Below are 114,813 nucleotides of genomic sequence, written 5' to 3'. Positions count from 1 at the left end.
ACGCCAGCTGGAAGCGTTTTCAGCGGTAATCGCCGCGGGCAGCGTGACGGCGGCGGCCAAAGCGCTTAATCGCTCGCAGCCGGTGGTGTCACGCCAGATTCAGGAGCTGGAGCAGTCGCTCGGTTATCCGCTGTTTATCCGCAACGGCCCGCGTATTCATCCTTCTGAACAGGCGCTGCAGCTGCATCAGTACGTGCAAAAGGCGCTGCTGTCACTGCAGCAGATTCGGCTGCGCGCGCAGGAGATCGCCCACCAGCAGCACCGGCCGCTCAGTATCGCCGCCACGCCCGCGCTGGCCGCCGGCCTGCTGCCACAGGCGCTCGCCGCGCTCAATTTGCAGAACAAAGTGCAGATTATCAGCGAATCCGCCGAGCAGACCGCGCACGCGGTGATCACCGCCGAAGCCGATCTGGGGTTGTGCAGCCTGCCGCTGGAGCATCACGCCGTCGCGCTGCACTGGATCGGCCAGTCGCGCTGCGTCGTGGCGCTGCCGCAGAATGACGAACTGGCAGCGCAGACGCAGCTGTCGCTCAGCCAGCTGGCGGGACGCCGGCTGATTGCGCCCTGGAGTCCGCAGCGGCTGCGCGGGCGCTATGACAAAGCCTTGAAAAAGGTCAAAGCGCCGCTGCTGGAAACCATTGAAACCAACTCGTCGGCCAATATTCTCGGCTGCGTGCGCGCCGGGCTGGGCGTGGCGATACTGGAGCCGGTGACCGCCTGGGGCATGCCGCTGGAAGGGGTGGCGATTCGCCCGCTGGAAGAGGAGATCCCCTACTATTTCGGCGTCATTACGCCGCAGGGCCGCCAGCTCTCCGCCGCCGCACTGGCGCTGGTCGAGGCGCTGGCAAACGCCGCCGCCGATCTGCTTCCCGGCTTTATGCGTCTCCCTGCCAGCGATCATCCGCAGGTGATGCGCGCCATTAATCAGGCGTAATCCGCGCAGTCTTTTTGGCCGCGCTTCCGCTACATCTTCCCTGACCAAAAAAACGTTTTATATCAATTGATATATCAATTCCTGCATAACATATAAGAAATCCATTGGTACAAAGCCGAGCGCGGTAATTGACTCTTTTTCAGTCGCAGAGGAATATGCGAAATCTTGACGCTTACTATGCAAAATATCGATTACTAGCGGTTTAGTATGCATTTTTCAGATAGTAGAACGGCGCTAACTGCTGCCATGTATCAGGTTTCGCCCCTACGCCGCTGACAAAAGGAAAGAGCAATGACACAGACTGCTGACGGCCTTGCCGCGCTGGAAGCCCAGCTGCAGCAGGATCTGGAATACCTTGAACTGCCCGCCAAACCCTGGGTGCCGGCGCGCACCTTCCACGGCGAGCCGGTGCGCGACGTGGTGGTGATTGGCGCAGGCATGTGCGGTCTGGCGGCGCTGGCTAAGCTGCGGCTGACCGGCATCAGCAACGTGGTCGCCTATGATGCCGCGCCTGCTGGTCTGGAGGGGCCGTGGGTCACCTTTGCGCGCATGGAGACGCTGCGCTCGCCCAAAAGCCTGCAGGGTCCGGCGCTCGGCCTGGCGCCGCTCACCTTCCGTGCCTGGTTTACCGCGCAGCGGGGCAACGCCGCGTGGCAGGCGCTGGACAAAATTCCCAAAGATCAGTGGATGGATTATCTGATCTGGTATCGCAAGGCGCTAAACCTGCCGGTTGAAAACGGCGTGCGCGTCACCCGTATCGCGCAGGCAGACGCGCTGATCGCCCTCGACCTGAGCGGCGCGGAAACCGGCCGTGTCTATACCCGGCGGCTGGTGTTGGCGACCGGACGATCCGGCCTGGGCGGCTTCGCCGTGCCCGATTTTCTCCACAGTGTCGATCGCCGCTTCTGGGCGCACTCTGCCGATACGATCGATTTCGACGCGCTGCGCGGCAAGCGCGTGGCGGTCATCGGCGCAGGCGCGTCGTCAATGGATAACGCCGCCACCGCGCTGGAGTACGGCGCGGCGGCGGTGGATCTGCTGATCCGCCGTAAGGCGATGCCGCGCATCAACAAAATGACCGGCATCGGCAGTCCGGGCGTGGTACAGGGCATGCACCAGCTGCCGGACGCCTGGAAATGGAAATTTGTCGACTACGCGGCGGCGACGCAAACGCCCCCGCCGCGCGCCTCTACGCTGCGCGTATCCCGTCACGCCAACGCGCGCTTTCTGCTGGACTGCGGCATCAAGGCCGTGCGGCAGCAGGAGGATGGCCTGCTGATCGACACCACACAAGGCACGCTGCGCTACGACTATCTGATTGCCGCCACCGGCTTCAGCAATAACTTTCACGGCCGCCCGGAATTCGCCGCTCTTGCGCCGCACATTCGTAGCTGGGCCGATGGCCGCTATCAGCCCGCGATGGGTCCGGCGCGCCAGAGCATGCTGGAAGCGCCCGATCTCGGCCCGGCGTTTGAATTCCGCGAACGCACGCCTGGCGCCTGTCCGATGCTGGCGCATATTCACTGCTTCAACGATGCCGCAATGCTGACGCACGGCAAGGTTTCCGGCGATATTCCGGCGGTTAGCGCCGGCGCCGATCGCCTGGTGCGCGGCATCACCGCCTCGCTGTTTAGCGAAGACGTCGAGCAGCACTACGCCAGCCTGCAGGCCTACGCTATCCCTGAGCTGCAGGGCGATGAGTGGGTGGACGCCACCCCATTACTGAAACAGGAGAACGCGCAATGAGCGATGCGATTGATCGAGCCGCAGGGCTGACGCCGCAGGAGGCGCTCTACGGGACGCGCCGCTTGCGTCCGGAATTTGTGGACGGCGCGGAACAGTGCCGCGCGTCGGTGCTGACGCCCGCGGATGACCAGGGCCTGGCCGCGGAGCTGCGTCTGGCGCTGGCGCTGCGGATGGCGAAGCTGAACCAGGACGCCGCGCTGCAGCACGACTATCAGACGCAGCTGGCGCGCTATCAGCCTGCGGCCACGCTGCTGGCGCTGGCGGAAGGCGCGCAGCCTGCGGACGAACCGCTGGCGACCCTTGCGCGCCACACCGATTTAGTGACCCAGCAGCCGATGCAGGCCACTGAACAGCATATTCGCCTGCTGGAACAGGCCGGGCTCACGCCGCCGCAAATCGTTGCGCTGTCGGAGCTGATCGCTTTTGTTAACTTCCAGACGCGCGTGGCGGCTGGCTTACGCTTACTGAGGTCCGCATGATCCCGTCGGTCAGTCTCAAGCCGTTACACTGGCATCCCTATATCGCGCCGGTCGAGGTGGACGCCGCGACGCCGGCGCAGCTGGACGCCATGAAGGTGACGCCTTCGAATAAAAAAATCTCGGAGTACGTGCGCACGCTGGTGCACGATCCCGAAAGCTACGTGGCGCGCACCGCGCTGTTCAACGCCATTATGTATGTCGAAGGTGGTCTGAATCGCGCCGATCGCGAGCTGGGCGCGCTGGGCGCATCGATCGTCAACGGCTGCAAATACTGCGCGGTGGTGCATGCGCGCCGCCACGTTCAGCTGGCGGAGAACGACGCGGCGGTGAGCGCCATCTATTTTGACCGCGCCGATGCGCTGGGGGCGCGCGACGCGGCAATCTACCGTTTTGCGCGCCGCCTGTCGGTAACGCCGTCAGAGGCGACGCCGGACGACGTCGCGGCGCTGCGCGCGGTGGGGATGAACGAGGCGGAGATCGTCGATCTGATCCACGCGATCGCCATTTTTGGCTGGGCCAACCGTCTGATGCATGTGCTCGGCCATGCTGACCAGAACAAGTAGAGTGACGCCATGTTAGAACTCAACAATATTACGCTCGCCTACGGCAACAATCCGATCCTGAAAGGGGTCGATCTGTCGGTGAAACGCGGCGACGTGGTGTCGATTATCGGCCCCAGCGGCACCGGAAAAACCACGCTGCTACGCTGCATCAACTATCTGGCGAAACCCGCCTCGGGCACTATTCAGCTCGATCAGATCCGCATGGATTACCAGACGCCGGATAAAGCGGCGATTCAGGCGATTCGTCTGCGCACCGCCATGGTGTTCCAGCAGTTCAACGTGTTCAAAAACATGACGGTGCTGGAGAACGTGATGGATCCGCTGATAGTGATCCAGCGCAAAAGCAAACAGCAGGCGCGCAATATCGCCCTGGAGGAGCTGGACCGCGTAGGGCTGGGCGCCAGACGCGATCACTATCCGTCGCAGCTCTCTGGCGGTCAGCTGCAGCGCACCGGCATTGCGCGCGCGCTGGCGGTGCGCCCGGACGTGATGCTGTTCGACGAACCCACCTCCTCGCTCGATCCCGAGCTGGTCGGCGAGGTGCTGAAGGTGATCAAAGATGTCACCTCTTCCGGCATTACGTCGCTGCTGGTGACGCATGAGATGCAGTTCGCTAAAAGCGTCTCAAATCGAATCGTCTTTATGGATCAGGGCGTGGTGGCCGCGCAGGGCAGCCCGTCTGAGATTTTCGACCGTCCCACCCTGCCACGCCTTGCCCAGTTCCTCAATACAGAACGCGTCTTCTAATAATTAAAGGAAACCAAGACATGCCTGCACTTAAAACCACCTTACGTCGTCTGGCCGCGCCAGGCATCATCGCCCTCGCGCTGGTCAGCGGCAGCAGCTTCGCCGACGCGGTGCGCACCATTAAAATCGCCACCGCAGCGGAGTCCAAACCGCTGTCGTGGGGCGCCATCGGCCACGAGCCGCAGGGCTACGAGCCGGACGTGCTGAAGGCGATCAACGCTAAGCTGCCGCAGTACAAATTTGTGATGGAAGGCGCGGCGGATATCGCGCAGGAAACCGGCCTCGCCACCGGTAAATACGATATGGCCACCGGCGGTTATTACAAAGCGCCTGCGCGCAGCAAGCAGTTCCTGATCCCGGACGCGCCGATTGGCGCCAGCCTGATGAAGATCTACAGCCGCAGCGACAGCAATATCAACGGCATGAAAGATCTGGTGGGCAAAAATATCGTGCCTGTCACCGCCGGCGGCGGCGTCTATAAATTTGTTACCCAGTGGCAGCAGGAGAACCCGAACGACCAAGTCTCTGTTAAAGCTTCCAGCGCTGGCGTGCCCTATCCCGACCGCCTGAAAGAGGTGCAAAACGGCAAATATGACGCGCTGATCCTGCCTTCTAACCTCGGCGAGCAGACCGTTATCGACAACCAGAAGCTGGCGATCAAAGCCAGCGAGCCGGTGGCGATCAACAACACCTATGTGCTGATCCACCGTTCCGCTGAAAATCAGGCGCTGAGCAGCGACGTCAACAACGCGCTGCAGCAGCTAAAGGCTGACGGCACGCTGGATAAGCTGGCGCAGAAGTGGTTCGGCGAAGACGTCACGAAGTACATGAAGTAACGGATGCGGCGCCGTGTGATGCACGGCGCAGGCTGTCCCTATTAGCTGGAGTGTTTCACCGTGAATCTTTCCGCAATGATCCCCGAGCTGCTGTCAGCGCTGCCGCTGACGCTCGGCATAATGCTGGTCGCCATGCTGGTGGGCTTTGTGCTGGCGCTGATCGCCACCCTGTTCCGCGTGCGGCGCATTCCCGTGCTCAGCCAGCTGGCCGATCTCTACGTTTCCTACGCGCGCAGCGTGCCGGTGGTGCTGCAGCTGTTCGTCGCCTTCTACGGCCTGCCGCTTATCAGCGATAACCTCGGCATGAGCGATTTTTTCACCGCCAACGTGGCGGCAATGATTGGTCTCAGCCTTTATCACGGCGGCTATTTGTCTGAGGTGATGCGTCCGGCGTTTCTCGCCGTCGAACGCGGCCAGCACGATGCCGCTGACAGCATGGGCTACAGCTTCCGCCATAAGATGCTGCGCATCGTCGGCCCGCAGGCGCTGCATTTCGCCCTGCCCGGCTATGGCAACGCCATTATCTACCTGATCCATAACGTGGCGCTGGTGATGTATATCGGCGCGGCGGATGTCATGGCGACCGCGCATCTGATCATGGAGCGCGACTATAACCAGTATCAGTTCGGCACCTATCTGGTGCTAGCGGTGATCTATTCGCTGCTGTGCCTGGTGGCATGGCTGATTGTGCGTTTCTTTGAGCGGCGCCACGCAAAGTACAGCGCGAAAGCGCCACGCGTGAAGCTGAACGTCAGCGTCTGAGCGAGGGAGAAAGAGCATGTTTGACAGTGAAGTGTTGCTGCCGGATTTCTGGAGCATTCTCGACGCGGTGCCGGTGACGCTGCTGATGGCAGTGACGGTATTTATCTGCTCGACGCTGCTTGGCGGCCTGTTCGCCTTTATCGAGCATCGCCGCTACGTGGTGCTGCGCCAGCTGGTGATCGCCTACAAGATCGCCTTCAAGGGCGTGCCGATGGTGGTGGTGATCTTCCTCGCCTACTACGGCCTGCCGCCCGCGGTGCATTTCGTCGCCACGCTGGCGGGCGTGGCAGTCAATGCGCACTCGTTGCCGAACTGGGTGATTATCATCGTGGCGCTCAGCGCCTGTGTGGCCGCTTTTCAGGCCGAAGTGTGGAAAGGCGCGCTCAACTCGTTCGACAGCGGTCAGTCGGACGCCGCGCTGTCGCTCGGCTACAGCGGCGGCCAGCTGTTTCGTCGGGTGATGTTCCCACAGATTATCGTGGCGGCAATCCCGGATCTGGCGAACGCGTTTATGGTAATTATGAAAGCACTGTCACTGGCGTTCGCCATTGAGGTGGTCGATATTTTTGCCCAGGCCCAGCTTACCGCGGCGCTCAACTTCTATTATCTGGAAGCCTTCCTGATTGCGGTGGTGTTTTATATGGTGATCGCCTATGTGGTCACTAAAATCGCCGATAAGATTGAAGCGATGCTGCGGGTACGGACCTGAGTTGGGGAACGGTGTGATATAAAGGCAGCCCGGTGGGGCTGCCGTTTTTATTAACTGAATGCGAAAGAGAAAGTGTGTCTTCAGGCAAGAAGCCATTACAAGGTGAACTTAGCAAAAAACAACCCGTAATAATTCAGAAAAGCCTCTAACTCCCCGCCTCAGAATTTTACCTGATGTTGCCGGGTAATTATTAAAGAGTTAAATCTGAATTTCTGTCAAAGATACATTCGTCAAATCGGCATATGCCTCTTCAGGTTCAAAAGTATTTGGCATCACAACCGTTATGACATCAAGATACTCATCGCTTGCATTATCAATCTCAACTGAATACTCTTCAAAAACCCCTATACTGGTGACCCGCACCGTGTCGTTGGGCTTGCTTAACCTTCTGCTACCCACATAGACCTGAAGTAAAGAGTGACTTATCCTTGCCTGACATGAAAATGTATATTTTTTGTTTTTATCAATATTAATTCGTTGATAAATCAGATAGGCATTGGCATAAAGTCTCGCATAATTAATATTACCCTCACTCAAAACCTTAACAGTCCCCTCGTTGACATTCCAGCTATCCAGGCCGTTAGTGAAATCACCATTAATAACTTTATTCATATGTTACTCCAGATATTTTATTGATAAATAAATTAAAGTTTTCTCATGCTAAACGCCCCCCCCACACGGACACAATAATGTGGAATGCGTTCAACACAACGCATTAAAGCGCTTCTCCCTAAAGAAATAAAACCTAATCAATGCAAAAATGATGAGGGTCAAAATTTAAATTACCCCCTATCACCCACCTGATAAATTCAAGTTAAATAATTAAATCTTTATATTTATTTTAATTTTAAAGGTAATTTTTCCTCTTTGAATTTTTCTTCAAAATCGCACAGCTGTTTGCATTTATCACTATTTTAATAAAGGCCTGCATAAGAAGACACAACCAGAACGTAGTGCCCGAACAAAAAGCGCACCGCCAGCCCAGCTCCGTGGCCCTTAAAAAAGGTAAAAATCTTCCTGACCGCCTTCAGCATGCCGCGTTAAGGGACATCGCTATAAAACGTGCTGGCATTCGCCGCCGTAATCCGTACCATACGCGGCATACTTTTGCCCGCTGACTATGCTACATATCAGGCTGGCGCTCCGAAGCACTGCGCGTTATCTGCCCCTTTTGGTTGCTGAGAACTTATTTAATGCAAGAAAATCAAACGGTTGACAAGAAAGAACAGTACAACCTTAACAAACTCCAGAAGCGCCTGCGTCGCAACGTTGGCGAAGCTATCGCTGATTACAACATGATCGAAGAAGGCGACCGCATTATGGTCTGCCTGTCGGGCGGCAAAGACAGCTATACGCTGCTGGAGATCCTGCGCAATCTGCAGCAGAGCGCGCCGGTCAACTTCTCGCTGGTGGCGGTCAACCTCGACCAGAAACAGCCGGGCTTTCCTGGCCATATTCTGCCGGCGTATCTGGAGTCGCTGGGCGTCGAATACAAAATCGTGGAGGAAGACACCTACTCCATCGTTAAAGAGAAGATCCCGGAAGGCAAAACCACCTGCTCGCTCTGTTCGCGCCTGCGCCGCGGCATTCTCTATCGTACCGCCAGCGAGCTGGGCTGCACCAAGATCGCGCTGGGCCACCACCGCGACGATATCCTGCAGACGCTGTTCCTCAACATGTTCTACGGCGGGAAAATGAAAGGGATGCCGCCGAAGCTGATGAGCGACGACGGCAAGCATATTGTCATTCGTCCGCTGGCCTACTGCCGGGAAAAAGATATCGTGCGCTTTTCCGAAGCGCGCAAGTTCCCGATCATCCCGTGCAACCTGTGCGGTTCGCAGCCGAATCTGCAGCGTCAGGTGATCGCCGATATGCTGCGCGACTGGGACAAACGCTATCCAGGACGCATTGAGACAATGTTCAGCGCAATGCAGAACGTCGTGCCGTCGCATCTGGCGGATATCAACCTGTTCGATTTTAAAGGTATCCAGCACGGCGATGCGGTGGTAGACGGCGGCGATCTCGCCTTTGACCGCGAAACCCTGCCGGTGAAGCCGGCCGGCTGGCAGGAAGAGGATGAGGACGCCGCGCCGGCACGCCTCGACATCCTGCAGCTGCCGTAAGCTGAGCCCCATAAAAAAGGGCGCGCTGTTTAGACAGCGCGCCCTTTTTTTATCGATGCGGCGGCGGGTCGAGGATCGGCGGATAGCCAGGCTCAGGCTGCGGGTCCGGTAGCGGATTCGGCGGCGGCTGCGGTATCGGATCGGGAATCGGGACGGGATCGGTAGGAATCGGATCGCTGGCGATAATGGATGTCATACCCTTCTCCTCTGTGGTTACGCTCTTTACAGCATAGGTATAACCCGGCACCACAGGCAAAAAAAAAGCCGGCGGATAAGGCCGGCGTATCGAATTAACTATGTGCTATGCAGTAATTCTAAAAAGGAAGTAAGACAATATGGAGCGCAACGCCCATCGCTTGACGTTGCATTCACCTGCGGGAACAGAGTTTGCCGCTATTGCCCGGATGGGTTATTGACCTCGATCAGCTTTTTTCCCCTTTTCGCCGCTGATAAAGACTTTTTCCGCCACCGTTAACGCATGTAACCATTTGATTACATGGTCGTCACAGCCACTTGCGCTGTTTAAGCCACCAGGCGACGCTGACAACCAGCACCAGCAGCAGCAGGCAGAAAACGCTAAAGCCGAGATGCCAGTTGGCGCCGGGTATGCCGCCGAGGTTGACGCCGAACAGGCCGGTCAAAAAGGTGGTTGGCAGGAAAATCATTGCCAGCAGCGACATGGTATAGGTGCGGCGGTTCATCGCCTCCGCCATCAGCGACGCCACCTCATCGGCCAGCACGGAGGTGCGCGCCACGCCGGCGTCAAGGTCGTCGAGGCCGCGCCCTAACCGGTCCGACACCTCCTGCATGCGGCGTCGGTCGCTGTCATCCATCCACGGCAGTTTTTCGCTGGCGAGCCGCGAGTAGACGTCGCGCTGCGGGGCCATGTAGCGCCGCATTACGATCAGCTGCTTGCGCAGCAGCGCCAGCTCGCCGCGCGCCGGCACGCGCTGATCCAGCAGCGCATCTTCCAGCTCGATAATTTTGTCGTGCAGATCTTCGATAAACTCGCTGGCGTGATCGGTCAGCGCATCGCAGATATCCACCAGCCAGCTGCCACCATCCTCCGGCCCGTTGCCGTTTTGCAGATCGGTCAGCACAGAATCCACCGCGTAGACCTTGCGCCGACGGGTAGAGACGATCAGCTTGTCGTTAATAAACACCCGCATCGCCACCAGCTGCTCAGGCCGCGAATCCACGTTGTGGTTGACGCTGCGCAGCACGATCATAAAGCCGTCACCCAGCCGGCTGACGCGTGGCCGCATGCTGTCACCCGCCAGCGCGTCGCGCACCGCGTCCGGGATCAGCGGCGTCGACTGCAGCCAGTCGGCGCTCTCGCGATGGGTATAGTTCAGATGCAGCCAGCAGGCGCGCTCGCAGTGGATAACATCTTTATCTTCAATCGGGATCAGCCCGCCCTTGCCGTCCAGCTGGCAGGCGATAATGGCGTCGGATACCTGCAACGCTTTGCCTTCAATGACGTTCACTTACTCGCCTCACTACTAAAATCAATACGATACAGTCTAGCGCGGCGCGGATGAGTTGCAATCATCAGGCTGTGAGCAAAGGTGTCAGCAGACGGCCCGCAAGGCGGGCCACGCGGGGCTTAATGTTTTTCGATCCACAGCTCGCGGCTGTAGGCGACATCTTCAGGGTTGGTGATGGGATAGCCTTTCACCCACGGCTTAATCAGACGGCCGTTGGTGTACTGATAAATTGGCGCGATGGGCGCCTGATCGGCGAGGATCTGCTCCGCCTTGTTGTAATCGCTGTTGCGCGCCGCCGCCTGGGTTTCGCTGCTTGCCCGGTTGATGACCGCATCGTAATCGGCGTTGCTGAAGCGCGCGATATTGCTGCTGTTGCCGCTGGTCAGCAGGCTGAGGAAGGTAGAAGGCTCATTGTAGTCGCCGACCCAGGAGGCGCGGATCACGTCGAAATTGCCGCTGTTGCGGCTGTCGATATAGGTCTTCCACTCCTGATTTTGCAGCGTCACCGCCACCCCAAGATTTTTCTTCCACATCGACGCCACGGCGATCGCGATTTTCTGATGGCTTTCAGAGGTGTTGTAGAGCAGCGTCAGGTGCAGCGGTCGGCCTGGGCCGTAGCCGGCGGCGGTCAGCAGCGCCTTCGCCTGGGCGTTAAGCTCCTGCTGGCTGTGCTGCTCAAGGTAAGACTGCGCCGGTTTAAAGCCTGCCGTAACGTCCGGAGTAAAGCGCCAGGCGGGCTTTTCGCCGGTACCCAGCACCTTCTCCGCGATAATGCGGCGATCGATGCTCCAGGAGAGCGCCTTACGCACGCGCGCATCCGCCGTCGCCCCTTTTTGCGTATTGAACGCGTAGTAGTAGGTGCCTAACTGGTCGGGCGTATAGACCTCACCCGGCAGCGTTTTTTTCAGCTGCGCGTAGAGGTTTTTCGGGAAGGATTCCGTGATGTCGATATCGCCGGCGCGATAGCGTTTGGTAGCGCTCGACTCTTCGTTGATGGGAATAAAGGTCACTTTGGTCAGCACCGAATGGGCGTCATCCCAGTAGTGCGGATTGCGCGCCAGCACGATCTTCTCATTCACCACCCGATCCACCAGCTGATAGGCGCCGTTGCCCACCAGCTTGCCCGGCGCGGTCCAGCCGTCGCCCTCGCGCGCGATCGCCTGCTGCGGCACCGGGAACAGCGCGACGTTAGCCGCCAGCGCGGGAAACCAAGGCACCGGCCGGTCAAGCGTCACTTTCAGATGCTGCGCGTCGATGGCGCTGACGCCCAGCCGATCCGCCGCCATTTCGCCTTTGGTGATCGCCCGCGCGTTGCTGATGCCCGCCAGCCCGGCGAACCAGGCCGCAGGCGAGCTGTTTTTCGGCTCGACCAGACGCTGCCAGCTGTAGACGAAATCCTGCGCCGTGACCGGCTCGCCGCTGGACCATTTCACGCTGCTGCGCAGCGTAAAAATCCAGGTTTTATTGTCGCTGCTGCTCCAGCTTTCCGCGACGCCCGTCACGATGTTGCCCTGCGCATCCTGGTTGGTCAGCCCTTCGAACAGATCGCGGATCACCTGAATCTCCGGCAGGCCGACCGCTTTCATCGGGTCGAGCGAGGCGGGCTCATCTTTAATATGGCGGACGATCTCCTGCTGGCTGGCCAGCTGTGCGCCGGCTGGCAGCTGCGCCGCCAGCGTCGGGGTCGCCATCGCGGCGAGGCCAAGCGCTATCAGCGTCTGGCGAAATGTGCTTTTCATCATCACTCCCTTTCCCAAATGAAGCGCTGCGCAACGCGGTACCGGCGCAGCATGACTCCGGCACTGTAGCGCAAATGCCTGAAGGATAAATAGCGATTTTCCGCGCGCGGCTTTTCCGCTACTTTGTCTGAAAGCAGGTAACAAAAGAGAGAGCCTATGACGTCGTTACACCCACGGCCGCGACGCGGAAAGCTTGAGATCCCGTTTCAGCGCTACGGCGACAGTGTGCTGGGCGCGCCGCTGCTCTGGTTCCCCGCGCCGGCGGCGGACGCCGAGAGCGGCTTGATTCTGGCGGGCACCCACGGCGATGAAAACGCCGCCGTCGCCACGCTCTCCGCCGCGATGCGCACGCTGCCGGATCGGCTGCGTCGTCATCACGTGGTGCTGGCGGTTAACCCAGACGGCTGCCAGCTTGGCCTGCGCGCCAACGCCAACGGCGTCGATCTGAACCGCAACTTTCCGGCGGCCAACTGGCAGAGCGGCGAGACGGTTTATCGCTGGAACAGCGTGGCGGAGGCGCGCGACGTGCTGCTGTCAACGGGAGAGCGTCCTGGCTCAGAGCCGGAAACCCAGGCGTTGTGCCAGCTGATCCACGAGCTAAAGCCGCGCTGGGTAGTCTCCTGGCACGAGCCGCTGGCCTGCATTGACGACCCGCGCAGCAGCGAGCTGGGCCACTGGCTGGCGCAGCAGACTGCGCTGCCGCTGGTCAGCAGCGTCGGCTACGACACGCCCGGCTCGTTCGGCAGCTGGTGCAACGACCTCGGCCTGCCCTGCGTCACCGCCGAAATGCCGGTTATTTCAGTGGATGAAGCGACGGAGCGCTATCTGGAGGCGATGATCAACCTGCTGCGCTGGCAGCGATAAGCACCTTGCCTGCGCTGACCTGAATGGCGGGCTCGACGTCGACCGCCAGCCAGGTCGGGCCGTCCAGATCGGCAAAGCGCGCCTGCGCCGCCAGCGGCAGCGCCGCATGGATCGCGCGCGAGGTGCAGATCATACAGCCGAGCATCACCTCAAAACCGAGCGCTTTCGCCGCGGACGCCAGCGCCAGCGCCTCGGTCAGTCCGCCCGCCTTATCCAGCTTGATATTGATCATCTCGTAGCGTCCCTGCAGCGCGGGCAGGCTGTCGCGGGTGTGACAGCTTTCGTCGGCGCAGATCGGCAGCGGATGGATAAAGTTCGCCAGCGCGGCGTCCTGACCGGCGGGCAGCGGCTGCTCCAGCATTGCCACCTCCAGGTCCGCCAGCAGCTGACAGCGCGCCGCCAGCCCTTCCGCCTGCCAGGATTCGTTGGCGTCGACGATTAACGTCGCCTGGGGCACCGCAGCGCGGATCGCCACCAGCCGCTCGGTGATAAAGCTATCGTCCAGCTTGATTTTCAGCAGCGTCGCGCCGTGTTGCCATAGCGCCCTGGCGCTGCTCGCCATCGCCTCGGGCGTATCGAGGCTAACGGTCTGCGCTGTTACCACGTCGTGCGGCGCGACAGCGCCGCTCAGCGCCCAGAGATCCTGCCGCTGCTGGCGGCTTTGCAGATCCCACAGCGCGCTGTCGAGGGCGTTGCGCGCCGCCCCGGCGGGCATCGCCCGCTGCAGCGCGTCGCGCGTCATGCCCTGCTGCAGCGCTGGCAGCATCTCGGCGATCTGCGCCAGCACCGAGGCTTCCGTTTCGCCGTAGCGCGCATAGGGCGTTGCCTCGCCGGTGCCCTTGATGCCATCCTCTTCAATTTCCACCACCACCACCTTCGCTTCGGTACGGCTGCCGCGGGCGATGACGAAAGGCGTATGCAGAGGCCAGGATTCAGGATAACTTTTTACCGCTCTCATACTCTCTCCCTGTAAATCAGATAACTGCGCGTCAACTCGGATAAACGGTGTTTTTCGCTCGTAAGTTGTTTATAACTATGTCATAACCCTTTTTTCAGACGCTTTTCATCTGTAGGCAGTCACGTTTTATCTGACTTTTAAGGAATCGCTATGTCTCACACTGTTCACTTTCAGGGCAACCCGGTAGAGGTTGCTGGTCACTTTCCGCAGGCGGGCGAACAGGCTCAGCCTTTCACGCTGGTGGCAAAAAATCTTACCGACGTGTCGCTCTCTGAGTATGCAGGAAAACGCAAGGTTCTGAATATTTTTCCCAGCGTCGACACCGGCGTCTGCGCCGCGTCCGTACGCCGCTTCAACCAGCTGGCGAGCGAATTAACTAATACGGTGGTGCTGTGCATCTCCGCCGATCTGCCGTTTGCGCAGTCGCGCTTTTGCGGCGCCGACAACCTGAATAACGTCGTTACCCTCTCGACGCTGCGCGGCGCTGAGTTCAAAAATGCGTATGGCGTTGAAATTGCCGCAGGCGCGCTGGCGGGCCTGACGGCGCGCGCGGTGGTGGTGCTGGATGAGCATGACAACGTGCTGTACAGCCAGCTGGTCAACGAGATCACCACCGAACCCGATTACGACGCAGCGCTGGCTGTGCTGAAGTAACGTTAACCCCGGCGGCTGTCAGCCGCCGTTTTTCTCTTCCCGTTCGCCGCGCTTCTGGCCCAGGCCATATTCGCGCAGTTTATTGGCGATCGCCGTATGCGACACGCCGAGCCGTTTCGCCAGCTTGCGCGTGCTGGGATAGGAGAGATAGAGGCGCGTCAGCACCGAGCGCTCGAAGCGGCTGGTGATCTCATCCAGCGTTCCCTCCATCGCCTCTTCCGCCAGTGAAGCGTCCAGCGCCTGCTCAGGTAGCACGATATCCTGCGGCCGCAGTTCGTACCCCTCCAGCTGAGTCAGCGCGCGATAGAGCGCGTTTTTTAACTGGCGCACGTTGCCCGGCCAGCTGTAGCGCGTCAAAAATCCGTTAAGCTGCGGCGACAGGCGCGGACGCGGGATCCCCTGCTCGTCGGCGAAGCGCGCCACAAACATCTCGGTCAGCGGCAAAATATCCTGCGGGCGCTCGCGCAGCGGCGGCAGATGCAGCGTCAACACGTTCAGGCGGTAGAAAAGATCCTCGCGGAACTCGCCGCGCTGCACCAGTTCGATCAGGTTCTTCTGCGTGGCGCAGATTACGCGCACGTCGACATGCACCTCATGCTCTTCGCCGACGCGGCGGAAGGTGCCGTCATTGAGGAAGCGCAGCAGCTTGGTCTGCATGCGCGGCGACATCTCGCCGATCTCATCCAGCAGCACCGAGCCGCCGCTGGCCTGCTCGAAAAAGCCCTTTTTCCCCTCCAGCGCGTTGGGATAGGCACCAGCGGCGTGGCCGAAAAGTTCGCTCTCTGCGACATCGTCCGGCAGTGAGGCGCAGTTAAGCGCCAGGAACGGCTTTTTGCCGCGCGCGCTGCGCAGGTGGCAGGCGCGCGCCAGCATATCTTTGCCGGTGCCGGTGTCGCCGACGATCAGCAGCGGCGCGTCGTGCATCGCCAGCTTGCGCGCCTGGTCGATCACCTGCCGCATCTTCGGCGTTACCGCGATAATGTGGTCGAACTCCGACTCGTCAGTCACCACCAGGTTTTGCAGCTGACGCCCCATGCGGGCGGTGGATTTCAGCATCACCATCGCGCCGACCGGCTGGTCGCCCGCGCCTTCGTCGGCGGTCAGATAGACAGGATGCGCCTCCATCAGGAAGTCGCGGCCGTCGATGACCACATGCTGCGCCTGCGCCTCGACGCGGTCGCTCTCCAGCCAGCGCTGAAAGTTAAACCCGCTAATCAGGTTGCCCGCGCTGTGGTTGCGAATTTTCTGCTCGTCGAGGTCGAACAGGGTCTGCGCCGCCGGGTTCGCCAGCTCCACTTTGCTTTTCAGATCGATGGAAAACACCGGCTCCGGCATCGCCACCAGCAGCGCGCTCAGGGCGCGATGCTCGCGTTCCGAAGGCATATAGGCGACGGTGCGCACGTCGGTGACGCCAGGGGTGCGGCGGATCTCCGCCATCAGGCTGCTGAACTGGTCGAATTCCAGTGCGGAAAAATTGAGGTAAATACGGCCGAGCGCCGCGATTTCGATGCCGCGCAGGTCGATATTACGGGCGACTAACAGATCGAGCAGCTCGCGCGCCAGGCCGATACGGTCCTGGCAGAAGACTTCAAGACGCATTGCGATGGCCTTAGTCAGGTGAAGAATCGGGAGATAATACGCTAACTTGCGGCGGGTCAGAAGAGGCGTGGAAGCAAAAGTTGACACTGCTGTTCAGGATCAGGTGCGCGCCGCACGAACGGCGGCGCACAGGGGAGGAAAAAAGTTAACTTTCGCGCTTCACGCCGCTTTTGGGCAGCGTCTCTTTTAGCTGGGCGATCAGGTCGCGGCGGAAATCGCCGAGGCGCGGCTTGTCGTCCGCCAGCCAGGGCAGCGGACGGCACAGCTCCATCGCCTTGATGCCGAGCCGCGCGGTCAGCAGGCCTGCGCCGATGCCCTGCGCGGCGCGGGCGGAGAGCCGTGCGGCGATATCCTGCGACATCCAGTCCATTCCCACCTCACGCACCAGCTCCGACGCGCCGGCGAACGCCATGTTCAGCAGCACCAGACGAAACAGCCGCAGCCGGCTGAAGTAGCCCAGCTCGATGCCGTAGATGGCGGCGATGCGGTTGACCAGCCGCAGATTGCGCCAGGCGATAAAGGCCATATCCACCAGCGCCAGCGGGCTGACGGCGATCATCAGGGTCGACTCCGCCGCATGGCGGCCGATTTCGCGCCGTGCCTGGCGATCCTGCACCGGCTGCACCAGCTGCGCATAGAGCGTGACGGTTTCACGATCGTTCTGGGTTTCATGCAGCGCGGCGTGCCAGCGCTGCAGCGCCGGATGCGCCTGATCGATGCCCGCCTGCTGCGCCAGCTTTTCGCAGAAGGGGCGGCCTTTGCCGACGCTATGGCTGTGCAGTAGCTCGCGACCGACGTCGCGCGTTTCGGCACGCGCGCGCAGCTTATAGAGGCGACGCCACTCGCTAGTAAGCGCGCCGACGCCGGCAATAACGATCAGGCCGCCCGCCGCGCCGCTGCCGAGCGCAAACCAGTCGCGCGTCAGCCAGGCGTCATGCAGCCACTGCGCGCTCTGCGCCACCACGCTGGCGGCGAACAATGCCACGCCGGCGCCCACCAGCCTGCGCCACAGGCTGCGCTTCGGCCGCAGCGCCTGCTCGACCGCGCGCTCTCCAGCACCCTCTTCCAGCACCTCGTCAGCCTGCTCGTCCACGGCGAGAAACGCCTGCCGCGCCTCCTCGTCAAACGCCTGCGCCGGACGCAGCGCCGGCTCGCGCGCGGCCTCCAGCGGTCGGGCAAAATCGATACGCGGTTTGAGTTTTTCTTCGCTCATCGCAGCTTGTCTCCTAATAAAAATTCCAGCGCGGCGTCCATGCGGATATGGGGCAGCGGACGATCGATATCGAGCGGCTGCGGCCGGAACTGTTCAAACTGAAATCCCTGCTGCTGCCAGAAGGCGTGCCCCGGCAGGCGCGGCGGCACTTCGCCAGGATAAAACGTCAGGGCTTCGCCGTCCGTCAGCCGTTCACCGCGCAGGGCCGGGATCTTCTCGCCGCGATGATCCACCAGCCCGCTCTGGGTGGCCTGTACCGACGCCAGCCCGATACACTCCATGCTGATGCCTTCGAACGCCGCGTTTTGCCAGGCATCCTGCACCAGCTGCTGCAGCAGCGACACCATATTGGCGTGCTGATCGGCGGTGATGTGGTCCGCTTTGGTGGCGGCGAACAGCAGTTTGTCGATGACCGGCGCAAACAGCCGGCGGAACAGGGTGCGCTGTCCGTAGTGGAAACTCTGCATCAGCTGGGTCAGCGCCAGCCGCATGTCGTTAAACGCCTGCGGGCCGCTGTTAAGCGGCTGCAGGCAGTCCACCAGCACGATCTGACGGTCGAAGCGCAGGAAGTGGTTGCGGTAAAAGTCCTTCACCACATGCTGGCAGTAGTAGCGAAAGCGCTGCTGCAGCATGGCAAAGTTGCTGCCTTTATCAGCCTGCGCCAGCTTGCCGCGCTCCGCTTCGTCCGCCAGCGGCCAGGGAAAGAACTGCAGCGCGGGCGCGCCCGCCATTTCACCCGGCAGCACAAAGCGGCCCGGCTGGATAAAGTGCAGCCCTTCGGCTTTGCACTGGTGCAGATAGTCGGTCCAGGCGGCGGCGATCGCGGCCAGCCGGTTCTCATCGGCGGGCGCAAAGGGATCCAGCGAGGCGCACAGTTCGCGCCAGGGCTGCGCCCACTGCGCGCGATCGCCCTGCAGCAGCCCCACCATCTGCCGTGACCAGTCAAGATACTCCTGCGCCAGCATCGGCAGGTCGAGCAGCCACTCACCGGGATAGTCGACGATTTCCAGATAGAGCGTCGCGCTCTCTTTGAAGTGACGCAGCAGCGAATCCTGCGAGCGATAGCGCAGCGCCAGCCGCATTTCACTGACGCCGCGCGTCGGGGTCGGCCAGGCGGGCGGTGTGCCATAGAGCTGCGCCAGCCCTTCATCGTAGGTGAAGCGCGCCGTGCCCATGTCGCGCTGTGGAATGCGCTTGACGCCCAGCAGCCGCTCGTCGCGCACCACAGAAAAGAGCGGCAGGCGAGCGCCGCTGTGCACGTTAAGCAGCTGGTTAACTAAAGAGGTAATAAAAGCGGTTTTACCGCTGCGGCTCAGGCCGGTGACCGCCAGGCGCAGATGACGATCCGCGCCGCGGTTGAGCAATGAGAGTAGTTCAGACTTGTTTATCATCTTTTTCCCTGATGAAGCGCGCCGTCGCCCGCTTCATCACGCGCTGCAGCAACGGCTCCAGCGCCAGGGAAAGCAGAATGCGCAGAGGACGACGCGCAACCGATTTTACCGCCCAGCCGGTCAGTCCGGCAGGCCCGTAACTCACGGCATTGATAATGATGAATTTCCCGACCGACTTCAACGCGGGGGTCGCGCGGCGGCGAAAAGAGGACGTGCGTGAATATGACAAAGTAAACCTCCGGTTGAGCAGGATAACGGAACCGGTTCGGTTCCGTCAGGAAACATCAGAGCTGGCGAAAGCGGCTGCGCACGCTGAAGGTTTCAGACGTCACGTAGCGCTCTATGTCGCGCACGCTGTACTCATCGCGTCGCAGCGCGCTTTCCAGCCGGTCCAGCAGTTCGCCGGCGCTCGGCGTGCCGGGTCCCTCTGCGGCATCCGCCGATTTCGGGTCGAGCAGATAGCCCAGAATAAAGTAGGCGCTGACGGTGATGGCGAACAGGCCGAAAAACAGCGACAGCACCACAATCACGCGCAGCAGACGCACCGGGATATCGAGATACTCCGCCACGCCGGCGCAGACGCCCATCAGCTTCCCTTCTTCCGGCTTACGCCACAGCTTGCGTTTGATCATGGCTGCCTCCAGTTGGGATGCTCGGCATCCAGAATCGACTCCAGCGCATGGATGCGATCGCGCATACGTTCCGCCTCCTGCGTCAGCTGCTGCAGGCGCTGAAGATCGCCTGCCGACAGGTCGTTGCCGCTGCGGCGATTGCTGTAGTGCAGCCATAACCAGATCGGCGCCACGAACAGCACGAAAATGGTCAGCGGTATAGCGAGAAAAAGTGCGCTCATTGACTCTCCTTAATCAGTTTCGCAGTGCAAATAATCATTATTCGCTACGGTTCATTTTGGCTTTCAGCGCTTCCAGCTGCTGGCTGATTTCGTCATCGGCCTGCAGATCGGCGAACTGCGCGTCCAGCGATTTTGACTTGCCGAAACGCTGACTTTCCGCTTCCGCTTCCATATGGTCGATGCGACGCTCGAAAGATTCGAACCGCGCCATCGCCTCATCCAGCTTGCCGCTGTCGAGCTGACGACGTGCGTCGCGCGAGGTAGAGGCCGCCTGATGACGCAGCGTCAGCGCCTGCTGGCGAGCGCGCGTTTCACCTAGCTTTTTCTCCAGCTCGCCGATTTCGCCTTTCATGCGCTCCAGCGTCTCTTCTACGTGAACCACTTCCTGCTGCAGCGAGGCGATCAGCTCGGTGAGCTTTTGCTTTTCAATCAGCGCCGCACGCGCCAGATCGTCTTTCTCTTTACGCAGCGCCAGCTCCGCTTTTTCCTGCCATTCGGCCTGCTGGATTTCCGCCTGTTCAATACGGCGATTCAGCTGTTTTTTCTCTGCCAGCGCGCGCGCCGAGGTCGAGCGCACTTCAATCAGCGTGTCTTCCATCTCCTGAATCATCAGGCGTACCAGTTTCTGCGGATCTTCCGCACGCTCCAGCAGCGAATTGATGTTGGCGTTAACGATGTCGGCGAAACGAGAAAAAATACCCATAATGATGTTCCTCTTTGATTATGTTGGTGCGCCATGCGCTGATTGGTATATTCAAAAGTCGTGCCAGTTTTTATTTTATTGATTATAAAGAATATTTATTTTTTACAGCGCAGCGCGCCTCGCGTAAGGTAGTGAAATTGATTAAGAGATAGTGAATTTCATCATGGCTGGCAGCAACGATAATTTGTTGGGTGAATCCAACAACTTTTTAGAAGTGCTTGAGCAGGTGTCGATGCTGGCGCCGCTTGAGAAGCCTGTGCTGGTGGTAGGCGAGCGCGGCACCGGCAAAGAGCTGATCGCCAGCCGCCTGCATTATCTTTCCGACCGCTGGCAGGGCCCGTTTATCTCGCTTAACTGCGCCGCCCTCAATGAGAACCTGCTCGACTCCGAGCTGTTCGGCCATGAGGCGGGTGCCTTTACCGGCGCGCAGAAGCGCCATCTTGGCCGCTTCGAGCGCGCCGATGGCGGCACGCTGTTTCTCGACGAGCTGGCGACCGCGCCGATGCTGGTGCAGGAGAAATTGCTGCGCGTGATTGAGTATGGCCAGCTGGAGCGCGTCGGCGGCAATCACGCCTTGCAGGTTAACGTGCGGCTGGTGTGCGCCACCAATGAGGATCTGCCCGCGCTGGCGGCAGCGGGAAAATTTCGCGCCGACCTGCTCGATCGTCTCGCCTTCGATGTGGTGCAGCTTCCGCCGCTGCGCGAGCGCCGCAGCGATATTCTGGTGATGGCGGAACACTTCGCCATTCAGATGTGTCGCGAGCTGGGGCTGCCGCTGTTTCCGGGCTTTACGCCCGAGGCGCAGCAGACGCTGCTGGCGTATCAGTGGCCAGGCAACGTGCGCGAGCTGAAGAACGTGGTTGAGCGTTCGGTTTATCGCCATCACAGCAGCGAAGCGCCGCTCGACCGCATTATCATTAATCCCTTTGCGCCGCGCGCGCAGCCGGTGACAGCGCCGGAAGAAACGGCTGACGCCCTGCCCGCGTTGCCGCTCGACCTGCGACTCTGGCAGAACCAGCAGGAGCGCGCGCTGGTGGAAGCCAGCCTGGCTCAGGCGAAATTTAATCAGCGCCGCGCCGCCGATCTGCTGGGCGTGACCTACCACCAGCTGCGGGCGATGATGAAGAAGCATGGGATACAGGCGCGCGACGAGGGTTAATTTTTGACCTGACCGGGGTAGCCAAGCGCAGCCAACGCAGCTGCAGCGCAAAAGATGACGGGAAAAAGGATGGGCAAAAAAAAGCCCGCATACGCGGGCAACAATACTGGAAGCAATGTGAGCAATGTCGTGCTCTTCTTCGGTAGAGCCACCGTCGAAGCGCAATGAAATAATAATCATTCTTGTTCTCACTTGTAAAGCCCTAATTGAGAATTTTTCTCATTACCATAAACAGAGTGTGTCTTTAGCCTGCTCTCTGCCCAAATTCACCTCAGCCGCGCCCACATATTTTGGGACATTGCCGCCTTTGCGATACACTCAGCCTATTGCCCGAACACCGTTGAGTTCTATGCCAAAACTAATCCTGTCGCTGATGCTGCTCCTCAGCGTAATCAGCGCTTCTGCCTGGTCAGAAGAGAGCCGCGATATCCGCCACAGCGGCTTTGTCTACTGCGTCAACGGCACGCTAAATACCTTTAACCCGCAGATGGCGAGTAGTGGCCTTGCGGTCGATACCCTCGCCGCACAGCTGTATGACCGCCTGCTGGATGTCGATCCCTATACCTATCGCCTGGTGCCCGATCTCGCCTCCAGCTGGGAAGTGCGCGATAACGGCGCGACCTACCGTTTTCATCTGCGCAGCAAGGTCGCGTTTCAACACACGGCGTGGTTTACCCCCACGCGCACCATGAACGCGGATGACGTGGTGTTTAGCTTTGCCCGTATGTTTGATCGCCATCATCCGTGGCACAACGTTAACGGCGGCAGCTACCCCTACTTCGACAGTCTGCAGTTTTCCGATTCGGTGCAGAGCGTTAAAAAGCTCGACAGCAATACCGTAGAGATCCGGCTCAACAGCCCGGACGCCTCATTCCTCTGGCATCTGGCGACCCATTACGCGCCTGTGCTCTCGGCAGAGTATGCCGATCAGCTGACCCGCAGCGGCCGTCAGGAAGAGATGGATCGCCAGCCGGTCGGCACCGGTCCCTATCAGCTAAGCGAATATCGTGCCGGACAGTACATTCGGCTGGCGCGCAATCCTGCCTACTGGAAAGGCGTGCCGCGCCTGCAGCAGGCGGTTATCGATATGGGCGCAGGCGGCACGGGTCGCTTGTCCAAACTACTGACGGGCGAATGCGACGTGCTGGCCTATCCCGCCGCCAGCCAGATCTCTATTCTGCGCGACGATCCCCGCCTGCGCATGACGCTGCGTCCAGGGATGAATATCGCCTATCTGGCGTTCAACACCCGCAAACCGCCGCTCGATCGTCCCGAAGTGCGCCACGCGCTGGCGCTGGCGATCAATAACGAACGCCTGATGGAGTCCATCTATTACGGCACGGCGGAAACCGCCGCCTCGGTGCTGCCGCGCGCCTCCTGGGCATACGATAGCGAAGCGCGCGTCACCGAATATGACCCGAAAAAAGCGCGCGCGATGCTGGAGTCGCTGGGCGTGACCGATCTCCATCTGCGTCTGGTGGTGCCGTCCGCCTCGCAGGCGTGGAACCCCAGCCCGCTGAAAACGGCGGAGCTGTTGCAGGCGGATCTGGCGCAGGTGGGCGTGCAGGTCAGCATCGCGCCGGTCGAGGGTCGTTTTCAGGAGGCGCAGCTGATGGCGATGAACCACGATCTGACCCTCACCGGCTGGGCCACCGACAGCAACGATCCCGACAGTTTTTTCCGGCCGCTGTTGAGCTGCGCAGCGATCCGCTCGCAGACCAACTATGCGCACTGGTGTTCGCCCGGCTTTGATGAGGCGCTGCAGAAAGCGCTGCTGTCGCAGCAGCTGGCGGGCCGTATTGAGAACTATCATCTGGCGCAGCAGATGCTGGCGCGCGATTTGCCGGTGCTGCCGCTCGCCTCTTCGCTGCGGCTGCAGGCCTATCGCCACGATATTAAAGGCCTGGTATTGAGTCCCTTCGGCAACGCCTCTTTTGCCGGGGTCTACCGTGATGAGCGCGAGGAGCCGTAAGTGATCATCTATATGTTGCGTCGTCTGTTATTGCTGGTCATTACCCTGTTCCTGCTGTCGCTGGTGGGCTTTAGCCTGAGCTATTTCACGCCCAACGCGCCGCTGGAAGGCGCCTCGCTGTTCGATGCCTGGTGGTTCTGGTTCAGCGGCATGCTGCAGTTTGATTTTGGCGTCTCCAGCACCAACGGCCAGGAGATTGGGCTGCAGCTGCGCGAAGTCTTTCCGGCCACGCTGGAACTTTGCGTGCTCTCTTTTGTGCTGGCGCTGCTGACCGGCATTCCGCTCGGCATCTGCGCGGGCGTGATGCGTAATAAATGGCAGGACAAACTAATTAGCGCACTGGCGCTGCTCGGCTTCTCCATGCCGGTGTTCTGGCTGGCGCTGCTGTTCACGCTGTTTTTCTCGCTGACGCTCGGCTGGCTGCCGGTATCCGGCCGCTTTGACCTGCTCTATCCGGTACAGAATATTACCGGCCTCGCGCTGGTGGACGCCTGGCTCAGCCCGTCGCCGTGGCGTCACGAGATGCTGGTCAGCGTGCTGACGCATATGATCCTGCCGGTGATTGTGCTGGCGGTCGCCCCCGCTACCGAAGTGATCCGCCTGCTGCGCGCCAGCACCAGCGAAGTGATGGATAAAAACTACGTGAAAGCAGCCGCGACGCGCGGGCTGTCGCGCTTTACCGTGATCCGTCGCCACGTGCTGCACAATGCGCTGCCGCCGGTGATCCCGCGTTTAGGGCTGCAGTTTTCTACCATGCTGACGCTGGCGATGATTACTGAGGTAGTGTTCAACTGGCCCGGCCTGGGCCGCTGGTTGATCAATGCGATTCGCCAGCAGGATTACGCGGCGATTTCCGCCGGCGTAATGGTGATTGGCGGGCTGGTGATCCTGGTGAATGTGATTTCCGATATCGTCGGCGCAGCGATGAATCCGCTGAAGCATAAAGAGTGGTATGCGCTGCGGTAGTTACCGGAGGCGTAAGATGCAACCGTCCCGACTGCATGGGTTATTGACTGTGTGCCGGGATGTTGTTGATGAGGTTATGGGTGTTATCTGCTAGCCAGGCCCTGTGTTGCCGCCGTCGCCGCCTGAAGTCCCTGCTGCAACGAACTGCCGGTGACGAACGGCTTCATTGCCGTGTCAAATGCCTGCTTCGCTATTTCATCAGCGGTCGGATTCAGCGTGCCTTTAGCCCGCAGCGCTTCTCTGGCCGCCGCCAGCGCTTCCGGGTTTGCCTGGGCCTTCAGCCCCGCTATCTCACCCTGCGTCCGCGCTATATCCGCAACCTGCACGCCGATTTCCGCAATCATCTGCGCGGTTTGCAGGCGCTTCTGCTCTTTCTCTTTGTTAAAGATCGGACTGATGCTGTCGTTGGCATGCTCCGGATCGCGGCTCAGGTCAGCCAGGCTCTGCTGCTGGCTGGCTTGATCGTCGTCACCTGAAGGATTGAGAGTTCATCCTGTTCTGCCGGACTCAGACCGCCTTCAGCACGCGCTTTTTTTCCAGCAGCTCAATGGTACGGCTGGCATAATCAGCCTGTAACATGCCCGCTTCATTTGCTTTATCGACACAGTCCTGAGCACCAGAGCAGTTCACCACGCTTTCATGTTGCTCAGCATTTATTTTCTTATATTTTTCAACAACATCGCTACAGGCATCTCCAAGGCACTGAGCCATTTCTTTGGCCTGATCCTGGTTTTTTTGCACACCCAGCGCATTATTCTCAACAACAACGTTATCCGGTGCGCAGCTTGGCACCTAACGTACTTTTTCCTTGTCCTTTCAGCAGATTACATCGTATTTCACCTGCTGCGTGCCGGGCATCACAACTTTTTGCCCCGACGCTACTTTTTCTCCCGCGCACGCTACCGCACTGGTCAACATCACCAGGTACAGCAGCCACCGCGCCGCCTTCCTTAACCTTTTCATCACGCTTTCCCTGCGTTTACCGTTCGCGCATTTTAACAGCACTTTTGCCGCTGTCACGCCGCGGCGCGAAGCCTGGACGCACCTTGCCTGTGGCCCAGCTCCGCGTCTGCCGGGCGCGGGCTGGCGAGGCCCGTAAGCGACGGTACGGCGCTCTGTGGCACTGATGGCTGAAGGATGTGAGGCTTTGCATGACCGTGCCGTGGTCGGACTGCTTCACCTGCCTGGCCACCGGAGCACCGCAGCCTCAGTAGACGATGAGTTTGTATGAACCCGCCGAACCGGGGCGGATAGCGGAAGCTGGCTGTGGCGGTAAGGAGTGACCCGCGCCGTTTGCGGGGCACGACCAGACGTAGACAGGCGACGCCGGGCGGGCATTAACTTCCTTCAGCGGAGGCCGCAGGCCGACCACCTTATTGCTGTTGGCTGAAGACGATGAGGTTACTGAGGTGAGGTCTTACCGACGGTTCCGCCGCTGACGCCGCCAGGGATGGCGGCCGCACCCGGTGCCTGTACGCCAGAAAGTCGTGTACCCAAAGCATCACAGCCGACCACGCGCTGTGAGTTCCACAGCCGGGCCGTTCATCGTGCAATATTTTTACGGGGTGAGTGGCTTGAACAGGCGGGATTTATTGACGGGATGCCGCTGAAGATACGGGTGATGCCGGACTGCATCGTTATCACTACCCAAGATACCCGCGAACTGTGGGGCTGCGTCGAAGGGTTAAGCATGTTACCCATTAACCGCCGGAAGGTCTCGAAGTGGCTGAAGGAGTTTCCCGGCGCGATGAACAGCACCAGCGCTGAGCCGAAGTTTAAGCGCAGCAGAAGGTATTTTGCGTAGGGGCCGACGGAACGATCCCGGCCAATAAAGGCCGGGATGATAATGCCATTTTATAAATGGCAGACTTTTAATTTATTAATTACATTTAGGATTGTTCCTGACGGGAGGACTGTTTCATTTATACTATCGCTAGTATCAGTACTCCATACAAGCCTATCTCCAGCACTTGTCTTAATAAAGTAAAGATAACAACGATTATCCTCCATCGGAATACATGTCATATCAAATAAACCATCAATCAATTTCTCACCATTACCAAGAAAATAATCCTTAGCGTTTTTGTAAAGTTCATCAGCGCTAAAATCTAAGTCATTGATAAAAAGCTCGTTAATTGGTGCCTTTGAATAGAAGCTAAACGTAGTTCGTAACTCAAAAACATCAACGGCATCAAACAGTTTTTTACCTTCAACATATAAAGTGAAAATCCCATTTCTCCAGATGTCATCTGGATCATTCCAGCATTCAACAACTTCAAACTGGAGAGCAAAACAATATGGATCGCCAAAAATCATTTTACCCTGACTCCTAATTGTTTCTGGATTGCTGTTGGTATCTGATCACTGGTCAAAGCATTCTTATCTGCGGTGCTTCCATTCCAGTGATACTCCCCATTCGTACCAACAAAACGATGTATATTCCCTTGGCTATCAACAGCAAATCGAACCTCTTTATTTGGGTACTGCTTTGTACTCGGAATTGATTGCTCGAAAAGCTTTAGTGAATCTTGAGGTTCAATACCGGCATTAGGTCTATTACTTGGCTGACCTAGTGTATGCTTTGGATTCGATTTATATATTAAACCATTAGCAGTAACAGTTGGTTGTGCCGTAGGTAAGGGACTTCCCTTACCACCTTTCCCAACCCCTGCCGCAATTCCAGCAGCACTTGTCCCTACCGCCTGAGCCAGCGAGTTTATCGCAAGCTGTTTCGCTTCTTCCGAGTCACCAGACGCCAGCGCGTTGTGAATGGCTGCCGTTCGATCTGCTTCAAGCTGGATCGTCGTCACTTGAAGGATCGAAAGTTCATTCTGTTCTTCCGGGCTCAGACCGCCATGAGTACGTGCTTTTTCCAGCAACTCATTAGTACGGTTGGCATAATCAGCCTGCAACCTGCCAACTTCATTCGCTTTATCAACACAGGCCTGAGTGCCAGAGCAGTTCACTACGCTTTCATGCTGCTCAGCATTTATTTTCTTATATTTTTCAATAACAGCGCTACAGGCATCTCCCTGGCACTGGGTCATTTCTTTGGCCCGTTCCTGGTTTTGCTGGACGCTCAGCGCATTATTCTCAACCGTCGTCTTCCCTGCCTGCGCGCCTGCAACCGCATCCGCCGAACGGCCTCCGGTCAGCCCGCCCGCCAGACCCGCCGCCAGCGTCGCCAGTGCGCTCACCGTCTGCTTCTCGGTTTCCGACAGCTCTGTCGCGCTTTTCCCGTAGACCTCCAGCGCTATCATGCCGGCCATTTCTGCCGTGGCCGCGCCTGCCGCGCCCACCAGCGCGTTGCTGCCCTGCGCCGCTGCCAGTGCCGCGTTTACCGCCGCGTGCGCCATCACCTTGCCGGCGTCATCTAAACCGCTGCTGCCGATAAGGCCTGCGATATAGGGCGCTGCCCCACCTGCAACAGCCTGCGCCACGCTACCGCCCGCAATACCCTGTATCGCCGCCGTCGCCGCCTGAAGTCCCTGCTGCAACGAACTCCCGGTGCCGAACGGCTTCATTGCCGTGTCAAAAGCCTGCTTCGCTATTTCATCGGCGGTCGGATTCAGTGTGCCTTTAGCCCGCAGCGCTTCTCTGGCTGCCGCCAGCGCTTCCGGGTTTGCCTGGGCCTTCAGCCCCGCTATCTCACCCTGCGTCCGCGCTATATCCGCAACCTGCACGCCGATTTCCGCAATCATCTGCGCGGTTTGCAGGCGCTTCTGCTCTTTCTCTTTGTTAAAGATCGGAGTGATGCTGTCGTTGGCATGCTCCGGATTGCGGCTCAGGTCAGCCAGGCTCTACTGCTGACTGGCTTGATCGTCGTCACCTGAAGGATTGAGAGTTCATCCTGTTCTGCCGGACGCAGACCGCCTTCAGCACGCGCTTTTTCTAGCTGCTCAATGGTACGGCTGGCATAATCAGCCTGCAACATGCCCGCTTCATTCACTTTATCGACACAGTCCTGAGCACCAGAGCAGTTCACTACGCTTTCATGTTGCTCAGCATTTATTTCCTTATATTTTTCAAAAATATGGATACAGTTATCTCCAAGGCACTGAGCCATTTCTTGGGCCCGTTCCTGGTTTTCCTGCACAACAAGCGCATTATTTTCAACTTAAAAGGGAATCTGCAAATTCTTTTACTTGCATGATAATTTCGTTTATCTCATCTTTTGAGATGGTTATATCTTCAATATTGGGATTATTAATACATCCCCAGACATTTTTTTCTCCACTTTCATCCTTTATAAGATGCTCTGTTTGACCGCCAATAATTCTCAATGAACCTTCATTTGCAACAGCAAAGAAACACCCACCAAAACTACTAACATTTGAAGATGTGATACAATAATCAAATACTTGCTCTGGATATTCATCATCTTCTGAAGGTTCCGGGTACGCCAAATTAAGTAAAGCCTCAAAAGCCTCTTTTTTCGGCAAGGTAAAGATCTCTCTATTCTCAGGATGTGAGACCAAAGCACAATCTTTACCAGTAATTTCATAAAGATCAGTAGATAAGGTTGATGTCCTGATGTCATCTGGATATAAATTTCCATTGATGAGCAAATAGAACAATCCATTCTCGTAAGATTCACTCCATTGAGGGATATAATCTGTCCAAATAGCAAAACGATATGGGTCACCAAAAATCATTTTTATCTCCATTTCCCGGGTAAGCCAAATTCTTTTCTTACAGTATTTGGAACTTCACTTTTTTTCAGCGGAACTGTTTTATCTCCTGTACTACCAGACCAGTGCCACGATCCATCATTGGTATTTGTAAATTGATGGACATTGCCATCGGTATCAATTGCATAACGTTTTTTCCCTGCTTCAATTGAATTGCCAAACAAAGTGATCGAATCTTTAGGCTCAGTCCCTGCTTTTAGGCTATATCCTTGCTGTCCGGGCGTATGTTTCCTATTCGATTGATAAACTAGGCCATTACTAGCTTTGACCGGCTGCGGTACGGGAACAGCACTTCCTTTGTTTCCGCCTTTCCCAACCCCCGCAGCTATTCCCGCAGCACTGGTTCCTGCCACCTGAGCCAGCGAGTTGATCGCAAGCTGCTTCGCCTCCGCTGAATCTCCGGACATCAACGCGTTATGAATTGCAGCGTTTCTGTCTGCCTCAAGCTGGATCGTCGTCACCTGAAGGATTGAAAGCTCGTTCTGTTCTGCCGGACTCAGACCGCCATCAGCACGGGCTTTTTCCAACAACTCACTGGTACGGTTAGCATAATCAGCCTGCAACCTGCCAACTTCATTCGCTTTATCAACACAGTCCTGAGCGCCTGTACACTCCACAACCCTCTTTTGTTGTGCCGCTGAGATCTGCTTGTACTTCTCGGTTACTGCTCCTTCACAGACTTTGTTGCCCTGACACTGCGACATTTCCTGAACGCGGGACTGGTTTTCCTGCACACCCAGCGCATTATTCTCAACCGTCGTCTTCCCTGCCTGCGCGCCCGCAACCGCATCCGCCGAACGGCCTCCGGTCAGGCCGCCCGCCAGGCCTGCCGCCAGCGTCGCCAGCGCGCTCACCGTCTGCTTTTCGGTTTCCGACAGCTCTGTCGCGCTTTTCCCGTAGACCTCCAGCGCTATCATGCCGGCCATTTCTGCCGTGGCCGCGCCTGCCGCGCCAACCAGCGCGTTGCTGCCCTGCGCCGCTGCCAGTGCCGCGTTTACCGCCGCGTGCGCCATCACCTTACCGGCGTCATCTAAACCGCTGCTGCCGATAATGCCTGCGATATAGGGCGCTGCCCCACCTGCTGCAGCCTGCGCCACGCTACCGCCCGCAATACCCTGTATCGCCGCCGTCGCCGCCTGAAGTCCCTGCTGCAACGAACTCCCGGTGCCGAACGGCTTCATTGCCGTGTCAAATGCCTGCTTCGCTATTTCATCAGCGGTAGGATTCAGCGTGCCTTTAGCCCGCAGCGCTTCTCTGGCTGCCGCCAGCGCTTCCGGGTTTGCCTGGGCCTGCAGCCCCGCTATTTCACCCTGCGTCCGCGCAATATCCGCAACCTGCACGCCGATTTCCGCAATCATCTGTTAATCGTGGCTAAACAAGATATTAAGCCAGAAGGATGTATTTCCAAAGCGTTAGGGCTGCTGAAGGTGGGCTATACCAGCATCCGCCACGCCGATCGCAACGATATAACCACGTATTACAGCCGCTGTCCCAGTATTAACCTTAAGGGCAGCCGGCTGACCGAGGCGGGCCTTACCACCGGCAAACAGATTAAGGTGACGGTAGAGCCAGGACGGCTGATTATCTGTACCGGTGAAGGTAATTGGCTTGTATTGAAAGTAAAATCCCGGAGCAGTAGCCGGGATAGTTGTTTATTCAATGGGCGTTGCTACATATTCGTCAAGGATATGAACATCTTCAACATTGCATTCCGGATAGATCCATTTTTCCCAGTTGGTAATAACCCATTCTGTACTTAATGCTCTACCTTCGGTTGATGCACTTTCGATTGGTAAAGATATCAAAATCAGGCCCGCTTTATGACCGGAAGATACAACCAAGCCATGAGTTTCAAATAAATCTATGACCATAAAGTCAACCCAGTTTTCATATGGCCAAACAGCAGGCAATCTAAAAACTGTACCTCGCTTTATAGACTTACTTTTATAATCGATAAGTTTCATTATTTCACCTTCAAATCATGACCGCCTGACTTATCTATGCTGTTAGGGATTTTTTGCATAGAGAAATCAACTTCACCTAAATGCTTACCTTTCGGGCTGACAACTTCAAATCGTCCATGCTGTGTATCAAGAGCATAAAGATTTCCGTCCTGCCCGCGATACACGTCACCACCACCATTCTTTTTAGTCAACTGGTTGTCCTTGATCGTGCCATTTGCTGCTGCAACCTGTGGAGCGGTTTGTTTTATAACTGCCACACGTTCTCCCGGAGGGAGGCCAGCAAGGTTTTTTTCAAAATGACCAACAGTCTGCCCTCTTGCAATTTTGGCATTTGAATTAATTGACGGAAGCTTACCAGCCTTACTCACCCCGCCCAGCGCACTTAGCGCCACGCCCGCAATAATATCCGCCTGAACTTGATCGAGGCTATATTTCGCCATGATCCGCTCTGACACTTGATTGCTGGCAACGATCCCGTCTGCGTCCATCTGGTGCGCCCAGGTTGCCGTCAAATCGTAGACCATCTTGATCGGGATATCTTCGCCCATTGCCCGATCTATTGCCTGTTTCACCGCCATGCTATCGGCCAGCACGTTGCCGTATTTCTGCTGGCAGGTGGCCGGGCTGGTTGCACAGTCGTTAATAAGCTGGTGCTGCTGTGCGGTACTCAGCTCTTCATACTTTTTAATGATGCCGCTACAGTCACCACCACGAGCCTGGCAGGCCTTCATTTCTGCAGACTATGCATCTATCTGCTTACTGCTTAGATAGTTATTCTCAACAAAATCCCAGCCACAAGGGCTGGGATTCATATATTAAGAAAGAAGATTAAATACCTCACTTCTTAGTTGATCTAATTCTTCATTTTCGTCTATTAGAATCTTCCCTTTACTATAAAGAACAAGATCATTCAAAGACCCCATGCCACCATATAATCCCAGCAAGGAATACTTGGTAACATCAGGTTCTATTTCATATTGTTTGGCTAGCCTAAAAATACTGGCAGACCAATCAGCATAGCCGCCTAATTCTAGTAGGACGGCCATACGCTCCATTTTCGTTTTGATGGCCTTTGATTTTTCATTAGTCATTTTAGCGCTTTAACCTCCATAATTTCAGCCCCCCTAATAGCCCAAGCCTTAGGCACTACAATCTGTTGAGTTCCCCCAACATATAACCCATTTTGAGAACCAACCTCTCCTATATAAATTTTTGTACCAACCGGTGTTTCAATTGCTATTGAGGAGTCTATTGGCGAAGTTCCTCCTTCTGGCCACTTTGGCAATACCGCTTTATCAATTCTTGTGTGGAGAACACCCTGGGGCGGCTCAGAGCTAAAAAACTGACCAAAAGGTTTGTCTGATACTCCAGCACGATACAGGATAGTATCTTTCTTCAACACAACCTCTTGATATTTAGCACCACTAAATGTTTTAGCCAGATCATTGTCCAAGGGGCCAGGCTTTATAGCCGAGTATTCACCAAGAATTTTATTAGGAAAGTTTATTGCAACATTCGCAGTGGCAGACTCAGCCTTACCAACCACTTTAGCAACAATTTTCTCTGTCACACCTGCAGTGATTTTAGCAGTACCGGCACCGCCAGCTATCAGCCCGGCGATATCGGTAACCAGCTTGCCGCCTTCAACGCCCGCGTTAAACGAGCCGCTGGCCCCGGCTTTCTGGTATTCCACCTCCATCCGGTTAATACGGTCAATATAAGACTGCTTCACCGCATCCGAAACGTTACCCAATACATCGCCGCTGTTAAACAGCGTTTTCAGTGCTTCGTAAGTTTCAACTGGACTGCTGGCCGTTTTGACAATCCCGTCAACGGCATCATACAGCCCCGACGGAACCCCAGCTATCATACCCGCCGCAAAGCTGCCATCCTGCCCAAGGTCAATCGCTGTCCATTTTGCCTGTGCTCCGGCTTTACAGGCCACAGTTTGACATTCCGCAATTTCTTTTTCTTTCTGAGCCTGCTGTTTCTGGCTCAAATAGTTATTCTCAACAACAACGTTATCCGGTGCAGAGTCTTAAGCCGGAACCGCTTTTTCCCTGTGCTTTCCGTCGCTTACAACCCATTTTCCCTGTTCCGTTTTGATGCCCGGACAGTTTTTCCCCAACGCACCTTTTTCGTCCGTGCACGCTACCGCACTGGCGAACATCACCAAGCACAACAGCCATGTCAGCGCTTTTCTCAGCCCTTGCATTACGCTTCCCCTGCGTTATCCGTCCGTGCATTTTAACAGTACTTCTCTCCCTGTAATTACGGGTTTTCATCGGGGCGCTGTGCCGGTTCACAGATACGGTGAACAGGATTGCCGATGTATTACAGGTGTCGCTGGATGAGCTGGTTGGCCGCAAAATTATTTCGGAAGAGGTGAAGATCCGTAATCATACGCTACATGCCCTGTGGCAGAAGGCGGATCTGTTGCCTGGCTCCGACCAGCAGGCGTTGATCGCTGTACTGGACAGTTTTGTTAAGAAGTCGATGGTAGAACAGGTAATAGGATTTAACAGCAGGCGTTAACTGAGCGCGGCAGACGTGAGTTCGCACCTCACGCCAGCCGCTGACCATAAGCAACTAACGAGGAGTTGATCATGGCTGACACGCATCATAAGCCAGAGCCGCACACACCCACAACAGCGGCGCATTATTACAGAGTAGGATACCGGCCTAAAAGGGGCCAGCCGAACCCGCTGCCACAGCTCACCATCAAAGGCCGCTGGCTGGAAGTACTCGGCTTTACTATCGGACAGAAGGTGGAGGTCATCACCGAACCCGGACAGCTGCTTATACGGCTGGCGGCTGAAGAAGGCTGCTGACGGGCAGGTGAAAAAAATCCCGGCTCGAGGGCCGGGATAAAGATCATTTACTTAATAATTCGTTTATATTTTTTAGTGCATTCAGTAGATCAGGATCATTTTGAGAAATAGATTCTTTTCTGAAGGATGCAACCGCATATATTTGCTCTAATACAAACCAGTGCTCGTGAAATTCATCTTTCCACTTAACATCAACAGACTGTAGACAAAATAATAAACCCTCTAAACTATCAATTAATTTCTTAAGGGAAATTTTCCCTGATTCATAAAGAGTTAACATATCCTTCATCAGAGAAATTTGACGCTTATCGTACTCATTGATACTCATTTCTGATAATAAAGTCATTGCTTTATCCTCCCAAAATCAACAGTTACGATTGTGCCAGTTTTAGTGTCCGTAATAACAGTTATATTATTTTTACTGTCATAATACGCTGTTGTTCCCGGCCTCTTGCCTACTACGGCATTCTCAGGTCGTATTGCATTTTCCACTGTAGAAGGTGTTATACCTTGTCTTTGCATACGATCCAGGGAGTGTCCAGAGTAATCACGATTTCCTATGACTTTTGGTTTATTCTGCCCATCAATTATGTTTAGAGGATTACCTTTTGAACCAGTCGGTGTTTTTGCAGAAATCTCATCGCTGGCCTTATTAATCAGCTTCGACGCTTCAGCAACATCCCCTTTCTTCAGCGCCGCTTCCGCTGCCTTAATCACCTTCCCTGCCGCATCACCTGCGCCGGGGATGATACCGATTGCAGCCACCAGATAATCCAGCGCACTCTGCGCCTCCGCAAAGCTCTTAATATCACCGACGACAGGCACGAAGTCAGCGCCCAGCGATACCATTTCTTTCAGTGCTTCGCGCCGTTCCGTGTACATCATCACCGAGCAGGCTTCGGCGCTCATGCCGCCGCAGTTGGCCTTCTTATAACGCTCGTTTTCCGCCTCAACGTACTCACCGGCCTTCTTCTCAACCGTTTTGCCTTCAGACTGGGCCTGCGCGATATCAGCCAGCGAGTTATTCTCAACCGCGTTTTTACCCGCCTGCGCACCCGTCACCGTACCGGCCGTGTTTCCGCCCGCAAGTCCGCCCGCTATACCCGCCGAAACCGTCGCCAGCATGCTTACCGTCTGTTTCTCTGACTCGCTCAGCTCTCCCGCCGTCTTGCCCGGATACAGCGCCGCTATTATCGCTTTCGCCGCCAGCTCTCCAGACGCCGCGCCCAGCGCGCCCGTTGCCGCATTATTGCCCTGCAACGACGCCATTACTCCGCCTAAAAGCGCGTGCGCCAGCGTATTCGCTACCGGATCACTTTCCGTTCCCTTCAGCAAATGCGCAAGCTCTGGCGCCGAGGCTCCCGCCAGCGCACCGACCACGTCTCCGCCCGCCAGGCCCTGCAACGCCGCCGTCACCGCCTGGATACTCCGCTGCACTTCGCTGCCTGTGCCCGTATCCAGGCCGCTCAGTGCCCCCTGCGTTGCCGCAATATCCGCAACCTGCACGCCGATTTCCGCAATCATCTGCGCGGTCTGCAGGCGCTTCTGCTCTTTCTCTTTGTTAAAGATCGGACTGATGCTGTCGTTGGCATGCTCCGGATCGCGGCTCAGGTCAGCCAGGTTCTGCTGCTGGCTGGCCTGATCGCGAACCACAATCGTTCCCTCAGCCACGGCAGACTGGGTCGTGCCTTCGGCATGCCCCTTGCTGCCGGCGCCGGCAAGCAGGGTGTTTGCCATATTACCAGCAAACTGCCCACCCATACTTACGCCAGAGCTAATCCCTGCTCCCTGATGCTCAGTTTTGTAATCCGCCTGATTATCCATATCTGTAAAGCCCAGGGTCCCGGTCTCAAGACGGTTCTTGCCGGCATCCGCCTGGCTGGCGATAACCGCGCCGTTCAGCTGGGTGTGGCTCCCAACGGTAATGTCAAAGCCGCCTTCTCCGGCATAGATACCGCTCTGCTCCAGCACGCTGCTGTAACTGCTGTGCATCTTGTCCTGGCTGGCATTGACGTAGCCCGATCCCGTCATGGAGCCGAAGCTGAAACTGCCGCCTGCGCCAAAGCTGCTCTGCTTCGCATCGTAATTATCGCTGTCCTGCAGACTGGTTATCGTCAGGTCACGCCCGATGTCCGCCGTAACGCGGTTGCCGTTCACCTGCGCGCCGCTGAGGATGGTATCGCGGCCGCTGGTGATGGACAGGTCGCCTCCGCTGTCCAGCGTGGTTTCACTCCAGAGGGTAGCGTCGCCCTTTTCATGCCCTTTAGCGCCATTGACGCTGGCAAAGATACTCAGACCTGCGCTTCCGGCACCTGCGCCCAGGCTGACGCCCAAACCGCCACCGCTGCTGCTGTTCTTGCCGGTTGTCTGTTGCGTGCTGGCAGCGCCCGCCAGGGTGATGTCACTGGCTGCATGTAAAGAGGTATCCCCGCCGGCTTTCAGCTGACTGCCTGCAATCAGCAGGTCTCCGCTGTTGATTCCGTTTCCTTTACCCGTCGCATCGATACTGAGGTTTTTACCGGCGTTGATGGTCGAGCCGCTGACCGAATCAGAGACCTGATGCTGCTGTGATTTCGATTGCTGGGTCGACAGCGAAAGGCTAATGCCCGCGCCGTTATTAGGATCGCCCTTGACCTGCGCAAGCTGGCTCGCCTGGCTCGCCTGCACCCCGGAAAGTACCGATTTGTCGCCTGCAAAGCGGCCAGTCGTCCGTCACTCTCCTGTTTTGCCGACTGCGCGGTAGCGACAGCGCTGTTAACCGCCTCACCGACGGCGCCTGACAGCGCCAGCGTCAGGCCGCTGGTGCGTTGCTCCATTCGTTCATCATGCGTACGCAGGTCATGCCCCGGCGTGATGGCCACGCTGTCGCCCTGAAGGGCCATATTGCCAGCGGCAATAAGATCGGCCCCGTTGACCTGCAGCTGCTTACCGGCCGTAATGGAAACATCGCCGGCGGTGCTGCCCACCGTACTGAAGCTCTGGCTCTGGGTGGTGCCTTTGTCTTTGATCTCATGAAGGGTTTTACTGCTGCCAATACTCAGGCCGAGGCCGCCCGTACCCATCAGGCCACTTTTGTGGGTTTCTGAGAAACGCCAGCTGGAATCGCTGTTCGTTGCGGCGCCAATCTCAACGTTATTGCCAGCGCTCAGGGCCACCTTGCCGTCACCGACCAGCTGCGATCCTGTCACCGTTAGATCATTTCCAGCGGAAACAGAGACGCTATTACCGCTCAGCAGCGTGCCTTTTTCACGGGTGGCGCTCTCTTCCTGAATGGTGTGCGTGGTCTTTTTGCTGAACAGGCTTTTTTTGGTTTTGGTCTCTTCTTTGTAGTAATAATCGCTTTCTGCAGCGGTCCCCAGATCGACGTTATGACCCGCCTGTAAGGCAATATCCTGCTGCGCCGTCACGTCGCTGGCCTGGCTGGTGATATCATGACCGGCCTTCACGCTGATATCTCCGCCGCTGACAATTTCCGTGCCCTGCTGACGCACCGCCTCATTGATGACGGTTTTTTTGCTGCCGCGCTCGCTGTTGCCGGCTCGGCTCGCTTCCGCGTTCAGGCTGATATCGCGCCCGGCCTGCAGCCCAACGTCGCCCTCGGCGACAATCGCTGCCGCCTGGCTGGTGAGATCTTGCCCGGCAGAGAGCGAAAGGTCGCCGCCGCTGGTTATAGTGGTACGATCAACGTCCGAGGAGTGGGTCTCTTTATTTCCCTTGCTGCTGTTCTGGCTGGTTGCCGCGCTGTTCAGCAGCAAATCATTACCAGCAGCCAGCGCCGTGTTGCCTTTGCCCGCCAGCGAACTGGCGGTAACGCTCAGGTCGTGCCCCGCTTCCAGCGCTAAATCGCCGCCGGCCGATAGCTGGCTGCCAGCGTAACTCACCGTTTGACTGCTGGTTTTTTCGGTTGTGTACCAGCGCACTTTTTCGCCGCCCTGCGACTGCCCCTCAACCTGCTGATTGCCGGTAATGGCGATATCATTCCAGGCATTCAGCAGCATATTGCCGCCAGAGGTGAGATTTGCCGCCGTGAGGTTGATGTTATTGCCGGCGCTCAGACTCAGGGCGTCGATTGAGTCGATCGACGCCGTCTGCGCGTTAAGCGTTTCGCTAAAGGATTTGGTGCCCGCATCCAGGCTCCACTCTTGTGTGGTGGTCAGGCTGTTGATACTGCCATCAAGGCTTTCAAGCTCGACCTTTTTGCCCTTAATCGCTGAACTCACATTATTGATATCGCCCAGCGCGCTGAGTTGCAGGTCGCCGCCAGCGCTCATCAAGCCGGCGCTGAGGTTATCAATGCGGTTCTGGCTGTCAGCTGTCAGGCTATTTTTTGCCGTCAGCGTGCCGCCCTCGTTAACGATGTTGCCGCCAGATAAGGTGACGTTTTTGCCTGCAATGACGCTGCCGTTATGCATCTCGGCATCGTTGGCGGAGAGGTACACTTTTGGCACCATGACCGTCTGGCCGTTTATCGTCGCGGCTTCCCACCAGATAATGCTGCTATCCAGCGCGGCAACCTGCGCGGCGCTAAGGGACAGACCAAACTGCAGGCCCAGCGACTGCTGGGCTGCCGCTGCGTTATCCATCAGATAGCGCATTTGATCCAGATCGGAGCCAATGCCGTGCAGATAGCGGCTGCCTGTCTGTTTCAGCACTGCATTGCTGACGTAGCGCGTATCAAACGCGGCATCCCCCAGGAAGCGATAATCGCGCTCTGGGTTGAGGTTCAGGCGGTTAAGCAGATAGGCGGATCCGAGGAAAGTATTGACGTCGGTATATTGCTGGCGGGTTTCCGCCGTGACGCTGCCGGGCTGCTTGTCCAGCAGCGCGCTCAGTTCGCCAAACAGGCTGCTGTCCAGCTGACCCAGCCCGTCGAGTTTGGGATTGACGGTGATTAAATAGGGGCTGTCGCTGTCGCCCGCCACGAAGTAGCCGTTGCTGCTGGCTGGCAGAGGATAAGCGCTGGTATCCACCTTAGCGGGCGCGGCGTTTTGCCATGAAACCGGCGTCAGGCTGCCTGTTTCCAGGCTGCTCGCACCGCCCAGGGCCGCCTGGCCCTGCTGTTTACCTGCCAGCGGCGTTAACGCCGCGTCATCCGGTTTTGTGCTATCCAGCGCCACGCCTGCATTGACCTGCTGTAGCGCGTTCTCGAGCTGATCTTGCCAGGCAGGTGAACTCACCGCGACCTGACTGCTGTTGGCTAACGCCTGACGCTGAGTCGCCTCTGCCTGATTCAGCGCGGCTAATCCAGCCATCGCAGGCGCGGACAGGGTATTGCCGCTCCACCCGGCATTCGCGGTGGTGGCGGTGTTGCTGATATCGCCGCTAAAGCTGGCGCTGACGTTGCCGCCAGCCTGAATTACCGAGCGATAGAGTTCGCCAGGCGTGAAGCTGGTTTCATGGCCGGTAAGGGTGTACACAATGTAATTGCTTTCTGCATTGGGCAGGCGTGAACCGGCGGGTAAGCCAACGGTGGGTGACTCGCCTTGCCATTGATAGATCAGATAATCGTTCTGCGTGCCCGCCTGCCATGACTGGTTATTGAGCTGGTTGCCTGACAGGGCGATGTCGCGCTGCGCCAGTATCGTGCTGGCCTGGTTATCCAGGCTCTCTGCCTGAATCCTGAGATCCCGCCCAGAGCTAATACGCCCTGAGCCGCCATTGCTGATGACCTCCACGCTTGAGCTGTTTAAGGCAAATTTCTGCGTGGCCACTTCCGCTAGCGGCGCATAGTAATATCTCGTTTTAGTGTGGACAGAGCAGGCACCGTCAATCCCGGCGCAGCCGCCGCCGCTTTCGGTGACGGTTGTAATGGAGTAGGAACCGTAAGAACCTTCTGGCAGGTCGTTAATGTGGATTTTCAACGTGGCATCGCCCACGCCGTCCCGCGTCGGCTCATTAGTGCTGGTTTGGGTGACCTGTAGCCCGTCACGCGTATTTAGCAGATGCCCGGTCTTGATGCTGATATCGCCGTTCTGCGACTCGATGGTGCCTGAAGTGTTGATCACCTCGCCGCTGGCGTTGCCCGCCGCATCGCCCTGCATCCACAGGCTGTTGCCCGCCAGCATATCGCCGCGCTGGTTGCGGATGCTGTTGGCGTAGAGCGCCAGGTTTTGCCCGGCGTAGAGCAGCGCGGCGTTGATAATGCTGCCGGGAGAGCTGAGGGTGAGATTGCCGAGCGTGCCGGTAAAGCCATCAACAGTGATGTCGCTGCGGCTGTTCAGGCTGACGTTGCCGCCGCCCTGCAGCGTGCCCGCGCCGTTCATGCTGATGCGGCTGCCGCTCAGGCTGCTGTCGCCGGTGCCCGTCGTGATCTGCCCGTTGTTGGTGAGATCGCCGCCCGCGCTGAGCGTCAGCGCTTCGCCCTGTAGCGTTCCCTGGTTTTCAATCGCGCCGTCGCTGCTGATGCTGAGACGCTTGCCCGCCGCCAGCGTGTGGCGAGCGGTAAAACTGTTGATCAGCTTAAGCGTGGCGTCGCCGAGCGCGATTACCTGCCCCAGCTGGTCGAAGCCGCTGCTCTCCAGCAGCAGGTTGCCGCCGCTGAACAGCCTGCCGGTCGCCTGCTGCGTTACCTGCGCGGCTTTTACGTTCAGCTGATCCACGCCCAGCAGCGTTCCGCCATTGGTGAGCTGCGCGTAGTTTAGCGTCAGGTTGCCGCCCTGCGCGGTGCCCTGATTTTGCAGCTGCGTGCCGGTCAGCGTGCTTTGACCATCGGCCAGCAGCGTGCCGCTGTTGCTGACGTTTGCCGCGTTGAGCGTCAGCTGCGCCGCCTGCAGCCAGCCGCTGTTGGTGAACTGCGGCGCGTTCAGCGTCAGCTCGCCCGCCGACAGCACTCTGCCTGCATTGGTTGCCGACCCGCTGGCGGTGATGCGGCTGGTTGCACCCTGAATCAGACCATAGTTGTATAGCTCCGGCGTGGTGAGCGTCAGGCCGCCCTGGCTGAGCAGCGTACCGAGGCCCTCATTGGTGACGCGGCCGCTGGCGGTGAGCAGCAGGCTGTTGTCGCCCTGCAGACGCCCGCTGTTAGTGAGGGTGCCGGTGGTCAGCGCCAGCTCCGCGCCCTGCACGCGTCCGGCGTTATCGATGGCGGCGGCCTGCAGATCCAGCCTGCCGCCGCTCAGCAGCGCGCCGCTCTGCTGCTGCGTCAGCGTGTCGCCGAGGATGGCCGTAAGTCCGTTCACGCCGGAGATGTCGCCGCCGTTGTCTAACGTGGTGCCGTTCAGCGTCAGGTTTTTCGCTATCCACTGCCCCTGATTACTGAGGCCCAGCGCGCTGAGGGCGGCGTCGCCATTGGCGGTGATTTTACTCCCTGTCGACGAAGAGAGCGTGTCGCTGAGGTTGAGCTGCATGCCGTCGGCGCTCTGGATCGCGCCGCCGTTGGCGAGACGCACGGCAGTCAGCAGAATGTGCTGCCCCTGCCAGGTGCCGTTATTGGTCACGTTCTCGCTGCTGATGTTCAGCGTCCCCTGCGTCAGCAGCTGCCCGCCGGTGTTATTCACCAGCACGCGCGCGGAAGGAGACGGCAAACCGCGCAGGGTGGCGTTCGGGCCAAACGTCAAGGATTGCAGGCCGATCAGGCTGCCCTGATTGGTGACGCTGGCGGGCGTAAGGGTCAGGGTCTCGCCCTGTACGGCGCCGCTGTTATTGAGATTATCGCCCCGAAGCGTCATCGCTTTCTCAGCCAGCAGCGAGCCGCTGTTCTCGATACCCTGCGCGGCGATCAGCGAAGCGCCCTGCGACAGGATCTCCCCGACGTTGCGCAGCGCGCCGCTGACGGACGCCGTCAGGTCGCCGCTGCTGAGCAGCGTGCCCTGATGCTGCCAGCTCTCTGCGTTCACCTGCGCGCGATGCCCCTGCAGCGTGCCGTCAGTGGTGAGACTGCGCGCATCCAGCAGCAGGTCGCCGCCGCTCAGCGCTTTGCCGGATACGTCCTGCGTCGCCGCGCGTGTTGCCTGCACGTCGAGCAGGGCGCTGCCCTGCCACAGCCCGCTGTTATTAAGCGTATCGCCGCGCAGCAGCAGGCTCTCCGCCATGAGTTTTCCACGGTTATCGAGACGGCCCGCTGTAAGGCTGGCGCTGCCCTGCGTCACCATCGTGCCGCTGTTATCCAGCAGCATCGACGTCGATCCGGTCAGCGTGGCAATGCCGTTCACCGTGCCGCTGTTAGCCAGCGACGCAAACCGATAGTTGAGGTGACTGCCCTGCACTACGCCGGCATTGTTGCCGCTGATCGCCTGCAGCCTGAGATCGCCGCCGCTCAGCAGCGTGCCCGCGCTCAGGTTGTTTAGCTGAGCAAAATCAGCCGAGAGTGTCGCCTCGCCCTGCATAAGGCCGCGATTCGTCAGCGTATCGCCGGACGTGGCAAGCTGCTGCGCGGCCAGTGACCCGCTGTTCTCCAGCGTGGCGGCGTGCAGCGTCGCCTGCTGCCGCGCCAGCAGCAGCCCGTTGTCACGGTTGTTCAGCGAGCCGGTCAGCGTAGTAGCGATATTCACCGCCGTCACCGTGCCGCTGTTGCTGAAGTCGCCGCCGTTCAGATCGAAATCGCCAGCGATCTGCAGCAGTCCGCTGTTGCTCAGGGTCAACGGCGAGAGCGACAGCGATGAGCCGCTGATAAGTTGGCCATCAGCCTGGTTGGCGATCGCGGCGCTGCTGAGGGTGAGCGCGCTGTTGCCCTGCAGCAGGCCCGCGTTGGTGAGGGTCGCGGCCGTGACGCCAAGCCACTCCGCCGCCAGCGTCCCGCCGTTGCGGATCTCGCCGCCTGTCAGGTCAACGCGGTTTTCGCTCAGCAGCGAACCGCTGTTATTCAGCATGCTGCTGACCTCAGCGGTAAGCTGTGAAGCCGCCCGCGCGCCGCCTGCGTTCTGCCAGCGGGTTAACCGTAGATCGAGCCGATCCGCCTGCAGGCTGCCCTGGTTAGTCAGACTATCGCCCTGCAGCGTCAGCGTACCGCCGCTAAGCAGCTCTCCGCCGCGCTGGTTGTTGAGTTCTCCGCCCGTTATCCCCAGCGCGTCCGTGCCCTGGATAAGTCCGCTGTTCACCAGATCGCTCTGCAGCGTCAGCGCCTGCGCCAGCAGCCAGCCACTGTTGTCGGTTTTATCAGCCTGCAACGCTATATGCTGCTGCCCCAGAATCTTGCCGCTGTTGTTCAGGCTGCCGCTGTTTAGCTGCGCGTCGTCGACGCTGAGCGCGTTGCCGCTGTTTTGCCAGTCGGCGGCCGTCAGGTTCAGCTGCTGGCCCTGCATCAGGCCGCTGTTTTCAAGCGTCTCCGCGTCCAGTCTTAGTTCGCCGCCGCTCAGCAGGGTGCCGCTGTTGGTCAGCTGCTGGCCTGACGCAAGCAGCGCCTGTTTGCCCTGTAAGATGCCGCTGTTGTCCACTGCGCCGCCGGCAATGCTCAGCTGGCTGGCGGCGATCTCACCAGCGTTGGTCAGCCTGCCGTTGTTAAAACGCATGGCGTTATCTGCCAGCAGCCGCGCGCCCTGCTGATTGGTCAGGCGACTGTTGTTTGCGGTGATCTGTAACGCGTTGATTTCGCCGCTATTGATCAGGCTCTCACCGGCAAACGTCAGAGTGTCGCCACTGGTAATCAGGCCGAGGTTGTTAAGTTCTGGCAGGTTCAGCCCAAAACTGTTCTCTGAGCTGACCGTGCCCTGCGCCAGGTTAGTCAGGCGCAGCCCCGTCAGGCTGAGCGCCTGGGTGCCCTGAATCAGCCCGTTGTTGTCGGTTTCTCCGCTGCTCAGCCGCAGCGCCTGCTGGCTGAGAATGCTGCCGCTGTTGTTGAGGCGATCGGCGGTTAAGGATGCGTCGCCCATGCTCAGCACCTTGCCGCTGTTGACGCCGCTGCGGGTGGTGATGGCTAGCTGCTGCCCCTGCAGCGAACCTGCGTTATCGAGCCGGTCGGCATTGAGGGTTAGCTGCCCGTCGCTCAGCACCGTTCCACGGTTGTCGAGCTGCTGGCCCTGCGTCTCCAGCGCCTGCTTCGCCTGCAGCGTGCCGCTGTTGCTCACTACGCCGCTGTTAATGGCCACCTGCTCGGCGGCGATCGTTCCGCCGTTGTCCAGCTCGTTGTTGTTTAGCTGCAGTCGGTACTCCGCGAGCAGTGACCCGCTCTGGCTGTTGCTGATGGTCTCATTGAGGGCCGTCAGGTTCGCGGCGTTGATTTCACCGCTGTTGATCAGGCTGCGTCCGCTCAGCGTCAGCGTCCCGCCGCTGCTGATCAGGCCGCCGTTATCGAGAGTCTGGAAAAGGAGCGAGAAGCCGTTATTTGAGCTGAGCGAGCCGCCCGCCAGGTTGTTAAGCTGACTGCCGCTGAGGCTGAGCGCATCCGTGCCCTGCAGCAGGCCGCTGTTATCGGTTTGCACGCTGTCGATCGTCAGCACAGGCGCGGAGAGCACCCCCTGGTTGAGCAGACGATCGCTGGTGATGAGCAGGCTGCGGGTGCCTGCCACTGTTGCGCTGTTATTTAACGTGCCCACGTTCATTGTCGTTGCGGCTGCGGCAAGCGAACCGCTGTTATCGAGCCGCTGAGCCGTCACGGAAAGCGATTTACCCGTCGTAAAGTGCCCGCTGTTGCTGAGCTGATCCTTCGCCTGCAGCACAATCGTCTCGCCGGCGTTTCCCTGGCTGGCCTGGTCTGCCGACAGCGCGCCGCCGCTTAAACGCATATCCCGTCCTGCCGTCAGGGTGGCGCTTTTTGTTGTCAGCGTGCCGTTGGCCGACACGGCAATCCCGGCATCGCTCACCAGCGTGCCTGGCCCGATGGCCGCATCCTGCTGCGCGCTGACGACGATCTGCCCGGTGGCTTTATTATCGCCGCCTAACGCCACCGACGCGCCTTTCGCCGTCAGCGCGCCGCTGCTCAGGCTGTTGTTCAGCCTGAGCTGGCCGCTGCTGTCGAGCTGAATATCGCCCTGATTTGCCACCAGGTTGCCGAGGTTAACCCCTACGCCCTGTTCGCTGGAGACGAGGCGAATGCGGTTGGCGTACATACCGCCCAGCGCGCCGGTATCCACCGCCACCGACGGTGCGGCGCCCTCGCCGGCGATCGGCGTAACCGAACCGTCTGCGCCGACGCGGTTCGCGCCCACCGTCAGCGCGAGATCCTTCGCATGGATCCCGGCATTGATTTCCGTGGCGCGCGCGACAATCGACACCGCATCGGCGGCGCTGCCGTCCAGCCCCTTGCCCTCGACGATCACCGAGCCTTTGCTCACCTGCAGCGCGGCGAGGTTGCCGTTCGCATCCAGCTGCGGTTTGCCGGTGGTGAGCGTGACGTTCGGCGTATTGATAAAGCCGCAGCCGCTGCAGGTAATGCCATATGGGTTGGCGACCATCACGTTGGCGGCTTTGCCCGCCACCTCGGTGTAGCCCTGCAGCTGGGAGCGGCTGGCGCCCGTCACTTCGTTGATGATCGCCTGCGCCTCATGCCCGGCTTTCAGGTTGGGGTTGTTCTGGATCAGGCCGCCCAGCTGCGTCTGATTGAGCTGGCCGGTGGCGTTGTTGAGGATCAGCCCTTCCTGACCCACGTTGTACTGCTGGTACTGGTTATGCGACACCCCGGCGCCGTTCGGCGTGGCGATATTGACCACCGGCACGCCGTTGGCGGCGGCATCCATCTGGGTGCCCGGCGTCACCGGCGTAATCTGCGCCGCCACGGCGGGCAGTATCGGCTGCAGCGCTACCTGTGAGCAGATGAAATAGCTCAGCGCCCGACGTTTAAAGGTAACAGGTTGACGATCGTCCATAATCTTTGTCTCTTAGAAAACCAGCCCAACGCGGGCGTAAATGCTGACGCGATCCGGCTGCAGAGAGCCGGGATAGCTAAGGGGAATGCCGAGGGTGTACTGGGTGTAGACGTGACGGCCTTGCGTGCCGAGCCCGATCGCGCTGCCCCACAGCGTGCCGGTGGCGTCGCGATCCTGCGCGTCGCTTTTCAGCCAGCCGCCGTCTACAGCCGCCAGCGCGCTGACCTCGCCGACCACAGGCAGCGTAAACAGGCGGTAGCTCAGCTCGTTGCGCAGATAGCCCCCGATATCGCCCGAGAGATACTGCTCCTTAAAACCGCGCACCGAACTTTCGCCGCCGAGCGTCAGCCGCTCGCTGCCGTAAAGCCGATCGGGCGACCACTGGCCGTAGAGGCTGCTGAGCCACCAGAAGCCGTCTGTCAGCGGTCGCTGAAAGCTGCCGCTAATGCTCCACTTGCGGAACTGCGCCTTCGGCAGTTCGCGGCTTTTGCCCGCGTCGCTTTCCGCATCAAACCAGGACATGCCGCGGCTCAAGGTTGGGTTGAGCGTCGCCACGCCGCCGAACAGTTTTTGCGTGTGGTTCAGCCCGAGCTGCAGGCTGGTGATTTTGCGGCTGCTGCTGGAGAGCAGCGTGCTGTTGAGGTAGTTATGGCTGCTGTAGTGGTTCAGGCCGAGCTGCACGCCGCTCTTAATATCGCCGTTGCGGAACAGCACCCAGGAGCCGTTGAGGCGGTGCGCAACGTTGTCGCCGTTGCTTAGCCATGTGAAGCCGTTGTTGACGAAGCTGCTGTGATAGCTGCTCCAGCTGTAGCTGTAGTCGAGCAGGCCGTAGCCGTACGGCACGCTAACGCCCGCCTGCAGGTTCTGCGCGTCGCGCCAGTCGCTGAAGGCGCCGCTGCGTCCACCGCTAATAAACCAGCGGTCCGCCAGCCCCAGCAGGTTATTGCCGGTGAGCGATGCGCTGAGCTGGCCAACACCGGTACTTTTCTGCCCGCTGTTATCAAACCCGGCTGAAGCGCTAAGGGGAAATTCCGGTTTTGCCGTGAGATTGACTACGGAGTAACCCGCTTTTGGCGAGGGCTGGATCTCAATCTGCACCGGCGTGCGGCGCACCCGGTTAATCTGCTCCATGCCCTGCTCGATATCGCGCAGGTTGAGGATGCTGCCTTCCAGACCGGGAAAGGTCATTGCCAGCACGCGCGGATGCTGGCCTTCAAGGAGGATCTCATCCAGCTTCCCTTCCAGTACCGGAATAATCAGTTCGCCCGTGGAGAGATCCTGCTCGGTTAAAAACGCCCGGCTGGTAATATAGCCGCGCTGCATATACCAGTCGGAAATAGCATGCACCAGCGCATTAATGTCCGTCAGGTTAAGGCAGCGATGAATAAAGGGCGCGGTTAACGTCTTGCGCTGGGCGTCAGACAGCAGCGACGCGTTGCGAATAACGATAGTGTGAACTGGAAAACAGCGGCCGGAGGGCAAAGCGGTCGCAGCGGGCGCGCGCGGAGGTGACGCCGCGTGCCACAGGGCATCGCGCTGCTGCTGATCCTGATCCAGTCGCTGCTGCTGCTGCAGTTGAATCGCGTCGCGGTCGGCCGGGCTTAACGGCGCCGCAATAAGAAACGTGCTGAAAAAGCTGGCGCTGAGCGCCAGTAACATCCATGTTTTGGCCATCATCGAATACTTTATATAAATTAATGGTAACTATTAGTAACGTCTGGAAATCATAATACCCCCGAAACAATCAGAAACATCCTGTTTCAAATAATAAACGATTATCTTTCGTAATTTTTTGATGAAAGAGAGCTTTACGTCGACCTATCGCAAAGCGGCAGAATGAACGGCAAATTTATTGAAAAAAAATAAAACGATCGAAAGTACGATTTACACGAATCATTAAGAGGAATATTGCCCGCTTCAGAAGCGCGCTGCCGAATGATAAATAACGCAGCGCCGGCTTCAGCTTCAGCCAGCCTTTCCGGTTTAGCCGGAAACGCGTTGCATTAAACCTGACCCGTCGCGCAACGCCTCTTTCAGCGCCTGCAACAGCAGGGTCACCCGATACGGCATATAGCGGCGCGTCGGCAGCAGCGCCCAGACCGCCAGCGCGTGTCGTGCGGCGTCTGTGAGCGAAATCTCCACCAGCTCGCCGCTGCGCAGCTCGTCGCGAATATCCAGCAGCGTCAGCTGGGCGATGCCGATGCCGGCCACGCACATATCGCGCACGCCCTCGACGCTGCTGCAGCTAAAGCGCCCGCTGACCGGGCAGTTCACCACTTGCCCCTGTTGCTCAAACATCCAGTGGGCGACGCCAGAAATCTTCAGGCAGCGGTGCTGCGCGAGATCGTTAAGCGAGGCGGGCTGGCCGAAGCGCGCCAGGTAGCCGGGCGCGGCGCAGAGTATGCGCGGGTTATTGGCCAGCCTGTGGGCGATAAGCGTCGAATCCTTGAGCGGCGCGAGGCGCAGCGCCATGTCATAGCCCTGGCCGACGATATCCACCAGGCTATCGCTCAGGTTCAACTCCACCCGCAGCGCCGGGTTCGCCTCCATCAGCGCCGGCAGCAGCGGCAGCAGATAACGCTTGCCAAACTCTGAGGCTGACGTGACGCGCAGTATGCCGCTGGCGCCCTGCGTCTCGCCGTTAAACAGGCTTTTGGCCGACTCTTCCGCCTCCAGCATCATGCGCGCATAGGGCAGAAATGCCTCTCCTTCGCTGGTTAGCGCCACCGCGCGCGTGGTGCGTTGAAACAGCCGCACGCCCAGGTCGCTCTCCAGCTGCGCCAGACGGCGGGAGATGGTCATTGCCGTTGCGTTACGCCTTCGCGCCGTCTCGGTCAGATTGCCGGTGTCGGCGATGCTGCAGAAAATCTCAACGTTCTTCAGGTCCATTATAACGCTATCCGTTATACAGCTTGTCGATACTGGCGATTCTGCGGGCGTTTTTACGGCACTACAATGGCAGCTGAAATAATCATGCAGAGGACTCTGTTGAAATGGCTAAGCAACTCTTTACTGCCGGAACGATTAACGGTGTGTTATTCAATAATCGCGCCATGGTGGCGCCGATGACCCGCATCTCTGCGTCAGAAACCGGCGTGCCGGGCGAGATCGTGCAGCACTACTACGCCAGCTTTGCGCGCGGCGGCTTTGGCGCGGTGATCTCTGAAGGCCTCTATGTCGACCAGGCCTGGTCGCAGACCTACGCCTTTCAGCCTGGCATCGTCACCGAGGAACAGGTTGCGGGCTGGCGTAACGTGGTGAAGGCGGTGCAACAGGACGGCGCGCGCTTTATTGCCCAGCTGATTCACGGCGGCGCACTTTCTCAGGCCAATATTTATCGCGACACCACCGTGGCGCCGTCGGCCGTGCAGCCGGTCGGCCAGCAGCTTGGGTTTTATCACGGCCAGGGCGCCTATGCGCTGCCGCAGGCGATGAACAGCGACCAGATTGCGGCGGCGATCGACGCCTTTGCCGCCAGCGCTGAGCGCGCGGTAAAACAGGCGGGCTTTGACGGCGTGGAGATCCACGCCGCTAACGGCTATCTGCTCGATCAGTTCCTGACTGACTATACCAACCAGCGCACCGACCGCTGGGGCGGCGATATCGCGGCGCGCCTGAGCCTGACGCTGGAGGTAATTAAAGCGGTGCGGGCAAGGATCGGCACCGACGTTATCCTCGGCGTGCGCATTTCCCAGGGCAAGGTCAACGACTTCCATCACAAGTGGAAAGAGGGTAAAGCAGGCGCCGCGACGGTGTTTGCGCTGCTGCAGGCGGCGGGCGTCGACTATATCCACGTAACGGAATATCAGGCGTGGCAGCCAGCCTTTAGCGACGGCGAACAGACCTTTGCCGACATCGCACGCGAGGCGGCGCCCGACACCGTGCTGGTGGTGAATGGCGGCCTCGATAATGGCGAGCTGGCTGAGGCGCAGCTGGCCGCCTGCGCCGATTTTGTCGCCATCGGCAAGGCGGCGCTGGCCAATCATGACTGGCCGACGCGTGTCGCACAGGGAGAGACGCTGCGCGCCCTGCCTGACAATGTGCTTTCGCCTGTCGCCAGCATTAAGCAGAGCGAAATTTAAGGCCCAGGGCGAGCGGTTTCCGCTTACCGCTCGCCCCAGCGCATATGCTGAATAACCACTCTGTAGCCGTCAATATCCCGGAACGTGGCGCCTTTGTTATCCCAGTAGGGGTTAAATGACGTCACTCTGACAAAGCCCGCCTGCTCCATGCTAAGGCAGGCGGCTTGCCAGCTTGCCAGCTGGGGAATGTAGAGCACCAGCAGATCTTCCGCTGTGGGCGCAGGCGCAACCGGATGGTGGTGGCACTGGGTAAACTCCAGATGCCAGCTAAGGTCGTCGCGGCCCAGCATATAGCCGCTGAACCCCGCGTGATCGCTAAACTCCCCAATTTTCTTCAGGCCGAGACCGGCGCAATACATCTCACCGCTCCTGCTGAGGTCGCTTACGGGCCGGGCAATACGCATGTGCTGCAACTCCATCGCATCCTCTCTGTTGTATACGCATAACGCAGCTGACAAAGGCGCGCCCCGCCAGCCTGGCTATAATTCGCCTTAAACGCCAGCCGGGAAAACAGCCATGTTTGAAGGATTTACCCATACACAAATAGCCGTTTCCGACGCGGTAATCAACGTGCGCTACGGCGGCAGCGGTCCGCCGGTGATGCTGCTGCATGGCCATCCTCGCACCCACGTCACCTGGTCAAAAGTCGCGCCCATGCTGGCCAGGTCATTTACGGTGGTCTGCCCCGATTTACGCGGTTTTGGTGACTCCTCTCAACCTGCCGACAGGCCGGAGCACGCCGGCTCGTCAAAAAGAGCAAAAGCGAAAGACTGCGTAGAGCTGATGCGCCACCTCGGCTTTGCGCGCTTTGCGCTGGTCGGACACGACCGAGGCAGCTACACCGCCTATCGGGCCGCACTCGATTACCCGGAGGTGATTTCGCGGCTGGCGGTGCTCGACTCGGTGCCCATCCTTGAAGCGCTGCAACGCTGCGACGAGAGGTTTGCGCGCCAGTGGTATCACTGGTTTTTCTTTGCCCAGCTGGAAAAGCCGGAGCGCGCCATTCTGGCCGATCCGGATGCGTGGTATGGTCCTCGCCCCGCGGCGATGGGAGATGAAGAGTATCAGGCGTTCAGACGTGCAACACGGGATCCCGCCATCGTGCACGGCATGATAGAAGACTATTGCGCCGGATTAGCGATCGATAAACAGCATGAGGCGCTGGACCAGCAGGCCGGACGCGTGATCCGCTGCCCCACGCTCTGTTTATGGTCGAAGCAGGACGATCTTGAACAGATTTATGGTGACATTCTCGCCATCTGGCGGCGCTGGGCGCCTGATGTCCGCGGTCATGGGATAAACAGCGGCCATCATATGGCCGAAGAGGCGCCAGAGGCGTTAACCGAGGCCCTGTTGGCATTTTTGCGGTAACGGGCCTCGCCGCCATTAGCCGGCCTGCCTGATGCTTTTCAGCATCGAGAAGGCCAGCGGCATATGATCTTCGCTTACCACAAAGGCGCGCAGATCGCCCTCTCTGTTCACGCCACGGGCAATCATGCCTGAGGAGGAAAAGCACACCTCCCAGTTCAGGGCGGGATCCGCCGTCTCGCCCGCCAGATGCAGCGGCATATCTGGCGTTTTCACCCTGATTAACGGCGTAGGCAGCCGCAGCGTTGCCGCATCGCCCGTGAGGTTTTTTGCCAGCGTCACTGCCGCCAGCGTCGTCGGCTGCAGGAAAGGCCTCACTGTTCCCTGAATTTCCGCGCAGTCGCCCAGCGCGTAAATATCGCCGTCGGATGTGGTCAGCGCATCGTCGACCACAATGCCCTGGCGCACCGCTAAACCCGCCTCGCGCGCCAGTGCAACATCCGGGCGCAGACCGATGGCGCAGATCACCGCATCGACGCGCAGCTGCTCTCCCTGATGAAAAGAGGCCACCAGCGCATCCTGATGACGTTCGAGGCGGCAAAGAGCGTTGTTAAACAGCAAACGTGCGCCCTGCTTCAGCAAAGCGTGCTGCAGGCGGGCCGCGATCTCCGGCGGCAGCAGCGTGGAGAGCAGATGCGTACTGCGATCCACCACCGTCACCGCTTTGCCGGCGCGCTGGAGATCCATTGCCAGCTCGGCGCCGATCAGTCCGCCGCCCACCAGCAGCACGCGCTTCGCCTGCTGCACGGCGGCTTCGCAGCGGCGGTAATCCTGCTGGCTGTTCAGGGTCACCATCAGCTCGCGTCCGCTAATCGGCGGCACCATCGGCAGCGCGCCGGTGGCCAGAACCAGCTTGTGGTAAGGGAAGTCGCCCGCGTCGCTGCGGACCAGGTGATTTGCCGCGTCGATGGCGCGCACCCGCGTATCGGGCAGCAGCGTGATGTTCTGGGACTCCGCCCAGGCCGCCGCCGGCTGACGCGTGAGATCCTCCGCGCGCTGGTGCCGGCTAAAAACGTGGCTCAGCTCCGGCTTGCTGTACTCATCGCCGCTGTCCGCCGCGATTACCCGAATCGGCGCCGCGTTATCCCGCTGCCGGATGCTTTTTACCAGCTGACGCGCGGCGAAGCCGGAACCGATAATAACGATTTCTGCTGACATCGCGTTACCCCTCATAAGGATCGAACACCTCTTTGCCCAGCGCGCAGCCGGGGCAGAGAAAATCGTCGGGCACCGCTTCCCAGCAGGTGCCTGGCGCGACATCCTGGCCCGGCTCGCCTTCCGCCGGGTCATAGACCCACTGGCAGACGCTGCAGATCATTTTCTGCGCGCCCTCGCCCTTTTCCGCGCCGCTGGCAGACGCTGTTTCAGGGTTAACGGCGGGCGCGGCAGCGGGCAGAGGCGAAAGCGCCCACTCGCGCGCAACGCTGCGGCCATGCTCGCGGCACGCCTCCAGCGCGCTTAAATCGGGACGCCATTTCACTTTCAGGGCGATGGTCATATCGAAACCGGCATCCTGCAGGCGCGTCGCGACGCGATCGACCGCGCCGCCGGTCCAGCCATAGGAGCCGAAGGCAGAGGCGCGTTTGTTGCGGAACTTCAGTCCGGTGATCTCTTCGAGCATCCCGGCGATTTTTGGCATCATCACGTTATTCATGGTGGAGGAGCCCACCAGGATCCCTTTGGAGCGGAAGCAGGAGGTGATGATCTCGTTTTTGTCATGCACCGAGGCGTTGTAAACCTTCACGGCGACGCGCGGGTCGGTTTCGCGGATCCCTTCGGCGATGGCGTCGGCCATCATGCGGGTGTTGCTGGACATGGCGTCGTAAAAAATCGTGATGCGATCTTCCTGATAGTCCGCCGCCCATTTCAGATACAGCTCGACTATTTGCGTCGGGTTATCGCGCCACACCACGCCGTGCGAGGTGGCAATCATGCTGACCGGCAGATTAAAGCCGAGAATTTCGTTGATCTTCGGCGTCACCAGCCGGGCAAAAGGGGTCAGAATATTGGAGAAGTAGCGCTGGCACTGATCAAAAAGCTCCTGCTGATCGACCTCATCGTTAAACAGGTGTTCGTCGCAGTAGTGCTGACCGAAGGCGTCGTTACTGAACAGCACCGCATCCTCCGTCAGATAGGTCATCATGCTGTCGGGCCAGTGCAGCATCGGCGTTTCAACGAAGATCAGTTTTTTGCCGTTGCCGATATCCAGCGAGTCGCCGGTTTTCACCACCTTAAAATTCCACTCGGGATGATGGTGGTGGCCGTTAATCGAATCGACGCCGTTGGCCGTACAGTAGATGGGCGTATCGGGGATCAGCGCCAGCAGCTCCGCCAGCGCCCCGCTGTGATCTTCCTCCGCGTGGTTAATCACAATGGCGTCGAGGGTGTTCAGGTCGATCTCTTCCGCGAGATTTTTCACAAAATCGGTTCTGAACTTGAGATCGACGGTGTCGATCAGCACCTTTTTCTCTTCTTTAATCAGATAGCTGTTGTAGCTGGTGCCGCGCTGCATTTTGTACTCTTTGCCGTGGAAGTGCTCAACCTCCCAGTCGCGTTTGCCTACCCAAAAGATGTTGTTTTTAACGTGAATGTTCATTAGCTGCCTCGTAGCGGGTGTGATTTGTTGCTTCGCTAATGCAGCTGCCGTGCCAGCTCTTAAATTACTGATAAGCAACAGATTTATATTTTCAACAGTCATAATGACATTGCAGGGAAAAGGTCAAAGCGACGATTTATTGTTTTAAAGACAATAAGACAGGCAATAAAAAACCCGCCAAGGCGGGTTGAAAGGAGAAGCGGCTAGCGGGCCGGCGGCAGATGCACCACCTGGCCAATCCCCTGCCCCTCAAGCTGCGCGGCGGGATCGGCAAAAAAGTCTATGTTGAAGCAGGTATCAGGGGTCAGCAGTTCGATATGATGCCAGTACTGTGGCGGGCTAATGCCGAACTGACCGGCGTTGATGACGATTTCCCTCTCAGGCGACCTCTCGTGTTCAGCGGCGAAGCCATAATATTTTACAGCGCCGCGCATCACGCACAGGCGGCCAAACACGCCCTTTTTGGTATTGTGGTGGGTCAGCAACGCCCTGGGCACGCTGTTGCGATCCCAGAACGGCGTAGAACGGGTGTGAACAAAATGGGCAGGAATAGTATGAGCCATGATAAACCTCCGGTTAAACGATAATGCCGCCCTGCGTCAGCCACTGGCGGCGCTGCTCGGCCAGTTCAGCTTTCTCCGTGCTGTGGCGAAACACCGCCACGCGCAGGCGCTGTTGCTGCTGGTAGCGCGCGTCGCGCGACAGCGCCTCATCCTCGCTGAGCTGGCAAAGCAGGATATTCATATCGCGGATAACGTTGTGTTCGATCGCCTTGTCTACCGCCTCGGTAACTTCATCAATATGCGCCATAGCATCACCCGAGATACGCATTGAGCTGCTGTAACAGCAGCGCGCCGGCCAGCATCAGCGAGACCGGAGTATAAGGAATATCGAGATCGACCCAGGCTTTGCGGCCTTCGTAGTCGGTTTCAAAACGCAGGCGATCGGGCGCGGTCTGCTTGCCGCTAAACCCAATGCCGCGACGCGTGCCGCCAAACGCGGCCCAGCGCAGCGCCTTTGCCGCCGTTGCAATCTCGCGGTCGCTTAACGTCTTCTCTTTCAACAGCTCTGACATGGTGATCCCCTTACAAGGCTAAGATGTCTCTTTAATGAGCATAATGCGTGCCAGAAAGGATGAGCCTGATTTGTTTGAATCCCAGCGGGTTCAGTGTTTATATGACACGCTGTTGCATTGTGATTTTTACCCTTCGTGTGGAAATGACACCATGACGCTCTCTGTGCAATCCCTCGCCGCGCTGGCGGTAGAGATTCAAAACGGCCTGCAGGGCCGGGATCGTTTTACCCGCCTGATTACCTCCATTCACCACGCGCTGCGCTGCGACGCCACCGCGCTGCTGAGGTATGAAAACAGGCAGTTTCGCCCGCTCGCCACCGCCGGGCTGGCGCCCGACGTGATGGGACGCCGCTTCAGCCTGGAGGCGCATCCGCGCCTTGAAGCGATTGCGCGCGCCGGTGACGTAGTGCGCTTTCCCGCCGACAGCGATCTGCCCGACCCCTATGACGGACTGATCCCCGACCAGCAGGAGCTGCACGTTCACGCCTGCGTGGGAATGCCGCTGTTTTCCGGTCAGTCGCTGATCGGCGCGCTGACGCTCGACGGCATGAACGCCGCGCAGTTTGACCCCTACAGCGATGAAGAGCTGCGCATCCTGGCCAGCCTGACGGGCGGTGCGCTGAGCAACGCGCTGCTGCTGGATCGGCTTGAAGAGCCCGCCTCTTCTTTCGTGCCGCCGCCGCACCGGCCTGAGGATAATGAAGAGGCGGAGATCATCGGCGAGTCGGCGCCGATACGCCATCTGAAGAAAGAGATCGGCGTCATTGCCCCGTCCGATTTAAGCGTGCTGATCCTCGGCGAAACCGGCACCGGCAAAGAGCTGATCGCCCAGGCGCTGCACCGGCAGTCGACGCGTGCCGCCACGCCGCTGATCTACCTTAACTGCGCGGCACTGCCGGAGACGGTGGCCGAAAGCGAGCTGTTTGGCCACGTGAAAGGTGCCTTTACCGGCGCGATCCATGACCGCAAGGGCAAATTCGAGCTGGCGGATAAGGGCACGCTGTTTCTGGATGAGATCGGCGAACTGCCGCTCTCTCTGCAGGCGAAACTGCTGCGGGTGCTGCAGTATGGCGATCTGCAGCGCGTCGGTGAAGATCGGGCGCTGACCGTCGACGTGCGCATCATTGCCGCCACCAATCTGGATATCCGCCGGGCGGTTACCGAAGGAAAATTCAGGGCGGATCTCTATCATCGGCTCAGCGTTTTCCCGCTCTTTGTGCCGCCGCTGCGCGAGCGCGGCGAGGATATCGTGCTGCTTGCCGGTTTCTTTTGTGAAAAATGTCGCAGCAAGTTCGGCCTGCAGAGCGTGGCGCTCAGCCCGGCGGCCGGTGCGCAGCTCAGCGCCGCCAGCTGGCCAGGCAACGTGCGCGAGCTGGAGCATGCGATCTATCGCGCCACCCTGATGGCGCAGGCGGAGCGTCGCAGCCGGGACGTGGTTTTGCTGCCGCAGCACTTCAGCCTCGACGGCGGCAGGCTGGTGGTGCCGACCGCGCCAGCAACCTTTACGGCCAGCGAGCTGCCGGAGAGAAGCCTGCACGAGGCGACGCGCCAGTTTCAGCGCGACTATATCCAGCAAATTTATCAAACCAGCGGCAAGGTCTGGGCGGAAACGGCGCGTCGCCTCGAGGTTGATCCCGGCAACCTGCACCGCCTGGCGCGCAAGCTCGGTTTGAAATAACCCGATCCCTTACGCGCGCTCAGGAGCGAAGCGGGTTAAAACCAGGGTAAAGAGGCAGATAACCGCGCCGGCAAAAAAGGTGGATGCAGACCCCCACAGTTCCCAGAGTAGACCGGCGCCAGCGCTGGCCAGCAGCAGCCCCACGCCGCTCAGCAGACTGAAAAAGCCGAACGCCGTTCCGCGCAGGTCAGCCGGCGCCGTGCGGGCGATCATGGCATTGAGCAGCCCCTGCGTCATGCCCATATGGACGCCCCACAGCGCGATGCCGGCAAGGATGCCAGCCCAGCTCTGACTGAGCGCCAGCACCACGTCAGCGGCAATCAGCACGCCAAGGCCAGCCTGCAGCAGCCGACGATGGCTAACGCTGTCTGACCAGCGTCCGAAGGGATAAGCGGTTAACGAGTAGACCAGGTTCATGGCGACCATCACCAGCGGAATAAGCGCAAGCGGCAGGCCGACCTCCTGGGCGCGCAGCACAAGAAACGCCTCGCTGAAGCGGGCCAGGGTAAAAACGCCACCGAGGCCAATTACCCACCAGCACGCCGCGCCAAGCCGTTGCAGATTCTCTTTTTTAATCGGGCTGGTGCGCGGCGCGGTAACCGGCACGCGCGGCTCTTTTAAGCCGACTATCAGCAGGCCAACGGCCAGAAAGGCAGGGATCACCGCGACCCAGTATATGGCGCGAAAATCGTTGTCCCACAGCAGCATCAGCCCGACGGCGAGCAGCGGGCCCAGGAAGGCGCCGGTGGTATCAAGCGCCTGACGCAGGCCATAGGCGGCACCACGGATTTCCGGTGGCGTGACGTCGGCGACCAGCGCATCGCGCGGGGCGCCGCGGATCCCCTTTCCTACCCGATCGATCATGCGGGCGCCGAAAATCATACCGGCGGTCGATGCCAGTGCAAAAAGCGGTTTACTGAGCGCGCCAAGTCCATAGCCCACCACCGCCAGCCCTTTGCGTTTGCCGATAGCGTCGCTGATGACGCCGGAAAAGATCTTAATGCAGAGCGCGGTGGCCTCGGCGATGCCCTCAATCAGGCCAATTATCACCACCGGCGTGCCGAGCGCGGTAGCCATAAAAAGAGGAAGCAGGCTGTGTATCATCTCTGATGACACATCCATTAGCAGACTGACGAAGCCGATAATCCATACGCCACCGGGTATGCGTCTGAGTGTGGTAAAGCGAGCAAACATCACTGTTCCTTAGCCTGACGAAAAACGCATTAAACAACATATTTGGTTACAGGTTAATAAAAGGCGTATTTTTTCCAGGCCAGCGCAATGAAAAAAGTGACGCGCTTATGGCGTGGATTTCATTACCTCTCCCAGACACCATGGGCAAGGTCGGGAGTTCACTTTGCGGTATTTCGCATTTAGCAGTGCATCTCTGGGATGATAAAATGTGCCGATAAAGATCCGCAGGGTAATGTCAGGCAAATGACGACAGGATTTGCTATGCAGTACAAAGCATCCAGAGGGATCGCATTCAAGCGTCAGGTAATAAAAGCTGCTCATGGCGTTAAACATTAATAAGTTGCATTTGATATACAATATTCAACACCCTGACATAAATTGACACATCAGAAAAACCTATCGCTGAGAAAGGCACAGGCTATCAACATTACGCAAGATTACTCCCTGTTTTTGGCCGTTAGAACGAAATAAAAAAACAGTCAGGAGAGGATATGCGCTATGTCCTTCCTTTAGTCGTCTGCATTAATTTAACCTTAAGATTAAAATAAATAGTTTTCCGCCTGTTTTAACAGGAAAAACGCGTTGCTGTCGCAGATAAGCTGTTTTAAACATGGCCGTTCTCACTGCCAATGCCAGCGCCTCTTTGCTCCCGTCACTCTTCATGTTGCTGAAGGAAATATTAATCAACCCTTTCAGAAAAGATCGCGATCATTTTAAAACCTGGAATTATTTATTAAGGTTTTATTAATTTACACAGGCTACCCAGGGCGTAACACGTCGCGCTGTCACACTGAATGAGGTTATTTTAGGTTTTAAGGGTTCCTTAAGGTTTGGCGACTATTGTTTTTGTTATTCACGCCGTTAACCGTCTGTCGCAACGTGAAAAAGTAAACGCTGCATCAACAAAAAGAAAATAAATTTTATTATTGCCGTTTCTTGCTGGGATATAAAAACGAAATTATCGCCCCTGATAATTTTATTTTGCTCAATCAGTTGGATGGAAATTAACAATGTCATTTCTTCCCTTTTCACGCCCGTCGCTTGGTCAGGACGAGCTGGCGGCGGTTCAGGCGGTGTTCGCCTCAGGCTGGATCACCACCGGCCCGCAGAATGCGGCGCTTGAGCAGGCTTTCTGCCAGCTGACCGGCAATCAGCACGCTATAGCGGTCAGCTCGGCCACCGCAGGCATGCACGTCACGCTGCTGGCGCTCGACATTCAGCCGGGGGATGAGGTGATCACTCCGTCGCTGACCTGGGTGTCGACCCTGAATATCATTATCCTGCTGGGCGCGACGCCGGTGATGGTGGATATCGATCGCGACACGCTGATGGTGACGGCGGAACAGGTGGAAGCGGCGATCACACCGCGCACCCGCGCCATCATTCCCGTCCACTATGCCGGCGCGCCTGCTGATATCGACGCCATCCGCGCCGTCGGCCAGCGCCACGCCATCCCGGTCATCGAAGACGCCGCGCACGCCGCCGGCTGCTACTACAAGGAGAGGCATATCGGCCACGCCGGTACGGCGATCTTCTCCTTTCACGCCATCAAAAATATGACCTGCGCCGAAGGCGGCCTGATCGTCACCGACGATGCGGCGCTGGCGGATCGCATGCGCAGCCTGAAGTTTCACGGACTCGGCGTCGATGCCTACGATCGTCATACCCACGGCCGCAAGCCGCAGGCGGAAGTGATCGTGCCGGGCTTTAAATACAACCTGCCCGATATCAGCGCCGCCATCGCGCTGGTGCAGCTTAACAGGCTGTCGGACTTTAACGCGCGCCGCGCCGCCATCGCCCAGCGCTATCTGCACGCATTGGCCGACACCCCCTTTCTGCCGCTGGCGCAGCCTGACTGGCCGCATCAGCACGCCTGGCATCTGTTTATCATTCGCGTCGACGAGGCGGCCTGCGGCATCAGCCGCGATGCGCTGATGGAGGCGCTTAAAGCGGTGGATATCGGCACCGGCCTGCACTTCCGCGCCGCCCACACCCACAAATATTACCGCGAACGCTATCCGCATCTCTCTCTGCCCAACACCGAATGGAACAGCGAGCGCATCTGCTCGCTGCCGCTGTTCCCGGATATGCGCGATGAGGATGTCGAGCGCGTAATCGGCGCGTTACGTCAGATCGCGGGAGTCTGAGATGCAGCCAGAACAACCGATTCGTAAAGTCTCCGTGGTGATCCCGGTCTTTAATGAAGAAGAGAGCCTGCCCGAGCTGATGCGCCGCACCGAGAGCGCCTGCAGCGGTCTCGGGCTGGAGTATGAGATCCTGCTGGTGGATGACGGCAGCGCCGATCGATCCGCTGAGCTGATCGCCGACGCCGCCGCGCGGCCCGGCAGCCATGTGGTCGGCGTTTTGCTGAACCGCAACTACGGCCAGCACTCGGCGATTATGGCGGGCTTTAGCCATGTCTCCGGTGACCTGACCATTACGCTGGATGCGGACCTGCAAAACCCGCCGGAAGAGATCCCGCGTCTGGTGCAGGCGGCGCAGCAGGGCTATGACGTGGTCGGCACCGTGCGGCAAAACCGCCAGGACAGCTGGTTTCGCCGCCGCGCCTCGCGCGCCATTAACCATTTGATCCAGCGCGTCACCGGCAAGGCGATGGGCGATTACGGCTGTATGCTGCGCGCCTATCGCCGCCATATCGTCGAGGCGATGCTCAACTGCCACGAGCGCAGTACCTTTATTCCGATCCTCGCCAACACCTTCGCGCGCCGCACCATTGAGCTGCCGGTCACCCACGCCGAACGTGAATTTGGCGACTCCAAATACAGCTTTATGAAGCTGATTAATCTGATGTACGACCTGGTGACCTGCCTTACCACCACGCCGCTGCGTCTGCTCAGCATCGTCGGCAGCCTGATCGCGCTGGCCGGCTTCGCCTTCTCGCTGACGCTGATCGTGCTGCGCCTGTTCCTCGGCACCAGCTGGGCCGGCGACGGCGTGTTTATGCTGTTTGCCGTGCTGTTTATTTTCGTCGGCGCGCAGTTCGTCGGCATGGGCCTGCTTGGCGAGTATATCGGCCGTATCTACAACGATGTTCGCGCTCGTCCGCGTTACTTCATCCAGCGTGTTATCTCTCCGCAGCAGCATGCTTCTTCTGTACAGGAAACTGAGCAATGAAAACCATCGTCTTCGCCTACGCCGAAATGGGTTGTGCCGGCATTACCGCCCTGTTGAACGCAGGCTATGAGATCAGCGCAATTTTTACCCACGCCGACACCTCGCCGGAAAGCCACGCTTTTCCCTCCGTGGCGCGCCTCGCGGCCGAGCACGGCATTCCGGTGTACGCGCCGGAAGATGCCAGCCACCCGCTGTGGGTCGACCGCATCAGGGCGATGCAGCCTGATGTTATTTTCTCCTTCTACTACCGCGCGCTGCTCAGCAGCACCATTCTTGACTGCGCGCGCGTCGGCGCCTTTAACCTGCACGGTTCCCTGCTGCCTAAATACCGCGGACGCGCGCCGCTTAACTGGGTGCTGGTCAACGGCGAAACCGAAACCGGCGTCACGCTGCACCGCATGGTGAAACGCGCCGATGCCGGCGACATCGTGGCGCAGCAGCGCGTGGCGATTGATGAGCAGGACAATGCGCTGACGCTGCACCGTAAGCTGGTTGCCTGCGCCGCGCAGCTGCTGGAAAGCGCCCTGCCGGCGATCAAGCGCGGCGAGATCGCCGCCGCGCCGCAAAATGAGGCGGAGGCGACGAAGGTCGGCCGCCGCACGCCGGAGGATGGTCGCATCGACTGGACGCGCCCGGCGCAGGCGATCAACAACCTGGTGCGCGCCGTCACCGATCCCTGGCCTGGCGCCTTCGCCTTCGCCGGCACGGTGAAATTCGTGGTCTGGAAAGGCCGCGTGCACAGCGATGCCCCGCAGGCGAAGCCCGGCACCGTGCTGTCGGTAGCGCCGTTCCTCATCGCCTGCGGCGAAGGCGCGCTGGAGGTCGTCACCGGCCAGAGCGACAACGGCGTCTATATGAACGGCAGCCAGCTGGCACAGAGCCTCGGCATGGTGCCAGGCGCGCTGCTCTATTCGCAGCCGATCGCCGCGATCAAACGCCGCACGCGCGTGCTGATCCTCGGCGTCAACGGCTTTATCGGCAACCATCTCACCGAGCGCCTGCTGCAGGATGATAACTTCGAGGTTTACGGACTCGATATCGGTTCTGACGCCATCAGCCGTTTCCTCGAGCAGCCGCGCTTTCATTTTGTCGAAGGGGATATCAGCATTCACTCTGAGTGGATCGAATATCACATCAAGAAGTGCGACGTGGTGCTGCCGCTGGTGGCGATCGCCACGCCCATCGAGTACACCCGCAACCCGCTGCGCGTGTTCGAACTCGACTTCGAAGAGAACCTGAAAATTATCCGCGACTGCGTGAAGTACAAAAAGCGCATTATTTTCCCGTCGACCTCGGAAGTGTACGGCATGTGCACCGACGCCCACTTCGATGAGGATCACTCGAACCTGGTGGTCGGCCCGATTAACAAGCAGCGCTGGATCTACTCGGTGTCGAAGCAGCTGCTGGACCGCGTCATCTGGGCCTACGGCGAAAAAGAGGGGCTGCGCTTTACCCTGTTCCGTCCGTTTAACTGGATGGGGCCGCGCCTCGACAATCTCAACGCCGCCCGCATCGGCAGTTCGCGCGCCATTACGCAGCTGATCCTTAACCTGGTCGAAGGGTCGCCCATCAGGCTGATCGACGGCGGCGCGCAGAAACGCTGCTTCACCGATATTCGCGACGGCATCGAGGCGCTGTTCCGCATTATTGAGAACAAAAACAACAACTGCGACGGGCAAATCGTCAATATCGGCAATCCGGACAACGAGGCGAGCATTAAAGAGCTGGCCGAACGTCTGCTGGCGAGCTTCGAGCGCCATCCGCTGCGCGACCGCTTCCCGCCCTTCGCCGGTTTCCGCGAGGTGGAAAGCAGCAGCTACTACGGCAAAGGATACCAGGACGTCGAGCATCGTAAGCCCTCAATTAAAAACGCGCGCCGCCTGCTGGCGTGGACGCCGACGGTGGAGATGGACACTACCATCGATAACACGCTGGACTTCTTCCTGCGCACCGTTGAGCTACAGTACAAGCCATGAAGAAAGTCGGTTTGCGCGTCGATGTCGATACCTGGCGCGGCACGCAACTGGGCGTGCCGGCGCTGCTGGCGCAGTTTAGCCTGCATCAGCTGCAGGCCAGTTTCTTTTTCAGCGTTGGACCGGACAACATGGGACGCCATCTGTGGCGTCTGATGAAGCCGCGCTTCCTGTGGAAAATGCTGCGCTCGCGCGCGGCATCGCTTTACGGCTGGGATATTCTGCTGGCGGGCACCGCCTGGCCGGGCCGGGATATCGGGCGCGGGCTGGGAGAGATTATCCGCGCCACGGCGGATCACCATGAGGTCGGCCTGCACGCCTGGGATCACTTCGCCTGGCAAACCTGGGCGGGCGTCTGGCCGCCGGAGAAGCTCACCGAACAGATCGCGCGCGGCAAAGCGGCGCTAGAGGCGATTACAGGTGACAACGTCACCTGCTCCGCCGTGGCGGGCTGGCGCGCCGACGAGCGGGTCATCGCCGCCAAACAGCCGTTCGGCTTCCGCTACAACAGCGACTGCCGCGGCAGCGGGCCGTTTATGCCGCTGCTCAGCGACGGCCGCCCCGGCACGGTGCAGATCCCGGTGACGCTGCCGACCTGGGATGAAGTGGTCGGCCAGCAGGTCAGCGCCGCCCGTTTTAATGATTTTATTCTGCAGCAGATGCTGGCCGCCGCCGGTTCACCGGTCTACACCATCCATGCCGAGGTCGAGGGCATTGTTGGCCTGACCGCCTTTGCCGAGCTGCTGAGGCGTGCAGAGGCGCTGGGCATCCGCTTCTGCCCGCTCAGCGAGCTGCTGCCCGCGGATCTCAGCACCCTGCCGCAGGGGCGTGTAGTGCGCGGCCAGCTCGCCGGACGCGAAGGCTGGCTGGGCTGCCAGCACCCGGCGTAACGCTATTTATTTTCACAGGAAACACGGATGCGTACAGGCACTAAAACCCTTTTGCTGCTGGCGCTTTTCGCGCTCTATTACCTGATCCCCATTGAGTTCCGTGCGCTGTGGCAGCCGGATGAGACGCGCTACGCCGAAATTAGCCGCGAGATGATCGCCAGCGGCAACTGGGTGGTGCCGCACTTTTTCGACCTGCGCTATTTTGAAAAGCCCATCGCCGGCTACTGGATCAATAATCTCGGCCAGCTCATTTTTGGCCAGACTAATTTTGGCGTGCGCGCCGGGTCGATTCTCTGCACCGCGCTGAGCGCGCTGCTGCTCTACTGGCTGGGTCGGCGGCTGTTCAACAGCGATAAAATTGCCCTCACCGCCAGCATGATTTTTCTCACTTCGCTGCTGGTGTATGGCGTCGGCACCTATGCCGTGCTCGATCCGCTGCTGCTGCTCTGGCTGGTGCTGGCGATGTGCAGCTACTGGCTGGCGGCGCAGGCGACCACCACGCAGCAGCGACTGGGCGGCTACCTGCTGCTCGGCGCCGCCTGCGCAATGGGCTTTATGACCAAAGGCTTTCTGGCGCTGGCGGTGCCGGTGCTTGCCATCGTCCCCTGGGCGATCTGGCAGCGCCGCATGGGCGAGCTGTTGCGCTGGGGGCCTCTGACCATCGTTGTCGCCGCGCTGATTAGCGCGCCCTGGGCGCTGGCGATTAATCGTCAGGAAGGGGATTTCTGGCACTACTTTTTCTGGGTTGAGCACATTCAGCGTTTTGCCGAAGCCGATGCCCAGCATAAAGCGCCCTTCTGGTATTACCTGCCGGTGTTGCTGGCGGGCAGCCTGCCGTGGCTGGCGCTGCTGCCTGGCGCGCTGCTGAGCGCGTGGCGCGCACGCACCCAGCAGCCCGGCGCGATCTATCTGTTGAGCTGGGTACTGCTGCCGCTGCTGTTTTTCAGCGTCGCCAAAGGCAAACTGCCGACCTATATCCTGCCCTGTTTCGCGCCGCTGGCGCTGCTGATGGCGCGCTACGCCCACGGCGCCAGCGCGCGGCTGGCGAAGGTCTTTACCCTCAACGGCTGGATTAACCTGCTGTCTGGCCTGCTGGCCGCCGCGCTGGTGGCTGGCGTGCTGGCGCCCTGGGGGCTGGCGCATCGTCCGCTCTATGGCAGCCATGAAAAGCTGCGCGTGGTCTGCGGCGCGCTGGCGTTTCTCGGCTGGGCCGCAATGGGCTGGCTGAGCCTGCGCCCCGGCCGCAACTGCTGGAAGCTGGCGGCGCTCTGTCCGCTGGCGCTGGCACTGCTGATCGGCTTCGCCCTCCCGCAAAAGGTGCGCGACGCCAAGCTGCCGCAGAGCTTTGTCCACGTCATACACCGCCAGCTGGCCGCCAGTGATCTGCTGCTGGCGGATAATCCCGGCATCGCCTCGGCGGTGGCCTGGGAGACGCGGCGCAGCGATATCACCTTTTTTGACGCCAAAGGCGAGCTGCAGTATGGCCTGAGCTACCCCGACGCCCGGTCGCGCTATGTCGACGGCAAGGCGTTCCCCAGCTGGCTGGCGGTGCATCGCCGTCACCACAGCGTCGCGCTGGTGATGCTGCTCGACAGCGGCCAGACGGCGCCGGATGCCGATCTGCCGACGCCGGACAGGCAATATCGCCAGGGCCGCCTGGTCTACTACGGCTATGACGCCACGCCATGAGTCTCCTGCTGATCTTACTGGTGAGCCTGCTGAGCTGCGCCGCCCAGCTCAGCCAGAAACAGGCGGCGTCGGTCGGCCTGCGCCAGGGCAAGCGCTGGATTGCGCTTAGCCTGCTGCTGCTGGGCGTGGCGATGCTGCTGTGGCTGGCGGTGCTGCGCGTGGTGCCGGTCGGCGTCGCCTATCCGATGCTTAGCCTGAACTTTGTGCTGGTGGCGATCGCCGCGCGCACGATCTGGCGAGAGCGCTTTACGCGGCGGCAGTGGCTGGGCACGCTGGCGATTGTCGTCGGCGTTGCGCTGATGGGGAGCCATCTGTGAAAGGGATGCTGCTGGCGCTGAGCAGCATCCTGCTGGTGTCGCTGGCTCAGCTGGCGCTGCGCGTGGCGATGGTCGGCGTGCCGCCCGTTTCTCACTGGCTGAGCCTGTGGTGGATTGCACACCCCGCCGCCTTGCTGCTGCTGGGCGCCGGACTGGCCGCCTATGGCTTATCGATGCTGTGCTGGCTGCTGGCGCTGCACCATCAGCCCCTTAACCGACTCTATCCACTGCTTAGCCTGAGCTATGTGCTGGTGTGGCTGGCGGCGGTTTCGCTGCCGGTTTTCAACGAACCCTTTCGCTGGAGCAGCCTGGCGGGCGTGATATTGATTATGCTGGGGCTATTGTTGAACAGCTGGCCACGCAACAAGGCGCGCCGGTAATCGCGCGCGGCAGCTAATTTGTCACTAAAGCAAATTTCTGCCGCCGCGCTTTAAAAATAATACCGCCCGATACTTATTTAAAATAATGATGGTTTTAGCCAGGGAATAAATCGGCCAAACGTTTTCCCGGATTAAAAGCATTAGCCGCCGTGGCTTATTTTAGTTTAATAAACAAGGCGATAACTGGCCGAGAAAAAAATTAATCAGTTTTTCATTTCCTTTTTTTAAATTGCCTGCCAGACTGTCATTAACAAAAAGATAGCGTGCAATCGAATAGCAAGCTACTAAAAATGACACAATACACTTTGACCAGACAGCAATAACACCAGGGAACCTGATATGCACTTTCTCAAGAACTTCACTATTCGCAGGGTCGTCCAGGTTATTTTACTGGCGGCGCTGCTGGTCGTGGCGCTGGCCGGGGCCTATGGCTCAGCCGTGCTGCGCGATATGCACCTTCAGGCGCAGGGAAGAGATGCCGCTACCGCCCAGCTTGTTTTCCTGACGCGCGCCGGCAACGTCATCCGCTCCGGCTCGGCAGAGGAAAAAGCGGCCCTCGCCGGGGAAGCGCCTGACAGCGCCGACTGGGCGCCGCTGCGCACCGCCCTGACTGACGGTAGCGCCCTGTTTTCAGCGGCGTCAAACGAGCGGCTGCTGGCGCTGCAGCAGCAGCTGAACAGCGACGAAGCCGCGACGGTAACAGATCGCCATCGGCTGGAAATCGCCTTTTTCGTCGCCGCGCTGATCACGCTGGGGCTGCTCGCCTTCTGCGACCGTTTTCTGGTGGTGCATTTGGTCAGACCCCTTGGTGTGATGCGCGCCCATTTCAAAGGCATCGCCGCGGGCGATCTGACGCGCGAGCCGCAGGATTTTGGGCGCAACTGCGTCGGTCAGCTGGTACCACTGGTCAGACTGATGCAGCAGAGCCTGCTCAACACCGTGCAGGCGGTGCGCGACAATAGCGTCGTGCTGCGCCAGGAAGCGGCAGGCATCGCGGCGGGCAACGCCGATCTCTCCGATCGCACCACCCAGCAGGCGGCCGCGCTGGAACAGACCGCCGCCAGCATGGAGCAGCTGAGCGCCACGGTAAAAACTAACGCAGCAGGCGCGCGTGAGGCGCGCCAGCTGGCGGAGGCGACCGCGCAAACCACTCAGCAAGGCGCTACCCTGGTGACCTCGGTGTCACGCCTGATGGGCGACATCGCCGGCGAGGCGGAAAAAATCCGCCAGTTTACCGCCACCATTAACAGCATTGCGTTTCAGACCAATATTCTGGCGCTTAACGCCGCCGTCGAGGCCGCGCGCGCCGGCGAGCAGGGTCGCGGCTTTGCGGTCGTCGCCACCGAGGTGCGCACCCTAGCCCAGCGCAGCGCCGCCGCCGCGAAAGAGATTGAAGGCTTAATTAATGGCGCCGTGACGCGCGTGCAGGAAGGCGCCGTCGCCGCCGGCCGCGCCGGCGATACGATGGGCAGCGTGACCGCGCGCGTCGCCACGGTGAACGATCTGATCGCCCAGTTCGCGCTCGCTTCGGAAGAACAGAGCAAAGGCATTTCTCAGGTCACGCTGGCGATTGCCGAGCTGGATCGCGTCACGCAGCAGAACGCGTCGCTGGTGCAGGAAGTGGCGGCGTCGGCCGGCAGTCTTAACGGCCGGACGGAAATCCTCGCGTCGGTCATCAGCCATTTTACCTTTCCCGACGCGACGCTGCCGCAGCCTGGTCAGCCCGCCGCGGCTGACGCCCAGCCGCGCAGCAACGCGGGTGAATGGGTCGCTTTGCACCATTAATCGCGCGGGGGGCGCGCTGGTGGATTGGCGTCCAGCCAGCTGCGCACGCTCTCCGTCTCCGGGCCCGCTTCGCGCACGGCCCGGACCAGCCGATCCTGGGTGGTATGCAGCGTCAGCATCCAGAAGGTGATCTGCCACTGCTCACTGATTTCAATACGGGAGAGGTCAGCGGGCACGCGGCGAACAATTGGGTCTTTCATATCGGTTTCCTGATCGTCGGCACGTTAACGGGTGCCATGAATAACGGCCTTATTTTGAAGCGACTTATCGTGAACCAATGACCCAGGATATAAACCGGATTTATCTCTAAAGGGGTCTGTAGCGACATTATGAGAGGGTTCTGATGAATAAAATCTGAATAACCGCAGCGACAGGGAGATAAAAAAGCCGGGAAGCGCAATGAAATATTTTCCATACCGCTTCGCTAATGACATCAATAGAAAATGATATTGCTAAAACGCGATATTAACCAAAAAGAGCGTTTTATAGCAGCGCCCACACTTTTTTCAGAGAACATCAATATGAGCACGACACCCTTTAAGCCAGGCGTTATCGTCCAGACCGACGTGCGACTGCTTCGCGTTGCCGCCGGGATGACGCAAGAGCGCGCCGCCGAGCGGTTTAACCTGAGCCTGCGGGTCTGGCAACTTAAAGAGGCGGCGAAAAATCCCGCGCTGTTCAGCCAGGGCGAGTATGAACTGCTGCTGTTACTGGCGGGAAAACATCCCCATTTTGAGCTGACGCCACGCTAGCGGGCTGACGGCGACAAGCTGGCGCAGGGCCGCGCCATTTTTTGCATCCTTCCTGCGGCGCTTATTAATTTCGCCCTTCAATCTTTTCATGCGCTTTGCCATGTTGTTGAAAGCCCAGGCCAGGCGGCTGGAAATAGCCTGATCCGCCACGTTAACGCTTTCATATATTTAATTGAAGCCTCTGATTCACCTGCCGATAACCTACTGCTTTTTATGGATTCTTTATTTATTTTGCTCACACAGATGAAACGGGAAACAGATGTTTAAAAATTTACCCATTAAGAGAAAATTTTTCTTTTCTTTCGGCCTGATCGTGGCCCTGTTATTAATTCTCTGCGCTGCTTTTTACAGCAACTTTACCAGCATCGTGAGTTCAAATGACTGGAACATCCACAGCTGGCGCGTCATCGATAAGAGCCGCGCCCTGACGCAAAACCTGGTGAATATGGAAACCGGCCTGCGCGGCTATGCGATCAATGGTAAAGAGGAGATGCTGGATCCGTGGAAAACAGGCCAGGCGGATTTCCTGAAAGAGTTGCAGGAGGCGAAATCGCTGACCGCAGATAATCCGGCGCAGCAGGCGCGCCTGAATACACTATTACGCCAGCAGCAGGCGTGGCAGGAAAGCTTTGCCACGGCGCTGCTGAATCACCGCCAGGCGCTCAACGCCGGTACCCTGTCGCAGAGCGACTTTAACGCCGCGTTTGACGCCAACAGCGGCAAACCGCAGATGGATCAGATGCGCCAGACCATTGCGGCGATCGTCAGCGGCGAAACCAGCCTGCTGACTCAGCGTCAGCAGTCGGTAAGCGCCGTTGAGACGCAGACCCGGCTGACGCTGTTTATCGGCGCGCTGCTGGGATTAGCCATCGCCTCTGCGGCGGGCTATCTGCTTGCCCGTTCGATTACGCGTCCGCTGGCGGAGGCGGTGAACGCGGCGCAGGCGATCGCCGCTGGCGATCTCTCTACCGCACTTGTGGCGCACTCCACCGATGAAACCGGCGTGTTGATCGCCACCTTCAAAACCATGCAGGATCAGCTGAAGCAGGTGGTTTCTGATATCCAGCGCGCGGCCTTCTCCATCGACAACGCCTCTAAAGAGGTCGCGCTGGGCAACACCGACCTCTCCGCGCGCACCGAGCAGCAGGCCGCCTCGCTGGAGGAAACCTCGGCCAGCATGGAGCAGTTAACCGCCACCGTCAGACAAAACGCCGCAAATGCGCAACACGCCAGCACGCTGGCGTCTGACGCCTCGCACGTTGCCCAGCAGGGCGGCGACGCAGTGGATCGCGTGGTGACCACCATGGCCGATATTTTCAGCAGTTCGAAGAGCGTGGTGGATATTATCGGCACCATTGAAAGCATCGCGTTCCAGACCAATATTCTGGCGCTGAACGCCGCCGTCGAAGCGGCGCGCGCCGGCGAGCAAGGCCGCGGCTTCGCCGTGGTTGCCAGCGAAGTGCGTGCGCTGGCGCAGCGCAGCGCCACCGCCGCGAAAGAGATTAAATCGTTAATCGAGGCCTCTAACCACCGCATTGCCGAAGGCAGCGAGCTAGCGGCGCAGGCGGGCAACACCATGAACGGCATCGTCAGCGCTATCAGCGACGTGTCGAGCATCATGTCGGAAATCTACACCGCCTCCGGCGAGCAGGTTAACGGCATCGAGCATGTCGGCATCGCCATTACTCAGATGGACGAGGTGACGCAGCAGAATGCCGCGCTGGTGGAGCAGGCCGCCGCCGCCGCCGCGTCTCTGGAAGAGCAGGCGGCGCAGCTAAGCCGCGCCACGGCGATCTTCAAGGTCGCCTGAGATCCCTGCCCCTTATGAAAAAAAACCTCGCCGCCGTGTAATGCTTGTCAGTTAAGGTCATGTTCAGGTAAGGCCGCCTTTTTCTCAAAATGGCGGCCTTTTCGTATACGCGTATGAGCATGCTGGTGCGGGCCACTGCACCTCCTCTGCTGCCGGGCCGTCCTCGCGCCGCTGCGCGGTGCCTTCGGCTGCAACGTCTTGCCGGACGGACCGTTCGGGTACGGCCATCCTGGCCTCCCCGAACTGCCTGTCGCCTCCCTGCGACCGGCTCCTGGCACAACGTCTCCGCCTCAGCGCTGCGAATAGCCCTCTACAGCAGAGGAGGCGCAGTGGCCTCAGACAGGGTGCCCTTTGCAGCAGCTCGAAAGGAAGCTGGCCAGCAGGCTGGTGCCGCTCAGGGGCGGGTATTTCGCAGCGCGGAACAGAATGAGTCAGCCAGGAGAGCACGCAGGGAAGCGGGCGAAAGGTGGGGCTGGAACAGGGATGTTCCATCCCCACCGGTCCGTCAGGCAGGCGAATGGCGTGAAGGTACCGCGTCAGCGGCGCGAGGACCGCCCGCCCCTGAGCGGCACCAGACTGCGTTATCACCCCATGCTTAACTGCCACGCGAGGTTTTTGATGGGTTGATAGCCCTCCCCACCTCCAGAGCAACAGCGTCTCTGTCAGCAGGTCCGCGTTTTACTGCTACCTTTTACAGATAACCCCTTGTTTTAGCGGTGAGCGACATTGCCATCCTTGCGTAACAGGACAACGGAGCGATCCGTGCTGCTGTTCCTGCTTTTTATCAGCCTGTTTATTGTCACCGCCTGTAGCTGGGCGTTATGGAAATCCTGGCAGGATCGGCTGCAGGATATCTCGATCCAGGCGCGCAACCAGTCGCTGTCGCTTTCCCGCCAGGCGCAGGACACCTTTCTTCAGGTCAGCATCGCGCTGGACGAGATCGCGCGTCAGCGGGAGGCGCTGTTCAGCCGCCCGGCGAGCTACAGCGGCAGCCACGGCATTCTGGCGGGCCTCTCTGTGCCTCTGCCGCAGCTGGCGGGCCTGTTTGTCTATGACAAAGCGGGCAACTGGCTGGCAACCTCGCGCGGATATGTCGATCCTCAGATGAATAACGCCGATCGGGAATATTTTATCTGGCACCGCGACCACGCAAACCCTGGCGTGCGTATCGGCAACGTGGTAAACAGCCGCAGTTCCGGCGAGCTGGTTATCCCGGTTTCGCTGCGCCTGAACGACGATGAGGGCAATTTTATGGGGGTGGCGCTCGGCACGGTGAAAGTCAGTTTTTTCCGCCAGTTCTACGGCTGGTATGAGCAGATGCCGGGCGACCTGCTGGCGCTGATGAACACCGACGGCCTGCTGCTCTATGCGCGCCCCTTTCCCGACCGCGTCATTAACCGCAGCCTCTCTTCCAGTCCGCTGTTTACCACCCTGCTAAGCCAGTCGCGCATCGGCAGCGCCACCTGGAAGAGTCGTCTGGATGGCAAGGAGCGGCTGTTCGGCTATGCCCGGCTGGAACGCTATCCGCTGGTGGTAGCCGTGGGCTACGAAACCCGGGCCATCCGGCACGCCTGGTGGATGAGCAATATCACCGCCATCAGCGTGAACGTTTTCACCTGGCTGCTGGTGCTGCTGTTCGGCTTCCAGATCCTGCGTCAGCTGCGCGCCAACCGGCTGAGCCAGCAGGCGCTCATTCGCAGCCAGGATGAGCTAAAGCGGCTTAACGGCACCCTGAGCGATCTGGCGATGCTCGACGGGCTAACCGGGCTGGGCAACCGGCGCCAGTTCGATTTCTATCTGGAGAAAAGCCTGAACGGCGCGATGACGCCGGTTTCCCTGATTATGTTCGATGTAGATTACTTTAAGCGCTACAACGACGCGTACGGACATATCGCCGGTGACCGCTGTCTGCAGGCGGTGGCGGCGGTGCTTAAGCACCTTCCGCTGCGCAGCACCGACCGCGTTACGCGCTACGGCGGCGAGGAGTTCGCCATTATCTTGCCGGGCACCGAGGCGCGGGATGCGGAGAAGGTGGCGTTCCGGGCGCTGGAGGCGATTCGCCGCGCGGCCTTGCCTCACGAGGCCAGCGAGCTACCGGAAAAAATCGTGACGCTCAGCGCCGGGATCGGCGCCTCCGTTCCTGGCGGCACGCCGGATGCCCTGAAGCTGGCCGCCGACGAGGCGCTCTACACGGCGAAAAAATCGGGACGCAACTGCATCGCCGGCATGCAGGGCATCTGCCTGCTGTAGGCTAAAACTCCGACGCCTCGCCCGGCAGCGGCACGGAAAGCGGCTGCCCTTCTACGCCTGCATAGAAGATCACTAACTCCGCCGGCTGGTCGCGGGTATAGCCGCGATGGGCGCTGTCGAGGGTTTCATTGATCGCCTCACCGGCCTTTACGCTGTGCGTCGCGCCGCTCGCTTTGTCCTCAATGGTCAGCTCGCCGGAGAGCAGATAGGCGGTGTTGGGCATGGGATGGGTATGCCAGGGCAGCTCGCTATGCGCCGGCAGCGACATACGCATCACCGTAATCTGCGGCTTGCCGACTGGGTAGGCGTCATAGGCCTGACCGTTCCACGCGGTGCCGCTTTGCAGTACCTGTTTATGAACGGGCTCGGTTTTTTCATCCTTCATCGTTGCTCCTGCTAATTAGGGTCTGGTTCGAGTGTAGCTTAGCCACGTCGTACCGCCGTTCTGAACGCGCGGATCCTAACCAACTGTTATCCATCGATGAAATAGCTGCTGCTGTTTCCTTGCCTGTAAGCGGGATATCGACGGATAATCCCCTGTGGCGATCGGGAATGACCTCGACGTTGTCACCGCGCAACCCAAGGCAGTGCATTTATATGTTTTCTTTTTTTAATGAAGCGTTAAACCAGGCGAGTGCCTATGCCCTACGATAACGTCTACGCCGAAAAGCGGCTGCCTGGCGCCTTTCGCCGCAGCTGGCACCATTTTTATCGCAACCCCACCGCGATGATCGGCCTGTACGGCTTCGCCGCCCTGCTGTTTCTTTGTCTGTTCGGCGGATTGCTGGCGCCCTACGGCATCGATCAGCAGTTTCTCGGCTATCAGCTGCTGCCGCCCTCCTGGTCGCGCTACGGCGACGTCTCTTTCTTCCTCGGCACCGACGATCTCGGCCGGGATGTGCTGAGCCGCCTGTTGAGCGGCGTCGCGCCGACGGTGGGCTCGGCGATTCTGGTGACGCTGTTCGCCACGCTGTGCGGCCTGGTGCTGGGCGTGCTGGCGGGGATCACCCGCGGTTTGCGTTCGGCAGTGATGAATCACGTGCTGGATACGTTGCTGTCGATCCCGTCGCTGCTGCTGGCGATTATCGTGGTGGCATTTCTCGGCCCGCGGCTGGAGCATGCGCTGCTGGCGGTGTGGCTGGCGCTGTTGCCGCGGCTGGTGCGCGACATTTACAGCGCGGTGCATGACGAGCTTGAAAAAGAGTATGTGGTGGCGGCGCGTCTCGACGGCGCCAGCAACCTCGATATTTTACGCCACGCGCTGCTGCCGAACGTGCTGCCGACGCTGATCAGCGAAGTGACGCGCTCGCTGTCGATGGCGATCCTCGATATCGCCGCGCTCGGCTTTCTCGATCTCGGCGCGCAGCTGCCCTCGCCCGAATGGGGCGCGATGCTCGGCGATTCGCTCGAGCTGGTCTATGTGGCGCCCTGGACCGTGATGCTGCCCGGCGTGGCGCTGATGATCAGCGTTTTAATTGTTAACCTGCTGGGCGACGGTATTCGCCGCGCTGTAGAAGCGGGAGTGGAATAATGCCGTTACTCGATATCCGTAATCTGACCATTGAATTTATGACCGCAGAGGGTCCGGTTAAAGCGGTGGATCGCATCAATCTGACGCTGACGGAAGGCGAAGTGCGCGGGCTGGTCGGCGAGTCGGGCTCCGGTAAAAGTCTGGTGGCGAAGGCGATTTGCGGCGTCACCAAGGATAACTGGCGCGTCACCGCCGACCGTATGGTGTTTGACGATGTCGATCTGCTGCGCCTGTCGCCGCGCGAGCGGCGCCGTATCGTCGGGCGCAACTTCTCAATGATTTTTCAGGAGCCGCAGTCCTGTCTCGATCCCTCTGAGCGCATTGGCCGCCAGCTGATGCAGGCGATCCCACGCTGGACCTTTAAAGGGCCCTGGCTGCGCCGCTTCTGGTTCTGGCGCAAAACCCGCGCCATCGAGCTGCTGCACCGCGTCGGCATCAAAGATCACAAAGATATTATGCGCAGCTTTCCCTACGAGCTGACCGAAGGGGAGTGCCAGAAGGTGATGATCGCTATCGCGCTGGCCACCCAGCCGCGTCTGCTGATCGCCGACGAGCCGACCAACGCCATGGAGCCGACGACGCAGGCGCAAATATTCCGCCTGCTGAGCCGCCTTAATCAGAACAACAACACCACCATTCTGCTGATAAGCCACGATCTGCGCACCATGAGCCAGTGGGCGGATCGCATTAACGTCATGTACTGCGGCCAAACCGTGGAGACCGCCGGCAGCAGCGATCTGATGACCACGCCGCACCATCCCTACACCCAGGCGCTGATCCGCGCGATGCCCGATTTTGGCCGCTCGCTGCCGCACAAGAGCCGGCTCAACACGCTCTCCGGCGCCATTCCCTCGCTGGAAAGCCTGCCGATTGGCTGCCGCCTCGGCCCGCGCTGTCCCTATGCGCAGCGCAAATGCGTCGAAACGCCGCGTCTCAGCGGCAGTAAAACGCATCTGTTCGCCTGCCACTTCCCGCTAAATATGGAGGAGCAGTAATGGAGACGCTGCTTGAAGTGCGCAACCTCAGCAAGACCTTTCGCTATCGCACCGGCCTGTTTCGCCGCCAGCACGTCGAGGCGGTAAAATCGGTGAGCTTTACCCTGCGCGAGAAGCAGACGCTGGCGATTATCGGCGAGAACGGCTCCGGCAAGTCGACGCTGGCGAAGATGCTGAGCGGCATGGTGGCCCCGAGCGCGGGCGAGATCCTGATTAACGATCACCCGCTGCAGTTTGGCGACTACGGCTACCGCAGCCAGCGCATCCGCATGATATTTCAGGATCCCTCTACCTCGCTCAATCCGCGCCAGCGCGTCAGCCAGATCCTCGATCTGCCGCTGCGGCTGAACAGCGACCTGGCGCCCGAGGCGCGCGAAAAACGCATTATCGCCACGCTGCGTCAGGTGGGCCTGCTGCGCGACCACGCCGGCTACTATCCCCATATGCTGGCGCCCGGCCAGAAGCAGCGCCTTGGCCTGGCGCGCGCGCTGATCCTGCAGCCGAAGGTGATTGTCGCCGACGAGGCCCTCGCCTCGCTCGATATGACCATGCGTTCACAGCTGGTCAACCTGATGCTGGAGCTACAGGAGAAACACGGCATCACCTATATTTATGTGACGCAGCATCTCGGCATGATGAAGCATATCAGCGATCAGGTGCTGGTGATGCATCAGGGGGAAGTGGTGGAGCGCGGCGGCACCGCCGACGTGCTGGCTTCTCCACTGCACGATCTGACTAAACGATTGATTTCGAGCCACTTTGGCGAAGCGCTGACGGCGGAAGCCTGGCGCCGGGCGCGCTAAATCAGGTTGGTTTACCCCATTTGCCCGAGACGTGCTAGAATCGCTCGTCGATTAACGTCGGTCGCTTATTTTTTAACCGGTGCGACCGCCAACAACAATGACCATAAGGATTACAGCTATGGGTTTTCTTTCCGGTAAGCGCATTCTGATTACTGGCGTTGCCAGTAAACTCTCTATTGCCTACGGAATTGCGCAGGCGATGCACAAGCAGGGCGCAGAACTGGCTTTCACCTACCAGAACGACAAACTGAAAGGTCGTGTGGAAGAGTTTGCTAAAGATCTGGGTTCAGACATTGTGCTGCCGTGCGATGTGGCCGAAGACGAGAGCATCAAATCGCTGTTTACTGAACTGGCAAAAACCTGGCCAAAATTTGACGGTTTCGTTCACTCCATCGGCTTCGCTCCTGGCGACCAGCTGGATGGCGACTATGTGAACGCCGTTACCCGCGAAGGCTTTAAGATTGCTCACGACATCAGCGCCTACAGCTTCGTTGCGATGGCGAAAGAGTGCCGCGAGATGCTGAACCCGGGCTCTGCCCTGCTGACGCTCTCCTACCTGGGCGCAGAGCGCGCTATCCCGAACTACAACGTGATGGGTCTGGCGAAAGCGTCGCTGGAAGCCAACGTGCGCTATATGGCGAACGCGATGGGTCCGGAAGGCGTGCGCGTTAACGCCGTTTCCGCCGGTCCGATCCGTACCCTGGCGGCGTCAGGCATCAAAGATTTCCGTAAGATGCTGGCGCACTGCGAAGCGGTTACCCCGATTCGCCGCACCGTCACCATCGAAGACGTCGGCAACTCTGCCGCGTTCCTCTGCTCTGACCTGGCCGGCGGCATCACCGGTGAGGTGGTTCACGTTGACGGCGGCTTCAGCATCGCCGCGATGAACGAGCTGGAACTGAAGTAAGTTTTAAGGGCGAGCCTGGCTCGCCCTCTCTTTATCTGCGCAATTTTCCCGCCTTATAGCATCCCGCTATTAATTATCACCGATCAATCTTTTGCACTTCACACCGCTCAGGCGACGATAGGCCAGCCCCCGGGCGCGCGTCACGGTTTCGGATTCACGCCATGCGCGACGTGCCAGCTATTTGCAAAAGGACTAACCATGGAACTACGCCGCTATCCCGGCCATAACCACTGGTTTTACGAGAGCCAGACCAGCCCGCATGCCGTTCAGGCCGAACCGCTGGTTCCCGAAGCTGCCCTTATTAACGACCGTTTTCTGCTCGGTTTACAGCAGGAGGCGAGCGCACTGCAGCCGCTGCTGCAGGCCAGCCAGCCGATGCTGCTCGCCTCGCGCGATCTCAGCCAGCTGCTGTTTCCCGATCGCGTCACGGCGACGCTTACCCATACGCTGACGCTTTACGACCGTCTCAGCACCGCGCTGACCGTGGCGCAGGTCGCAGGCGTGCAGCGGCTGTGCAATCACTATTCGGCGCGTCTTAATCCGCTGCCGGGACCTGATTCGTCGCGCGAGAGCAATAACCGCCTGACGCAGCTGACCCAGTATGCACGCCAGCTGGCGATGCAGCCGTCGCTGATCAACGCCGCGGCGCTTAAGGCGCTGGACGCGGTCGGCCTGACCGAGCCGGATATCGTCACCCTGAATCAGATCATCGGTTTTGTCAGCTATCAGGCGCGTATCGTGGCCGGTTTGCAGGCGCTGCTGGCGCTGCCGGTGCGCTGGCTGCCGGGCATTACGCCACCGCCCGACGCCGCGCGCGACGGGTTTTCGCAGCCGCAGAAATGGCAGCCGGGCGTGAAGCCGCTGGAGCTGCGCTACGCCAGCGCCGATCAGCTTGCCGCCGTCACCTTCTGTCAGCCGCACGCCGATCTCGCCGACGCGGTGTGGCTGCTGGCGCACGACGCCGCCGCGCTCTACGGCTGGCAAACCCTGCGCCAGCGCATCAATCCGACGGCATTAACCTCGCTGGCGGAGGCGACCTGCGCGCGCGCGCTTGGCAGCCGCTGGGCGTTTCAGTTTTTCCCGCAAGAGGTGCGCGACGCGCTGCTGGAATCGGTTGATGACGCCGCCGCTCAGGCGACGACGCAGGGACGTGTGGTGGCGATGGCGGCGCAGCTGACGCGATCGCCGGAACGCTTTAGCGCGGCGCACCTGCAGCCGCTGGTCAATGAAGGCTGGCAGCCGGAGGCGCTGTTCGCCCTGATCCAGGCGGTGGCGATCGGCAACTGGAACAGCCGGCTGTTTTACGCCATGGGCGAAGCGGCGTAGCCCTCAAGGTGGCTGCGCGCCTCGTCGAAGAAGTGTTGCGACAGCGGCGAGGCGCGGCCCGGTTCGGCGATTACCAGCGCCGCCTGGCGCGCCATATGCGTAATGGCGATCGGCCGCTGCGCCATGCCGCTCAGCATAGAGGGCAGCAGATGGCCGACCGGCGACACCAGCACCCCCAGCCCGACCTGCGCGCTTTGCACCAGTTCGAGAATCGACGCGCTCTCCACCATCACCTGCGGCGTTAAGCCCGACTCGCGAAAGGCCATATCGAGATAGCGACGAAAATAGCGCGTTGGCTCTGAGAGACAGAGCGGCAGTTCAGCGAGCTGCGCGAGCGCCAGCGGTTCGCTGCCCACCAGCGCGGGAAAAGCGGCGGGATCGAATATCGCCTCGACGCCGCGCTCCGGCAGAAACGCCGTCTGGAAATGCAGCTCGCGCAGCGTTGCCAGCTCAAAAAAGCCGATGCCGACGTCGACCGTATGGCTGTTGAGCGCCTCCAGCAGCTGATCGGCGCTGAGCGCGGCGATGCGGTAGTTAAGCTGCGGATAGCGCCCCTGCACCCTTTTCAGCAGCTCTGGTAGCGCCACGCTGCACTGCGGCATGACGCCAATGCGCAGCGTGCCGTTGACGCCGTGCTTGAGCGATTCCACCTCCAGCTTCAGCCCCTGATAAACCGAGACGATTTCGCGCGCCCACGCCAGCACGCGATCCCCTTCCGGCGTGAAGCCGACAAAGTTATTGCTGCGGTTGATCAGCGACAGGCCGAGTTCGCGCTCGAGGTTTTTCAGGCGCATCGAAAGCGTCGGCTGGCTGACGAAGCTGGCTTCCGCCGCGCGGCCGAAATGGCGCTCGCGTTCGAGGTTGCAGAGGTATATCAGCTGTTTAATGTCTATTTTTCTTACCTATCAATAACTTAATTATTTTTCTCTGTGTGCCAGATTAAAATTGTGTACAAACGGATGCACTAAATAAAAAATGCCTGTCATTTAGGGTGAATCTTCAAACAGCGCCACCATCTTGTCAACGTGGAGACCAAAATGAGAGCGGAGGTTACTGCGCTCAGATCGACGGCCGGAACTCATCATAATCATCGACAATAGTGGCAGTAACTTTACCCAGTACGATGATTCCTACCAGAACTTCCCTATCGATGGTTTTGCTGGCTTGCGGGAGCTAAATGCCATCACGCTGATGTGCTTACCAAGCAGCTCAAGGTTTTTCACCTTATCCGGCTACTTAATTTCTTAAGGATGTTCTCCATTGTCGTTTCATCGAAGTTGGTGACGGTAGTGAGAATATCCAGACCATTTAGTGTTGTGCGCCATACCTTCGGCCACTCCTGGACCATCTTCAACCCGCCGTCATTCTTCTGGATGTCGTGCACATCCATTTCGTCTATCTCAACCAAGCGGCGAAGTACGTAATCTGCGTTTACCTCTACCCTTTCGTTGCGCTCTGATTTAATATCAATGTTTTTCCTCACCGCTCGGCCACAAGCCAAATATAATAGCCGTGCAGCTTGCTATGCAGCGACATGCGCCTTACTGCAGATTATAGGGTGTTAACTGCTCAGCGGCACATACTCCATCTTGAACACGTTATCAGGCGCGAGCTACATCCATGCGCCATCTAATGCACCCGGTATCTGGGACATCTACCCAATTAAAAAGCCTCCCTAAGGAGGCTCTAAATTACGCTTTGAAACCTGGCTTATTGTTAGCCTTGCGCCAGGTTTTAACTTCCTCAACAACTTTTTCAGGGGTCAAATTTGGATCGTCATTATAATAAATTAAATCGGAGCCATCAGGATGTTCACTTACAGCAATAAAATTTTCCAGCAGCTGATCCTGGTATGCTTCACCACCTTTAGCGCTAAAAATTTCACTCACAAGCTGGGTGAACTCGGCTTCTGAATAATCCTGAAAAATTTTTTTAAGTTCCATTTTTTCTCCCTTACTTATTTGAGTGAATTTCAATGTGACGCTTAGGTGTTACTACACGAATGTTATCAACATCATATACCTCACCGCCCTGAGAGATAAGTTTAACATGATGAAGCTCGAAAGAGCGCCGACCGCCAACACTCTCTTTCATGGGGGCTCGAGGAGCCAGACCATTCTTCATGCGATCCACATTGGTTTTATTGAACTGCCCAGCAAGTTGAGAATCTACAGCAATCTCTCTCCAAAATGCATCACGGAAAGCATCGAAGCTGCGATACTCTTTACCAGACAATTTATCAACTATGCGTGTAGGTACTGGAACGCCTGACTCTTTACCTGAGGTAGCAAGCCATTGCCCAGCAACATCGGTTCCTTTACCTTCAACTTTTCCAGGAAGATCACGCGCACTCTGCAACATGATATAAGTTGGCTTTAAACCTGTCTCTTCAGGAAAAATCAATATAGCATCCCTGAAATCCATGTCGTCAGCCATAGGGAAACCTTCTACCACAGGCGATGTATTTACAGGATTCTGATTGCCTGTATTTCCCGGCACGGCGTTACTGTGTACAGGCGTAACGAGTGGTGGTAGCCCTTTATAGCCGGGAGCATTCTCCGGTGATACGAGTATAGTTCGAGAAGGAAGCCCGCTTTCTGCCGGAATAGAAACTGAATAGAGACCCGTAACCTTGTCAACAGATGCTTTTAGTACCCGTACGGCACTCGGATTGACAGTACGAACCAGAAAAGTTTTAAGCGTGTTTTCTGTATAGTAGAGACGGCCTCTCACAGCCATATTTACTGTACCGTTAACATCACCTGCAACTTTTAACTCTGCATCTGAGGGCAATTTAATTGCGTCTGCAGGCATCGCGGAAAGGAACATATTAATGTCCTCACGACCAGGTACCTTATCACTTGCCTCACCTGCATTCGGTACGTAAGCCACTGATGCAATTAATGCGCCGATACCGCTCCCAGAAATGACCGTCCCAAGAAGTTCAGCGACTACTGTACGAATTGATGACCATGCTGCAGTAGTGACAGCTTCACTTAGCGTAAAACCACCCAGCCCTGTTTCAGCAAATACGATCGGAGATGCAGAAACAGCAGCTGCCGGAAACCCAGCGAAACCGAAAACGTTCTGCTCTTCGAGTTTAGAACGAGCAGCCTCCAGAGCTGCAGCCTGAGTCGCTGCTTCGGCTTTTTCTTTAGCTTTTGCAGCAGCGTCTGCCAGTGCTTTTGCCGCAGCGGCTTGTTCAGCTTTTATACGAGCGGCTTCAGCTGCTTGACGTGCAGCTTCAGCTTGCCGTTTTGCTTCTGCATCAGCCTTAGCCTTTGATAATTTTGTATCCGCTGCTGCCTTAGCTGCATTGGCCGCATTAACTGAAGCCTGAGCATTATTGACATTTGCCTGTGTGGCATTTTGTTGATCAACAGCATCATTTAAGACGGCTTGAGCACTCTCCATCGCTTTTTTATTACTATCAGCAATTGCCATTGCTGCTAAAAATTGGCGATAACCTGGAAACGTCGGTTCATTTGCAAACTTAGAGAGTTCGCCTACTTTCTGATGTGCGGTTTGATAACGGGATTGCGCGGAATTAAATTCATTCTGTCTCTGGGAGACTACACCATTTGCTGCAGCGAGCGAGTTTTTAGCGTTAGCCAAAGCCGTATTTGCAGCATTAACTGAATTTTGAGCATTATCAGCGTCGCGCTGAGCTGCTTCAACTGGATGAGCAGCATCCCATTCAGCCTGTTTACGCTTAGCCTCTTCCTCTGCTTTACGCTTAGCTTCAGCAGCAGCAGCTTCCTCTGCAGCCTTTTTCGCAGCAGCGGCGGCAGCAGCTCTTTTAGCATCTAATTGAACTTGAACCAGAGCACGGGCTTGTGTTTGACGTGCAGTTTCGCCATTTCTCCAGTCCTTGCGGTTAGACAGAATGGGACGTGAATATAAGCTGATACCTGTAATATTGTCATTCCCATCTACCGTTACAGTATAGATATAGCCATCTACTGCGGAGCGATATCCTGAAGCAACTGGTGCAGTAACGTTAGTGCGTAAATTATCACGACTATCACTACCTGTTTTTCCATCAGACCAGTGAATAGAATTATCACTAACCCACCTCATACCGCCGGTAATATCAATACGTACTTGACCATCAACAATTACAGCTGAGGTTGGCTTGCCCGCATCATATGTATAGTAACCATTACCTCCAGTATTGCCTGACGAGCCAGATCCCATGTTTACCCCGCCAGTAGGACCTCGGCCACCGCCACCAAACTGATTATTGTGAGCATTGTCAAAACCATTTCCTGAACCCATACAATTCCTCTTTGAAGTAAAATTAAGCAAAAAAAATAGTGTACAAACAAGCAGTTAAATTCGGTTATATGAATCCCTTTTCCTGCCTGCAATACTGTATAAAACGGTAATTTCAACTAGTTACTGGGAACGAATCTACTAGCCACTTAGATAAGCTGTAACTTAATTTACACGTCATACTTTAAAACAGAGAGGTAGTCGCGACCTAGTCATTCCTGTTTGTTAGTGACTGTCACAAAAGACCTTGAGGAATTTGTATGCGTGATAAATTAAAAAAAATTGCTATCCCAATGAGTCACACCTTTTAGATAGCCGCTTCACATTGGAAAGGTGCCATTTTATTGAAAGTAACTTGTGGAATTCCTTCAGGCATGAAAATTTATTTCAGGCACTGTTCTCTGAGAATGAAATAATCCCGTTCAGCAGAATCAGTAAGTCCGGGGCGGGCTGCATCATCCATGCTGGCGGTTCCGGCGGAGGGTTGCTTCGGACAAATCGCATTGAGCTTCAACCGGCGCTTGCCTGAAGCAACATCGCGTTGCAGTTAATCAATAGTCGCCTGAGCATCGGCTAACTCCTTTAAGTATTTCGCAGCGAGAGCGGCCACGCCTCGCTGGCACACCTGCATGCCATCAATAGTCTGTTGGCGTTCGGTTGCCAGGCTGTCGGCGACAGCGTATTTATCGTGGTAGAAGTCAGCTATCCGGCAGACTGCCAACAGCAACACCAGCAGCAGGCCGTTAATCAGCGTTCGCCAGCTAGATGTCATCTGGACCTTCCGCCAGACACATTGAGCATTCCATGAACTGCTCAGTTAAAAACGAGAAAAGGCCACCCAATGGCGGCCTTGTATAAGTAAGGTAATTCGGATGAACAAAAGAAAATCAGGCAGCAAGCGGCTGCGGATTTATTTGCATCATGGCCGACTTACAAAATATGCATTTTGCGCCAAGCGGGTTTTTGACGTTAATGTCAAAAACGGAGCGGCGATATTGCGAGCCCTGACAGTGCGGGCAGCGAAGTAACATCATAACTGAGATAATTTTTTAGCATCCTGTATCGTTTGCAGCGGATGGACGTGTTTGACCATCCTGCGCAGTGAATTCTACTTTCTGGCTTAAACCTTTAACCGTGCCGAGCATAGGCTTCGATATCACGCTTCTTACTTACAACCTGCTAACAATGATAGCTGAATGGCGCAGACACAGCGGGACAATTAAGATAAAACGCAAAGCACTGGTTTGCTGTTACACTCTTTGCAGCGTATTGAACCTAACTAAGGTGATGAATTTATTATCAACAAGGAGAAAGAAGTGAAAAACAAAATTTATCTTCCGCAGTTCGATATCAGCGCAGACGTGGAGATATTTGGTAATAAAGTCACGGTGCGCTATGAAGGAAACGAACATTTTCCCAAGCGCCTGAAGGTTAAAGAGCAATATTTTGTGGTTATCGACGGCCAGGAAAAGACCATGGTGCTTGAACGTAAAGCGATCGGTTCCTGGCAGTTCTCCCTTCAGTCATAATGGCGTGATCCCCACCTTCACTTACCGACTCCGTAAGGTGGGAATACGCCGTGATGCTATTTCTTTTCGCGATCCTCGTAGGGATCTTTTTTGTCATCATTGTGATCGTCGCGGGTACGCGGAATCTCACCGTGTTCAGCAGGCGCATCGGTCGCCGGATGATCGTCCTCTTCATAGGCGTTGTGGACGTGCGGCGTGCTTTCGGGCGCGCTCTTGCTGACGTCCCCTTCCTGCTTGCGTTCTTCATTGGTCTTATGCTTAAACATTTCCGTCTCCTTGTCTGCTTCCAGTCTGTTAAGTGTAGACCTAAATCGCCTTACGCCACGCCGAGCGCGCTTTTCACCTCGTTGGCGATCTTCTCTACCTGCGGGCCGTAGATCACCTGAATATCATGTTCGCTGACGCGGTTGACCCCGTTGGCGCCCGTTGTCAGCAGCGTCTGATCCACCACCTCTTTCATATCCTTCACCCGCACGCGCAGACGGGTAAAGCAGCAGTCAACATCCTCAATATTCCCCTGCCCGCCCAGCCCGCTGATGATCACCTGGGTGCGCTGATCCGCCGCCACCAGCTGCGGTTTTTCCTCTTCCGATTCGCGTCCCGGCGTCTCTACGTTCATGCGCGTAATCACAAAGCGGAACGCGTAGTAGTAGAGCGGCGCGTAGATGGCGCCCAGCGCCAGCGTCCACCACCAGTGGGTTTTGCTGCCGCCGAGGATGCCGAAGACCACCAGGTCGATCACGCCGCCCTGCACGTTGCCGATCATCAGGTGCAGCATCGACATCAGCATAAATGAGAGGCCGGTCAGCACCGCATGCAGCAAATAGAGCACCGGCGAGACAAAGATAAAGCAGAACTCCAGCGGCTCGGTGATGCCGGTGGTAAAAGAGGTGAGCGCGCCCGCCATCATCAGTGCCTTCACCCGCTGTTTATGCTCCGGTCGCGCGGTGTGGTAGATCGCCAGCGCGGCGGCCGGCAGGCCGAACATCATCACCGGGATTTTGCCCTGCGCCAGAAAGCGGGTGGCGCTGCGCAGCGTCTCATCCGGCACCGAACCGGGATGGGTCAGCGAGGCGTTGAAGATATTGAGCGCGCCCACCAGCGTCTGTCCGTCGACCGTAGCGATGCCGCCAATCGGGGTGAAACGCACCGTTTCATTGAGAATATGGTGCAGCCCGGTGGGGATCAGAATGCGCTCCGCAGTGCCGAGCAGAAAAGCACCGTACTGCCCGCTCTGGCCGATCAGCTGGCCAACCCAGGCGATGCCCGCGCCGAGGGTCGGCCAGATCAGCGCCAGCAGCACGCCCACCAGCGGCAGAAACACCACGGTGACAATCGGCACAAAGCGACGGCCGCCGAAAAAGCTGATGGCGGTGGGCAGCTGCTGGGTATAGAAGCGGTTATGCAGCAGCACCGTCAGCAGCCCGGCGATGACGCCGCCCAGCACGCTCATGTTGTAGGTGAAGATGCCCAGCATCTGGATATATTCCGCCGAGGTCATCATCGCCGCGGTCTGATCCATGCCCGCCCGCTGCAGCGCGTCCGGCGTGGTGGTCGCCGCCGTCAGCCCTTTCGCCGCCAGCGTGGCGTTGATGCCGACGTTCATGGCGATGTAGCCAATCACCGCGGCGAAGGCCGCCGTCGGCTTTTCCGCTTTCGCCAGGCCGATGGCGCTGGCCACGGCGAAAAAGAGCGGCAGGTTGGCGAACAGCGCGCCCGCCACTTTGCGGATGAAACCGATAATCAGCTGCGGCACCTGCATCTGAGCAAAGGCGTCGCCGGTGATCGCCGGGTTCTGCATCGCCGCCGCCAGGCCGAGAAAGATCCCCGCCGCCGCAATCACCGATATCGGCATCATTAGCGCCTTGCCAAAGGCATGGATCTGACTGCTGAGCTGTTTCATAAGGTGCGCCCTTTCCAAGGAAGATGAGCAAGTATTGACCCGATGCGCCGGTAACTCCCGTTATGAGCAGGTTAACAGCGGGTAAACTTTGAACAGCATCACATTTCCATTACCCACGCGATAAACGCGGGCTATCGCACCATTAAGTCAATCAATTAGACAACTTATGATTGCAGTCGCACACTTCCCTCACCGTCAGGATATATCCTGATAACAAACTTCCTACAAAAAACATAAGCCTGCACTCACCATGAAATTCAAACGTAAAATTAAGCCTTACCGCGCCGCCGCGGGCGGTTGGGGTTCACTGGAAGCGACCACCCGTTTCGTTCTCGACAGCAAAGCCGCACTGAAAAATATGCGCAACCTGATGCGCATGAACAAAGCGCGCGGCTTCGACTGCCCGGGCTGCGCCTGGGGCGACGACAATAAAAGCACCTTTAGCTTCTGCGAAAACGGCGCCAAGGCGGTGACCTGGGAAGCGACGCGTCGCGTGGTCGATACCGACTTCTTCGCCCAGCACAGCGTCACCAAACTCTACGCGCAGAGCGACTACTTTCTTGAGTACCAGGGTCGTCTGACCCATCCGCTGCGCTATAACGCTGAAACCGACCACTATGAGCCGATCGGCTGGGACGACGCCTTTGCGCTGATCGCGCAGCATATCAAGGCGATGGACAATCCGGATCAGATGGAGCTTTACACCTCCGGCCGCGCCAGCAACGAAGCCTCCTGGCTCTATCAGCTGTTTGGCCGCCTGGTGGGCACCAACAACTTCCCGGACTGCTCCAATATGTGTCACGAAGCGAGCGGTGCCGGCCTGAAACGCAGCATCGGCGTCGGCAAAGGCACCATTCGCCTCGACGACTTCGACCATGCCGACGCGATTTTCGTCTTTGGTCAGAACCCAGGCACCAACCATCCGCGCATGCTGCACAGCCTGCGCCACGCTGCCGACCACGGCGCGAAGATCGTTACCTTTAACACCCTGCGCGAGCGCGGCCTCGAGCGTTTCGCCGATCCGCAGAAGCCGCTGGAAGTGGTTACCTCTATGGCGGGCACCATCAGCTCCACCTATTACCAGCCGAACCTCGGCGGCGATATGGCGGCGGTGCGCGGCATGGTGAAAGCGCTGCTGGAAACCCATCGCGCACGTCTGGCGGCGGGCGAGAAAGGCCTGTTCGACGAAGCCTTTATCAACGCCACCACCCACGGCATCGAGGCCTACTTCGACGCGGTGGACAACACTGACTGGATGCAGATCGTGCAGCAGTCCGGCCTGAGCGAAGCGCAGATCCGCGAAGCGGCGGCGATTTACCAGAGCGCCGATCGCGTCATCATTACCTGGGCGATGGGTATCACCCAGCACAAGCACTCGGTCGACACGGTGCGCGAGATCGTTAACCTGCAGCTGCTGTTCGGCCAGCTCGGCAAGAAAGGCGCTGGCCTCTGCCCGGTGCGCGGCCACAGCAACGTGCAGGGCAACCGCACCATGGGCATCGACGAGAAGCCGAGCAAGGCGTTCCTCGACGCGCTGGGCAGTCACTTCGGCTTCGAGCCGCCGCGCGAGCACGGCCACAACACCGTTGAAGCGCTGAACGCCATGCTGCGCGACGAGATCAAAGTGCTGATCGCGCTGGGCGGCAACCTGGCGGCGGCAGCGCCTGACTCGCCGCGCACCGAAGAGGCGCTGCAGCGCTGCGGCCTGACGGTGCATATCAGCACCAAGCTCAACCGCAGCCATCTGGTGCCGGGCGCGGAAAGCCTGATCCTGCCGACCCTGGGCCGCACCGAGCGCGACATCCAGGCTGGCGGCAACCAGTTCATCACGGTAGAAGACTCCTTCAGCATGGTGCACGCCTCTGAGGGCATCGGTATTCCGCTGGCGGAGACGCAGCGCTCTGAGACCGCTATCGTGGCGGGCATCGCGCATGCGGTGCTGGGCGACGAGAAGGTGCAGTGGCAGGATCTGGCGGCCGATTACAACCTGATCCGCAACCATATCGCCGCGACTATCCCGGGCTTCGCCGACTTCAACCTGAAGTGCGATCAGCCAGGCGGCTTCTATCTGGGCAACGCCGCGGCAGAGCTGCGTTTCAACACCCCGACGCAGAAGGCGGAGTTCAGCAGCGCGTCGCTGCCGGCGTCGCTCTTCCCGCAGGATATCGCCGAGGTGCCGTTTACGCTGCAGACCCTGCGCTCCCATGACCAGTACAACACCACAATTTACGGCCTCGATGACCGTTATCGCGGCGTCTACGGCCAGCGCGAAGTGGTGTTTATTAACCCGGAAGATATGCAGGCGCAGGGCTTTAGCGAAGGTCAGCTGGTGGATATCGAAACCCTGTGGAACGACGGCATTACGCGTCGCGTCAGCGGGTTCAAACTGGTGCCCTATAATATTCCGCGCGGCAACCTCGCGGCCTATTATCCGGAAACCAACCCGCTGGTGCCGCTTAACAGCTTCGGCGACGGCAGCGGCACGCCAACCTCGAAATCGGTTCCGGTGAAGCTGGAACTGGCGGTTTCCGCCCCGACGCAACGTATCGCCTGACGCCTCGCGTTACGCCTCTAAAAGCCGGTTAATCCGGCTTTTTTCCCCCTTTTTGCCTTGCCGCGCGCCCCTGATTCGCGTAAAACTAGCAGCCGCTCTTAGGCCACGAAACTAAACTACTATGTTCCAGGATAATCCGCTGCTCGCGCAGCTTAAAGAGAAGCTCCACGCGCAGACGCCTCGCGCAGAAGGTGTTGTTAAAGGCACCGAAAAAGGTTTCGGCTTTCTTGAAGTCGACGCGCAGAAAAGCTATTTCATCCCGCCGCCGCAGATGAAGAAGGTGATGCACGGCGACCGCGTCTCCGCCATCATCCACAGCGATAAAGATCGCGAAAGCGCCGAGCCGGAAACGCTGATCGAACCTTTCCTCAGCCGCTTTGTCGGCCGCGTTCAGAAGAAAGACGATCGTCTCTCTATCGTGCCGGATCATCCGCTGCTGAAAGATGCGATCCCCTGCCGTCCGGTGCGCGGCCTGAGCCATGATTTTCAGGCGGGCGACTGGGCCGTGGCCGAGATGCGCCGCCATCCGCTGAAAGGCGACCGCGGCTTCTACGCCGAACTGACCGAATTTATCGTTAAAGCCGACGACCATCTGGCGCCGTGGTGGGTCACGCTGTCGCGCCATAACCTGGAGCGCGAAGCGCCGCAGGTCGGCTTTGGCGAAATGCAGGACGAACAGCTGACGCGCGAGGATCTCACCGCGCTCGAGTTCGTCACCATCGACAGCGCCAGCACCGAAGATATGGATGACGCGCTCTACGTCGAAGAGAACGCCGACGGCACGCTGCGCCTGACCATCGCCATCGCCGATCCTACCGCTTACGTGCCGGAAGGCAGCGAGCTGGACAAGCTGGCGGCGCAGCGCGCCTTCACCAACTACCTGCCGGGCTTTAATATCCCGATGCTGCCGCGCGAACTCTCCGACGACGTCTGCTCGCTGCGTCCCAACGTGCGCCGCCCGGCGCTGGCCTGCCGCGTCACCGTTGCGCAGGACGGCACGCTGGGCGACGACGTGCATTTCTTCGCCGCCTGGATCGAGTCAAAAGCCAAACTGGTTTACGACGAGGTGTCTGACTGGCTGGAAAACAAGGGCGAGTGGCAGCCGCAGAGCGAGGCGATCGCTCAGCAGATCCGTCTGCTGCACCGCATCTGCCTGGCGCGCAGCGAATGGCGCCACAACCACGCGCTGGTGTTTAAAGATCGTCCCGACTACCGCTTTGTGCTGGGCGAGAAAGGCGAAGTGCTGGATATCGTCGCCGAGCCGCGCCGCATCGCCAACCGCATGGTTGAAGAGGCGATGATCCTCGCTAACGTCTGCGCCGGTAAGGTGCTGCGCGAGAAGTTGGGCTTCGGCGTTTACAACGTGCACACCGGCTTCGACGCCACCAACGCCGAGCAGGCCGCCGCCGTACTGGCAAGCCACGGCGTGACGGTGGACGCCGCCGCTATCACTACGCTGGAAGGCTTCCGCCAGCTGCGTCGTGAACTGGATGCGCAGCCGACCCAGTACCTCGACAGCCGCATCCGCCGCTTCCAGTCTTTCGCCGAGATCAGCACCGAGCCAGGCCCCCATTTCGGTCTGGGTCTGGAGGCGTACGCCACCTGGACCTCGCCGATCCGTAAATCGGGCGACATGATTAACCATCGCCTGCTGAAAGCGATTATCCGCGGCGAGCAAGGCGCCCGTCCGGACGAGGCGCTGACGACCACCATGAGCGAGCGTCGCCGCCTTAACCGCATGGCAGAACGCGACGTCGGCGACTGGCTCTATGCGCGCTGGCTGACGCCGCACGCCGGCACCGACCGCAGGTTCAGCGCGGAGATCATCGACGTGTCGCGCGGCGGCATGCGCGTGCGCCTGCTGGAGAATGGCGCGGTCGCCTTTATTCCGGCGCCCTTTATCCATGCGGTGCGCGACGAACTGGTGTGCAGCCAGGAAAGCGGCACGGTGCAGATCAAAGGCGAAGTGGTCTACCGCGTGACCGACGTGATTGACGTAACCATCGCCGAAGTGCGCATGGAAACGCGTAGCGTGGTGGCGCGCCCGGCCGTCTGAGCCTGAACAAGGCGGGATAATTGCCCTTATCCCGCCTTGCTTTCTCCTTTTTGCACAAATGTTAAATTTGTTCCCCGCTTCACACTTCTCGACACATTAACTTTCACTTACATTCCATTACATTACCTTTGACTCGTTGTCGTTGAACGTCCCTTTCGGTTCATACAAGGAGTGAGGTCATGAAGAACGTCAAAACCAGCGCCATCTGGTTAGCGGTGGCGTTAGTCGGCGCGGGCGCTTTCGCCATGCTGGCGTTAAACCGCGGCGAGCACGTTAACGCGGTCTGGCTGGTGGTGGCCGCCGTCGCCTGCTACAGCATCGCCTATCGCTTTTACAGCCTGTTTATCGCGCGCAATATCTTTGAGCTGGACGACCGACGCCGCACGCCGGCCGAGCGTTTGAACGATGGCCTCGACTATGTGCCGACCAATAAATGGGTGCTGTTCGGTCACCATTTTGCCGCTATCGCGGGCGCGGGCCCGCTGGTCGGCCCGATCCTCGCGGCGCAGATGGGCTTTCTGCCCGGCACCCTCTGGATCCTCATTGGCGTGATGCTGGCGGGCGCGGTGCAGGATTTCCTCGTGCTGTTTATCTCGACCCGCCGCGACGGCCGCTCGCTGGGGGAGATGGCGCGTCAGGAGCTGGGCGCGTTCGCCGGCGTCATCACCATGCTCGGCGCGCTCGGGGTGATGATCATTATCCTCTCCGCGCTGGCGCTGGTGGTGGTCAAGGCGCTGGCCAACTCGCCGTGGGGACTCTTTACCATCGCTGCGACCATTCCCATCGCGCTGCTGATGGGCGTCTATATGCGCTTTATCCGACCGGGTAAAATCGCGGAGGTGTCGCTGATCGGCTTTGTGCTGATGATGGCGGCAATTATCTATGGCGGCAACGTGGCGCAGGATCCCTACTGGGGCCCCTTCTTCACCCTGAAAGGCACCTCGCTCACCTGGGTGCTGGTGATCTACGGCTTCGTCGCCTCGGTGCTGCCGGTCTGGCTGCTGCTGGCGCCGCGCGACTACCTTTCGACCTTCCTGAAAATCGGCGTGATCGTCGGGCTGGCGATCGGCATCGTCTTCGCCATGCCGGAAATGAAAATGCCGGCCGTAACGCGTTTTATCGACGGCAGCGGCCCGGTCTTCTCCGGCGAGCTGTTCCCGTTCCTGTTTATCACCATCGCCTGCGGCGCGATTTCTGGCTTCCATGCGCTGGTCTCCAGCGGCACCACGCCGAAGCTGGTTGAGCGCGAGAGCCATATCCGCTTTATCGGCTATGGCGCGATGCTGATGGAGTCTTTCGTTGCCATTATGGCGCTGATCTGCGCCTCGGTGATCGACCCTGGCGTCTACTTCGCCATGAACTCGCCCGCCGCGCTGATCGGCACCACGGTAGAGAACGCCTCGCAGGTGATCAACGGCTGGGGCTTTGTGGTGACGCCGGAGATGCTGAGCGGCATCGCGCGCGACGTGGGTGAAGCCTCGGTGCTGTCGCGCGCGGGCGGCGCGCCGACCTTTGCGGTGGGCATGGCGCATATCATCACCGACGTCTTCAACAGCCGGGCGATGATGGCCTTCTGGTATCACTTCGCCATCCTGTTCGAAGCGCTGTTTATCCTGACCGCCGTGGACGCCGGCACGCGCGCCTGTCGCTTTATGGTGCAGGAGCTGGTCGGCACCGTGGTGCCGTCGCTGGCGAACAACCGCTCCTGGGTGGGCAATATGGCGGGCACGGCGGTGGCGGTGGCTGGCTGGGGCTTCTTTGTCTATCAGGGCGTGGTCGATCCGCTGGGCGGCATCAATACCCTTTGGCCGCTGTTCGGCATCGGCAACCAGATGCTCGCCTCGATGGCGCTGATCCTCGGCACCGTGGTGCTGTTTAAGATGAAAAAGCAGCGCTACGCCTGGGTCACCCTTCTGCCGACCGCCTGGCTGTTTATCACCTCGATGACGGCGGGCTGGCAGAAGATTTTTCATCAGAAGCCTTCTATCGGCTTTCTGGCGCAGGCGAATAAATTCCGCAAAGGGATCGACGAAGGGGTGATTATCGCCCCGGCGAAGAGCGTGGCGGATATGCAGACCATCGTCTTCAGCAACCAGATCAACGCCGTGCTGTGCGGCTTCTTTATGCTGGTGGCGGTAACCATGCTGATCGCCGCCTTCTTCGTGATCCGCCGCGCGCTGCAGAGCAGCGTGCCGACCACGCACGAAGCTGAACCGTCGCTGCGCAAGGAGGTGCGCCATGTCTGACGCTATCCGCCGCGTCGCGCGTCCGGCGCGCCTCAACAATATTACCCGCTGCCAGCCGCTCGCCGCTCCGGCGCGGTTCAGCTGGCGACGGCTGTGGCGTGGGCTGCAGCAGAGCTTTCGCCTGATGGTCGGGGTGCATGATTATCAAAATTATCTTCAGCATATGCAGCATCATCACCCGGATCTGACGCCGATGAGCGAGCGAGAATTCCACCGATACTGTCTTGATGCCCGGTTCCCCAGTCAGGCCGGTAAGCTGGGAAAATGTCCTTGTTAAGCAGTGAAGTCGGCCCCGCGACCCGGGGCCTTTTTGTGCCATTCTTTATCAGACTGGAAAATATATTTGGCTGGCATCTTGTGCTGAAGCGGGATGCCGAATACTGTTGATAAAATAATGAGATAACGCCTGCAGAGCACTCCCCCGGAGGACCTTTCCATGACCGATGAACAAGGGCAAACGTTGCTGTATACCTTGTTTGGTACAACCAGCCCTCATTGGCGCCTGACCACCGACAGCGATGCTTTGCATTTTGCAGAAGATGAAAATGCGCATACCAATATCGCCGTGGCGCTCACGCCCGCACAGGCCAGCCTGCTGCGCGCCATGCCGGTGATCACCTCCAGCGTCAATCTGACGCTGCCGCTGCACGGCACGCCGGTGCCGATGCACTTTGTCGGCCGCAAGGTGAACCAGTCCAGCTGGGCCGGCACCGCTTCTGCCTGGGGCGACACCTCCGCCGTCGCGCGCGACCTGACGCTCGGGCTGTCTTTTGCCGAACAGGTGGTTTCTGAAGCGAACTCGGTGATTGTCATCGTCGATCAGCGCGGCAATATTCAGCGCTTTAACCGACTGAGCGAAGAGTACACCGGGCTGCAGGAGCACGAAGTGATCGGCCGCAACGTGTTTCAGCTGTTTATGACCAAACAGGAGGCCGCCGCGTCGCGGCGCAACATCGCCGGCTTCTTCCGCGACGGCAACTCCTACGAGGTAGAACGCTGGGTGAAAACCCGTAAGGGCCAGCGACTCTTTCTGTTTCGTAATAAGTTCGTGCACAGCGGTAGCGGGAAAAATGAAATTTTCCTCATCTGTTCAGGAACGGACATAACTGAGGAGCGACGGGCGCAGGAGCGCCTGCGGGTGATGGCGAACACCGATACGGTGACCGGATTGCCCAATCGCAACGCGATCCACCAGCAAATTAGCCTGGCGCTGGAGCTGGCGAAAGAGGATGAGACCGGCGTGGTCTACCTCGATCTCGATAATTTCAAGAAGGTCAACGACGCCTATGGCCATATGTTCGGCGATCAGCTGCTGCAGGCGGTGTCGCTGGCGATCCTCAGCTGCCTGGGCAAAGACCAGACGCTGGCGCGCCTCGGCGGCGATGAGTTCGTGGTGCTGGCGGAGCACACCAGCCAGGCGGCGCTGGAGGCGATGGCGTCGCGTATTCTGGAACGTCTGCGTCAGCCGTTCCGCATCGGCCTGATCGAAGTTTACAGCGGCTGCTCTATCGGTATCGCGCTGGCGCCGCTGCACGGCGAGGATCGCGAGAGCCTGATCCGCAACGCCGATACCGCGATGTACCACGCCAAAGAGAACGGGCGCGGCAAGTTCTGCGTGTTTGCCGCTGAAATGAACCAGCGCGTATTTGAATATCTCTGGCTCGACACCAACCTGCGCAAGGCGCTCGATCAGGATCATCTGACGGTGTTTTATCAGCCGAAGCTCGACAGCGACGGCGTGGTGCGCAGCGCGGAAGCGCTGGTGCGCTGGAACTCCCCGGAGCGCGGCATGGTGTCGCCCGCCGATTTTATCCCCTATGCCGAAGAGTCGGGCCTGATTGTGCCGCTCGGCCGCTGGGTCATGCTGACGGTGCTGCGTCAGATTCTGGCGTGGCGCGAACAGGGCATCAACCTGCGCGTGGCGGTCAACGTCTCGGCGCGGCAGCTTATCGACCAGAGCATCTACAGCGATCTTAAACTGGCGCTAATGGACAGCGGGCTGGCCGAATGCCCTATCGATATCGAGCTAACGGAGAGCTGCCTGATAGAAAACGAAGCGCAGGCGCTGACCCTGATGAAGCAGTTTCAGGAGCTGGGCGCGCAGGTGCATCTCGACGATTTCGGCACGGGCTACTCTTCGCTGTCGCAGCTGGCACGCGTGCCGATCAACGCTATCAAGCTCGATCAAAGTTTTATCCGCAATATTAACGAGCAGCCGGTCTCTCAGTCGCTGGTGCGCGCTATCGTCGCCGTGGCCAAGGCGCTGACGCTGCAGGTGATCGCCGAAGGCATCGAGACCAAAGCGGAAGAAGAGTTCGTTCTCCTTAACGGTGTGGATGGGCGTCAGGGTTATTTTTACGCAAAACCAATGCCCGCAGAGCAGCTCGGGCATTGGCTGGCTAAGCATCCTGCCCGCGTTTAAAACTCGTTGTTATTAGCCCGCTTTACGCAGGGACGCGCTGTGGCGGTTCTGTAACTGCACCAGACGTTCCATATAGGCGATGTCTTTCGGTTCCAGCGTAAAGGCATAGTCGACCCAGTCCTCGGTGATATCCATCAGCTCGGCGCGCGACAGCTGCAGCACGCGCTGGCGCGCCTTCAGCATGGCGCGCACGCCGTTGAGCTTCGGCCGCAGCGTATCAATAAAGGTGCGCGTGCAGCGATAGCTCTCTCCTGGCTGGAACACTTTGTCCACCAGACCGCGCGTCTCATACCACTCCGCGCTGTGCGACTCCCCTTCACAGATCAGCTCTTCTGCCAGCTTCATTCCGGCGCGGCGCGCCACTAAAGAGTAGCCGCCCATGCCGGGGAACAGGTTAAAGGCGATTTCCGGGAAGCCAAGCCGCGCGTTGTTTTGCGCCAGAATAAAGTGGTGCGCCAGCGCCGCCTCAAATCCGCCGCCCAGCGCGCTGCCCTCAATCATCGCAATGGTCACCGCGCCGGTGTCGAAGCCGCGCGCCGCCGAATGAATGCAGTCGACGCAGGCCCGCGCATAGGCGCGCAGCGCCTCGCGGCGGTTGTTGCGAATGCACTCCACGAAGAAGCGCAGGTCGCCTCCGGCGTTGAACATCTGCGGCACCAGCGAGCCGGTGACCCAGAAATCGATCGGCAGCCCGGAACGCTGCGCCGCATAGCTCAGGTTCATGATCTCCTCAATTAATTCATGGTTGAAGCTGGGGCGCGGCTGCGCGCGCAGCATCATCCACATGGTGCGGCGACCCTCTTCGTAGTACGCGGCGAGCTGGGTGGTCTGTCCCACTTCGGTGAACAGTCGGCAAGTTGGTTGGTTAATTACTGTCATTGTCTCATCCTCTGTTTATTTTGATGCGTTAAACGCCACATCAGCGTAATGCAGAGAGAGGCCAGACCAAATGAGAGATTGATTTATAAAGTAAAATCCAGAGATATCCCCGACTTAGAGGTCGGGGATGCTTAAGCGGGCTTACTTGATCGCCGCGTGCTGGGCTGGCGCAACGCGAGAACGCTTAACGCGTTTTGAATAGATCGCAGTAATGACTGGCACCAGAACCGAGGTAACGATAACCGAGGTCGCCACCAGCGCGGTGGCAGCTGGCGCGACCGGCTTAAACTGCGGCAGCATTTCGGCGATCAGCACCGGCGTCGCCACCGCCGCACCCGCGGTGCTGGAGGCGGCGATGCCGGCGGTGCCGTCGCCGCCGCCAATCAGCCTGTCGGCGATAATCAGCGGAATGCCGGTGATAACGATTACCGCGACGCCCAGCAGCACGCCCAGCATCCCGGTCTGGGCGATGACCGTCAGGTCGATGGTGTTGCCCAGCGCGAAGGCGAAGAACGGGATCAGGGTATGCACCGCTTTGCCGAAGAATTCGCGCAGTTCCGGATCCAGATTGCCCAGCGCAAAACCGACCACAAACGGCAGCACCGCGCCGACAAAGACGTGGGGTTCAAAAGAGGCGATACCGGCGGTGCCGAGGATCACCATGGTCATCAGCGGGCCCGACTCCAGCGACATCAGCACAAAGGCGCCCGCCTCCTCTTTGCTGCCGTACTGCTGCATGATTGAGGCGTAGAGGCCGCCGTTGGTCATATCCATCGCCGCCACCAGCGCCAGCGTCGAAAGCCCGGCGAACATCCCCACCTCGACGCCGTTTTCCGGCATCACGCGGGAGGCGATAGCCGCCACGACCCAGGCGACCGCAATTTTGGTAATGACCAGCGTGCCCGATTTACGCAGCACGGCGCCGGTGGCGCTGAGCTTGATCGAGGCGCCCATGCAGAAAAACCAGACCGCGAGGATCGGCACCGTGCCGGTCATCAGGCCGTTGGAGAAAGAACCGAGGTATTTGCCGGCGCCGGGCGTCAGGGTATGACAAAGCGCGCCGAGAAAGAGCGGAATAAGCATCATGCCGCCGGGAATTTTATCGATAGCACGTTTGATATGCATCAGAGGTCACCTTTGCTGTCCAGAGGGAGGTGCGTTGTTGTATGCCCGAAGGCGTGACAGCAAAGTACGGGTGACGGAGAGTGAAAACAGTGATCGCGCCGTAAAAATGAAACGCTGTTTTATTTTTTGTGAGCGTTATGTTTCGTTATTTTGAGCGGCGTCGCCATACCAGCCGCATGGCAGCGGAAATGCGCACCTCATCCATGAGGTGCAATAAATCAGGCTTTCTGACCGTACCAGGCGTTTTTGCCGTGCTTGCGCAGATAGTGCAGGTCGAGCAGCGTCTGATTGATGGGCGGCAGATCGGCGCGCAGCTGCTGGCTGAACAGCCCCATATAGGCGACCTCTTCCAGCACCACCGCGCTGTGCACCGCGGCCTGGGCGTCGCGTCCCCAGGCGAAAGGCCCGTGCGAGTTCACCAGCACCGCCGGAATGGCGCTGGGCGACAGATCGCGCTGGGCGAAGGTTTCAATAATGACGCCGCCGGTATTCCACTCGTAGTCGCGCTGGATTTCATCGTCATGCATGGCGCGGGTGCAGGGAATTTCACCGTAGAAGTCGTCGGCATGGGTGGTGCCCCACGCGGGGATGGCGCGGCCGGCCTGCGCCCAGATGGTGGCGTGGCGCGAATGGGTATGGACGATGCCGCCGATCTCTGGCCATGCCAGATAGAGCGCACGGTGGGTGGCGGTATCGGATGAAGGCCGTTTGTCGCCCTCGACGATTTCGCCGCTGGCGAGATCCACCACCACCATGTCGTCGCGCTTCATGCTGGCGTAGCTGACGCCGGAAGGTTTGATCACCAGCACGCCACGCTCGCGATCGATGGCGCTGACGTTGCCCCAGGTGAAGGTCACGAGGTTATAGCGCGGCAAGTCCAGGTTCGCTTCCAGGACCTGTTGTTTGAGTTGTTCCAGCATTGCATTCTCCTGCTCAGATTTATCCCTGAATTGTGCAGGCGCTGGCTAAAAAGGTTATGGAGAGACTGGCTGTAAAAGAGGCGGAAAACGGCTGTTAAATGAAAAATGCGGCGCGAATTAGGAATCTTCCATCTTCGGAAAATTTGCATAAGGCTTAGAATTCACTCGTGCAATGGGCGGATCTGTTTGCCGGTTGCATTTATCTTCCCGAGACAACATTGTCCATAGTGAAAGGCAGATCGGCATCTTCAGGGAAGAAGCGATGGCGTAACACGGGTAGATAACAGAGCAGAGGAAAAAACCACCTATACTTAGTGTGTTGCCTCTGTGAGCACAACCAAGGAGAAGTTTATGACAACAACCATGAAACGTATTACCGCAGCTGTTCTGGCCACCACTCTTGTCGTCGCGCTGAGCGGCTGTTCGAACTGGTCAAAACGCGATCGTAACACCGCTATCGGCGCCGGAGCGGGCGCAATTGGTGGTTCAGTGTTAACGCACGGCAGCGCGCTGGGAACCCTCGGCGGCGCGGCAGTGGGCGGTGTCATCGGTCATCAGGTAAATTAACGACCGACAAGCATATTTAAAATAAAGGCTACGCAGCGCATCTACACCCTCATCGGGCTACTTTCGTAGCCCGATTTTTCGTTAACCACCCGCCAGTTTTACCTTCAGCCCTTTCGCCTCCAGCAGCTGCTTCAGCAGATCGCGCTTATCGCCCTGAATCTCGATGACGCCCTCTTTCACCGAGCCGCCGCAGCCGCACTTCTTTTTCAGCTCTGCGCCCAGCTTGTTCAGCGCCTCGTCATCGAGATCGAGTCCGGTAATCAGACACACCCCTTTACCCTTACGGCCGCTGGTCTGCCGCTGGATGCGCACGATGCCGTCGCCTTTTGGACGGACGACCTTCTCCTGCGGCTGCTCGATGCGGCCCGCGTCGGTAGAGTAAACCAGAGGATTGTCGCGGCTCATGACGGCTCCTTCAGGCTGGTCAGAATGGCCGACAGCGTGGCGGCCGGATCGCTGGATTGCGTAATGGGGCGTCCGATCACCATATAGTCGACGCCCGCCTGCTGCGCCTGCTGCGGTGTCATAATACGACGCTGATCGCCAGCGTCGCTGCCGGCCGGACGGATGCCCGGCGTCACCAGCGCGAAATCGGCGCCAAATGCGCGTTTAAAGCGCGCGGCTTCATGGGCGGAACAGACGACGCCGTCCAGACCGCAGTCGCGGGTCAGCTTCGCCAGCCGCTCCGCCTGCTCGGCGGGCGACAGGGTGATGCCGAGGCCGAGAAGATCCTCTGCGTCCATGCTGGTTAACACCGTAACGGCGATCAACAGCGGCGCCTCGTTGCCGAACGGCAGCAGCGCTTCGCGCGCGGCGTTCATCATGCGCGCCCCGCCGCTGGCGTGCACGTTGACCATCCAGACCCCCAGGTCGGCCGCCGCCGCAACGGCGTGCGCGGCGGTGTTGGGAATGTCGTGGAATTTAAGGTCGAGAAACACCTCGAAGCCGCGCTGCTGCAGATCTTTCACCAGCGAGGGACCAAACAGGGTAAACATCTCTTTGCCGACTTTCAGGCGGCAGCTCTGTGGGTCAATCTGGTCGACAAAACGCAATGCGCTATTGAGATCGTGATAATCGAGCGCCACAAGAATGGGCGAAGCGGTCACGGTTGGCGATAAGGGCATGGCATTTCCTCGTAGTTGACGGCGCGTGGCAGAGAAGACAAACGGCATGCATTCTACCCGCGCGTTATGCCAGGGACAACGTTTGCGGCGCGCCGATTGCCTGCCAGGCGATAAGTTGCACGCTGTTTAGAACGTTGAGGAACGGATATTATAGTATGTTGTAACTAAGAAAGCGTGCGCGGCGCAACGGCCAGTTACTGACCGTCGAGCCCGCGAATCGGTTTCACCGAGGACCAGGTGCGGCACGATGGGCAGTGCCAGTAGAGCGCATGGGCGGTAAAGCCGCACTTCTGGCAGCGATAGCGCGGCTTGGTGCGGATCTGCTCGCCGACCATGTCGCGCAGCACCATCAGGCTCTCTTTGGCGCGCCCGTCTTCCGCTTCGTGCAGGTGGAAATCCATCAGGCGATGGAAAACGCGCATGGTGGGATGACGCTGTAGCTGACGGTTGATATAGAGCTGCGCCGCTTCCGGTCCCTCCTGACGTTCGAGGATGTCGGACATGTAGAGCTCCGCCGACGCGCCGGTATTCTCCTCCACGCAGCGCTGAAGAAATGCCGCCCAGGCGTCGGGCTGGTTCAGGCGCTGATAGCAGGTCTCCAGCATCGGCAGCGTTTCGCTCACCAGCTCTTTATCCTGATCCAGCACGCGCTGCAGACGATCGATCGCTTTGCTGTAGTCGCCCTTCTCAATCAGGATCCGTCCCATCATGATCGAGACGCGTGCGCTCTGACGATCGGCGGCTTCGCCCTTTTTCAGCAGGCTCATGGCGCGATCGAGATCGTCGCTGCTCATCGCCTGAAGCGCCAGCTCGCAGTAGAAGTGGGCGATTTCGCCCTTCTGCTTATCCTTGCCCAGCTTCACCAGCCGTTCGGCTACCTCAATCGCCTGCTGCCAGTCGCTGGTCGCCTGATGGATCAGCAGCAGCTGCTGCAGCGCGCTGATGCGAAAATCGGTTTCATCCGTCAGCTGCTTGAACATATCTTCGGCGCGATCGTAAAAGCCCGCCGCCATATAGTCGCGGCCCAGCTGCTGGATCGCCAGCAGACGCTGATCGTAGTTTAGCGAGGCGCTCTCCATCAGCGACTGATGGATGCGGATGGCGCGGTCGACTTCGCCGCGCGAGCGGAACAGGTTGCCCAGCGTCAGGTGCGCCTCGACCGCGCCGCTGTCCTCTTTCAGCATATCGAGAAAGAGGTCGACCGCTTTGTCCTGCTGATTGGAGAGCAGAAAGTTAACGCCGGCAACGTAATCCCGCGACAGGCGACTCGCTTCCTGTTGCTTGTCCTGTTGCGCGCTGCGTCGCCCCATATACCAGCCGTAAGCCGCAGCGACGGGCAATAACAGAAACAGCAATTCGAGCATGGAGTATTATTCCCGACCCGCGACGGTCGTCGAGGTGGTCACTGGCGGATTGCTTTTGTCCAGCTGGCTCTGCATACGTTTGATCTTGCGCTGCGCATGGCCCAGCGAGACGCGGACGCGCAGCCAGAAAAGGCCGCAGATGGCCCAGCCCAGCACAAAGCCTGCGCCGAACAGCGCGCCCAGCAGCGTAGAGATACGGAATTCGCCCTGCGCCAGCAGATAGTTGAAGGTGATGACCTGGTCGTTATGCGCGCCTAAGGTGACGGAAATAATAAAAATGACCAATACCACTAAAAAAATCAGCAAATATTTCACAGTGCATCCTGTTGTGAGGTTATCCGGTAGAAGTATGCCAAAAAAGCGGCAACAATGCTGCTCCCTGCAGCGCCAGGCGAATGGCTTTTACGCAAGCGCAATCAATAATATGGGGATAAAGCACGGAATTACAATCCGCTTTCCCTCTGCGCCACTTCCTTTCGCTCTTCCGGCGGCAGGGTCAACGGGCCGCAAAAACGCTGCGCCAGCCACGTCGCCAGCGAGACCAGCAGCCAGGAGAGCGCCACCGCCACCGCCAGATCGCCCGGCCAGTGCATGCCCAGCAGCAGTCGGCTGGCCATCACCGCGCCCGCCCACGCGCCCACCAGCGCAATAGTGACATAGCGGCGACGCGGCCAGAGCAGGCTCAGCGCCAGCAGCGCCCAGCTGGCGGCAAACAGCGTATGGCCGGAGGGAAAAGCGAAGCCGGTTTCGAACGCCCAGTGTTGCTTCAGCCAGCCCGGCAGCTGCTGGTCGCTGGCGAGCAGCTGGTCGACGCGCTCGCCGCGCGCTTTGCGCGTCATGCTATAGAATTCGCGGTCGTCGAGTCCGTGGCTGTGCTCCAGCCAGACCACATAGGGGCGTGGCTCCTGCACCTGATCTTTAATGTAAGACTTGGTGTACTGCCCGGTCAGAATGGTGGCGTTCATAATTAACAGCAGCAGCAGCGCGGGCCGGAGGCGAAAGCGCAGGCACCATAGCACCCACAGGCTGAGCAGCAGGCTGGTCAGGGTGCCCCAGGGCCGCGTCACGGTTTCCGTCATCCAGAACAGAACGCGCAGCAGCGCATTGCTCTCCCCCGGCTGCCAGTGCCAGCCGGTCAACCAGACCGCGACCGGAATGATCATCAGCAGCAGCATGCCTGCCGTGGTGCGACGCAGAATATCCAGCATCCTTTCTCCCTCTTTCCGGCGTCTTTTCGCCGCTAGCTGAAAACTTTAGCTTAAAAAATAATAACATAACCTGTTGCGCATTGGATAATTGTGCTTTATCACTACAATCGCTCTGACAAATTACCAGCCCAACTTCACGTTGTGGCACAATATTGTCAATTTTTTCAGGCCATACTGGCCTGTGCGCTATTTTAGAATAGCGCATCCTCTGAAGGTTCTGGAGAGTCACATGCAGCTTAAACGGGTGGCAGAAGCCAAACTGCCCACGCCCTGGGGCGATTTCCTCATGGTCGGTTTTGAAGAACTGGCAACCGGACACGATCACGTCGCGCTGGTCTATGGCGACATCAGCGATAACACGCCCGTGCTGGCGCGCGTTCATTCGGAATGTTTAACCGGTGACGCGCTGTTCAGTTTACGCTGCGATTGTGGGTTTCAACTGGAAGCGGCGCTCAACGCCATTGCCGAAGAGGGTCGCGGCGCGCTGCTTTATCATCGTCAGGAAGGCCGCAATATCGGCCTGCTGAACAAGATCCGCGCCTATGCGCTGCAGGATAAAGGCTATGACACGGTGGAAGCCAACCATCAACTCGGCTTTGCGGCGGACGAGCGCGACTTCACGCTGTGCGCCGATATGTTCAAGCTGCTGGGAGTAAACGAGGTGCGTTTGCTGACCAATAATCCGCGTAAGGTTGAGATCCTCAGCGAAGCGGGGATCAATATCGTCGAGCGCGTGCCGCTGATCGTCGGGCGCAACCCGAAGAACGCGCACTATCTGGATACCAAAGCGGAAAAGATGGGGCATCTGCTGCCGAAACCGGAATAACCGCTCAGTCAGCTTCAATGCTGAGACGCGCGCGGCAGGGTTCGAGGAGCAAAGCGTCCTGCGTCCTGTCAAAAAAAACGCCGGGTTTCCCCGGCGTTGCGCTTAGTTCAGCATATTGCGGATCACATAGTGCAGAATACCGTCGTTGCGGTAATAGGTCAGCTCATTGCCGGTATCGATACGGCAGCGCGTCTCCAGCGTCTCCTCCACGCCGTTCGGGCGCGTCATCCTCACCTTCACCGTGCAGCCAGGCTGCAGCTGCGACAGATTGTCGATGTCGAACAGCTCTTCGCCGGTAAGCTGGAGGGTTTTACGCGTCACGCCCGGCGCAAACTCCAGCGGCAGAATGCCCATGCCAATCAGGTTAGAGCGGTGGATACGCTCGAAGGATTCGGCGATCACCACGCGCACGCCCTGCAGGCGCGGCCCTTTCGCTGCCCAGTCGCGGCTGGAGCCGGAGCCATACTCTTTACCGGCAATCACCGCCAGCGGCGTGCCCTCCTGCTGATATTTCATCGCCGCGTCGTAGATCGCCAGCTGCTCGCCGCTCGGGATATGGCGGGTATAGCCGCCCTCCACACCCGGCACCATTTCGTTGCGGATGCGGATATTGGCGAAGGTGCCGCGCATCATCACCTCATGGTTACCACGGCGTGAACCGTAGGAGTTGAAGTCGGCGCGATCGACGCCGTGCGACTGCAGATAGCGTCCTGCCGGACTGTCCGCCTTGATGCTGCCCGCCGGCGAAATATGGTCGGTGGTCACCGAGTCGCCCAGCATCGCCAGCACGCGCGCGCCTTTGATGTCCTCCACCGCTTTCGGCTCACGTTCCATATCGTCGAAGAACGGCGAGAGGCGAATGTAGGTCGAGCCCTCGTCCCACGCATAGGTGGCCGCTTCACTCACTTTGATTGCCTGCCACTCTTTGGTGCCGTAGAAGACTTCGGCATACTCTTTATGGAACATGTCGCTGGTCACCTGCTGCACCGCGGTGGCAATCTCTTCCGGCGACGGCCAGATATCCTTCAGGAAAACGTCGTTGCCCTGCCGATCTTTACCCAGCGGTTCGGTCTGCAGATTGACCTTCATATTGCCCGCCAGCGCGTAGGCGACCACCAGCGGCGGCGAGGCCAGCCAGTTGGTTTTTACCAGCGGGTGAATACGCCCTTCGAAGTTACGGTTGCCGGAGAGCACCGCACCGACCGTGATATCGCCCGCTTTAATCGCGCTTTCAATCTCATCGGGCAGCGGCCCGGAGTTGCCGATACAGGTGGTGCAGCCATAGCCCACAAGGTTAAAGCCGAGCTTGTCGAGATAAGGCGTCAGCTGCGCCACTGCCAGATAGTCAGAGACCACTTTGGAGCCCGGCGCCAGCGACGCTTTGACCCACGGCTGGCGCTTCAGGCCGCGCTCGACCGCTTTCTTCGCCAGCAGCCCCGCCGCCATCAGAACGCTGGGGTTCGAGGTGTTGGTGCAGGAGGTAATGGCGCTGATCACCACTGCACCATCCTCCAGCTCATGGCTGAGGCCGGTGGCGCTGTCGGTATAGCTTACGGTTTTGTGCGCCTGCTGCGTATGGGTGACGTCCAGCTCGTTGCTGGCGTTGAACGCGGCCGGCACATCTCCGAGGGAAACGCGATCCTGCGGGCGTTTTGGCCCGGCGATGCTCGATTCCACGCTCTGCATATCGAGCGCCAGCGAGCTGGTGAAGATCGGCTCGTCGCCGGGATTGCGCCACAGCCCCTGCGTTTTCGCATAGGCTTCCACCAGCGCCACCTGCTCGGCGTCGCGGCCCGTTAGCGTCAGATAGCCGAGGGTGACGTCGTCAACCGGGAAGAAGCCGCAGGTCGCGCCATATTCCGGCGCCATATTGGCGATAGTGGCGCGGTCCGCCAGCGGCAGATCGGCCAGCCCGTCGCCGTAAAACTCGACAAACTTGCCCACCACGCCATGCTTGCGCAGCATCTGGGTGACGGTAAGTACCAGATCGGTGGCGGTGATGCCTGGACGCAGCTTGCCGGTCAGCTTAAAGCCGACCACGTCGGGGATCAGCATCGAGACCGGCTGGCCCAGCATTGCCGCTTCGGCTTCGATGCCGCCAACGCCCCAGCCGAGCACGCCGAGGGCGTTTATCATCGTGGTATGGGAGTCGGTGCCCACCAGGGTATCGGGCCAGGCAAACTGCTTGCCGTCTATCTGCTCATGCCACACCGATTTACCCAGATATTCCAGGTTAACCTGGTGACAGATGCCGGTGCCAGGCGGCACCACGCGGAATTTATTAAACGCCTTCTGGCCCCAGCGCAAAAAGACGTAGCGTTCATGGTTGCGCTGCATCTCCAGCTCGACGTTCTCTTCAAACGCGCTGTCGTCGCCAAAGCGATCCACCGTCACCGAGTGGTCGATAACCAGATCGACCGGCGACAGCGGATTGACCTTCGCCACGTCGCCGCCCAGGCGCTTCACCGCCTCGCGCATCGCCGCCAGATCGACCACCGCCGGCACGCCGGTAAAATCCTGCATCAGCACGCGCGCGGGGCGATAGGCGATCTCCCGGTCGGCGTGGGCGTTCTGCTGCCAGCCCACCAGCGCCTGGATATCTTCTTCCGTGACAGAGTCGCCATCCTGCCAGCGCAGGAGATTCTCCAGCAGCACTTTGAGCGATTTGGGAAGACGATCGATGTTGCCGAGGCGTTGGGCGGCGCGGGGAAGACTGAAAATATGGTACTGCTGCTCGTCGACCTGCAGCCTGTCCTGACTCAGCTCGCGTAGGGTGTCCGACATAGCTCCTCCTTTTTTTTCGTGATCGCGGTAACCTCAGAGAGAACAAGGTTTATGTTAAAGATAGACTACATTTTCTTTAACGTTTTGATTACAACACGAATCGCTACACCGATCGGAGCGAGAAACAAAAACGCCCCACAGGCGATGCGGGGCGTTTTCGTCAGAAAAGAGAGGATTATCGGTTTTGCTTATAGCGCAATCCAGACAGCGGCCGCCCAGAATGCCAGCGAGAAAGCATAGGCGCTCAGCCAGGACATCTTAATCATGTTCATATTCATCATCATATTCATACGTCACTCCTCCCGAAAACGGGCGTAAAAAAGTCCTGCTGTCAATCGCGTTGCGATGACACCCTTTTTATATGCTGAGTGTGAAGAGTGGGCTTTTAACTTGCCCGCCGGATAACCGGAAAGAAGAATTGCACTGGCGTCGCCAGTTAATGCTGACCGCTTATTTAGCTTTCGTGTCCATGAAAGACTCGATGAAGTGACGCTGATTTTCACTCAACTCCCAGCTATCCGGGATTGTCACTTTGTGTTCCGTCACGACGCTCTCTTTACCTTTACAGGCTGGCGCCTGGAGCTGCGGCGCGGATAACAATTGTTTACGGCTGAGTGTGTTTGCCCACATGGTTTAACCCCACATACGCCAGATCATCAAGGCTACAACTACCCAGAACAGCGCAGAAGCAGCTATTACGGTTAACCAGGCTTTGCGACGGATATTACCAGAGCGCTCAACCTTGGTGCTTTTTGCCCGAAAATCGGGTTGTACAGTCAGTCTCGTAGCCATAGTTTCTGATAATCACTCTCAATAAAACGATTGATAACACCGATTAAGATTTAGGACGAATCCTAAACGCATTAAGGCCGAAAATCCAGTTATTTTTATTGAGCACAACGATTAACGCTATTTATCAAAACCGCCAAATAACTTAAGGAATAATGAACCACGATACATTTCCTTAATTGAATTATTACATTGCAGATTTGGCTTAAATTGCGATTAGTACCACCTTTAATTTGAGTTAACTTAAAGAGACCTGATAAAAAGGCCTTCTACATCAGGTCTTAACTGGAGTATGGGAATAATCCTGGCAGCACGCAAAGCGGCAAGGTAAATTTTGTGTACTGTTTCTCATTTAAGTAACCTAAACAGAAAAACATGTGATCGATGTTTCATTTACAAAAAAATAATCGCCTTTATCGACATTAAGCTGGCGCTAACCGCTAGCGACAAAAAAGGCTGCCCAGGGCAGCCTTAAATAACGCTAAACGATGCGTCGACTTACTTAAACGGCAGCTTGATATCCTTAAACATCGCTTCGATATCATCGTTTGAGCGCAGCGCGACCGCGGCGTCTACCACGTCACGGGTCAGATGCGGCGCAAAGCGCTGAATAAAATCATACATATAGCTGCGCAGGAAGGTGCTGCGCCTGAAGCCGATTTTGGTGGTGCTGTTGGTGAAAATCTCCGCCGCTTCGATGCGTACCAGGTCAGGATCGGCCTGCGGATCGACCGCCATACTGGCAATCACTCCGACGCCTAACCCGAGGCGAACATAAGTTTTGATTACGTCTGCATCGGTCGCGGTAAAGACGATGCGCGGCGTCAGCCCTGCGCGGTTGAACGCGGTGTCCAGCTCCGAACGTCCAGTAAAGCCAAAGGTGTAGGTGACCAGCGGGTATTCCGCCAGCTCCTCAATCGACACCTGCCCCTTGCCCGCCAGCGGATGATCGGGCGTGACGACAATAGCCCGATTCCAGTGGTAGCACGGCAACATAATCAGATCGTCATAGAGGTGCAGCGCTTCGGTGGCGATAGCGAAGTCGGCGTTGCCTTTGGAAACCGCTTCGGCGATTTGCGTTGGCGAGCCCTGATGCATATGCAGCGAGACGCGCGGATAGCGCTCGATAAAGCCCTTGATGACGCCCGGCAGCGCGTAGCGTGCCTGGGTGTGGGTGGTCGCCACATAGAGCGAGCCTTTATCCGGCCAGGTATGTTCGCCCGCCACCGATTTGATCGCATCGACTTTCGACAACACTTCGCGGGCGATGCGAATGATCTCCTCGCCCGCTGGCGTTACCTGGGTTAAATGCTTGCCGCTGCGCGCAAAGATTTGTACGCCCAGTTCATCTTCCAGCATGCGCACCTGTTTGCTGATGCCAGGCTGAGAGGTATAAAGCCCTTCCGCGGTTGAAGAGACATTGAGGTTGTGATTAACCACTTCGACGATATAGCGCAACTGCTGCAATTTCATATCTGTTCCATCCCAGTAAGCTACAGAGCGCATCCCCGATTGCGGGTTGTTCGCCAGATCGGTGAAAAGAGGGCAAAGCATCGGAATAAGTCGGAAATGCTATAACCACTATATCATCGTAAGGAGGAATGTAGAACGTTTTGATATAAGGCTAAGAAAAAGGCCAGCAGCGCTGGCCTTTAAGGAGGTGGGGAACTTACTTTTTCGCTTCCTGCCACTTACCGTCGATATAAAACGCCGACCAGCCCGTCGCTTTACCCTCTTTTTCCGAGGCGACATACTGCTGTTTGGTTTTACGGCTAAAGCGCACCATCGTCTTGTTGCCGTCTGCATCGGTCGCCGGCGCTTCCGCCAGGTAGCGCAGTTTTTCCGGCAGACGATCTTTAAAGCGCTGCAGCTCTTCCACTAACGGCGCGCGCGTTTCACGCGATTTCGGGAAGGTGTTGGCCGCGAGGAAGACGCCCGCCGCGCCGTCGCGCAGCACGAAGTAAGCGTCTGACTTCTCGCACGGCAGCTCAGGCAGCGGCACCGGATCTTCTTTCGGCGGCGCCACTTCGCCGTTACGCAGGATTTTGCGTGTGTTTTTACAGTCGTCGTTGGTGCAGGCCATATACTTGCCGAAACGCCCCATTTTCAGGTGCATTTCCGAGCCGCACTTTTCGCACTCCACTACCGGGCCGTCGTAGCCTTTGATACGGAACTCACCCTGCTCGATTTCATAGCCGTCGCACTCTGGGTTGTTGCCGCAGACGTGCAGCTTACGCTGTGGATCGATCAGGTAGCTGTCCATCGCCGTGCCGCACTTCTGGCAGCGGCGACGGGCGCGCAACGCGTTGGTTTCGGCATCGTCGCCTTCCAGCACGTTCAGCACTTCGTTTTCCGGGATCAGGTTGATGGTCTGCTTGCAGCGCTCTTTCGGCGGCAGCGCGTAGCCGGAACAGCCGAGGAAGACGCCGGTGCTGGCGGTGCGGATCCCCATCTTGCGTCCGCAGGTCGGACAGTCGATAGAGGTCAGCACCATCGGGTTCGGCTGCATGCCGCCCTCTTCTGGATCTTTCTCTGCTTTCTCCAGCTGCTGGGTAAAGTCGCTGAAGAAGTTATCCAGCACGCCTTTCCACTCCGCCTGATTGTTGGCGACCTGGTCGAGGCTGTCTTCCATGGTGGCGGTAAAGTCGTAGTTCATCAGATCGCGGAAGTTCTCTTCCAGACGATCGGTGACGATTTCACCCATCTTCTCGGCGTAGAAGCGACGGTTTTCCACCCGTACGTAGCCGCGATCCTGAATAGTCGAGATAATCGCGGCGTAGGTGGACGGACGGCCGATGCCGCGTTTCTCCAGCTCGCGCACCAGCGAAGCCTCGCTAAAGCGCGCCGGCGGCTTGGTGAAGTGCTGGCTAGGCGTCAGCTGCTGCAGATCCAGCGTCTCGCCGGTGTCGACCGGCGGCAGCGTGCGATCTTCGTCATTTTTACGCAGCGCAGGCATTACGCGCGTCCAGCCGTCGAAGCGCAGCGTGCGCCCTTTGGCCTTCAGCTTGAAGCCGGCCGCGGCTACGGTGAGCGTGGTGGAGTCATACTGCGCCGGCACCATCTGACAGGCAACGAACTGGCGCCAGATCAGCTGATAGAGCTTCTGCGCGTCCGTTTCCATATCTTTCAGCTTTTCCGCCACCACGTTGACGTCGGATGGACGGATCGCTTCGTGCGCTTCCTGCGAATTCTCTTTGCTGGCGTAGGTGTTGGCGTTCTCAGGCAGATATTTTTTGCCGAAGTTTTTGTCGATGTAGCCGCGCGCCATCGCCAGCGCGTCCTGACTCAAGTTAGTTGAATCGGTACGCATATAGGTGATGTGGCCCGCTTCATACAGGCGCTGCGCCATCATCATGGTTTTCTTCACGCCGAAGCCGAGGCGCGTGCTCGCCGCCTGCTGCAGCGTGGAAGTAATAAACGGCGCGCCAGGCTTGCTGCTGGTCGGTTTATCTTCGCGATCCACCACTTCGTAGCGTGCGTTTTCCAGCAGCGCAACGGCGGCCTGCGTCTGTTCGCCGTTGACCGGACGGAACGGCGTGTCGTTCTGGTGAGTGACGGCCATCGCCAGCAGATCGCCTTTCGCCGTGTGCAGATCGGCGTTCAGCTCCCAGTACTCTTCCGGCACGAACGCTTTAATCTCCCGCTCGCGCTCCACCACCAGGCGCACCGCGACGGACTGCACGCGGCCGGCAGAGAGACCGCGCGCGATTTTCTTCCACAGCAGCGGCGACACCATATAGCCGACGACGCGGTCCATAAAGCGACGCGCCTGCTGCGCGTTGACGCGGTCGATATTCAGCTCGCCCGGCGTTTCAAACGCCTGACGAATCGCATTTTTGGTGATTTCGTTGAACACCACGCGGCTGAAGCGCTTCTCGTCGCCGCCGATCACTTCCCGCAGGTGCCAGGCGATGGCTTCCCCTTCGCGGTCAAGGTCGGTTGCGAGGTAAACGTGGTCGGCATTCGCCGCCAGCGCTTTCAGCTCAGAAACGACTTTCTCTTTTCCGGGCAGGATCTGGTAGTCCGCCTCCCAGCCGTGGTAAGGATCGACACCCATACGGCTGACCAGCGCGGCCTTTTCATCTTTTTTAACCTTTTTGGCTTTTTTATCGCCAGCCCCGTCAGCACTCTTTTTCGCGGTTGAACCACTGGTCGGCAAATCACGGATATGACCGACGCTGGATTTCACCACGTAGTCACTACCGAGGTATTTATTGATTGTTTTGGCCTTTGCCGGGGACTCAACGATGACGAGTGCTTTACCCATATGTACCTTTACCTAATGAAAACGTCCTGATAAACGGGAGAGGATTTGATGCCCAGAAACCCAATGGGTTCAATATTGCTGCGCCTTTTCTGCTTTTCAAGGCTGCGGGGTCAATCTCAGGCCAGCTTGCATATGCTTATGCAAGGGTATGAATAAGAGCGACTTTTTCATCTGAAGCCATCACACTTCCCGGTGTGATCTCCCTGAAATCTGAATCGCCCACACTCTACCTGATAAAATTCGTTACGCAACTTAATTAGCACTCTGTTTAATTTTCCGCCAGCTTTCGCCGCATTTTGCTGATTTGCCGCGCAGCGGTTTTGGCAAGTAATATAGAAAGGATTCGTTGCATGTCAAAAAAGGGATATTCAATGCAGAAGAATACTGAGGCCATTTCACGCCAGGCGCTACTGGAAAAAGCCAATGCGCTTATTCGCGAGCACGATGATTATTTTGCCGGACTGGAAGCGGACGACGTGATCCAGCAGGGCGAGGTGCTGGTGTTTCGCGGTCCCTATTTTCTCGATGACGAGGGGCTGCCGACGGCGAAGACCACGGCGGTGTTTAACGTGTTTAAGCATCTGGCGCTGACGCTTTCGTCGCGCTATCACCTGGCATAAAAAACCCGGCGCCAGCCTAATGCTTGTCAGTTAAGCATGCGGTGATAACGCAGTCTGGAGCCGCTCAGGGGCGGGCGGTCCTCGCGCCGCTGACGCGGTACCTTCACGCCATTCGTCTGCCTGACGGACCGGTGGGGATGGAACATCCCTGTTCCAGCCCCACCTTTCGCCCGCTTCCCTGCGGGCTCTCCTGGCAGACTCACTCTGTTCAGCGCTGCGAAATGCCCGCCCCTGAGCGGCACCAGCCTGCTGGCCAGCTTCCGTGTGCGCGGCTGGAAAGGGCATAAGGGGCAGGACGGTAGCGTTTTTACGGCTACAAAGGGCACCCTGTCTGAAGCCACAGCACCTCCTCTGCTGTAAAGGGCTATTCGCAGCGCTGAGGCGGAAACGTTGTGCCCGGAGCCGGTCGCAGGGATGCGACAGGCAGTTCGGGTAGGCCTGGATGGCCGTACCCGAACGGTCCGTCCGGCGCGACGTTGCAGCCGAAGGCACCGCGCAGCGGCGCGAGGACAGCCCGGCAGCAGAGGAGATGCAGTGGCCCGCACCAGCATGCTCATGCATAAATGAAAAGGCCGCCGTTTTGAGAAAACAGCGGCCTTACCTGAACATGAGCTTAACTGACAAGCATTACGGCGCCAGCCGGTTTTTTTTAACGGTGCGACCGCGAGGTGCAGCCCCGCCGTTGCTTAAAGCAGCGGCTTCTCGCCGCGCTGCCACCATTTCATCAGCAGACGTTCCGCCACCGAGCCGGCGCTATGGGTCACGCGGTCGATCATCTTGCGCCGCCGCGCATAGTGCACGCCCAGCACGTTGAAGAGATCCATCTGGCTGATGATCAGCTCGTCGCTGGTGCTGATATCGTCAATCAGCTTCAGATCCAGCGCCTGGCGGCCATACCAGTGCTCGCCCGTCGCCACCTTGTCGATATCCAGCGTCGGGCGCATCTGATGGACGAAATCTTTAAACAGCAGATGGGTTTCGTTGAGATCTTCCTGAAACTTTTCGCGCCCTTCGTCGGTGTTTTCGCCAAACAGCGTCAGGGTGCGTTTATACTGGCCAGCGGTGTGCAGCTCGACGTCAATATCGTTGCGCTTCAGCAGGCGGTTGAAGTTAGGGATCTGCGCCACCACGCCGATTGAGCCGAGAATGGCGAACGGCGCGGCCACGATGCGATCCGCCACGCAGGCCATCATATAGCCGCCGCTGGCGGCCACTTTGTCCACCGCCGCCGTCAGGCGCAGGCCGCGATCGCGCAGGCGCTGCAGCTGTGACGCCGCCAGACCATAGCCGTGCACCACGCCGCCTGGGCTTTCCAGCCGCAGCAGCACTTCATCGCCCTTTTCCGCGACCGCCAGCACCGCAGAGACCTCTTCACGCAGCGCCGTGACTTCGCCGGCGTCCATGCTGCCTTTAAAGTCGATCACGTAGAGCGTCGGCTTCTGGCTCTCCAGCACGCCCTGCTTCGCGGCGCGCTTCTCCGCCTTCGCCTTGCTCTTTTCCGCTTTTTTGTGCTGTTTCAGCCACACTTTCTGCACCTGCGGCTTCATTTTCGCCAGCTGCAGATCCTCTTTCATCTGCTGATAGTCGTCACCCAGATGCGTCAGACGCAGCTGCCCCGCCGCCTGACCGCGCTTGCGCAGCGCCGCGTTGACGATGATCGCCACGACCGCGGCAACGGCGATCACCACCGTGACCGCTTTGGCCAGAAATAATCCATAACTGGAGAGTAAATCCATTCTGCCGCCTTATTAAACAGAGAATTAGCACTAATCAGAGAGTTTACCGGGTTTAGCGCCGCGCGTCGCCTGAAATGCCAGCGGCCGGCACAGAAAGCGCCTGTGGATGATTGCACCCTCCGGCGAATTGAGGCATAAAGCCAAAAACCCGTTTACGCGCTCAAGGATATCGTCGTGCACTATCAACCGAAAAGCGACCTGCTGCAAAACCGCATTATTCTCGTTACCGGCGCCTCAGACGGCATCGGTCGCGAAGCCGCCGTTACCTATGCGCGCTACGGCGCGGAGGTGATCCTGCTGGGCCGCAATCTGGCGCGGCTGGAGCAGACGCAGCAGGCGATCGGCCAGCTGGGGCTGCGTCCGGCGCATAGCCTGGTGTTTGACCTGGCACAGGCGACGCCCGCTGCCTGTCAGCAGCTGGCAGAGCAGCTGGCGCAGCAGTTTCCGCGTCTCGACGGCGTGCTGCACAACGCTGGCATCCTCGGCGAAATCACGCCGCTGGCCGAGCTGGATCCGCAGATCTGGCAGGAGGTGATGAAAATCAACCTCGACGCCACCTTTTTCCTGACGCAGGCGCTGCTGCCGCTGCTGCTGAAATCGCCCGCCGGCTCGCTGGTCTTCACCACCTCCAGCGTTGGCCGCACCGGCCGCGCCGGCTGGGGCGCCTATGCGGTCTCCAAGTTCGCCACCGAAGGCATGATGCAGGTGCTGGCTGATGAGTATAAAAACCAGGCGCTGCGGGTTAACTGCATCAACCCAGGCGGCACGCGCACCAAAATGCGCGCCTCGGCCTTCCCGCAGGAAGATGCCAACAAACTTAAAACCCCTGCCGATCTGATGCCGCTCTACCTTTATGTGATGGGCGACGACAGCCGCCGCAAGACCGGCATCAGCTTTGACGCACAGCCTGGCCGCAAGCCGGGAGCGGCGGAATAATGGCCGAAGATCGCCACCAGCAGCGTCAGCAGCGGCTGAAAGAGCAGGTTGACGCGCGCATCGCCGCCGCAACCGAAACGCGCGGCATCCTGATGGTATTTACCGGCAACGGCAAAGGGAAAACCACCGCCGCCTTCGGTACCGCGCTGCGCGCCGTGGGGCATGGCAAAAAGGTAGGCGTGATCCAGTTTATCAAGGGCGAATGGCCCAACGGCGAGCGCAACCTGCTGGCGCAACACGGCGTGGAGTTTCAGGTGATGGCCACCGGCTTCACCTGGGAGACGCAAAATCGCGCCACCGACAGCGCCGCCTGCCTGGCGGTGTGGCAGCACGCCAGACGCATGCTGGCGGACGAGACGCTCGATCTGGTGCTGCTGGATGAGATCACCTATATGGTGAGCATGGATTATCTGCCGCTGGCGGAGGTAGAGCAGGCGCTGGCCGCGCGTCCGGCGCATCAGAGCGT

Annotated in this window: 104 protein-coding genes and 6 pseudogenes (2 of these 110 cut by a window edge); 49 read left to right on the top strand and 61 right to left on the bottom strand. The window is 58.8% G+C overall.

Annotated features, from left to right (window positions below; genetic code table 11):
* From MC269_RS08910 to MC269_RS08875, 8 genes are all read left to right on the top strand, one after another.
* Positions 1-934, top strand: partial view of a LysR family transcriptional regulator gene (locus tag MC269_RS08910; protein WP_239954955.1) — the 3' portion only. It extends 26 nt beyond the left edge of the window; only the last 934 of its 960 coding nucleotides appear in the window; its start codon lies off the left edge, out of view; its stop codon occupies positions 932-934.
* A 291-nt stretch (positions 935-1,225) separates the two neighbouring features.
* A complete protein-coding gene (locus MC269_RS08905; RefSeq protein ID WP_239954954.1) occupies positions 1,226-2,680 on the top strand; it encodes an NAD(P)-binding domain-containing protein in 1,455 nt (484 codons plus the stop codon).
* On the top strand, positions 2,677-3,159 hold the full coding sequence (locus tag MC269_RS08900) for a hypothetical protein (RefSeq protein ID WP_239954952.1): 483 nt from the start codon (positions 2,677-2,679) through the stop codon (positions 3,157-3,159). Before MC269_RS08905 ends, MC269_RS08900 begins: the two co-directional genes overlap by 4 nt.
* A complete protein-coding gene (locus MC269_RS08895) occupies positions 3,156-3,722 on the top strand; it encodes a peroxidase-related enzyme (RefSeq protein WP_081141357.1) in 567 nt (188 codons plus the stop codon). Before MC269_RS08900 ends, MC269_RS08895 begins: the two co-directional genes overlap by 4 nt.
* A gap of 9 nt (positions 3,723-3,731) precedes the next feature.
* Positions 3,732-4,469 (top strand): amino acid ABC transporter ATP-binding protein, encoded by a 738-nt coding sequence (locus MC269_RS08890; protein ID WP_239954949.1) that lies wholly within the window; start codon positions 3,732-3,734, stop codon positions 4,467-4,469.
* A 20-nt stretch (positions 4,470-4,489) separates the two neighbouring features.
* Entirely contained in the window at positions 4,490-5,305 is an 816-nt protein-coding gene (locus MC269_RS08885; protein ID WP_239954946.1) for a transporter substrate-binding domain-containing protein, read from the top strand.
* Between the two features lie 75 nt (positions 5,306-5,380).
* A complete protein-coding gene (locus MC269_RS08880) occupies positions 5,381-6,067 on the top strand; it encodes an amino acid ABC transporter permease (RefSeq protein WP_201789483.1) in 687 nt (228 codons plus the stop codon).
* Between the two features lie 16 nt (positions 6,068-6,083).
* Complete coding sequence (locus MC269_RS08875) at positions 6,084-6,776, top strand: amino acid ABC transporter permease (RefSeq protein WP_239954944.1); 693 nt, start codon at positions 6,084-6,086, stop codon at positions 6,774-6,776.
* A 198-nt stretch (positions 6,777-6,974) separates the two neighbouring features.
* On the opposite strand, the gene MC269_RS08870 is transcribed toward MC269_RS08875, so the two are convergent.
* Positions 6,975-7,388, bottom strand: coding sequence for a hypothetical protein (locus MC269_RS08870; protein WP_239954942.1), 414 nt, complete (start codon positions 7,386-7,388; stop codon positions 6,975-6,977).
* Between the two features lie 581 nt (positions 7,389-7,969).
* On the opposite strand from MC269_RS08870, the gene ttcA reads away from it, so the two are divergent.
* Positions 7,970-8,899, top strand: coding sequence for a tRNA 2-thiocytidine(32) synthetase TtcA (ttcA, locus tag MC269_RS08865; RefSeq protein ID WP_239954939.1), 930 nt, complete (start codon positions 7,970-7,972; stop codon positions 8,897-8,899).
* A gap of 49 nt (positions 8,900-8,948) precedes the next feature.
* Here the strand turns inward: ttcA and MC269_RS08860 are convergent, their stop codons facing one another.
* From MC269_RS08860 to MC269_RS08850, 3 genes are all read right to left on the bottom strand, one after another.
* The gene (locus tag MC269_RS08860; protein WP_167376562.1) at positions 8,949-9,095 is read right to left on the bottom strand and encodes a hypothetical protein; all 147 of its coding nucleotides are present in this window, start codon (positions 9,093-9,095) and stop codon (positions 8,949-8,951) included.
* 307 nt (positions 9,096-9,402) lie between these two features.
* A complete protein-coding gene (gene zntB, locus MC269_RS08855; RefSeq protein ID WP_239954936.1) occupies positions 9,403-10,386 on the bottom strand; it encodes a zinc transporter ZntB in 984 nt (327 codons plus the stop codon).
* A gap of 119 nt (positions 10,387-10,505) precedes the next feature.
* On the bottom strand, positions 10,506-12,125 hold the full coding sequence (locus tag MC269_RS08850; RefSeq protein WP_305802683.1) for an ABC transporter substrate-binding protein: 1,620 nt from the start codon (positions 12,123-12,125) through the stop codon (positions 10,506-10,508).
* A 156-nt stretch (positions 12,126-12,281) separates the two neighbouring features.
* Here MC269_RS08850 and mpaA point away from each other — a divergent pair, with 156 nt between their 5' ends.
* Complete coding sequence (gene mpaA / locus MC269_RS08845; protein WP_081138223.1) at positions 12,282-12,989, top strand: murein tripeptide amidase MpaA; 708 nt, start codon at positions 12,282-12,284, stop codon at positions 12,987-12,989.
* On the opposite strand, the gene ycjG is transcribed toward mpaA, so the two are convergent.
* A complete protein-coding gene (gene ycjG, locus MC269_RS08840) occupies positions 12,964-13,947 on the bottom strand; it encodes an L-Ala-D/L-Glu epimerase (RefSeq protein ID WP_239954934.1) in 984 nt (327 codons plus the stop codon). The two genes, mpaA and ycjG, sit on opposite strands and share 26 nt — an antisense overlap.
* 150 nt (positions 13,948-14,097) lie before the next feature.
* On the opposite strand from ycjG, the gene tpx reads away from it, so the two are divergent.
* Positions 14,098-14,601, top strand: a complete 504-nt coding sequence (gene tpx, locus MC269_RS08835) for a thiol peroxidase (RefSeq protein ID WP_239954933.1) — start codon at positions 14,098-14,100, stop codon at positions 14,599-14,601.
* 18 nt (positions 14,602-14,619) lie between these two features.
* Here tpx and tyrR read toward each other — a convergent pair whose 3' ends face one another.
* The 7 genes from tyrR to pspA form a co-directional block, all read right to left on the bottom strand.
* Positions 14,620-16,200: a transcriptional regulator TyrR gene (tyrR, locus tag MC269_RS08830; protein ID WP_239954932.1), complete on the bottom strand. Its 1,581-nt coding sequence runs from the start codon at positions 16,198-16,200 to the stop codon at positions 14,620-14,622.
* Between the two features lie 145 nt (positions 16,201-16,345).
* The gene (locus tag MC269_RS08825) at positions 16,346-17,413 is read right to left on the bottom strand and encodes a TIGR01620 family protein (RefSeq protein WP_239954931.1); all 1,068 of its coding nucleotides are present in this window, start codon (positions 17,411-17,413) and stop codon (positions 16,346-16,348) included.
* Entirely contained in the window at positions 17,410-18,804 is a 1,395-nt protein-coding gene (locus MC269_RS08820) for a YcjX family protein (RefSeq protein ID WP_239954930.1), read from the bottom strand. Before MC269_RS08820 ends, MC269_RS08825 begins: the two co-directional genes overlap by 4 nt.
* Entirely contained in the window at positions 18,788-19,033 is a 246-nt protein-coding gene (gene pspD / locus MC269_RS08815) for a phage shock protein PspD (RefSeq protein ID WP_081138217.1), read from the bottom strand. The genes MC269_RS08820 and pspD overlap by 17 nt, the downstream gene beginning before the upstream one ends.
* A gap of 55 nt (positions 19,034-19,088) precedes the next feature.
* The gene (pspC, locus tag MC269_RS08810; RefSeq protein ID WP_239954929.1) at positions 19,089-19,436 is read right to left on the bottom strand and encodes an envelope stress response membrane protein PspC; all 348 of its coding nucleotides are present in this window, start codon (positions 19,434-19,436) and stop codon (positions 19,089-19,091) included.
* Positions 19,433-19,657, bottom strand: coding sequence for an envelope stress response membrane protein PspB (gene pspB / locus MC269_RS08805; protein ID WP_081138215.1), 225 nt, complete (start codon positions 19,655-19,657; stop codon positions 19,433-19,435). The genes pspC and pspB overlap by 4 nt, the downstream gene beginning before the upstream one ends.
* 37 nt (positions 19,658-19,694) lie before the next feature.
* Positions 19,695-20,360, bottom strand: a complete 666-nt coding sequence (gene pspA, locus MC269_RS08800; protein WP_239954928.1) for a phage shock protein PspA — start codon at positions 20,358-20,360, stop codon at positions 19,695-19,697.
* 163 nt (positions 20,361-20,523) lie between these two features.
* Here pspA and pspF point away from each other — a divergent pair, with 163 nt between their 5' ends.
* The 4 genes from pspF (at position 20,524) to MC269_RS08780 (ending at position 24,933) form a co-directional block, all read left to right on the top strand.
* Complete coding sequence (gene pspF / locus MC269_RS08795; protein ID WP_239954927.1) at positions 20,524-21,519, top strand: phage shock protein operon transcriptional activator; 996 nt, start codon at positions 20,524-20,526, stop codon at positions 21,517-21,519.
* 349 nt (positions 21,520-21,868) lie between these two features.
* Complete coding sequence (gene sapA / locus MC269_RS08790) at positions 21,869-23,491, top strand: ABC transporter substrate-binding protein SapA (RefSeq protein WP_081138209.1); 1,623 nt, start codon at positions 21,869-21,871, stop codon at positions 23,489-23,491.
* Positions 23,492-24,457: a putrescine export ABC transporter permease SapB gene (gene sapB / locus MC269_RS08785; protein ID WP_081138207.1), complete on the top strand. Its 966-nt coding sequence runs from the start codon at positions 23,492-23,494 to the stop codon at positions 24,455-24,457.
* Between the two features lie 68 nt (positions 24,458-24,525).
* Positions 24,526-24,933, top strand: a complete 408-nt coding sequence (locus MC269_RS08780) for a hypothetical protein (protein ID WP_239954926.1) — start codon at positions 24,526-24,528, stop codon at positions 24,931-24,933.
* A 31-nt stretch (positions 24,934-24,964) separates the two neighbouring features.
* Here MC269_RS08780 and MC269_RS08775 read toward each other — a convergent pair whose 3' ends face one another.
* Entirely contained in the window at positions 24,965-25,249 is a 285-nt protein-coding gene (locus MC269_RS08775; RefSeq protein ID WP_239954924.1) for a hypothetical protein, read from the bottom strand.
* Between the two features lie 658 nt (positions 25,250-25,907).
* Here MC269_RS08775 and MC269_RS18865 point away from each other — a divergent pair.
* On the top strand, positions 25,908-26,261 hold the full coding sequence (locus MC269_RS18865) for a SymE family type I addiction module toxin (RefSeq protein ID WP_371824368.1): 354 nt from the start codon (positions 25,908-25,910) through the stop codon (positions 26,259-26,261).
* A gap of 50 nt (positions 26,262-26,311) precedes the next feature.
* Here the strand turns inward: MC269_RS18865 and MC269_RS08770 are convergent, their stop codons facing one another.
* The 5 genes from MC269_RS08770 to MC269_RS18860 all read right to left on the bottom strand — a co-directional run bounded on the left by MC269_RS08770 (position 26,312) and on the right by MC269_RS18860 (position 30,506).
* The gene (locus MC269_RS08770; protein WP_239954922.1) at positions 26,312-26,773 is read right to left on the bottom strand and encodes an immunity 42 family protein; all 462 of its coding nucleotides are present in this window, start codon (positions 26,771-26,773) and stop codon (positions 26,312-26,314) included.
* A complete protein-coding gene (locus MC269_RS08765) occupies positions 26,770-28,158 on the bottom strand; it encodes a VENN motif pre-toxin domain-containing protein (protein ID WP_239954918.1) in 1,389 nt (462 codons plus the stop codon). Before MC269_RS08765 ends, MC269_RS08770 begins: the two co-directional genes overlap by 4 nt.
* An 83-nt stretch (positions 28,159-28,241) precedes the next feature.
* Positions 28,242-28,553 (bottom strand): hypothetical protein, encoded by a 312-nt coding sequence (locus MC269_RS08760; protein ID WP_239954916.1) that lies wholly within the window; start codon positions 28,551-28,553, stop codon positions 28,242-28,244.
* Positions 28,554-28,569: 16 nt separating this feature from the next.
* On the bottom strand, positions 28,570-29,112 hold the full coding sequence (locus MC269_RS08755) for an immunity 42 family protein (RefSeq protein ID WP_239954914.1): 543 nt from the start codon (positions 29,110-29,112) through the stop codon (positions 28,570-28,572).
* A gap of 2 nt (positions 29,113-29,114) precedes the next feature.
* Complete coding sequence (locus tag MC269_RS18860) at positions 29,115-30,506, bottom strand: VENN motif pre-toxin domain-containing protein (protein ID WP_371824367.1); 1,392 nt, start codon at positions 30,504-30,506, stop codon at positions 29,115-29,117.
* A 9-nt stretch (positions 30,507-30,515) separates the two neighbouring features.
* On the opposite strand from MC269_RS18860, the gene MC269_RS08745 reads away from it, so the two are divergent.
* Positions 30,516-30,908: a SymE family type I addiction module toxin gene (locus MC269_RS08745; protein WP_371824366.1), complete on the top strand. Its 393-nt coding sequence runs from the start codon at positions 30,516-30,518 to the stop codon at positions 30,906-30,908.
* Here MC269_RS08745 and imm45 read toward each other — a convergent pair.
* From imm45 to MC269_RS18855, 4 genes and pseudogenes are all read right to left on the bottom strand, one after another.
* Positions 30,801-31,112: an Imm45 family immunity protein gene (gene imm45, locus MC269_RS08740; RefSeq protein ID WP_239954912.1), complete on the bottom strand. Its 312-nt coding sequence runs from the start codon at positions 31,110-31,112 to the stop codon at positions 30,801-30,803. The genes MC269_RS08745 and imm45 overlap by 108 nt on opposite strands.
* Positions 31,112-31,906 (bottom strand): annotated as a pseudogene (locus MC269_RS08735) (colicin E3/pyocin S6 family cytotoxin); the annotation flags it as partial. The pseudogene MC269_RS08735 and the gene imm45, both read right to left, overlap by 1 nt.
* A gap of 21 nt (positions 31,907-31,927) precedes the next feature.
* Positions 31,928-32,203 (bottom strand): hypothetical protein, encoded by a 276-nt coding sequence (locus MC269_RS08730; RefSeq protein ID WP_239954906.1) that lies wholly within the window; start codon positions 32,201-32,203, stop codon positions 31,928-31,930.
* Between the two features lie 418 nt (positions 32,204-32,621).
* Positions 32,622-33,126, bottom strand: a pseudogene (locus MC269_RS18855) (filamentous hemagglutinin); the annotation flags it as partial.
* A gap of 299 nt (positions 33,127-33,425) precedes the next feature.
* Between MC269_RS18855 and MC269_RS08720 the strand changes: the two are divergent.
* Positions 33,426-33,647, top strand: a complete 222-nt coding sequence (locus MC269_RS08720) for a hypothetical protein (protein WP_239954900.1) — start codon at positions 33,426-33,428, stop codon at positions 33,645-33,647.
* Positions 33,648-33,718: 71 nt separating this feature from the next.
* Complete coding sequence (locus tag MC269_RS08715; protein WP_239954899.1) at positions 33,719-33,943, top strand: SymE family type I addiction module toxin; 225 nt, start codon at positions 33,719-33,721, stop codon at positions 33,941-33,943.
* A 43-nt stretch (positions 33,944-33,986) separates the two neighbouring features.
* Here MC269_RS08715 and MC269_RS08710 read toward each other — a convergent pair whose 3' ends face one another.
* The 6 genes and pseudogenes from MC269_RS08710 to MC269_RS08690 form a co-directional block, all read right to left on the bottom strand.
* Positions 33,987-34,289 (bottom strand): hypothetical protein, encoded by a 303-nt coding sequence (locus tag MC269_RS08710; RefSeq protein WP_239954898.1) that lies wholly within the window; start codon positions 34,287-34,289, stop codon positions 33,987-33,989.
* Positions 34,286-35,068, bottom strand: coding sequence for a VENN motif pre-toxin domain-containing protein (locus tag MC269_RS18850; RefSeq protein WP_371824379.1), 783 nt, complete (start codon positions 35,066-35,068; stop codon positions 34,286-34,288). The genes MC269_RS08710 and MC269_RS18850 overlap by 4 nt, the downstream gene beginning before the upstream one ends.
* 999 nt (positions 35,069-36,067) lie before the next feature.
* Positions 36,068-36,475 (bottom strand): annotated as a pseudogene (locus MC269_RS18845) (hemagglutinin repeat-containing protein); the annotation flags it as partial.
* A complete protein-coding gene (locus MC269_RS08700) occupies positions 36,400-45,681 on the bottom strand; it encodes a filamentous hemagglutinin N-terminal domain-containing protein (RefSeq protein ID WP_371824365.1) in 9,282 nt (3,093 codons plus the stop codon). The pseudogene MC269_RS18845 and the gene MC269_RS08700, both read right to left, overlap by 76 nt.
* Positions 45,682-45,693: 12 nt before the next feature.
* Entirely contained in the window at positions 45,694-47,358 is a 1,665-nt protein-coding gene (locus MC269_RS08695; protein ID WP_239954896.1) for a ShlB/FhaC/HecB family hemolysin secretion/activation protein, read from the bottom strand.
* A 306-nt stretch (positions 47,359-47,664) separates the two neighbouring features.
* Positions 47,665-48,570 (bottom strand): LysR family transcriptional regulator, encoded by a 906-nt coding sequence (locus MC269_RS08690; RefSeq protein ID WP_239954895.1) that lies wholly within the window; start codon positions 48,568-48,570, stop codon positions 47,665-47,667.
* A gap of 104 nt (positions 48,571-48,674) precedes the next feature.
* On the opposite strand from MC269_RS08690, the gene MC269_RS08685 reads away from it, so the two are divergent.
* A complete protein-coding gene (locus MC269_RS08685) occupies positions 48,675-49,763 on the top strand; it encodes an NADH:flavin oxidoreductase (RefSeq protein WP_239954894.1) in 1,089 nt (362 codons plus the stop codon).
* 23 nt (positions 49,764-49,786) lie between these two features.
* Here MC269_RS08685 and MC269_RS08680 read toward each other — a convergent pair whose 3' ends face one another.
* Positions 49,787-50,182, bottom strand: coding sequence for a VOC family protein (locus MC269_RS08680; protein WP_239954892.1), 396 nt, complete (start codon positions 50,180-50,182; stop codon positions 49,787-49,789).
* A gap of 97 nt (positions 50,183-50,279) precedes the next feature.
* Between MC269_RS08680 and MC269_RS08675 the strand changes: the two genes are divergently transcribed.
* Entirely contained in the window at positions 50,280-51,134 is an 855-nt protein-coding gene (locus tag MC269_RS08675) for an alpha/beta fold hydrolase (RefSeq protein WP_239954891.1), read from the top strand.
* 15 nt (positions 51,135-51,149) lie between these two features.
* Here MC269_RS08675 and norW read toward each other — a convergent pair whose 3' ends face one another.
* The 5 genes from norW to MC269_RS08650 form a co-directional block, all read right to left on the bottom strand.
* Positions 51,150-52,289: an NADH:flavorubredoxin reductase NorW gene (norW, locus tag MC269_RS08670; protein ID WP_239954889.1), complete on the bottom strand. Its 1,140-nt coding sequence runs from the start codon at positions 52,287-52,289 to the stop codon at positions 51,150-51,152.
* 4 nt (positions 52,290-52,293) lie between these two features.
* Positions 52,294-53,727, bottom strand: coding sequence for an anaerobic nitric oxide reductase flavorubredoxin (norV, locus tag MC269_RS08665; protein ID WP_239954887.1), 1,434 nt, complete (start codon positions 53,725-53,727; stop codon positions 52,294-52,296).
* 203 nt (positions 53,728-53,930) lie between these two features.
* The gene (locus MC269_RS08660) at positions 53,931-54,290 is read right to left on the bottom strand and encodes a DUF1971 domain-containing protein (protein ID WP_239954885.1); all 360 of its coding nucleotides are present in this window, start codon (positions 54,288-54,290) and stop codon (positions 53,931-53,933) included.
* A 13-nt stretch (positions 54,291-54,303) separates the two neighbouring features.
* Positions 54,304-54,537, bottom strand: coding sequence for a DUF2526 family protein (locus MC269_RS08655; protein WP_239954883.1), 234 nt, complete (start codon positions 54,535-54,537; stop codon positions 54,304-54,306).
* Positions 54,538-54,541: 4 nt separating this feature from the next.
* The gene (locus MC269_RS08650; RefSeq protein WP_239954881.1) at positions 54,542-54,802 is read right to left on the bottom strand and encodes a hypothetical protein; all 261 of its coding nucleotides are present in this window, start codon (positions 54,800-54,802) and stop codon (positions 54,542-54,544) included.
* Positions 54,803-54,953: 151 nt separating this feature from the next.
* On the opposite strand from MC269_RS08650, the gene norR reads away from it, so the two are divergent.
* Complete coding sequence (norR, locus tag MC269_RS08645; RefSeq protein WP_239954878.1) at positions 54,954-56,480, top strand: nitric oxide reductase transcriptional regulator NorR; 1,527 nt, start codon at positions 54,954-54,956, stop codon at positions 56,478-56,480.
* A 9-nt stretch (positions 56,481-56,489) separates the two neighbouring features.
* Here norR and MC269_RS08640 read toward each other — a convergent pair whose 3' ends face one another.
* Positions 56,490-57,674 (bottom strand): MFS transporter, encoded by a 1,185-nt coding sequence (locus tag MC269_RS08640; RefSeq protein ID WP_239954876.1) that lies wholly within the window; start codon positions 57,672-57,674, stop codon positions 56,490-56,492.
* A 1,010-nt stretch (positions 57,675-58,684) separates the two neighbouring features.
* Here MC269_RS08640 and arnB point away from each other — a divergent pair.
* The 8 genes from arnB (at position 58,685) to MC269_RS08600 (ending at position 67,843) form a co-directional block, all read left to right on the top strand.
* Positions 58,685-59,821 carry a UDP-4-amino-4-deoxy-L-arabinose aminotransferase gene (gene arnB, locus MC269_RS08635; protein WP_239954873.1) on the top strand — a complete coding sequence of 379 codons (1,137 nt, stop codon included), beginning with the start codon at positions 58,685-58,687 and terminating at the stop codon, positions 59,819-59,821.
* Position 59,822: 1 nt separating this feature from the next.
* On the top strand, positions 59,823-60,809 hold the full coding sequence (gene arnC / locus MC269_RS08630; RefSeq protein WP_239954870.1) for an undecaprenyl-phosphate 4-deoxy-4-formamido-L-arabinose transferase: 987 nt from the start codon (positions 59,823-59,825) through the stop codon (positions 60,807-60,809).
* Positions 60,806-62,785 carry a bifunctional UDP-4-amino-4-deoxy-L-arabinose formyltransferase/UDP-glucuronic acid oxidase ArnA gene (arnA, locus tag MC269_RS08625; protein ID WP_239954867.1) on the top strand — a complete coding sequence of 660 codons (1,980 nt, stop codon included), beginning with the start codon at positions 60,806-60,808 and terminating at the stop codon, positions 62,783-62,785. The genes arnC and arnA overlap by 4 nt, the downstream gene beginning before the upstream one ends.
* On the top strand, positions 62,782-63,672 hold the full coding sequence (gene arnD, locus MC269_RS08620) for a 4-deoxy-4-formamido-L-arabinose-phosphoundecaprenol deformylase (protein WP_239954864.1): 891 nt from the start codon (positions 62,782-62,784) through the stop codon (positions 63,670-63,672). Before arnA ends, arnD begins: the two co-directional genes overlap by 4 nt.
* Before the next feature lie 27 nt (positions 63,673-63,699).
* The gene (gene arnT, locus MC269_RS08615) at positions 63,700-65,361 is read left to right on the top strand and encodes a lipid IV(A) 4-amino-4-deoxy-L-arabinosyltransferase (RefSeq protein ID WP_239954861.1); all 1,662 of its coding nucleotides are present in this window, start codon (positions 63,700-63,702) and stop codon (positions 65,359-65,361) included.
* Positions 65,358-65,678, top strand: a complete 321-nt coding sequence (arnE, locus tag MC269_RS08610; RefSeq protein ID WP_239954859.1) for a 4-amino-4-deoxy-L-arabinose-phosphoundecaprenol flippase subunit ArnE — start codon at positions 65,358-65,360, stop codon at positions 65,676-65,678. Before arnT ends, arnE begins: the two co-directional genes overlap by 4 nt.
* Positions 65,675-66,058: a 4-amino-4-deoxy-L-arabinose-phosphoundecaprenol flippase subunit ArnF gene (arnF, locus tag MC269_RS08605; RefSeq protein WP_371824364.1), complete on the top strand. Its 384-nt coding sequence runs from the start codon at positions 65,675-65,677 to the stop codon at positions 66,056-66,058. Before arnE ends, arnF begins: the two co-directional genes overlap by 4 nt.
* Positions 66,059-66,397: 339 nt before the next feature.
* Positions 66,398-67,843 (top strand): methyl-accepting chemotaxis protein, encoded by a 1,446-nt coding sequence (locus tag MC269_RS08600; protein ID WP_239954857.1) that lies wholly within the window; start codon positions 66,398-66,400, stop codon positions 67,841-67,843.
* Here MC269_RS08600 and MC269_RS08595 read toward each other — a convergent pair.
* Positions 67,840-68,043, bottom strand: coding sequence for a DUF3606 domain-containing protein (locus MC269_RS08595; protein ID WP_081138163.1), 204 nt, complete (start codon positions 68,041-68,043; stop codon positions 67,840-67,842). The genes MC269_RS08600 and MC269_RS08595 overlap by 4 nt on opposite strands.
* A 321-nt stretch (positions 68,044-68,364) precedes the next feature.
* On the opposite strand from MC269_RS08595, the gene MC269_RS08590 reads away from it, so the two are divergent.
* The 3 genes from MC269_RS08590 to MC269_RS08580 all read left to right on the top strand — a co-directional run bounded on the left by MC269_RS08590 (position 68,365) and on the right by MC269_RS08580 (position 72,655).
* Entirely contained in the window at positions 68,365-68,595 is a 231-nt protein-coding gene (locus tag MC269_RS08590) for a transcriptional regulator (protein ID WP_239954856.1), read from the top strand.
* Between the two features lie 367 nt (positions 68,596-68,962).
* Positions 68,963-70,405, top strand: a complete 1,443-nt coding sequence (locus MC269_RS08585; protein ID WP_305802682.1) for a methyl-accepting chemotaxis protein — start codon at positions 68,963-68,965, stop codon at positions 70,403-70,405.
* A gap of 762 nt (positions 70,406-71,167) precedes the next feature.
* The gene (locus tag MC269_RS08580) at positions 71,168-72,655 is read left to right on the top strand and encodes a GGDEF domain-containing protein (protein ID WP_239954853.1); all 1,488 of its coding nucleotides are present in this window, start codon (positions 71,168-71,170) and stop codon (positions 72,653-72,655) included.
* A 1-nt stretch (position 72,656) separates the two neighbouring features.
* Here MC269_RS08580 and MC269_RS08575 read toward each other — a convergent pair whose 3' ends face one another.
* Positions 72,657-73,040, bottom strand: coding sequence for a cupin domain-containing protein (locus tag MC269_RS08575; RefSeq protein ID WP_239954851.1), 384 nt, complete (start codon positions 73,038-73,040; stop codon positions 72,657-72,659).
* A 255-nt stretch (positions 73,041-73,295) separates the two neighbouring features.
* Here MC269_RS08575 and sapC point away from each other — a divergent pair, with 255 nt between their 5' ends.
* From sapC to MC269_RS08550, 5 genes are all read left to right on the top strand, one after another.
* On the top strand, positions 73,296-74,186 hold the full coding sequence (gene sapC, locus MC269_RS08570; protein ID WP_239954850.1) for a putrescine export ABC transporter permease SapC: 891 nt from the start codon (positions 73,296-73,298) through the stop codon (positions 74,184-74,186).
* Positions 74,186-75,181 (top strand): putrescine export ABC transporter ATP-binding protein SapD, encoded by a 996-nt coding sequence (gene sapD / locus MC269_RS08565; protein WP_081138151.1) that lies wholly within the window; start codon positions 74,186-74,188, stop codon positions 75,179-75,181. The genes sapC and sapD overlap by 1 nt, the downstream gene beginning before the upstream one ends.
* Positions 75,181-75,984 carry a putrescine export ABC transporter ATP-binding protein SapF gene (gene sapF, locus MC269_RS08560; RefSeq protein WP_081138149.1) on the top strand — a complete coding sequence of 268 codons (804 nt, stop codon included), beginning with the start codon at positions 75,181-75,183 and terminating at the stop codon, positions 75,982-75,984. The genes sapD and sapF overlap by 1 nt, the downstream gene beginning before the upstream one ends.
* A 118-nt stretch (positions 75,985-76,102) precedes the next feature.
* On the top strand, positions 76,103-76,891 hold the full coding sequence (gene fabI / locus MC269_RS08555; RefSeq protein WP_081138147.1) for an enoyl-ACP reductase FabI: 789 nt from the start codon (positions 76,103-76,105) through the stop codon (positions 76,889-76,891).
* A gap of 198 nt (positions 76,892-77,089) precedes the next feature.
* Positions 77,090-78,217 carry an oxidoreductase gene (locus MC269_RS08550; RefSeq protein ID WP_239954848.1) on the top strand — a complete coding sequence of 376 codons (1,128 nt, stop codon included), beginning with the start codon at positions 77,090-77,092 and terminating at the stop codon, positions 78,215-78,217.
* Here the strand turns inward: MC269_RS08550 and MC269_RS08545 are convergent.
* The 8 genes and pseudogenes from MC269_RS08545 to MC269_RS08505 all read right to left on the bottom strand — a co-directional run bounded on the left by MC269_RS08545 (position 78,193) and on the right by MC269_RS08505 (position 83,526).
* Positions 78,193-79,110, bottom strand: a complete 918-nt coding sequence (locus MC269_RS08545; RefSeq protein ID WP_239955095.1) for a LysR family transcriptional regulator — start codon at positions 79,108-79,110, stop codon at positions 78,193-78,195. The genes MC269_RS08550 and MC269_RS08545 overlap by 25 nt on opposite strands.
* A 273-nt stretch (positions 79,111-79,383) precedes the next feature.
* Positions 79,384-79,676: pseudogene (locus tag MC269_RS08540) on the bottom strand (terminase small subunit); the annotation flags it as partial.
* Between the two features lie 232 nt (positions 79,677-79,908).
* Positions 79,909-80,160 carry a bacteriocin immunity protein gene (locus MC269_RS08535; protein ID WP_239954846.1) on the bottom strand — a complete coding sequence of 84 codons (252 nt, stop codon included), beginning with the start codon at positions 80,158-80,160 and terminating at the stop codon, positions 79,909-79,911.
* A 10-nt stretch (positions 80,161-80,170) separates the two neighbouring features.
* Complete coding sequence (locus MC269_RS08530) at positions 80,171-82,495, bottom strand: S-type pyocin domain-containing protein (RefSeq protein ID WP_239954844.1); 2,325 nt, start codon at positions 82,493-82,495, stop codon at positions 80,171-80,173.
* A 384-nt stretch (positions 82,496-82,879) separates the two neighbouring features.
* Positions 82,880-82,972: pseudogene (locus tag MC269_RS18780) on the bottom strand (Rz1 family lipoprotein); the annotation flags it as partial.
* Positions 82,947-83,006, bottom strand: a pseudogene (locus MC269_RS08515) (hypothetical protein); the annotation flags it as partial. The pseudogenes MC269_RS18780 and MC269_RS08515, both read right to left, overlap by 26 nt.
* Positions 83,007-83,039: 33 nt before the next feature.
* Complete coding sequence (locus MC269_RS08510) at positions 83,040-83,264, bottom strand: hypothetical protein (protein WP_239954842.1); 225 nt, start codon at positions 83,262-83,264, stop codon at positions 83,040-83,042.
* A 115-nt stretch (positions 83,265-83,379) separates the two neighbouring features.
* Positions 83,380-83,526, bottom strand: coding sequence for a hypothetical protein (locus MC269_RS08505; RefSeq protein WP_239954840.1), 147 nt, complete (start codon positions 83,524-83,526; stop codon positions 83,380-83,382).
* A 282-nt stretch (positions 83,527-83,808) separates the two neighbouring features.
* On the opposite strand from MC269_RS08505, the gene MC269_RS08500 reads away from it, so the two are divergent.
* A complete protein-coding gene (locus MC269_RS08500; protein ID WP_239954838.1) occupies positions 83,809-84,021 on the top strand; it encodes a hypothetical protein in 213 nt (70 codons plus the stop codon).
* A gap of 56 nt (positions 84,022-84,077) precedes the next feature.
* Here the strand turns inward: MC269_RS08500 and MC269_RS08495 are convergent, their stop codons facing one another.
* Both MC269_RS08495 and MC269_RS08490 read right to left on the bottom strand, forming a co-directional pair.
* Complete coding sequence (locus MC269_RS08495; RefSeq protein WP_123800292.1) at positions 84,078-84,287, bottom strand: hypothetical protein; 210 nt, start codon at positions 84,285-84,287, stop codon at positions 84,078-84,080.
* A 50-nt stretch (positions 84,288-84,337) separates the two neighbouring features.
* The gene (locus MC269_RS08490) at positions 84,338-85,924 is read right to left on the bottom strand and encodes a PTS transporter subunit EIIC (protein WP_239954836.1); all 1,587 of its coding nucleotides are present in this window, start codon (positions 85,922-85,924) and stop codon (positions 84,338-84,340) included.
* Positions 85,925-86,174: 250 nt separating this feature from the next.
* Here MC269_RS08490 and MC269_RS08485 point away from each other — a divergent pair, with 250 nt between their 5' ends.
* The 5 genes from MC269_RS08485 (at position 86,175) to pdeR (ending at position 95,202) form a co-directional block, all read left to right on the top strand.
* A complete protein-coding gene (locus MC269_RS08485; protein WP_239954834.1) occupies positions 86,175-88,478 on the top strand; it encodes an FdhF/YdeP family oxidoreductase in 2,304 nt (767 codons plus the stop codon).
* A gap of 121 nt (positions 88,479-88,599) precedes the next feature.
* Positions 88,600-90,534, top strand: coding sequence for an exoribonuclease II (locus tag MC269_RS08480; protein WP_239954833.1), 1,935 nt, complete (start codon positions 88,600-88,602; stop codon positions 90,532-90,534).
* A 179-nt stretch (positions 90,535-90,713) separates the two neighbouring features.
* On the top strand, positions 90,714-92,780 hold the full coding sequence (locus tag MC269_RS08475; RefSeq protein WP_239954832.1) for a carbon starvation CstA family protein: 2,067 nt from the start codon (positions 90,714-90,716) through the stop codon (positions 92,778-92,780).
* Positions 92,773-93,057, top strand: a complete 285-nt coding sequence (locus tag MC269_RS08470) for a YbdD/YjiX family protein (RefSeq protein WP_239954831.1) — start codon at positions 92,773-92,775, stop codon at positions 93,055-93,057. The genes MC269_RS08475 and MC269_RS08470 overlap by 8 nt, the downstream gene beginning before the upstream one ends.
* Before the next feature lie 159 nt (positions 93,058-93,216).
* Entirely contained in the window at positions 93,217-95,202 is a 1,986-nt protein-coding gene (gene pdeR, locus MC269_RS08465) for a cyclic di-GMP phosphodiesterase (protein ID WP_239954830.1), read from the top strand.
* Between the two features lie 12 nt (positions 95,203-95,214).
* Here the strand turns inward: pdeR and MC269_RS08460 are convergent, their stop codons facing one another.
* The 3 genes from MC269_RS08460 to araD all read right to left on the bottom strand — a co-directional run bounded on the left by MC269_RS08460 (position 95,215) and on the right by araD (position 98,126).
* The gene (locus MC269_RS08460; RefSeq protein WP_033746837.1) at positions 95,215-96,081 is read right to left on the bottom strand and encodes a crotonase/enoyl-CoA hydratase family protein; all 867 of its coding nucleotides are present in this window, start codon (positions 96,079-96,081) and stop codon (positions 95,215-95,217) included.
* 141 nt (positions 96,082-96,222) lie between these two features.
* Positions 96,223-97,206 (bottom strand): 2-keto-3-deoxygluconate transporter, encoded by a 984-nt coding sequence (kdgT, locus tag MC269_RS08455; RefSeq protein WP_239954829.1) that lies wholly within the window; start codon positions 97,204-97,206, stop codon positions 96,223-96,225.
* Between the two features lie 218 nt (positions 97,207-97,424).
* Positions 97,425-98,126 (bottom strand): L-ribulose-5-phosphate 4-epimerase, encoded by a 702-nt coding sequence (araD, locus tag MC269_RS08450; RefSeq protein ID WP_081138125.1) that lies wholly within the window; start codon positions 98,124-98,126, stop codon positions 97,425-97,427.
* A 351-nt stretch (positions 98,127-98,477) separates the two neighbouring features.
* Here araD and osmB point away from each other — a divergent pair, with 351 nt between their 5' ends.
* Positions 98,478-98,693 (top strand): osmotically-inducible lipoprotein OsmB, encoded by a 216-nt coding sequence (gene osmB / locus MC269_RS08445; protein WP_081138123.1) that lies wholly within the window; start codon positions 98,478-98,480, stop codon positions 98,691-98,693.
* Between the two features lie 81 nt (positions 98,694-98,774).
* On the opposite strand, the gene yciH is transcribed toward osmB, so the two are convergent.
* The 5 genes from yciH to pgpB all read right to left on the bottom strand — a co-directional run bounded on the left by yciH (position 98,775) and on the right by pgpB (position 102,389).
* Positions 98,775-99,098, bottom strand: coding sequence for a stress response translation initiation inhibitor YciH (yciH, locus tag MC269_RS08440; protein WP_081138121.1), 324 nt, complete (start codon positions 99,096-99,098; stop codon positions 98,775-98,777).
* The gene (gene pyrF / locus MC269_RS08435) at positions 99,095-99,817 is read right to left on the bottom strand and encodes an orotidine-5'-phosphate decarboxylase (RefSeq protein ID WP_239954827.1); all 723 of its coding nucleotides are present in this window, start codon (positions 99,815-99,817) and stop codon (positions 99,095-99,097) included. The genes yciH and pyrF overlap by 4 nt, the downstream gene beginning before the upstream one ends.
* A 194-nt stretch (positions 99,818-100,011) precedes the next feature.
* On the bottom strand, positions 100,012-101,181 hold the full coding sequence (gene lapB / locus MC269_RS08430) for a lipopolysaccharide assembly protein LapB (protein ID WP_239954825.1): 1,170 nt from the start codon (positions 101,179-101,181) through the stop codon (positions 100,012-100,014).
* A 6-nt stretch (positions 101,182-101,187) separates the two neighbouring features.
* Positions 101,188-101,496, bottom strand: a complete 309-nt coding sequence (locus tag MC269_RS08425) for a LapA family protein (RefSeq protein WP_081138115.1) — start codon at positions 101,494-101,496, stop codon at positions 101,188-101,190.
* A gap of 128 nt (positions 101,497-101,624) precedes the next feature.
* A complete protein-coding gene (pgpB, locus tag MC269_RS08420; RefSeq protein ID WP_081138113.1) occupies positions 101,625-102,389 on the bottom strand; it encodes a phosphatidylglycerophosphatase B in 765 nt (254 codons plus the stop codon).
* Positions 102,390-102,618: 229 nt separating this feature from the next.
* On the opposite strand from pgpB, the gene ribA reads away from it, so the two are divergent.
* Positions 102,619-103,215, top strand: coding sequence for a GTP cyclohydrolase II (gene ribA, locus MC269_RS08415; protein ID WP_081138111.1), 597 nt, complete (start codon positions 102,619-102,621; stop codon positions 103,213-103,215).
* 102 nt (positions 103,216-103,317) lie between these two features.
* On the opposite strand, the gene acnA is transcribed toward ribA, so the two are convergent.
* The 5 genes from acnA to topA all read right to left on the bottom strand — a co-directional run bounded on the left by acnA (position 103,318) and on the right by topA (position 111,055).
* The gene (gene acnA / locus MC269_RS08410) at positions 103,318-105,999 is read right to left on the bottom strand and encodes an aconitate hydratase AcnA (protein WP_239954824.1); all 2,682 of its coding nucleotides are present in this window, start codon (positions 105,997-105,999) and stop codon (positions 103,318-103,320) included.
* A 188-nt stretch (positions 106,000-106,187) separates the two neighbouring features.
* Positions 106,188-106,289: a small membrane protein YmiC gene (locus MC269_RS18840; RefSeq protein WP_371824363.1), complete on the bottom strand. Its 102-nt coding sequence runs from the start codon at positions 106,287-106,289 to the stop codon at positions 106,188-106,190.
* Positions 106,290-106,632: 343 nt separating this feature from the next.
* Positions 106,633-106,791 (bottom strand): YmiA family putative membrane protein, encoded by a 159-nt coding sequence (locus MC269_RS08405; protein WP_081138105.1) that lies wholly within the window; start codon positions 106,789-106,791, stop codon positions 106,633-106,635.
* A gap of 495 nt (positions 106,792-107,286) precedes the next feature.
* On the bottom strand, positions 107,287-108,261 hold the full coding sequence (cysB, locus tag MC269_RS08400; RefSeq protein WP_081138103.1) for an HTH-type transcriptional regulator CysB: 975 nt from the start codon (positions 108,259-108,261) through the stop codon (positions 107,287-107,289).
* A 196-nt stretch (positions 108,262-108,457) separates the two neighbouring features.
* Complete coding sequence (topA, locus tag MC269_RS08395; RefSeq protein WP_081138101.1) at positions 108,458-111,055, bottom strand: type I DNA topoisomerase; 2,598 nt, start codon at positions 111,053-111,055, stop codon at positions 108,458-108,460.
* A 371-nt stretch (positions 111,056-111,426) separates the two neighbouring features.
* Between topA and MC269_RS08390 the strand changes: the two genes are divergently transcribed.
* Positions 111,427-111,675 (top strand): YciN family protein, encoded by a 249-nt coding sequence (locus tag MC269_RS08390; protein ID WP_081138099.1) that lies wholly within the window; start codon positions 111,427-111,429, stop codon positions 111,673-111,675.
* Positions 111,676-112,361: 686 nt separating this feature from the next.
* Here MC269_RS08390 and sohB read toward each other — a convergent pair.
* Complete coding sequence (sohB, locus tag MC269_RS08385) at positions 112,362-113,411, bottom strand: protease SohB (protein WP_239954823.1); 1,050 nt, start codon at positions 113,409-113,411, stop codon at positions 112,362-112,364.
* A gap of 174 nt (positions 113,412-113,585) precedes the next feature.
* Between sohB and MC269_RS08380 the strand changes: the two genes are divergently transcribed.
* Positions 113,586-114,347 (top strand): YciK family oxidoreductase, encoded by a 762-nt coding sequence (locus tag MC269_RS08380; RefSeq protein ID WP_239954822.1) that lies wholly within the window; start codon positions 113,586-113,588, stop codon positions 114,345-114,347.
* Positions 114,347-114,813 carry the 5' portion of a cob(I)yrinic acid a,c-diamide adenosyltransferase gene (gene cobO / locus MC269_RS08375; protein WP_239954821.1) on the top strand. 124 nt of this gene lie beyond the right edge of the window, so the window shows 467 of its 591 coding nt (coding positions 1-467); its start codon is at positions 114,347-114,349; the stop codon falls past the right edge of the window. Before MC269_RS08380 ends, cobO begins: the two co-directional genes overlap by 1 nt.

The organism is Pantoea sp. Z09 (genome assembly GCF_022394795.1).
Lineage (GTDB): Bacteria > Pseudomonadota > Gammaproteobacteria > Enterobacterales > Enterobacteriaceae > Pantoea > Pantoea latae.
This window is presented reverse-complemented; position numbering and strand designations above follow the sequence as displayed.

Coding starts and splice junctions, on each gene's coding strand:
- arnT (WP_239954861.1), top strand. CDS start 63,700: ATGCGTACAGGCACTAAAACCCTTTTGCTGCTGGCGCTTTTCGCGCTC.
- sapC (WP_239954850.1), top strand. CDS start 73,296: ATGCCCTACGATAACGTCTACGCCGAAAAGCGGCTGCCTGGCGCCTTT.
- MC269_RS08755 (WP_239954914.1), bottom strand. CDS start 29,112: ATGATTTTTGGTGACCCATATCGTTTTGCTATTTGGACAGATTATATC.
- MC269_RS08595 (WP_081138163.1), bottom strand. CDS start 68,043: ATGAAAGACCCAATTGTTCGCCGCGTGCCCGCTGACCTCTCCCGTATT.
- arnA (WP_239954867.1), top strand. CDS start 60,806: ATGAAAACCATCGTCTTCGCCTACGCCGAAATGGGTTGTGCCGGCATT.
- MC269_RS08405 (WP_081138105.1), bottom strand. CDS start 106,791: ATGGCTACGAGACTGACTGTACAACCCGATTTTCGGGCAAAAAGCACC.
- MC269_RS08895 (WP_081141357.1), top strand. CDS start 3,156: ATGATCCCGTCGGTCAGTCTCAAGCCGTTACACTGGCATCCCTATATC.
- MC269_RS08510 (WP_239954842.1), bottom strand. CDS start 83,264: ATGACATCTAGCTGGCGAACGCTGATTAACGGCCTGCTGCTGGTGTTG.
- MC269_RS08590 (WP_239954856.1), top strand. CDS start 68,365: ATGAGCACGACACCCTTTAAGCCAGGCGTTATCGTCCAGACCGACGTG.
- MC269_RS08825 (WP_239954931.1), bottom strand. CDS start 17,413: ATGAGCGAAGAAAAACTCAAACCGCGTATCGATTTTGCCCGACCGCTG.
- MC269_RS08710 (WP_239954898.1), bottom strand. CDS start 34,289: ATGACTTTATTATCAGAAATGAGTATCAATGAGTACGATAAGCGTCAA.
- norV (WP_239954887.1), bottom strand. CDS start 53,727: ATGAACATTCACGTTAAAAACAACATCTTTTGGGTAGGCAAACGCGAC.
- tpx (WP_239954933.1), top strand. CDS start 14,098: ATGTCTCACACTGTTCACTTTCAGGGCAACCCGGTAGAGGTTGCTGGT.
- arnC (WP_239954870.1), top strand. CDS start 59,823: ATGCAGCCAGAACAACCGATTCGTAAAGTCTCCGTGGTGATCCCGGTC.
- MC269_RS08700 (WP_371824365.1), bottom strand. CDS start 45,681: ATGGACGATCGTCAACCTGTTACCTTTAAACGTCGGGCGCTGAGCTAT.
- pyrF (WP_239954827.1), bottom strand. CDS start 99,817: ATGCCCTTATCGCCAACCGTGACCGCTTCGCCCATTCTTGTGGCGCTC.
- MC269_RS08660 (WP_239954885.1), bottom strand. CDS start 54,290: ATGGCTCATACTATTCCTGCCCATTTTGTTCACACCCGTTCTACGCCG.
- ttcA (WP_239954939.1), top strand. CDS start 7,970: ATGCAAGAAAATCAAACGGTTGACAAGAAAGAACAGTACAACCTTAAC.
- MC269_RS08780 (WP_239954926.1), top strand. CDS start 24,526: ATGAGGTTATGGGTGTTATCTGCTAGCCAGGCCCTGTGTTGCCGCCGT.
- MC269_RS18860 (WP_371824367.1), bottom strand. CDS start 30,506: ATGATTGCGGAAATCGGCGTGCAGGTTGCGGATATTGCGCGGACGCAG.
- lapB (WP_239954825.1), bottom strand. CDS start 101,181: ATGCTCGAATTGCTGTTTCTGTTATTGCCCGTCGCTGCGGCTTACGGC.
- tyrR (WP_239954932.1), bottom strand. CDS start 16,200: ATGCGTCTTGAAGTCTTCTGCCAGGACCGTATCGGCCTGGCGCGCGAG.
- sapA (WP_081138209.1), top strand. CDS start 21,869: ATGCCAAAACTAATCCTGTCGCTGATGCTGCTCCTCAGCGTAATCAGC.
- cysB (WP_081138103.1), bottom strand. CDS start 108,261: ATGAAATTGCAGCAGTTGCGCTATATCGTCGAAGTGGTTAATCACAAC.
- MC269_RS08820 (WP_239954930.1), bottom strand. CDS start 18,804: ATGATAAACAAGTCTGAACTACTCTCATTGCTCAACCGCGGCGCGGAT.
- araD (WP_081138125.1), bottom strand. CDS start 98,126: ATGCTGGAACAACTCAAACAACAGGTCCTGGAAGCGAACCTGGACTTG.
- MC269_RS08680 (WP_239954892.1), bottom strand. CDS start 50,182: ATGGAGTTGCAGCACATGCGTATTGCCCGGCCCGTAAGCGACCTCAGC.
- MC269_RS08485 (WP_239954834.1), top strand. CDS start 86,175: ATGAAATTCAAACGTAAAATTAAGCCTTACCGCGCCGCCGCGGGCGGT.
- mpaA (WP_081138223.1), top strand. CDS start 12,282: ATGACGTCGTTACACCCACGGCCGCGACGCGGAAAGCTTGAGATCCCG.
- norR (WP_239954878.1), top strand. CDS start 54,954: ATGACGCTCTCTGTGCAATCCCTCGCCGCGCTGGCGGTAGAGATTCAA.
- sohB (WP_239954823.1), bottom strand. CDS start 113,411: ATGGATTTACTCTCCAGTTATGGATTATTTCTGGCCAAAGCGGTCACG.
- MC269_RS18850 (WP_371824379.1), bottom strand. CDS start 35,068: ATGCTGGCGACGGTTTCGGCGGGTATAGCGGGCGGACTTGCGGGCGGA.
- MC269_RS08900 (WP_239954952.1), top strand. CDS start 2,677: ATGAGCGATGCGATTGATCGAGCCGCAGGGCTGACGCCGCAGGAGGCG.
- MC269_RS08650 (WP_239954881.1), bottom strand. CDS start 54,802: ATGTCAGAGCTGTTGAAAGAGAAGACGTTAAGCGACCGCGAGATTGCA.
- MC269_RS08550 (WP_239954848.1), top strand. CDS start 77,090: ATGGAACTACGCCGCTATCCCGGCCATAACCACTGGTTTTACGAGAGC.
- arnD (WP_239954864.1), top strand. CDS start 62,782: ATGAAGAAAGTCGGTTTGCGCGTCGATGTCGATACCTGGCGCGGCACG.
- norW (WP_239954889.1), bottom strand. CDS start 52,289: ATGTCAGCAGAAATCGTTATTATCGGTTCCGGCTTCGCCGCGCGTCAG.
- sapF (WP_081138149.1), top strand. CDS start 75,181: ATGGAGACGCTGCTTGAAGTGCGCAACCTCAGCAAGACCTTTCGCTAT.
- MC269_RS08730 (WP_239954906.1), bottom strand. CDS start 32,203: ATGACTAATGAAAAATCAAAGGCCATCAAAACGAAAATGGAGCGTATG.
- MC269_RS08885 (WP_239954946.1), top strand. CDS start 4,490: ATGCCTGCACTTAAAACCACCTTACGTCGTCTGGCCGCGCCAGGCATC.
- sapD (WP_081138151.1), top strand. CDS start 74,186: ATGCCGTTACTCGATATCCGTAATCTGACCATTGAATTTATGACCGCA.
- MC269_RS08575 (WP_239954851.1), bottom strand. CDS start 73,040: ATGAAGGATGAAAAAACCGAGCCCGTTCATAAACAGGTACTGCAAAGC.
- MC269_RS08600 (WP_239954857.1), top strand. CDS start 66,398: ATGCACTTTCTCAAGAACTTCACTATTCGCAGGGTCGTCCAGGTTATT.
- MC269_RS08880 (WP_201789483.1), top strand. CDS start 5,381: ATGATCCCCGAGCTGCTGTCAGCGCTGCCGCTGACGCTCGGCATAATG.
- MC269_RS08695 (WP_239954896.1), bottom strand. CDS start 47,358: ATGATGGCCAAAACATGGATGTTACTGGCGCTCAGCGCCAGCTTTTTC.
- acnA (WP_239954824.1), bottom strand. CDS start 105,999: ATGTCGGACACCCTACGCGAGCTGAGTCAGGACAGGCTGCAGGTCGAC.
- arnE (WP_239954859.1), top strand. CDS start 65,358: ATGAGTCTCCTGCTGATCTTACTGGTGAGCCTGCTGAGCTGCGCCGCC.
- pspA (WP_239954928.1), bottom strand. CDS start 20,360: ATGGGTATTTTTTCTCGTTTCGCCGACATCGTTAACGCCAACATCAAT.
- MC269_RS08675 (WP_239954891.1), top strand. CDS start 50,280: ATGTTTGAAGGATTTACCCATACACAAATAGCCGTTTCCGACGCGGTA.
- MC269_RS08850 (WP_305802683.1), bottom strand. CDS start 12,125: ATGAAAAGCACATTTCGCCAGACGCTGATAGCGCTTGGCCTCGCCGCG.
- MC269_RS08770 (WP_239954922.1), bottom strand. CDS start 26,773: ATGATTTTTGGCGATCCATATTGTTTTGCTCTCCAGTTTGAAGTTGTT.
- MC269_RS08640 (WP_239954876.1), bottom strand. CDS start 57,674: ATGTTTGCTCGCTTTACCACACTCAGACGCATACCCGGTGGCGTATGG.
- MC269_RS08875 (WP_239954944.1), top strand. CDS start 6,084: ATGTTTGACAGTGAAGTGTTGCTGCCGGATTTCTGGAGCATTCTCGAC.
- osmB (WP_081138123.1), top strand. CDS start 98,478: ATGACAACAACCATGAAACGTATTACCGCAGCTGTTCTGGCCACCACT.
- pspB (WP_081138215.1), bottom strand. CDS start 19,657: ATGAGCGCACTTTTTCTCGCTATACCGCTGACCATTTTCGTGCTGTTC.
- MC269_RS08685 (WP_239954894.1), top strand. CDS start 48,675: ATGGCTAAGCAACTCTTTACTGCCGGAACGATTAACGGTGTGTTATTC.
- fabI (WP_081138147.1), top strand. CDS start 76,103: ATGGGTTTTCTTTCCGGTAAGCGCATTCTGATTACTGGCGTTGCCAGT.
- MC269_RS08890 (WP_239954949.1), top strand. CDS start 3,732: ATGTTAGAACTCAACAATATTACGCTCGCCTACGGCAACAATCCGATC.
- MC269_RS18840 (WP_371824363.1), bottom strand. CDS start 106,289: ATGAATATGATGATGAATATGAACATGATTAAGATGTCCTGGCTGAGC.
- MC269_RS08870 (WP_239954942.1), bottom strand. CDS start 7,388: ATGAATAAAGTTATTAATGGTGATTTCACTAACGGCCTGGATAGCTGG.
- kdgT (WP_239954829.1), bottom strand. CDS start 97,206: ATGCATATCAAACGTGCTATCGATAAAATTCCCGGCGGCATGATGCTT.
- MC269_RS08470 (WP_239954831.1), top strand. CDS start 92,773: ATGTCTGACGCTATCCGCCGCGTCGCGCGTCCGGCGCGCCTCAACAAT.
- MC269_RS08475 (WP_239954832.1), top strand. CDS start 90,714: ATGAAGAACGTCAAAACCAGCGCCATCTGGTTAGCGGTGGCGTTAGTC.
- ycjG (WP_239954934.1), bottom strand. CDS start 13,947: ATGAGAGCGGTAAAAAGTTATCCTGAATCCTGGCCTCTGCATACGCCT.
- MC269_RS08765 (WP_239954918.1), bottom strand. CDS start 28,158: ATGATTGCGGAAATCGGCGTGCAGGTTGCGGATATAGCGCGGACGCAG.
- MC269_RS08690 (WP_239954895.1), bottom strand. CDS start 48,570: ATGGACCTGAAGAACGTTGAGATTTTCTGCAGCATCGCCGACACCGGC.
- MC269_RS08530 (WP_239954844.1), bottom strand. CDS start 82,495: ATGGGTTCAGGAAATGGTTTTGACAATGCTCACAATAATCAGTTTGGT.
- MC269_RS08490 (WP_239954836.1), bottom strand. CDS start 85,924: ATGAAACAGCTCAGCAGTCAGATCCATGCCTTTGGCAAGGCGCTAATG.
- pdeR (WP_239954830.1), top strand. CDS start 93,217: ATGACCGATGAACAAGGGCAAACGTTGCTGTATACCTTGTTTGGTACA.
- MC269_RS08460 (WP_033746837.1), bottom strand. CDS start 96,081: ATGACAGTAATTAACCAACCAACTTGCCGACTGTTCACCGAAGTGGGA.
- MC269_RS08655 (WP_239954883.1), bottom strand. CDS start 54,537: ATGGCGCATATTGATGAAGTTACCGAGGCGGTAGACAAGGCGATCGAA.
- MC269_RS08480 (WP_239954833.1), top strand. CDS start 88,600: ATGTTCCAGGATAATCCGCTGCTCGCGCAGCTTAAAGAGAAGCTCCAC.
- MC269_RS08535 (WP_239954846.1), bottom strand. CDS start 80,160: ATGGAACTTAAAAAAATTTTTCAGGATTATTCAGAAGCCGAGTTCACC.
- MC269_RS18865 (WP_371824368.1), top strand. CDS start 25,908: ATGGCGGCCGCACCCGGTGCCTGTACGCCAGAAAGTCGTGTACCCAAA.
- MC269_RS08715 (WP_239954899.1), top strand. CDS start 33,719: ATGGCTGACACGCATCATAAGCCAGAGCCGCACACACCCACAACAGCG.
- MC269_RS08390 (WP_081138099.1), top strand. CDS start 111,427: ATGCAGAAGAATACTGAGGCCATTTCACGCCAGGCGCTACTGGAAAAA.
- MC269_RS08860 (WP_167376562.1), bottom strand. CDS start 9,095: ATGACATCCATTATCGCCAGCGATCCGATTCCTACCGATCCCGTCCCG.
- arnB (WP_239954873.1), top strand. CDS start 58,685: ATGTCATTTCTTCCCTTTTCACGCCCGTCGCTTGGTCAGGACGAGCTG.
- MC269_RS08495 (WP_123800292.1), bottom strand. CDS start 84,287: ATGTTTAAGCATAAGACCAATGAAGAACGCAAGCAGGAAGGGGACGTC.
- yciH (WP_081138121.1), bottom strand. CDS start 99,098: ATGAGCCGCGACAATCCTCTGGTTTACTCTACCGACGCGGGCCGCATC.
- imm45 (WP_239954912.1), bottom strand. CDS start 31,112: ATGAAACTTATCGATTATAAAAGTAAGTCTATAAAGCGAGGTACAGTT.
- MC269_RS08905 (WP_239954954.1), top strand. CDS start 1,226: ATGACACAGACTGCTGACGGCCTTGCCGCGCTGGAAGCCCAGCTGCAG.
- pspF (WP_239954927.1), top strand. CDS start 20,524: ATGGCTGGCAGCAACGATAATTTGTTGGGTGAATCCAACAACTTTTTA.
- topA (WP_081138101.1), bottom strand. CDS start 111,055: ATGGGTAAAGCACTCGTCATCGTTGAGTCCCCGGCAAAGGCCAAAACA.
- ribA (WP_081138111.1), top strand. CDS start 102,619: ATGCAGCTTAAACGGGTGGCAGAAGCCAAACTGCCCACGCCCTGGGGC.
- pspC (WP_239954929.1), bottom strand. CDS start 19,436: ATGATCAAACGCAAGCTGTGGCGTAAGCCGGAAGAAGGGAAGCTGATG.
- pgpB (WP_081138113.1), bottom strand. CDS start 102,389: ATGCTGGATATTCTGCGTCGCACCACGGCAGGCATGCTGCTGCTGATG.
- MC269_RS08505 (WP_239954840.1), bottom strand. CDS start 83,526: ATGATGTTACTTCGCTGCCCGCACTGTCAGGGCTCGCAATATCGCCGC.